At 70.3% G+C, this 114,553-nt stretch carries 101 protein-coding genes, 3 tRNA genes, 1 other RNA gene and 2 pseudogenes (1 of these 107 cut by a window edge); 44 read left to right on the top strand and 63 right to left on the bottom strand.

Annotated elements, in window-relative coordinates; genetic code table 11:
- A protein-coding gene (zapE, locus tag AB0P29_RS12930; RefSeq protein WP_363380316.1) for a cell division protein ZapE crosses the window boundary here: on the bottom strand, nt 1-913 show its 5' portion. 119 nt of this gene lie to the left of the window's left edge; 913 of the gene's 1,032 nt are visible here — the first part of the coding sequence; the start codon lies at nt 911-913; its stop codon lies beyond the left edge, outside the window.
- A 64-nt stretch (nt 914-977) separates the two neighbouring features.
- Here zapE and AB0P29_RS12925 point away from each other — a divergent pair, with 64 nt between their 5' ends.
- Nucleotides 978-1,682, top strand: coding sequence for a dihydrofolate reductase family protein (locus AB0P29_RS12925; RefSeq protein ID WP_363380314.1), 705 nt, complete (start codon nt 978-980; stop codon nt 1,680-1,682).
- On the opposite strand, the gene AB0P29_RS12920 is transcribed toward AB0P29_RS12925, so the two are convergent.
- The gene (locus AB0P29_RS12920; protein WP_363380311.1) at nt 1,654-2,874 is read right to left on the bottom strand and encodes an alpha/beta fold hydrolase; all 1,221 of its coding nucleotides are present in this window, start codon (nt 2,872-2,874) and stop codon (nt 1,654-1,656) included. The genes AB0P29_RS12925 and AB0P29_RS12920 overlap by 29 nt on opposite strands.
- A gap of 25 nt (nt 2,875-2,899) precedes the next feature.
- On the opposite strand from AB0P29_RS12920, the gene AB0P29_RS12915 reads away from it, so the two are divergent.
- From AB0P29_RS12915 to AB0P29_RS12900, 4 genes are all read left to right on the top strand, one after another.
- On the top strand, nt 2,900-3,481 hold the full coding sequence (locus AB0P29_RS12915; RefSeq protein ID WP_217531682.1) for a DUF3000 domain-containing protein: 582 nt from the start codon (nt 2,900-2,902) through the stop codon (nt 3,479-3,481).
- On the top strand, nt 3,474-4,670 hold the full coding sequence (locus tag AB0P29_RS12910) for a ribonuclease D (RefSeq protein WP_363380309.1): 1,197 nt from the start codon (nt 3,474-3,476) through the stop codon (nt 4,668-4,670). The genes AB0P29_RS12915 and AB0P29_RS12910 overlap by 8 nt, the downstream gene beginning before the upstream one ends.
- Nucleotides 4,671-4,742: 72 nt before the next feature.
- The gene (locus AB0P29_RS12905) at nt 4,743-5,948 is read left to right on the top strand and encodes a thiolase family protein (protein WP_363380306.1); all 1,206 of its coding nucleotides are present in this window, start codon (nt 4,743-4,745) and stop codon (nt 5,946-5,948) included.
- Nucleotides 5,949-5,959: 11 nt separating this feature from the next.
- Nucleotides 5,960-8,101 carry a 3-hydroxyacyl-CoA dehydrogenase NAD-binding domain-containing protein gene (locus tag AB0P29_RS12900; protein WP_363380299.1) on the top strand — a complete coding sequence of 714 codons (2,142 nt, stop codon included), beginning with the start codon at nt 5,960-5,962 and terminating at the stop codon, nt 8,099-8,101.
- A gap of 56 nt (nt 8,102-8,157) precedes the next feature.
- Here AB0P29_RS12900 and pepN read toward each other — a convergent pair whose 3' ends face one another.
- From pepN to dut, 7 genes are all read right to left on the bottom strand, one after another.
- Complete coding sequence (gene pepN, locus AB0P29_RS12895; protein ID WP_363380296.1) at nt 8,158-10,680, bottom strand: aminopeptidase N; 2,523 nt, start codon at nt 10,678-10,680, stop codon at nt 8,158-8,160.
- A gap of 28 nt (nt 10,681-10,708) precedes the next feature.
- Nucleotides 10,709-12,676 (bottom strand): 1-deoxy-D-xylulose-5-phosphate synthase, encoded by a 1,968-nt coding sequence (gene dxs, locus AB0P29_RS12890; protein WP_253034606.1) that lies wholly within the window; start codon nt 12,674-12,676, stop codon nt 10,709-10,711.
- Nucleotides 12,677-12,750: 74 nt separating this feature from the next.
- Nucleotides 12,751-15,615, bottom strand: coding sequence for an aconitate hydratase (locus tag AB0P29_RS12885; RefSeq protein ID WP_253034605.1), 2,865 nt, complete (start codon nt 15,613-15,615; stop codon nt 12,751-12,753).
- Nucleotides 15,616-15,765: 150 nt separating this feature from the next.
- On the bottom strand, nt 15,766-16,407 hold the full coding sequence (locus tag AB0P29_RS12880) for an LON peptidase substrate-binding domain-containing protein (RefSeq protein ID WP_253034604.1): 642 nt from the start codon (nt 16,405-16,407) through the stop codon (nt 15,766-15,768).
- 42 nt (nt 16,408-16,449) lie between these two features.
- A complete protein-coding gene (locus tag AB0P29_RS12875; RefSeq protein ID WP_253034603.1) occupies nt 16,450-17,229 on the bottom strand; it encodes a DUF3159 domain-containing protein in 780 nt (259 codons plus the stop codon).
- Complete coding sequence (locus tag AB0P29_RS12870; protein WP_064002126.1) at nt 17,226-17,810, bottom strand: DUF3710 domain-containing protein; 585 nt, start codon at nt 17,808-17,810, stop codon at nt 17,226-17,228. Before AB0P29_RS12870 ends, AB0P29_RS12875 begins: the two co-directional genes overlap by 4 nt.
- Complete coding sequence (gene dut, locus AB0P29_RS12865) at nt 17,807-18,256, bottom strand: dUTP diphosphatase (RefSeq protein WP_311283695.1); 450 nt, start codon at nt 18,254-18,256, stop codon at nt 17,807-17,809. The genes AB0P29_RS12870 and dut overlap by 4 nt, the downstream gene beginning before the upstream one ends.
- A 12-nt stretch (nt 18,257-18,268) precedes the next feature.
- Between dut and AB0P29_RS12860 the strand changes: the two genes are divergently transcribed.
- Complete coding sequence (locus AB0P29_RS12860) at nt 18,269-18,739, top strand: DUF3093 domain-containing protein (protein ID WP_253034601.1); 471 nt, start codon at nt 18,269-18,271, stop codon at nt 18,737-18,739.
- Between the two features lie 21 nt (nt 18,740-18,760).
- Here the strand turns inward: AB0P29_RS12860 and AB0P29_RS12855 are convergent, their stop codons facing one another.
- Nucleotides 18,761-19,054: a DUF4193 domain-containing protein gene (locus AB0P29_RS12855; RefSeq protein ID WP_018186686.1), complete on the bottom strand. Its 294-nt coding sequence runs from the start codon at nt 19,052-19,054 to the stop codon at nt 18,761-18,763.
- Between the two features lie 218 nt (nt 19,055-19,272).
- Between AB0P29_RS12855 and sepH the strand changes: the two genes are divergently transcribed.
- Complete coding sequence (gene sepH / locus AB0P29_RS12850) at nt 19,273-20,295, top strand: septation protein SepH (protein WP_363380291.1); 1,023 nt, start codon at nt 19,273-19,275, stop codon at nt 20,293-20,295.
- A 3-nt stretch (nt 20,296-20,298) separates the two neighbouring features.
- On the opposite strand, the gene AB0P29_RS12845 is transcribed toward sepH, so the two are convergent.
- A complete protein-coding gene (locus tag AB0P29_RS12845; RefSeq protein WP_253034599.1) occupies nt 20,299-21,429 on the bottom strand; it encodes a nucleotide pyrophosphatase/phosphodiesterase family protein in 1,131 nt (376 codons plus the stop codon).
- A 75-nt stretch (nt 21,430-21,504) separates the two neighbouring features.
- Between AB0P29_RS12845 and AB0P29_RS12840 the strand changes: the two genes are divergently transcribed.
- From AB0P29_RS12840 to AB0P29_RS12830, 3 genes are read left to right on the top strand one after another with little or no spacing between them, the layout of a single operon-like run.
- Complete coding sequence (locus AB0P29_RS12840) at nt 21,505-23,958, top strand: DNA topoisomerase IV subunit A (protein WP_363380289.1); 2,454 nt, start codon at nt 21,505-21,507, stop codon at nt 23,956-23,958.
- A gap of 11 nt (nt 23,959-23,969) precedes the next feature.
- A complete protein-coding gene (locus AB0P29_RS12835) occupies nt 23,970-24,578 on the top strand; it encodes an SRPBCC family protein (protein ID WP_253034597.1) in 609 nt (202 codons plus the stop codon).
- Nucleotides 24,575-25,243 (top strand): DUF4166 domain-containing protein, encoded by a 669-nt coding sequence (locus AB0P29_RS12830; RefSeq protein WP_253034596.1) that lies wholly within the window; start codon nt 24,575-24,577, stop codon nt 25,241-25,243. The genes AB0P29_RS12835 and AB0P29_RS12830 overlap by 4 nt, the downstream gene beginning before the upstream one ends.
- Nucleotide 25,244: 1 nt before the next feature.
- Here AB0P29_RS12830 and AB0P29_RS12825 read toward each other — a convergent pair whose 3' ends face one another.
- Together AB0P29_RS12825 and AB0P29_RS12820 are read right to left on the bottom strand one after the other, a co-directional pair.
- The gene (locus tag AB0P29_RS12825) at nt 25,245-25,493 is read right to left on the bottom strand and encodes a DUF4287 domain-containing protein (protein ID WP_253034595.1); all 249 of its coding nucleotides are present in this window, start codon (nt 25,491-25,493) and stop codon (nt 25,245-25,247) included.
- Between the two features lie 31 nt (nt 25,494-25,524).
- Nucleotides 25,525-27,600 carry a DNA topoisomerase IV subunit B gene (locus AB0P29_RS12820; protein ID WP_253034637.1) on the bottom strand — a complete coding sequence of 692 codons (2,076 nt, stop codon included), beginning with the start codon at nt 27,598-27,600 and terminating at the stop codon, nt 25,525-25,527.
- A 191-nt stretch (nt 27,601-27,791) separates the two neighbouring features.
- Between AB0P29_RS12820 and AB0P29_RS12815 the strand changes: the two genes are divergently transcribed.
- On the top strand, nt 27,792-28,013 hold the full coding sequence (locus tag AB0P29_RS12815; RefSeq protein WP_363380286.1) for a hypothetical protein: 222 nt from the start codon (nt 27,792-27,794) through the stop codon (nt 28,011-28,013).
- Nucleotides 28,014-28,074: 61 nt separating this feature from the next.
- Here the strand turns inward: AB0P29_RS12815 and AB0P29_RS12810 are convergent, their stop codons facing one another.
- The 5 genes from AB0P29_RS12810 to AB0P29_RS12790 form a co-directional block, all read right to left on the bottom strand.
- On the bottom strand, nt 28,075-29,088 hold the full coding sequence (locus AB0P29_RS12810; RefSeq protein WP_217531711.1) for a sugar-transfer associated ATP-grasp domain-containing protein: 1,014 nt from the start codon (nt 29,086-29,088) through the stop codon (nt 28,075-28,077).
- Nucleotides 29,089-29,112: 24 nt separating this feature from the next.
- Nucleotides 29,113-30,135 (bottom strand): sugar-transfer associated ATP-grasp domain-containing protein, encoded by a 1,023-nt coding sequence (locus AB0P29_RS12805; protein ID WP_363380283.1) that lies wholly within the window; start codon nt 30,133-30,135, stop codon nt 29,113-29,115.
- Between the two features lie 2 nt (nt 30,136-30,137).
- The gene (locus AB0P29_RS12800) at nt 30,138-30,842 is read right to left on the bottom strand and encodes a coenzyme F420-0:L-glutamate ligase (RefSeq protein WP_253034593.1); all 705 of its coding nucleotides are present in this window, start codon (nt 30,840-30,842) and stop codon (nt 30,138-30,140) included.
- Entirely contained in the window at nt 30,839-32,158 is a 1,320-nt protein-coding gene (locus AB0P29_RS12795; protein ID WP_253034592.1) for an RNA polymerase sigma factor, read from the bottom strand. The genes AB0P29_RS12800 and AB0P29_RS12795 overlap by 4 nt, the downstream gene beginning before the upstream one ends.
- A 222-nt stretch (nt 32,159-32,380) precedes the next feature.
- Nucleotides 32,381-33,310 (bottom strand): PAC2 family protein, encoded by a 930-nt coding sequence (locus AB0P29_RS12790; RefSeq protein ID WP_363380279.1) that lies wholly within the window; start codon nt 33,308-33,310, stop codon nt 32,381-32,383.
- Between the two features lie 86 nt (nt 33,311-33,396).
- On the opposite strand from AB0P29_RS12790, the gene AB0P29_RS12785 reads away from it, so the two are divergent.
- From AB0P29_RS12785 to sucB, 3 genes are all read left to right on the top strand, one after another.
- Complete coding sequence (locus tag AB0P29_RS12785; protein ID WP_253034591.1) at nt 33,397-34,869, top strand: leucyl aminopeptidase; 1,473 nt, start codon at nt 33,397-33,399, stop codon at nt 34,867-34,869.
- Nucleotides 34,866-36,236 (top strand): dihydrolipoyl dehydrogenase, encoded by a 1,371-nt coding sequence (lpdA, locus tag AB0P29_RS12780; RefSeq protein ID WP_253034590.1) that lies wholly within the window; start codon nt 34,866-34,868, stop codon nt 36,234-36,236. The genes AB0P29_RS12785 and lpdA overlap by 4 nt, the downstream gene beginning before the upstream one ends.
- Nucleotides 36,237-36,299: 63 nt before the next feature.
- The gene (gene sucB, locus AB0P29_RS12775; protein WP_363380277.1) at nt 36,300-38,051 is read left to right on the top strand and encodes a 2-oxoglutarate dehydrogenase, E2 component, dihydrolipoamide succinyltransferase; all 1,752 of its coding nucleotides are present in this window, start codon (nt 36,300-36,302) and stop codon (nt 38,049-38,051) included.
- 14 nt (nt 38,052-38,065) lie between these two features.
- On the opposite strand, the gene AB0P29_RS12770 is transcribed toward sucB, so the two are convergent.
- The gene (locus AB0P29_RS12770) at nt 38,066-39,340 is read right to left on the bottom strand and encodes a hypothetical protein (RefSeq protein ID WP_363380275.1); all 1,275 of its coding nucleotides are present in this window, start codon (nt 39,338-39,340) and stop codon (nt 38,066-38,068) included.
- Between the two features lie 117 nt (nt 39,341-39,457).
- Here AB0P29_RS12770 and AB0P29_RS12765 point away from each other — a divergent pair, with 117 nt between their 5' ends.
- Nucleotides 39,458-40,168: a DUF4191 domain-containing protein gene (locus AB0P29_RS12765; protein ID WP_217531720.1), complete on the top strand. Its 711-nt coding sequence runs from the start codon at nt 39,458-39,460 to the stop codon at nt 40,166-40,168.
- Between the two features lie 9 nt (nt 40,169-40,177).
- Here AB0P29_RS12765 and AB0P29_RS12760 read toward each other — a convergent pair whose 3' ends face one another.
- Nucleotides 40,178-40,636, bottom strand: coding sequence for an RDD family protein (locus AB0P29_RS12760; RefSeq protein WP_363380272.1), 459 nt, complete (start codon nt 40,634-40,636; stop codon nt 40,178-40,180).
- 101 nt (nt 40,637-40,737) lie between these two features.
- Between AB0P29_RS12760 and glnA (AB0P29_RS12755) the strand changes: the two genes are divergently transcribed.
- Nucleotides 40,738-42,162 (top strand): type I glutamate--ammonia ligase, encoded by a 1,425-nt coding sequence (glnA, locus tag AB0P29_RS12755; protein WP_363380270.1) that lies wholly within the window; start codon nt 40,738-40,740, stop codon nt 42,160-42,162.
- 63 nt (nt 42,163-42,225) lie between these two features.
- Here the strand turns inward: glnA (AB0P29_RS12755) and AB0P29_RS12750 are convergent, their stop codons facing one another.
- The 5 genes from AB0P29_RS12750 to AB0P29_RS12730 all read right to left on the bottom strand — a co-directional run bounded on the left by AB0P29_RS12750 (nt 42,226) and on the right by AB0P29_RS12730 (nt 48,061).
- Nucleotides 42,226-42,492 carry a hypothetical protein gene (locus tag AB0P29_RS12750; RefSeq protein ID WP_363380268.1) on the bottom strand — a complete coding sequence of 89 codons (267 nt, stop codon included), beginning with the start codon at nt 42,490-42,492 and terminating at the stop codon, nt 42,226-42,228.
- A gap of 48 nt (nt 42,493-42,540) precedes the next feature.
- Nucleotides 42,541-43,449 carry a DUF808 domain-containing protein gene (locus AB0P29_RS12745; RefSeq protein ID WP_363380265.1) on the bottom strand — a complete coding sequence of 303 codons (909 nt, stop codon included), beginning with the start codon at nt 43,447-43,449 and terminating at the stop codon, nt 42,541-42,543.
- A gap of 27 nt (nt 43,450-43,476) precedes the next feature.
- The gene (locus AB0P29_RS12740; protein WP_363380263.1) at nt 43,477-46,458 is read right to left on the bottom strand and encodes a bifunctional [glutamine synthetase] adenylyltransferase/[glutamine synthetase]-adenylyl-L-tyrosine phosphorylase; all 2,982 of its coding nucleotides are present in this window, start codon (nt 46,456-46,458) and stop codon (nt 43,477-43,479) included.
- Nucleotides 46,459-46,462: 4 nt separating this feature from the next.
- A complete protein-coding gene (gene glnA, locus AB0P29_RS12735) occupies nt 46,463-47,800 on the bottom strand; it encodes a type I glutamate--ammonia ligase (protein ID WP_363380261.1) in 1,338 nt (445 codons plus the stop codon).
- 78 nt (nt 47,801-47,878) lie between these two features.
- Entirely contained in the window at nt 47,879-48,061 is a 183-nt protein-coding gene (locus AB0P29_RS12730) for an SPOR domain-containing protein (RefSeq protein WP_253034582.1), read from the bottom strand.
- 92 nt (nt 48,062-48,153) lie between these two features.
- On the opposite strand from AB0P29_RS12730, the gene ppgK reads away from it, so the two are divergent.
- The gene (gene ppgK, locus AB0P29_RS12725) at nt 48,154-48,975 is read left to right on the top strand and encodes a polyphosphate--glucose phosphotransferase (RefSeq protein ID WP_311861999.1); all 822 of its coding nucleotides are present in this window, start codon (nt 48,154-48,156) and stop codon (nt 48,973-48,975) included.
- Nucleotides 48,976-48,991: 16 nt separating this feature from the next.
- Here the strand turns inward: ppgK and rnpB are convergent.
- The 3 genes from rnpB to AB0P29_RS12710 form a co-directional block, all read right to left on the bottom strand.
- An RNA gene (gene rnpB / locus AB0P29_RS12720) (RNase P RNA component class A) lies at nt 48,992-49,356 on the bottom strand.
- A gap of 31 nt (nt 49,357-49,387) precedes the next feature.
- Complete coding sequence (locus AB0P29_RS12715; protein WP_363380376.1) at nt 49,388-51,151, bottom strand: bifunctional 3'-5' exonuclease/DNA polymerase; 1,764 nt, start codon at nt 51,149-51,151, stop codon at nt 49,388-49,390.
- The gene (locus AB0P29_RS12710; protein WP_217531803.1) at nt 51,109-51,840 is read right to left on the bottom strand and encodes a C4-type zinc ribbon domain-containing protein; all 732 of its coding nucleotides are present in this window, start codon (nt 51,838-51,840) and stop codon (nt 51,109-51,111) included. The genes AB0P29_RS12715 and AB0P29_RS12710 overlap by 43 nt, the downstream gene beginning before the upstream one ends.
- 106 nt (nt 51,841-51,946) lie before the next feature.
- On the opposite strand from AB0P29_RS12710, the gene AB0P29_RS12705 reads away from it, so the two are divergent.
- The 8 genes from AB0P29_RS12705 (at nt 51,947) to AB0P29_RS12670 (ending at nt 61,258) form a co-directional block, all read left to right on the top strand.
- Nucleotides 51,947-53,428, top strand: a complete 1,482-nt coding sequence (locus AB0P29_RS12705) for an amino acid permease (protein ID WP_363380257.1) — start codon at nt 51,947-51,949, stop codon at nt 53,426-53,428.
- 45 nt (nt 53,429-53,473) lie between these two features.
- Nucleotides 53,474-53,546: transfer RNA gene (locus AB0P29_RS12700), tRNA-Val, on the top strand.
- A 165-nt stretch (nt 53,547-53,711) separates the two neighbouring features.
- Complete coding sequence (gene aceE, locus AB0P29_RS12695; protein WP_363380255.1) at nt 53,712-56,438, top strand: pyruvate dehydrogenase (acetyl-transferring), homodimeric type; 2,727 nt, start codon at nt 53,712-53,714, stop codon at nt 56,436-56,438.
- Nucleotides 56,439-56,446: 8 nt separating this feature from the next.
- Nucleotides 56,447-57,649: a helix-turn-helix domain-containing protein gene (locus tag AB0P29_RS12690; protein WP_363380252.1), complete on the top strand. Its 1,203-nt coding sequence runs from the start codon at nt 56,447-56,449 to the stop codon at nt 57,647-57,649.
- A gap of 85 nt (nt 57,650-57,734) precedes the next feature.
- Complete coding sequence (locus AB0P29_RS12685; protein WP_363380250.1) at nt 57,735-58,652, top strand: ACP S-malonyltransferase; 918 nt, start codon at nt 57,735-57,737, stop codon at nt 58,650-58,652.
- Nucleotides 58,649-59,650: a beta-ketoacyl-ACP synthase III gene (locus AB0P29_RS12680; protein ID WP_311861993.1), complete on the top strand. Its 1,002-nt coding sequence runs from the start codon at nt 58,649-58,651 to the stop codon at nt 59,648-59,650. The genes AB0P29_RS12685 and AB0P29_RS12680 overlap by 4 nt, the downstream gene beginning before the upstream one ends.
- A 70-nt stretch (nt 59,651-59,720) precedes the next feature.
- The gene (locus AB0P29_RS12675; protein WP_036308817.1) at nt 59,721-59,969 is read left to right on the top strand and encodes an acyl carrier protein; all 249 of its coding nucleotides are present in this window, start codon (nt 59,721-59,723) and stop codon (nt 59,967-59,969) included.
- Nucleotides 59,970-60,019: 50 nt separating this feature from the next.
- A complete protein-coding gene (locus AB0P29_RS12670) occupies nt 60,020-61,258 on the top strand; it encodes a beta-ketoacyl-[acyl-carrier-protein] synthase II (protein ID WP_363380247.1) in 1,239 nt (412 codons plus the stop codon).
- 170 nt (nt 61,259-61,428) lie between these two features.
- Here AB0P29_RS12670 and AB0P29_RS12665 read toward each other — a convergent pair whose 3' ends face one another.
- A complete protein-coding gene (locus AB0P29_RS12665) occupies nt 61,429-61,932 on the bottom strand; it encodes a DUF3145 domain-containing protein (RefSeq protein ID WP_064002159.1) in 504 nt (167 codons plus the stop codon).
- Nucleotides 61,933-62,132: 200 nt separating this feature from the next.
- Between AB0P29_RS12665 and AB0P29_RS12660 the strand changes: the two genes are divergently transcribed.
- Together AB0P29_RS12660 and AB0P29_RS12655 are read left to right on the top strand one after the other, a co-directional pair.
- Nucleotides 62,133-62,321, top strand: a complete 189-nt coding sequence (locus AB0P29_RS12660; protein ID WP_217531807.1) for a hypothetical protein — start codon at nt 62,133-62,135, stop codon at nt 62,319-62,321.
- A gap of 142 nt (nt 62,322-62,463) precedes the next feature.
- Nucleotides 62,464-62,739 (top strand): hypothetical protein, encoded by a 276-nt coding sequence (locus tag AB0P29_RS12655; RefSeq protein ID WP_363380244.1) that lies wholly within the window; start codon nt 62,464-62,466, stop codon nt 62,737-62,739.
- On the opposite strand, the gene AB0P29_RS12650 is transcribed toward AB0P29_RS12655, so the two are convergent.
- Both AB0P29_RS12650 and AB0P29_RS12645 read right to left on the bottom strand, forming a co-directional pair.
- A tRNA-Ile gene (locus AB0P29_RS12650) sits at nt 62,737-62,810 on the bottom strand. The genes AB0P29_RS12655 and AB0P29_RS12650 overlap by 3 nt on opposite strands.
- Nucleotides 62,811-62,824: 14 nt before the next feature.
- Nucleotides 62,825-63,904: a DMT family transporter gene (locus AB0P29_RS12645; RefSeq protein WP_363380242.1), complete on the bottom strand. Its 1,080-nt coding sequence runs from the start codon at nt 63,902-63,904 to the stop codon at nt 62,825-62,827.
- A gap of 41 nt (nt 63,905-63,945) precedes the next feature.
- Here AB0P29_RS12645 and def point away from each other — a divergent pair, with 41 nt between their 5' ends.
- The 3 genes from def (at nt 63,946) to AB0P29_RS12630 (ending at nt 65,283) form a co-directional block, all read left to right on the top strand.
- Complete coding sequence (def, locus tag AB0P29_RS12640; RefSeq protein WP_363380239.1) at nt 63,946-64,512, top strand: peptide deformylase; 567 nt, start codon at nt 63,946-63,948, stop codon at nt 64,510-64,512.
- Between the two features lie 14 nt (nt 64,513-64,526).
- Nucleotides 64,527-64,916 (top strand): ester cyclase, encoded by a 390-nt coding sequence (locus AB0P29_RS12635; protein ID WP_253034743.1) that lies wholly within the window; start codon nt 64,527-64,529, stop codon nt 64,914-64,916.
- A gap of 100 nt (nt 64,917-65,016) precedes the next feature.
- Nucleotides 65,017-65,283 carry a hypothetical protein gene (locus AB0P29_RS12630; RefSeq protein ID WP_311283661.1) on the top strand — a complete coding sequence of 89 codons (267 nt, stop codon included), beginning with the start codon at nt 65,017-65,019 and terminating at the stop codon, nt 65,281-65,283.
- Between the two features lie 2 nt (nt 65,284-65,285).
- Here the strand turns inward: AB0P29_RS12630 and AB0P29_RS12625 are convergent, their stop codons facing one another.
- Nucleotides 65,286-66,485 (bottom strand): Coenzyme F420 hydrogenase/dehydrogenase, beta subunit C-terminal domain, encoded by a 1,200-nt coding sequence (locus AB0P29_RS12625; RefSeq protein WP_363380236.1) that lies wholly within the window; start codon nt 66,483-66,485, stop codon nt 65,286-65,288.
- A gap of 108 nt (nt 66,486-66,593) precedes the next feature.
- Nucleotides 66,594-66,977 carry a DUF4406 domain-containing protein gene (locus AB0P29_RS12620; RefSeq protein WP_363380234.1) on the bottom strand — a complete coding sequence of 128 codons (384 nt, stop codon included), beginning with the start codon at nt 66,975-66,977 and terminating at the stop codon, nt 66,594-66,596.
- 45 nt (nt 66,978-67,022) lie between these two features.
- Here AB0P29_RS12620 and AB0P29_RS12615 point away from each other — a divergent pair, with 45 nt between their 5' ends.
- The gene (locus AB0P29_RS12615) at nt 67,023-67,766 is read left to right on the top strand and encodes a DeoR/GlpR family DNA-binding transcription regulator (protein WP_363380231.1); all 744 of its coding nucleotides are present in this window, start codon (nt 67,023-67,025) and stop codon (nt 67,764-67,766) included.
- On the opposite strand, the gene AB0P29_RS12610 is transcribed toward AB0P29_RS12615, so the two are convergent.
- The 3 genes from AB0P29_RS12610 to AB0P29_RS12600 form a co-directional block, all read right to left on the bottom strand.
- The gene (locus AB0P29_RS12610) at nt 67,750-68,004 is read right to left on the bottom strand and encodes a hypothetical protein (RefSeq protein ID WP_363380229.1); all 255 of its coding nucleotides are present in this window, start codon (nt 68,002-68,004) and stop codon (nt 67,750-67,752) included. The genes AB0P29_RS12615 and AB0P29_RS12610 overlap by 17 nt on opposite strands.
- A 122-nt stretch (nt 68,005-68,126) precedes the next feature.
- Nucleotides 68,127-68,202, bottom strand: a tRNA-Asn gene (locus tag AB0P29_RS12605).
- A 61-nt stretch (nt 68,203-68,263) separates the two neighbouring features.
- On the bottom strand, nt 68,264-69,031 hold the full coding sequence (locus AB0P29_RS12600; RefSeq protein ID WP_311283659.1) for an ATP-binding cassette domain-containing protein: 768 nt from the start codon (nt 69,029-69,031) through the stop codon (nt 68,264-68,266).
- Between the two features lie 284 nt (nt 69,032-69,315).
- Here AB0P29_RS12600 and AB0P29_RS12595 point away from each other — a divergent pair, with 284 nt between their 5' ends.
- The gene (locus AB0P29_RS12595; protein ID WP_363380227.1) at nt 69,316-70,713 is read left to right on the top strand and encodes a DUF222 domain-containing protein; all 1,398 of its coding nucleotides are present in this window, start codon (nt 69,316-69,318) and stop codon (nt 70,711-70,713) included.
- Between the two features lie 163 nt (nt 70,714-70,876).
- Here AB0P29_RS12595 and dnaG read toward each other — a convergent pair whose 3' ends face one another.
- The 3 genes from dnaG to dusB are packed head-to-tail and all read right to left on the bottom strand — an operon-like array spanning nt 70,877 to nt 75,259.
- Nucleotides 70,877-72,730, bottom strand: a complete 1,854-nt coding sequence (dnaG, locus tag AB0P29_RS12590) for a DNA primase (protein WP_363380225.1) — start codon at nt 72,728-72,730, stop codon at nt 70,877-70,879.
- Nucleotides 72,730-74,094: a deoxyguanosinetriphosphate triphosphohydrolase gene (locus AB0P29_RS12585; RefSeq protein WP_363380223.1), complete on the bottom strand. Its 1,365-nt coding sequence runs from the start codon at nt 74,092-74,094 to the stop codon at nt 72,730-72,732. The genes dnaG and AB0P29_RS12585 overlap by 1 nt, the downstream gene beginning before the upstream one ends.
- Nucleotides 74,095-74,098: 4 nt before the next feature.
- Entirely contained in the window at nt 74,099-75,259 is a 1,161-nt protein-coding gene (gene dusB / locus AB0P29_RS12580) for a tRNA dihydrouridine synthase DusB (RefSeq protein ID WP_363380221.1), read from the bottom strand.
- Between the two features lie 63 nt (nt 75,260-75,322).
- Between dusB and AB0P29_RS12575 the strand changes: the two genes are divergently transcribed.
- Nucleotides 75,323-75,817, top strand: coding sequence for a glutathione peroxidase (locus AB0P29_RS12575; RefSeq protein ID WP_363380219.1), 495 nt, complete (start codon nt 75,323-75,325; stop codon nt 75,815-75,817).
- On the opposite strand, the gene AB0P29_RS12570 is transcribed toward AB0P29_RS12575, so the two are convergent.
- Nucleotides 75,818-76,495, bottom strand: coding sequence for a DsbA family oxidoreductase (locus AB0P29_RS12570; RefSeq protein ID WP_363380216.1), 678 nt, complete (start codon nt 76,493-76,495; stop codon nt 75,818-75,820).
- Between the two features lie 59 nt (nt 76,496-76,554).
- Between AB0P29_RS12570 and AB0P29_RS12565 the strand changes: the two genes are divergently transcribed.
- Nucleotides 76,555-77,121 (top strand): AAA family ATPase, encoded by a 567-nt coding sequence (locus AB0P29_RS12565; protein ID WP_363380214.1) that lies wholly within the window; start codon nt 76,555-76,557, stop codon nt 77,119-77,121.
- Between the two features lie 2 nt (nt 77,122-77,123).
- On the opposite strand, the gene AB0P29_RS12560 is transcribed toward AB0P29_RS12565, so the two are convergent.
- The gene (locus AB0P29_RS12560; RefSeq protein WP_363380212.1) at nt 77,124-77,930 is read right to left on the bottom strand and encodes an isoprenyl transferase; all 807 of its coding nucleotides are present in this window, start codon (nt 77,928-77,930) and stop codon (nt 77,124-77,126) included.
- The gene (gene recO, locus AB0P29_RS12555; RefSeq protein WP_311283652.1) at nt 77,927-78,655 is read right to left on the bottom strand and encodes a DNA repair protein RecO; all 729 of its coding nucleotides are present in this window, start codon (nt 78,653-78,655) and stop codon (nt 77,927-77,929) included. The genes AB0P29_RS12560 and recO overlap by 4 nt, the downstream gene beginning before the upstream one ends.
- 35 nt (nt 78,656-78,690) lie before the next feature.
- Between recO and AB0P29_RS12550 the strand changes: the two genes are divergently transcribed.
- Nucleotides 78,691-79,377 carry a TRIC cation channel family protein gene (locus tag AB0P29_RS12550; protein WP_217531459.1) on the top strand — a complete coding sequence of 229 codons (687 nt, stop codon included), beginning with the start codon at nt 78,691-78,693 and terminating at the stop codon, nt 79,375-79,377.
- Nucleotides 79,378-79,404: 27 nt separating this feature from the next.
- Here the strand turns inward: AB0P29_RS12550 and leuA are convergent, their stop codons facing one another.
- Complete coding sequence (gene leuA / locus AB0P29_RS12545; protein ID WP_217531460.1) at nt 79,405-81,165, bottom strand: 2-isopropylmalate synthase; 1,761 nt, start codon at nt 81,163-81,165, stop codon at nt 79,405-79,407.
- A 185-nt stretch (nt 81,166-81,350) separates the two neighbouring features.
- Here leuA and AB0P29_RS12540 point away from each other — a divergent pair, with 185 nt between their 5' ends.
- Nucleotides 81,351-81,977, top strand: a complete 627-nt coding sequence (locus AB0P29_RS12540; RefSeq protein ID WP_217531461.1) for a hypothetical protein — start codon at nt 81,351-81,353, stop codon at nt 81,975-81,977.
- 16 nt (nt 81,978-81,993) lie between these two features.
- Here the strand turns inward: AB0P29_RS12540 and AB0P29_RS12535 are convergent, their stop codons facing one another.
- The 12 genes from AB0P29_RS12535 to lepA form a co-directional block, all read right to left on the bottom strand.
- Complete coding sequence (locus AB0P29_RS12535; protein ID WP_363380207.1) at nt 81,994-82,923, bottom strand: NADP-dependent oxidoreductase; 930 nt, start codon at nt 82,921-82,923, stop codon at nt 81,994-81,996.
- 38 nt (nt 82,924-82,961) lie between these two features.
- Entirely contained in the window at nt 82,962-83,852 is an 891-nt protein-coding gene (gene era, locus AB0P29_RS12530) for a GTPase Era (protein ID WP_363380204.1), read from the bottom strand.
- Between the two features lie 2 nt (nt 83,853-83,854).
- A complete protein-coding gene (locus AB0P29_RS12525) occupies nt 83,855-85,177 on the bottom strand; it encodes a hemolysin family protein (RefSeq protein ID WP_217531464.1) in 1,323 nt (440 codons plus the stop codon).
- A complete protein-coding gene (gene ybeY / locus AB0P29_RS12520; protein WP_064002183.1) occupies nt 85,174-85,641 on the bottom strand; it encodes an rRNA maturation RNase YbeY in 468 nt (155 codons plus the stop codon). Before ybeY ends, AB0P29_RS12525 begins: the two co-directional genes overlap by 4 nt.
- Nucleotides 85,638-86,666 (bottom strand): PhoH family protein, encoded by a 1,029-nt coding sequence (locus tag AB0P29_RS12515; protein ID WP_363380373.1) that lies wholly within the window; start codon nt 86,664-86,666, stop codon nt 85,638-85,640. Before AB0P29_RS12515 ends, ybeY begins: the two co-directional genes overlap by 4 nt.
- A 46-nt stretch (nt 86,667-86,712) precedes the next feature.
- Nucleotides 86,713-87,060: an HIT domain-containing protein gene (locus tag AB0P29_RS12510; RefSeq protein WP_064002185.1), complete on the bottom strand. Its 348-nt coding sequence runs from the start codon at nt 87,058-87,060 to the stop codon at nt 86,713-86,715.
- Nucleotides 87,061-87,104: 44 nt separating this feature from the next.
- Complete coding sequence (locus AB0P29_RS12505; RefSeq protein ID WP_359918864.1) at nt 87,105-87,842, bottom strand: 16S rRNA (uracil(1498)-N(3))-methyltransferase; 738 nt, start codon at nt 87,840-87,842, stop codon at nt 87,105-87,107.
- A 2-nt stretch (nt 87,843-87,844) separates the two neighbouring features.
- A complete protein-coding gene (gene dnaJ / locus AB0P29_RS12500; RefSeq protein ID WP_363380199.1) occupies nt 87,845-88,960 on the bottom strand; it encodes a molecular chaperone DnaJ in 1,116 nt (371 codons plus the stop codon).
- Nucleotides 88,961-88,991: 31 nt separating this feature from the next.
- Nucleotides 88,992-90,026, bottom strand: coding sequence for a heat-inducible transcriptional repressor HrcA (gene hrcA, locus AB0P29_RS12495; RefSeq protein ID WP_253034724.1), 1,035 nt, complete (start codon nt 90,024-90,026; stop codon nt 88,992-88,994).
- Nucleotides 90,027-90,096: 70 nt separating this feature from the next.
- On the bottom strand, nt 90,097-91,314 hold the full coding sequence (gene hemW, locus AB0P29_RS12490) for a radical SAM family heme chaperone HemW (RefSeq protein ID WP_363380197.1): 1,218 nt from the start codon (nt 91,312-91,314) through the stop codon (nt 90,097-90,099).
- Nucleotides 91,314-91,964 (bottom strand): DUF1990 family protein, encoded by a 651-nt coding sequence (locus AB0P29_RS12485; RefSeq protein ID WP_363380194.1) that lies wholly within the window; start codon nt 91,962-91,964, stop codon nt 91,314-91,316. Before AB0P29_RS12485 ends, hemW begins: the two co-directional genes overlap by 1 nt.
- Before the next feature lie 9 nt (nt 91,965-91,973).
- Nucleotides 91,974-93,824: a translation elongation factor 4 gene (gene lepA, locus AB0P29_RS12480; protein ID WP_064002191.1), complete on the bottom strand. Its 1,851-nt coding sequence runs from the start codon at nt 93,822-93,824 to the stop codon at nt 91,974-91,976.
- A 270-nt stretch (nt 93,825-94,094) separates the two neighbouring features.
- Between lepA and AB0P29_RS12475 the strand changes: the two genes are divergently transcribed.
- From AB0P29_RS12475 to rpsT, 3 genes are all read left to right on the top strand, one after another.
- Complete coding sequence (locus tag AB0P29_RS12475) at nt 94,095-98,771, top strand: ExeM/NucH family extracellular endonuclease (protein ID WP_363380370.1); 4,677 nt, start codon at nt 94,095-94,097, stop codon at nt 98,769-98,771.
- An 84-nt stretch (nt 98,772-98,855) separates the two neighbouring features.
- Nucleotides 98,856-99,590 (top strand): alpha/beta hydrolase, encoded by a 735-nt coding sequence (locus AB0P29_RS12470; protein WP_363380191.1) that lies wholly within the window; start codon nt 98,856-98,858, stop codon nt 99,588-99,590.
- A 128-nt stretch (nt 99,591-99,718) separates the two neighbouring features.
- Nucleotides 99,719-99,979: a 30S ribosomal protein S20 gene (gene rpsT / locus AB0P29_RS12465; protein WP_064002194.1), complete on the top strand. Its 261-nt coding sequence runs from the start codon at nt 99,719-99,721 to the stop codon at nt 99,977-99,979.
- A gap of 63 nt (nt 99,980-100,042) precedes the next feature.
- Here the strand turns inward: rpsT and holA are convergent, their stop codons facing one another.
- The 5 genes from holA to AB0P29_RS12440 form a co-directional block, all read right to left on the bottom strand.
- The gene (gene holA / locus AB0P29_RS12460) at nt 100,043-101,077 is read right to left on the bottom strand and encodes a DNA polymerase III subunit delta (protein ID WP_253034719.1); all 1,035 of its coding nucleotides are present in this window, start codon (nt 101,075-101,077) and stop codon (nt 100,043-100,045) included.
- Between the two features lie 41 nt (nt 101,078-101,118).
- On the bottom strand, nt 101,119-103,416 hold the full coding sequence (locus AB0P29_RS12455) for a ComEC/Rec2 family competence protein (protein WP_363380188.1): 2,298 nt from the start codon (nt 103,414-103,416) through the stop codon (nt 101,119-101,121).
- Complete coding sequence (locus tag AB0P29_RS12450; protein WP_363380368.1) at nt 103,413-104,003, bottom strand: helix-hairpin-helix domain-containing protein; 591 nt, start codon at nt 104,001-104,003, stop codon at nt 103,413-103,415. The genes AB0P29_RS12455 and AB0P29_RS12450 overlap by 4 nt, the downstream gene beginning before the upstream one ends.
- Before the next feature lie 288 nt (nt 104,004-104,291).
- The gene (leuS, locus tag AB0P29_RS12445) at nt 104,292-106,871 is read right to left on the bottom strand and encodes a leucine--tRNA ligase (protein WP_363380186.1); all 2,580 of its coding nucleotides are present in this window, start codon (nt 106,869-106,871) and stop codon (nt 104,292-104,294) included.
- Between the two features lie 68 nt (nt 106,872-106,939).
- The gene (locus AB0P29_RS12440; protein ID WP_363380184.1) at nt 106,940-108,223 is read right to left on the bottom strand and encodes an anthranilate synthase component I family protein; all 1,284 of its coding nucleotides are present in this window, start codon (nt 108,221-108,223) and stop codon (nt 106,940-106,942) included.
- A gap of 33 nt (nt 108,224-108,256) precedes the next feature.
- Between AB0P29_RS12440 and AB0P29_RS12435 the strand changes: the two genes are divergently transcribed.
- The 4 genes and pseudogenes from AB0P29_RS12435 to AB0P29_RS12420 all read left to right on the top strand — a co-directional run bounded on the left by AB0P29_RS12435 (nt 108,257) and on the right by AB0P29_RS12420 (nt 111,567).
- Nucleotides 108,257-108,934, top strand: a complete 678-nt coding sequence (locus AB0P29_RS12435) for a DedA family protein (RefSeq protein WP_311283637.1) — start codon at nt 108,257-108,259, stop codon at nt 108,932-108,934.
- Between the two features lie 4 nt (nt 108,935-108,938).
- Nucleotides 108,939-109,985, top strand: a complete 1,047-nt coding sequence (locus AB0P29_RS12430) for a phosphatase domain-containing protein (protein WP_363380182.1) — start codon at nt 108,939-108,941, stop codon at nt 109,983-109,985.
- A gap of 10 nt (nt 109,986-109,995) precedes the next feature.
- Nucleotides 109,996-110,703 carry an SOS response-associated peptidase gene (locus tag AB0P29_RS12425; protein ID WP_363380180.1) on the top strand — a complete coding sequence of 236 codons (708 nt, stop codon included), beginning with the start codon at nt 109,996-109,998 and terminating at the stop codon, nt 110,701-110,703.
- Nucleotides 110,704-110,761: 58 nt separating this feature from the next.
- A pseudogene (locus AB0P29_RS12420) lies at nt 110,762-111,567 on the top strand (3-methyladenine DNA glycosylase).
- 8 nt (nt 111,568-111,575) lie between these two features.
- Here the strand turns inward: AB0P29_RS12420 and nagE are convergent.
- Nucleotides 111,576-113,495 carry an N-acetylglucosamine-specific PTS transporter subunit IIBC gene (nagE, locus tag AB0P29_RS12415; protein WP_363380178.1) on the bottom strand — a complete coding sequence of 640 codons (1,920 nt, stop codon included), beginning with the start codon at nt 113,493-113,495 and terminating at the stop codon, nt 111,576-111,578.
- Between the two features lie 159 nt (nt 113,496-113,654).
- On the opposite strand from nagE, the gene AB0P29_RS12410 reads away from it, so the two are divergent.
- Nucleotides 113,655-113,861, top strand: a complete 207-nt coding sequence (locus AB0P29_RS12410; protein WP_253034709.1) for a hypothetical protein — start codon at nt 113,655-113,657, stop codon at nt 113,859-113,861.
- Here AB0P29_RS12410 and AB0P29_RS12405 read toward each other — a convergent pair.
- Nucleotides 113,844-114,179 (bottom strand): hypothetical protein, encoded by a 336-nt coding sequence (locus AB0P29_RS12405; protein ID WP_363380175.1) that lies wholly within the window; start codon nt 114,177-114,179, stop codon nt 113,844-113,846. The genes AB0P29_RS12410 and AB0P29_RS12405 overlap by 18 nt on opposite strands.
- Before the next feature lie 278 nt (nt 114,180-114,457).
- Nucleotides 114,458-114,553, bottom strand: a pseudogene (locus AB0P29_RS12400) (IS5/IS1182 family transposase); the annotation flags it as partial.

Raw genomic sequence — 114,553 nt, 5'->3', positions numbered from 1 at the left:
GGATCTGCGCGTCGTACGCGCGGTCGACGAACGCCGCGAAGCGCAGGGCGGCGGACTGGTCGTCGAATCCGACCACGTTCCGCAGGCCGATGGTCCCGATCCCCTCGATGAGGCGGATGTACCGCGACGGGTGCACCGAGGCGAGATGGCGGATGAACGCCCCGAAGTCGTCATCGGAGACGAGAGCGGATGCCGCGGCATCCGTCATCGCGCTCTCGTAGGCGACGTCGTCGAGGACGACCGCGTGACCGTCGACGGCGCGCTGCCGGTAGTCGGTGCCGTCGATCCGAATGGTCTGGAAGTGTTCGGCCATCGCATGGATCTCGCGGAGGAAGTCCTGCGCGGCGAACCGCCCCTCCCCCAGTGCGTTCGGCGGGGTGTTGGAGGTTGCGGCGAGCTTCGTGCCGGTGGGGACGAGCTCGGCGATGAGTCGCGTCATCACCATCGTGTCGCCCGGATCGTCGAGCTCGAACTCGTCGATGCACAGCAGGTCCGCGCCGCGGAAGAGTTCGACGGTCTTCTGATAGCCCAGCGCCCCGACCAGCGCGGTGTACTCGATGAACGAGCCGAAGTACTTCCGGCGTGCCGGCATCGCGTGGTAGATCGCGGCGAGCAGGTGGGTCTTGCCGACGCCGAAGCCGCCGTCGAGGTACACGCCCGGCTTCATCGGCGCTTCGCGCTTGGCGCGTCGGAAGAAGCCTCCCCGCGCGGCGGGTGCCCCACGACCCGAGCTGAAGACCTCGAGCAGGTCCTTGGCCCCCTGCTGCGAGGGATAGGCCTCGTCGGCGCGGTAGGTCTCGAAGGTGGCCCCGTCGAACTGCGGCGGCGGCACGAGAGCGGCGACCATCTCGGCACCGCTCACCTTCGGATCGCGTTCGCTCAGGTGCGTGGTTCCGGAGGAGGTGAGGGGCACCCGACCAGCCTAGCCGCCGGGCGCAGTCCCCTTCGCGGCCCGCAGCGCGTGCGAGGATGGCGGCGTGTGGGTGACCGAGGTGCTGCCGTCGACCGGGGAGCGGGTGGATGCCGCGACGCCCAAGGGGCGCGCATGGTTGGCCGACCGGTACGCGCCGGCCGCGGACGCCTGGGTCCGCCTCAACATGATCACCTCCTTGACGGGGTCGGCCGTCGGCCCGGACGGCACGAGCGACACCCTCACGAACCGCGCCGACCGCGCGATCCTGGGGGTCATCCGCGCGGGCGCGGACGCCGTCGTCGTGGGAGCGCAGACCGTGCGAGCCGAGGGGTACGTCCTCCCCCGACGCTCCCGCCTGGTGGTCGTGTCGCGAGCGGGTGACCTGGCCGGGCACCGACTCGAACCCGCCGCCGACGGACCCGACGACCAGGTGCTCCTCCTGCTGCCCCCGGACGCGCCGACCCCGCGCCCCGTGCCCGGTGTCACCCTCGTCCGCGTCACGCTGGACGACGGACGGATGCCGGTGCCCGGCATCCTCTCCGCCCTCGCCGACCGCGGCATCCGACGCATCGTCTGCGAGGGCGGCCCGTCGTTGGCCGGACAGTTCGCCGCGGCCGACGTCGTCGACGAGTACTGCATCACGGCAGCGCCCCGGTTGGTCCCGAGCGCCGGACCGTTCCTGCCGCTGGCGGACGCCGTCGACACGACACCCGCGGGCGTGCTCGTCGACGACGACGGATTCAGTTACCTGCGTCTGCGTCGCCGGTGAGGCCGCGCGCCGACAGCCAGTCGCGGATGTCCGAGGTCCAGCGCTCCTCGTCGTAGTTCCACAGCTTCGTGTGCCGGGCCCCCTCGAACTCATCGAGCGTGACGAGGTCGGGACGTCGATCCCGCAGCGCACGGGAGGCCGCCGGCGGCACGAAGTCGTCCGCCGCGCTGTGCAGGATCAGGATCGGTGCGACGAGCTCGTCCGCCCGGGCGAGGACGTCCAGACGGTCCCACGGGATCGGGTCGCCCGCCCCCGTCAGCGACGACGCCCACGGGCGGGTCAGCGCGTCGAGGGCGAGATGCGTCAGCGGGCGCGGGATGCGGGTGAGGTCGGCGTGATGCGTCAGCACGCGGCGCCAGTCGACGACGGGCGAGTCGAGGATGACGCCGGCGATGAGGTCGCGGTGGGCGGATCCCGCCGCCAGCTGCAGCGCGATCGCGCCGCCCATCGACCACCCCATGAGGATGATGCGCCGCGCCCCGGCGCGGCGGGCGTAGCCGATCGCGCGGTCGACGTCGCGCCACTCGGTCGCGCCCAGTGCCGAACTCCCTCCGCGGCTGCGCGGAGCGTCGGCATCGTTGCGGTAGGAGGTGAGCATCGACGTGATCCCCGCGGCATGGAAGACCGGCACGGCACGCAGGGTCTCCGCACGCGTCGTGCCGCGTCCGTGGATGTGCACCGCCCAGACGTCGCTCCCGCCGTCCGCGGGGAACACCCACGCGGGGCACGACCCGAGCGAAGTGCTGACCGAGACCTCCTCGAACGGGAGATGCAGTTCGGCGGGATCGGAGAAGTACCACCCGCTGAAGGCAGCGGCGGCGTCGAGGCGATCCGACTCGTCGATCTGGGTGAGGAGCTTCCGGGTGACGGTGTCCGTCCCCGCGGCGAGCACGGTGCCGAGCTTGATGTAGCTCTGCGTCCCGGTGGTGAACAAGCCGTAACGCCCCGGCAGGACCGTATCCGCCGAGCGCGAGAGCGTGATGGTCTGCGCGGCGACGTCGACGTCGACGAGGGTCGTGTCCGGCACCCGAGCGGAGAGCGTCACGACGCGCCGCGCGACGCGACCGGCGAGGAGCGCGAGCAGTCCCGTCGTGCTGACGAGCGCCGTGGTGAGCGCGACGACGGTGCTGCGCATCGTGGGAACGGTCCCGGGTCGGGCCGCGTCGGGGACGGCGCGCCTGGAAGCCTTCATGGTGCCCTCACTCTAGTCTGTCGCCGTGACCGAACCCCCGACCGGGACGCCGGAGTTCCTCGCTGTGAGTGACGCGTTGCGCGCCCTGCACTTCCGCGAGGACTTCGTCGTGCGCGAGATCGCCGCACCGGCATCCCTCGCCCCCGAGGCCATCGCCTTCGCGGGCGACGTGCGTCCGGACGACGACGGTGAATCCCCTTACGGGACGGGCCGGATCGTCATCCTCCATGACGCCTCGGAACCGGATGCCTGGGGCGGCCCCTGGCGGATCGTCTGCTTCGCGCAGGCCCCTCTCGAACCCGAGATCGGCACCGATCCCCTGCTGGCCGACGTAGCCTGGTCATGGCTGGTCGATGCACTCGCAGCGCGTGGAGCGACGTTCCACGCGGCATCCGGCACAGCGACCAAGACCCTTTCGAAGGGTTTCGGAACGCTGGCCGCCGAGGGCGACGGTGCGCAGATCGAACTCCGCGCGTCGTGGTCCCCCGACGGGGATCCGACCGGTCACATGGACGCCTGGGGCGAGCTGGTCTGCATGTTGGCAGGTCTCCCCCCGGGTTCGGAGAACATCGCCGTGTTCGGCGGACAGCGGAGTACACGTGGCTGAATACGAGGTCATCGCCGATCTGGATGCGGCGGCGGCCGCAGCGTCGCGCCTGGCGGCCGGTGACGGTCCCGTGGCCGTCGACGTCGAGCGGGCGTCGGGCTTCCGCTACTCGCAACGCGCCTACCTCATCCAGGTCTACCGGCGCGGCAGCGAGGTGTTCCTGTTCGACCCGCCCGCGATCGGTGACCTCTCCGCCCTGCAGGCGGCGATCGGCGACGAGGAGTGGGTGCTGCACGCCGCCAGCCAGGATCTGCCGTCGCTGCGCGAGGCCGGACTCGAGCCGCCCCGGATCTTCGACACCGAACTCGCCGCCCGACTGCTCGGTCACGACCGGGTGGGTCTGGGCGCCGTCGTCGAGGACACGCTCGGCATCACCCTGGCCAAGGCGCACTCAGCGGCGGACTGGTCGACCCGGCCGCTCCCCCAGGGGTGGCTCGAATACGCTGCGCTGGACGTGCTGCACCTGATCGACGTCCGCGACGCCCTGGCGACCGAACTCGATGAACAGGGCAAGACCGCCTTCGCCCAGGAGGAGTTCGAGGCAGTGCGCACCCGCGCCCCCAAGCCGCCGCGCGAAGAGCCGTGGCGCCGGCTGAGCGGGCTCCACACGGTGCGCGGTCGCCGCGCGCTCGCCGTCGCCCGTGCGCTGTGGCAGGCCCGCGAAGACTACGCCCGCGAAGAGGACGTCTCCCCGGGCCGACTCGTGCCCGACCGCGCGCTCGTCGCGGCCGTCATCGCAGACCCCGCGACCAAGCAGGACCTCGCCCGCGTGAAGGAGTTCACGGGACGCGCGAGCCGCAGTCAGCTGGACCGCTGGTGGGCGGCCATCGAGGCGGGGCGCGCAGATCCCGCCCTGCCCGCCGAGCGCGGCCCGGGTGACGGGATGCCGCCGCCCCGGGCATGGGCCGATCGCAACCCCGCGGCGGACGCGCGCTTGAAGGCCGCCCGGCCTCTCGTGGAGGCGCGCGCCGAAGAGCTGGGGATGCCGACGGAGAACCTCCTGACGCCCGACCTGCTCCGCCGCGTGGCCTGGCATCCGCCGGCCGAGGTGACGGCCGAGTCGATCGGCGATGCCCTCGGGGAGCTGGGCGCGCGCCCGTGGCAGATTGCACAGACTGCACAGGTGATCGCCACGGCCTTTGTCGATTCCGTGCAGGTGCCCGACGCGGCATCCGAGACCGCTTCGTAGGTTCGACCCAACCGATTTTCGCGGTATCGCGGCCTCCGTAGGCTGGGTGGGAACCCAATCATTGGAGGCAGTGTGGCCGAGCTTTCGGACGTCTATTTCGTCGACGGAATGCGCACCCCGTTCGGGCGTGCGGGCGAAAAGGGCATGTATTGGAACACGCGCGCCGACGACCTCGCCGTCAAGGCGACGATCGGCCTCATGGAACGGAACCCCGACGTCCCGGCTGAGCGCGTCGACGACGTCGCGATCGCCGCGACGAGCCAGACCGGCGAGCAGGGGCTGACCCTGGGGCGGTCGGTGGCGATCCTCGCGGGGCTTCCGCAAACGGTCCCCGGCTTCGCCATCGACCGGATGTGCGCGGGCGCCATGACGAGCGTCACCACGATGGCCGGGGCGATCGGCGTCGGCATGTACGACGTCGCGCTCGCGGGCGGTGTGGAGCACATGGGGCACTACCCGATCGGCGGCAACGCCGACCCCAACCCGCGGTTCGTCGCCGAGAAGATGGTCGATCCCGGCGCCCTCAACATGGGAGTCACGGCGGAGCGCATCTTCGACCGGTTCCCGCAGCTCACGAAGGAGCGCTCCGACCGGTTCGGCATGCTGAGCCAGCACAAGGCGCAGGCCGCCTACGAATCCGGCAAGTTCCAGCCCGACCTCGTCCCCGTCGCGGTGAAGGATGCCGCCGGCGCGTGGGGACTGGCGACCGAGGACGAGGGCCGTCGTCCGCAGACGACGATGGCCGACCTCGCCGCCCTCAAGACCCCGTTCCGACCGCACGGTCGCGTGACGGCCGGCACATCCTCCCCCCTCACCGACGGCGCGACCATGTCGCTCCTCGCCGGCGGCGGCGCGGTCAAGGAACTGGGGCTCACCCCAAAGATGCGGATGGTCTCGTTCGCCTTCGCGGGCGTCCAGCCCGAGATCATGGGCATCGGCCCGATCCCCTCGACCGAGAAGGCGCTGAAGAAGGCGGGCCTCACGATCGACGACATCGGCCTGTTCGAGCTGAACGAGGCCTTCGCCGTGCAGGTCATCTCGCTGCTCGACCACTTCGGCATCGCCGACGACGATCCGCGCGTGAACCCCTGGGGCGGCGCGATCGCGCTCGGGCACCCGCTGGCGGCATCCGGTGTCCGCCTCATGATCCAGCTGGCGGCGCACTTCGCGGAGCGACCCGACGTCCGTTACGGCCTCACCGCGATGTGCGTCGGCCTCGGACAGGGGGGCTCCATCATCTGGGAGAACCCGCACTACAACGGCAAGAAGAAGAAGTGAGGCAGCCGACCATGACGAACTACGACCGGATCGACTTCTCGCCCCTTCTCGCCCTCTCCGACAGCGAGGTCGTGACCCACTCCCCCGTCCGCGACATCACGCTCGCCAGCGGCAAGGTCCTCGCCCTCATCACGCTCGACAACGGCCGCGACCACACCCGCCCCAACACGCTGGGCCCGGCGACGCTCACCGAGCTCGGCGCGACGCTCGACACCCTGACGACGCGCGCGGCCGCGGGCGAGATCGACGCCGTCGGCATCACCGGCAAGCAGTACATCCTGGCCGCCGGCGCCGACCTCAGCGAGGTCAGCAACGTCGGTTCGGTGGAGAACGCGCGACTCATCGCCCAGCTCGGCCATCACGTGCTCGGCAAGCTGTCCGACCTCGGCGTGCCCTCGTTCGCGTTCGTGAACGGGCTCGCGCTCGGCGGCGGCCTCGAGATCGCGTTGAACTCGACCTACCGGACGGTGGATGCCTCGGCTGCGGCGATCGCCCTCCCGGAGGTCTTCCTCGGGATCATCCCCGGCTGGGGCGGCGCGTACCTGCTGCCGAACCTCATCGGCATCGAGAACGCCCTCGAGGTCGTCATCTCGAACCCGCTGAAGCAGAACCGGGTGCTCAAGCCGCAGCAGGCGTACGACCTCGGCATCATGGACGCGATCTTCCCCGCCTCGAGCTACCTCGAATCGTCGCTGCGCTGGGCCGACGACGTCCTCACCGGCGCCGTCAAGGTCGAGCGTAAGAACGCCCCCGGCAAGATCGAGCGCCTCACCAAGTGGCCCATCGCGATCAAGATGGCCCGCGGCATGCTCGAGTCGAAGATCGGAACGGTGCCCCGGTCGCCGTACGTGGCTCTCGACCTGCTCGACAAGGCCAAGAGCGGCACCAAGGCCGAGGGCTTCGCGCGGGAGGACGAGGCGCTCGCCTCGCTCGTCACGGGCGACCAGTTCGCGGCATCCATGTACGCGTTCGACCTCGTGCAGAAGCGCGCGAAGCGGCCGGTCGGTGCGCCCGACAAGGCTCTCGCGAAGAAGGTCACGAAGGTCGGCGTCATCGGTGCGGGGCTCATGGCGAGCCAGTTCGCGCTGCTGTTCGTGCGCAAGCTGCAGGTGCCCGTGCTCATCACGGACCTCGACCAGGCGCGCGTCGACAAGGGTGTCGCGTACATCCACGACGAGATCGGCAAGCTCGAGGCGAAGGGCCGGCTCGACGGCGACACCGCCAACAAACTGCGCGCCCTCGTGACCGGGACGACGGACAAGTCCGCGTACGCGGACTGCGACTTCGTCATCGAAGCCGTCTTCGAAGAGGTCGGCGTCAAGCAGGCCGTCTTCGCCGAGATCGAGGCCGTGGTGGCCGAGGACGCGATCCTCGCGACGAACACCTCGTCGCTGTCGGTCGAGGAGATCGGCGCGAAGCTCGCGCACCCCGAGCGACTCGTCGGCTTCCACTTCTTCAACCCGGTCGCGGTCATGCCGCTCATCGAGGTCGTGAAGACGCCGAAGACCTCGGATGCCGCCCTGTCGACCGCCTTCGTCGTCGCGAAGGGCCTCGGTAAGAACGCGGTCCTCACCGCTGACGCGCCCGGCTTCGTCGTGAACCGGCTGCTCGCCAAGGTCATGGGCGAGGCGGCCCGCGCCGTCTACGAGGGCACACCCGTCGCCGACGTCGAGAAGGCGTTCGCTCCGCTGGGCCTGCCCATGGGACCGTTCCAGCTCATCGACCTCGTCGGCTGGAAGGTCGCCGCGCACGTGCAGGACACGATGGTGCGCGCCTTCCCCGATCGCTTCTACGCGAACGAGAACTTCCACGAGCTCGCCGCGCTCGACGCGGTCGTCGAGAAGGACAAGGGGGGCCGGGTGACCGGCTTCACGAAGGCCGCCGAGAAGGTCGCGAAGAAGGCGACCGGATCGACACCGGCATCCGCTGAGGAGATCCTCCGCCGGGTGCAGGACCGCCTCGCGCAGGAGATCAAGCTCATGCTCGACGAGGGCGTCGTGCCCGAGGTCGAGGACATCGACCTCTGCCTCATCCTCGGCGCGGGTTGGCCCTTCATCGACGGCGGCGCCACGCCGTACCTCGACCGCGAGGGAGCCAGCGAGCGGGTGTTCGGTGACACGTTCCACCACCCGCCGATCCGCGGCATCGCCTGATCGGACGGCAGGACGGGAGCGGCCCCGGGGTGGATCCCCGGGGCCGCTTCCGTGGGTCAGCGTGCCTCGAGCACCGCCTGGGCCGCACGGACCCGCAGGTCGCGCGCCAGGTGGTCGCGCTCCTCGAGGACGATGCGGCGGAGCGAGCCCGGCGCGTCCGGATGCGCGGCCAGCCACGCGTCGACCGCCACGGTGTCCTCCGTGGCGGGGAACAGCCCGCGCACCAGACGCGCCGCGATCTCGATGCTGCGCGAGCGCCAGACCGGCAGGATCCGGGCAAAGTAGTCGTCGTCGAACGCCGTCACGAGCGGCCGGCTCGCGCCCGCCCGGACGCCCCGGATGACCGCGTCCAGATGATCGTTCGTCAGCGTCGGGTCGTCCCACGCCGCGCGCCACGCATCGGCACGGACGGATGCCTCGGGCCGAGCCGAGAGGGCGGCGAGACGCGCCGTACGGCCCGACGACGTGGCATCCCGCGCCGCCTCCTCCTCGATCCGCCTCGCGTCCGCCCGGCCCGAGGCGGCGAGTCCGAACACCCACCCCCAGCGCAGGTCGGGGTCGAGCGCGAGCCCCTCGGGAGTCGGGGCCCGACCGTCGAGGATCGCCGTCATCAGCTCGGCGCGAGCGTCCGACAGCTCAGCGGCCACCCCGACGGCACGCGCCCAGATGAGTTGCGCGTCCGAACCCGGGGCCGCGGCGTCCATCGCGGCCCCGGCGGTGTCGAGCCACGCGTCCGCCGCCGCGGCACGGGCGGCGTCCGGGACGTAGTGGCGGACCGCGAAGGCCGCGTGCGCGAGGACGTCCGCCAGCAGGGCGGGGTGCGGTTCCTGCGGCGCATGCCGCGCCGCGATGGCGAGGTAGACGGATGCCGCGAGCTCGCCGTCCCGGACGGCGTTCCACAGCGCAGCCCAGACGACGCCCCGCGCGACCGCATCCGGCATGGTCGACAGACCCTCCTGGACCGCGGCGAGCGACCGGTCGTCGAGCCGCACCCTCGCGTACGACCGGTCGTCGACGTTCGCCACGACCACAGCGGCGTCGGGGAGGACGGGGGCGGTCACGACCGTCCGCTCCCCGAATAGGTCGACGGCGACGTCGCCGCGGGCCACGAGTCGCCCGCCCTCGTCGTCCCAGAGCCCGACGCTGACGGCATGGGGCCTCGCGACGTCCTGCGCGACCGCGAGGGGGGCGCGCTCGGTCGTGAGGGTGGGCAGACCCGTCGTCTCGAGCCACGCAGCGCTCCACGACCGCAGGTCGCGGCCCGAGGCCTCTTCGAGAGCCGCCAGGAGGTCCTCCAGCGTCGTGTTGCCGTAGGCGTGCGTCGCGAAGTAGCGGCGCGCTCCGCGGAAGAACGCCTCCTCGCCGACGAAGCCCACGAGCTGCTTCAGGACCGAGGCGCCCTTGGCGTAGGTGATCCCGTCGAAGTTGAGCTTGGCCGCCTCGAGATCGGGGATGTCGGCGACGATCGGATGCGTCGTCGGCAGCTGGTCCTGCGCGTACGCCCAGCCCTTCCGCCGGCTCGCGAAGGTGACCCAGGCATCCGGGTGGAGCCCCGTCGCGACGTTGGCGTGGGTCCCCATGAAGTCGGCGAACGACTCCTTGAGCCACAGGTCGTCCCACCACCGCATCGTCACGAGGTCGCCGAACCACATGTGGGCCATCTCGTGCAGGATCGTGTTCGACCTGGCTTCGCGCTGGGCCGCCGTCGCCGCTCCCCGGAAGACGTAGGCCTCGGTGAAGGTCACCAGTCCGGGGTTCTCCATCGCGCCGAGGTTGTACTCCGGGACGAAGATCTGGTCGTACTTGCCCCACGGGTAGTGCTGGTCGAACGCGCTCGTGAAGAAGTCCAGACCGCGACGGGTGATGTCGAGGATTTCGTCCGCGTCGAGGTGCTCCGCGAGCGAGGCGCGACAGAGCACCCCGAGGTCGACGCTCTGGCGCTCACCGCGCCACACACCGTCCACGCGGTGATACGGGCCCACCGCGACCGCGGTGACGTAGCTCGAGAGCGGCGGCGTCTCGGCGAACGAGACCCGGACGCCGCCGTCGACGTCGGTGCGCCCGGTCTCCGCACCGCCGGAGAGGATGACACCGTCGCCCGCGGCCGTGACGTGGAAGGTCCACCGCGCCTTCAGATCGGGCTGCTCGAAGCAGGGGTAGACCCGGCGGCTGTCGGCGGGCTCGTACTGCGTGTAGAGGTACACCGCGCCGTCGACCGGGTCGGTGAAGCGGTGCAGACCCTCACCCGACCGGCTGTACCGGCCGCGCGCGCGGATCCGCACCGTGTTGCGTTCGGCCAGGCCCGTCAGTCGGATGCGGGCGCCGTCCCAGTCGACCTTTCGGGTCTCGCCGTTGATCTCCACCTCGTCGACCGACGCGCCCAGGAAGTCCACCCAGGTCTCCGAGGTCGCCGCGTCGAAGCGGAGGATGCTCTGCGTCTCGAAGTCCTCGCGCGCCGGGTCGGACGCCGATCGCACGTCGAGGTCGACCTCGATCGTCTCGAGCGTGACGACGGATGCGCGGGCCGCGGCATCCTCTCGACTCAGGTTCTCATCGCCGGGATGCTGCGGTGTCTGCATCCCTCCATGCTGTCACGCAGGGGCGACGTCAGTCCGACGCGGAGTCGGCGGGGCCGCGCAGCTCGACGTCCTGCGAGGACCACACCGCGTCGTCGGTCGATTGCCGGGCGATCGGCACGCGCGTGCCGAGGACCTGAGCGACCACGTCCTGCGCGATCTTCGGTGCCGTGAGCCCCGCATCCGCGAGGATCTGCTCGCGACTTGCGTGGTCGATGAACTCGTCGGGGAGCCCCAGCTCATCGACCGCGGTCGACACTCCGGCCTCGCGCAGCACCTGCCGGACCCGGGTGCCGACGCCGCCGACGCGGATGCCGTCCTCGATCGTGATCACGAGGCGGTGGGATGCCGCCAGGTCGACGATCGCGGGGCGGATCGGCACGGCCCATCGAGGATCCACGACGGTCGACCCGATGCCCTGCGCGCGCAGACGTTCGGCGACGGCGACGGCGAGGTGGGCCATGGGTCCGATCCCGACCAGGAGCACGTCCTCCGCACCGCTGCGGTAGAGGACGTCAGTACCGTCCTCGAGCCGCTCGATCGCCTCGAGGGCGTCGGGTACGGACCCCTTCGGGAAGCGCACGACGGTCGGGGCGTCCTCGACCGTGATGGCCTCGTCGAACAGTTCGCGCAGCCGCTCGCCGTCGCGGGGTGCCGCCAGACGGATGCCGGGGACGAGCTGCAGCATGGCGAGGTCCCAGATGCCGTGGTGGCTGGGGCCGTCGGGGCCGGTGACACCCGAGCGGTCGAGGACGAAGGTGACGCCCGCCTTGTGGAGGGCGACGTCCATCATGACCTGGTCGAACGCGCGGTTCATGAAGGTCGCGTAGATGGCGACGACGGGGTGGAGTCCGCCGAAGGCGAGACCGGCGGCCGAGGCGACCGCGTGCTGCTCGGCGATGCCCACGTCGTACACGCGGTCTGGGAACCGCTGCGCGAACGGTTGCAGACCTGTCGGGCGGAGCATCGCGGCGGTCATCGCGATGATGTCCTCGCGCCGGTCGCCGGCGTCGACGAGGGCGTCCGCGAACACGTCGGTCCACGCCACGGCATCCGAGGCTCCGATGGGCTCACCCGTGACGGGGTCGATCTTGCCGACCGCGTGGAACTGGTCGGCCTCGTCGCGCCGGGCCGGCTCGAAGCCGCGCCCCTTGTCGGTTATCGCGTGCACGATGACGGGGGCGCCGTACTCCTTCGCGAGGCGGAGGGTCTCCTCCATCGCGTCGAGGTCGTGCCCGTCGACGGGACCGAGGTACTTGATGTCGAGATTGGAGTAGAGCGCGATGTTGTTCGTGAACCGGGAGAGGAACCCGTGCGTGCCGCCGCGCACACCGCGGTAGACGGCGCGCCCGATCGGGCCGAACAAGCGCGAGACGTGCGCGGAGCTGCGACGGAGCGTCTGGTAGCTGTCGGCGGTGCGCACGCGGTTGAGGTAGCGGGCCATGCCACCGATGGTCGGCGCGTACGACCGGCCGTTGTCGTTGACGACGATGACGAGGTTGCGGTCGTTGTCGTCGGAGATGTTGTTGAGCGCCTCCCACGTCATCCCGCCCGTCAGCGATCCGTCACCGACGACGGCGACGACGTGACGGTCCTTGCGCCCGGTGCGGGTGAGGGCACGCGAGACGCCGTCGGCCCAGCTCAGCGAGCTCGACGCATGCGAGGACTCGACGACGTCGTGCGGGCTCTCCGACCGCTGCGGGTAGCCGGCGAGGCCGCCGCGGGAGCGGAGCTTCGAGAAGTCCTGTCGCCCGGTCAGCAGCTTGTGGACGTAGGACTGGTGCCCCGTGTCGAAGATGATGGGGTCGTTCGGCGAGTCGAACACACGGTGCAAGGCGATCGTCAGCTCGACCACGCCGAGGTTGGGCCCGAGGTGGCCACCGGTCCGCGAGACGTTCTCGACGAGGAAGGTCCGGATCTCGTCGGCGAGGATGTGGAGCTCCTCGCTCGAGAATCGGTCGAGGTCACGTGGACCGGTAATTCCCTCGAGAAGACTCATGTCCAGAGTCTACGTGGCCCTACGCGAGAGGACCCCGACTCCACGCGGAGCCGGGGTCCTCTTGACAACGGACCTCAGACGAGCGAACGCAGCACGTACTGCAGGATGCCGCCGTTGCGGTAGTAGTCGGCCTCACCGGGGGTGTCGATACGGACGACCGCGTCGAACTCGATCGTCTGCTTACCCTCGGGCGAGAACTCGCTGGGCTCGGCGACGACCTTCACCGTCTTCGGGGTGACGCCCTCGTTGAGCTGCTCGAGACCCGTGATCGAGACGATCTCGGTGCCGTCGAGGCCGAGCGACTTCCAGCTCTCCCCCTCGGGGAACTGGAGCGGCACGACACCCATGCCGATGAGGTTCGAGCGGTGGATGCGCTCGAAGCTCTCGGTGATGACCGCCTTGACGCCCAGCAGGCTCGTGCCCTTGGCCGCCCAGTCGCGCGACGAGCCCGAGCCGTACTCCTTGCCGCCGAAGACGACGAGCGGGGTGCCCTGCGCCTGGTAGTTCTGGCTCGCGTCGTAGATGTACGACTGCGGGCCGCCCGGCTGCGTGAAGTCTCGGGTGAACCCGCCCTCGACGACCTTGCCGTCGTTGACGGCGGCCACGATCTCGTTCTTCAGGCGGATGTTGGCGAAGGTGCCGCGGATCATGACCTCGTGGTTCCCGCGGCGCGAGCCGTAGGAGTTGAAGTCCTTCTGCGCGACCCCGTGCTCGGTCAGGTACTGCGCGGCGGGGGTGCCCGCCTTGATGTTCCCGGCCGGGCTGATGTGGTCGGTCGTGACCGAGTCGCCGAGCGTCGCCATGACGCGCGCGCCGGAGATGTCGGTGACCGGTGCGGGGGTGCGCTCCATGCCGTCGAAGTACGGCGCCTTGCGGACGTACGTCGAGTCCTCGTCCCATTCGAAGACGGGACCGGTGGGCGTGGGCAGGTTCTTCCAGCGCTCGTCGCCGTCGAAGACGGTCGAGTACTGCTTGATGAACTGCTCGCGGGAGATCGACTGGTCGATGACCTCCTGCACCTCGTCGGGCGAGGGCCAGATGTCCTTCAGGAACACGTCGTTGCCGTCCGCGTCCTTTCCGAGGGCATCGGTCTCGAAGTCGAAGTTCATCGACCCGGCGAGGGCGTAGGCGACGACCAGCGGCGGCGACGCGAGGTAGTTCATCTTCACGTCGGGGCTGATGCGACCCTCGAAGTTGCGGTTGCCCGAGAGCACCGCGGTCACGGCCAGGTCGTTCTCGTTGATGGCCGCCGAGACCTCGTCGATGAGCGGGCCCGAGTTACCGATGCAGATCGTGCAGCCGTAGCCGACGGTGTAGAAGTCGAGCGCCTCGAGCGCCTTGTCGAGCCCGGACTTCTCGTAATAGTCCGTGACGACCTTCGAGCCGGGGCCGAGCGTCGTCTTGACCCACGGCTTGCGCTTCAGGCCCTTGTCGGTGGCTTTCTTGGCGAGCAGGCCCGCCGCGATCATGACCGACGGGTTCGACGTGTTCGTGCACGAGGTGATGGCCGCGAGGGTCACCGCGCCGTTGTCGAGGAGGTAGGACTGCCCGTCGGGGGTCGTGACCTTGACCGGCTTGGATGCCGCGTGGCGGGCACCGCTCGAGATCATCGAGGGGACGTGCTCGTGGTCGTGCTGGTGCGAGACGCCCTCGGCCGAAACCGTCTCGTGCTCGACACCCGGGGTGGTACCCGGGTCGGAGGCGGGGAACGTGCCCTCGATCTCGACCGAGTCCTCCTCGGCGGCATCCGCGTAGTTGAGGATGTCCTTCTCGAACTGGCTCTTCGCCTCGGAGAGCAGGATGCGGTCCTGCGGGCGCTTCGGGCCGGCGATGGAGGGGACGACCGTCGAGAGGTCGAGCTCCATGAACTCGCTGAAGCTGAGGTCGCGCGCCGGGTCGTGCCACAGCGACTGCGCCTTCGCGTACGCCTCGACGAGCGCGACGGTCTGCTCGTCGCGACCGGTCAGACGCAGGTAGTCGAGCGTGACGTCGTCGACGGGGAACATGGCGGCGGTCGAGCCGAACTCGGGGCTCATGTTGCCGATGGTGGCGCGGTTGGCGAGCGGCACCTGGGCGACGCCCTCGCCGTAGAACTCGACGAACTTGCCGACGACGCCGTGCTTGCGGAGCATGTCGGTGATCGTGAGGACGACGTCCGTGGCGGTCACGCCGGCGGGGATCTCACCGGTCAGCTTGAAGCCCACGACGCGCGGGATCAGCATGGAGACGGGCTGGCCGAGCATCGCGGCCTCGGCCTCGATGCCGCCGACGCCCCAGCCGAGCACGCCCAGGCCGTTGACCATCGTGGTGTGCGAGTCGGTGCCGACACAGGTGTCGGGGTAGGCGCGCAGCACACCGTCGACGGTGCGGTCGTAGACGACCTTGGCCAGGTGCTCGATGTTGACCTGGTGGACGATGCCGGTGCCGGGCGGGACGACCTTGAAGTCGTCGAAGGCGGTCTGGCCCCAGCGGAGGAACTGGTACCGCTCGCCGTTGCGCTCGTACTCGATCTCGACGTTGCGCTCGAGAGCGTTCTCGCTGCCGAAGAGGTCGGCGATGACCGAGTGGTCGATGACCATCTCGGCGGGCGAGAGCGGGTTGATCTTGTTGGGGTCGCCGCCCAGGGCGGTCACGGCCTCGCGCATCGTGGCGAGGTCGACGATGCACGGGACACCGGTGAAGTCCTGCATCACGACGCGTGCGGGCGTGAACTGGATCTCGGTGTTCGGCTCGGCGTCGGGCTGCCAGTTCCCGAGAGCCTCGATCTGCTCCTTCGTGACGTTCGCACCGTCTTCGGTGCGGAGCAGGTTCTCGAGGAGGATCTTGAGGCTGTACGGAAGCTTCTCGTAGCCGGGAACGGTGTCGATGCGGAAGATCTCGTAGTCGGTGTCGCCGACCGTGAGTGTGCTCTTCGCACCGAAGCTGTCAACAGTGGACACGTGTGCTCTCCTTCGTCGGCGGGCGCGGCGTGAGCCGGCCCTCCCATCTTCGCCCCGCCCGGTCCCGGCGGCTAGTGAGGTCTGCCTTACCGTGACGGGCGAAATCTATCTTGATATCAAGATACCTCACGGACGCCTCCGGCACGTGTGTCAGACGTCCCCGTCGTCCGTATCGGCCGCATCCGCGATCCGGGCGACGAGGACCGGTTCCTCCTCGAGGCACATCCCGCGCAGCCGTTCGAGCAGATCCGCGATGCTCGTGGAACCCAGCAGGCGGAACCGGTCGTACTCCCCCAGCGGGGCCATGGCGGCCAGCTGCCACGTCGAGACGACAGGATCGTCGGCCACCTCGGCATCCGGGTCCCACCGCGCTTCGTCGAGGACCGCAGCCAACGTCGCGACACGACGCACGACGCGCTCCACCTCACGGCGCAGCGGCAGGAGGTCCTCGTCCCAGGCGAGCGGCGCGACGGGTGACACGTCCGCCACGGGATGCGGGTCGTCCTCACCCCACCTGTGGACGGCGATCCGCTCCCCTCCCACCGCGATCACGAACAGGTCCTCGGCGCCCGCCTCGACCCGGACGATGCGCGCCAGGGTTCCGAGCATCGCGCGCTCGTCGCCGCCCCCGGCCTCGAATCCGCGCTCGATCAGGACCACCCCGAACGACGGGTCGTCGGCATCGAGCAGCCGCCCGATCATCGTGAGGTACCGCGGCTCGAAGACGCGCAGCGCGAGCGGCGTGTGCGGGAGCAGCACGCTTCCCAGCGGGAACATCGGCACGGCGTCCATGGGCTCAGTCAATCAGCCCCGCGGCGCCGGTGGGGTGGTTCCTCAGCTCTCGTCGAGGCGCGGGACACGCGGGGGGTACAGCGCCCGGACCGCGAGCCATGTCACGGCGACCATCGGGGCGAACAGCGGCAGACCCATGACGAGTTTCAGCGTGCCGAGTGCTGCGACCTCTCCCGCGAGGTACAACGGGAGCTGCACGGCCAGCCGGGCGTAGAACAACGCCGCCCACGCGATCGTGAGCCAGAAGAAGGCACGACGCTTGCGTCGGTCGGCGCGCCACGCGGTGCCCTCGTTCATGAGGAAGCCGACGGCGAGCCCGATGAGCGACCAGCCGATCAGTGCCGAGATCAGCAGACCGGTGCCGTACGCGGCGTTCGTGATCAGCCCGGGGACGAAGTTGTCCTGGCCGCGACCGGTGAACAGCGCGAGCGCGGCAGCGACACCCGTCGCGACGAGACCGCCGAAGGCAGCGGCCGCCGGCGACCGCTGGAGGAGGCGGATGATCGTGAACGCGGCCGCGAGCCCGACGGACGCCACGAGCGAGAGCACGAGGTCCTGCCCGGTCACGGTGAAGAGGACCACGAAGACGAGACCGGGGAGGACGGATTCGGCGATGCCGCGCCATCCCCCCATCGCCCGCCAGACGACGTGACCGGTCGTCGCATCCTCGGCCGGATCCAGTCCGGCCCGCTTCGCCGCACCGCCGAGGGCCTGCCCGAGCAGCTCGGAGGCCGTCGCACCCTCGGTTGCGGCCGGGGGGACGAGGTCGGGGCGGGGCGCCGAGGGCTCGTCGGATCCGTCGCGGTCCTGCGACGCGGTCATGCGCTGCCGGGAGAGGCGGGCATCTTCAGCGGGATCAGGTCGCGTGGCGGCATGGGAGTCGCTCCCCGCACCACGACGATCGATCGGAAGAGGTCCTCGACCTGCGCCGCGGCGTCGATGTCGCTCGCGGCGGCTCCGCCGATGACGCCGCGCAGGAACCACCGCGGGCCGTCGACACCCACGAACCGGGCGAGACGCTTGCCGGCCGCGCCGTCGGCTCCCGCGACGGGGACCTCGGCGAGCAGCTCGGGTCCGAGCGGACCCTCGCGCTCCTCGACGCGACCGCCCTGCTGGCGCACCTGCTGTCGGATCTGCTCGCGCGTCTCCTCCCACAAGCCGCTCGAGCGCGGCGCGGCGAAGGGCTGGACCTGCAGCGTGGAGCCGGCGTAGTCGAGGCCGACGGCCACGATGCGCTTGGTCTGCTCCTCGACCTCGAGACGCAGGTTCAGGCCCTCGCGGGGCAGCACCTTCACGCCGCCGAGATCGATGTACGGACGGACGGGATTGGCTTCCGCCTCGTCGAAGGGACCGTTGCTGGCACGATCGCTCGGTGCCGACTTGGGGGCGAGCTCGTCGCTCATGCGGGTTGTCCTGTCGTATAGCCGGTGGATCCGAATCCCCCGTCGCCGCGCACACTGTCGGGAAGCGCGTCGACGGGGAGGAAGGTCGCCCGCGAGACGGGCATGACGATGAGTTGGGCGATGCGGTCGCCGGGCGCGACGTCGAACGCCTCTGCGGCATCCGTGTTCAACAGTGTGACCTTGATCTCGCCGCGGTAGCCGGCATCCACCGTCCCCGGGGAGTTGACCACCGTGATGCCGTGCTTCGCCGCGAGACCGCTGCGCGGCACGACGAAGGCGACGTAGCCGTCGGGCAACGCGATGCGCACGCCGGTGCCGATCAGGGCGCGCTGCCCGGGGGCGAGTCGGACCCGCTCCGTGGCGACGAGGTCGGCGCCCGCGTCGCCCGGGTGCGCGTAGACGGGGACCTGAGCCGAGATAATGGGAACGTCCACGGTATCCATCACCCCCCGAGGCTAATGCACAACACCGACCGCTCCGCTCCCCCCTCGTACCGCGAGCGGCTGAGCCCGTCGCTGTGGCTGCTGGTCAGTGCCGCGGTGTGCGCACCGATGGCCGCGGTGGCCTTCGCGCCGATCGACACGACCCTCGCGCTCGTGGTCGGTTTGGCCGTCGGCGTGGGCCTCGTCTCGGCACTCATCGCCGGCGCTCCGGTCGTCTCGGTGAGCGACGGCGAGCTCCGCGTGGGCCGCGCGCACATCGCCGTCAGCGACCTCGGTGAGCCCGAGATCCTCGCCGGCGAGGCCGCCCGGGCCGCCCGCGGCAGCGACCTCCGCCGCGACGACTGGCACCTCCTGCGCGGAGGCATCGACGGTGTCGTCCGCGTTCCCGTCGCAGACGAGGACGACCCCACGGCGCGGTGGGTGTTCTCGTCCCGCACCCCAGAGAGGGTGGCGGCGATGATCACCCGCGCGCAGCGGGGTCGCTGAGACCTGGAAGGTCGGGGCCGGTCAGGCCGCGCACTCGGTGCAGATGGCACCGATCGAGGTCTGGTGGTCGATCTGGGTGCGGTGCTTCACGAGGAAGCACTCGACACAGGTGAACTCGTCCTCCTGCGGAGGCAGGACCACGACGTCGAGGTCGACGTCGGAGAGGTCGGCGCCGGGCAGCTCGAAACCGCTCGGGTTGTCGGAGTCCTCGACGTCGACCGAGCCGGACATCTTGTCCGGGACGCGTTCCTTCAGAGCCTCGATCGACTCGCTGTCGTCTTCGGTCTTGCGGGGGGCGTCGTAATCCGTGGCCATGCGAGAACGTCTCAACTTTCGGGGTGTTGCAGTGGGTGCGGCCCGTTCGGGCGGCCATAGTTTGCATCACGCACCCGTGAATCGCAAATGGGCCGCCGGGTCGCCGCCGCCTTTCGGAGGGGCCTCACCGCAAACTCGCGGCACGCCCCGGATATTCCCGTCGCCGGGCGCCCGCCGTGACACCATGGGCGCACACGCTGGATCTGGAGGACGTCCGCATGGAACAGCTCAAAGTGATCGGCACCGAGGACGGTCGCCTCATGCTCGCGACCGACGCCGGCGACCGCTTCTCGCTCGCCGTCGACGAGGCGCTGCGCACGCAGTTGCGCCGCCTGCAGCGCGACGCCGAACCTCGACTCGCCCGCCCCAACCCCCGCGACATCCAGGCGCACATCCGTGCCGGGATGTCGGCTGAGGACGTCGCCCAGCTGCTCGGAGTCCGCGTCGAGGACGTCCAGCGTTTCGAAGGGCCCGTCCTCGCCGAGCGCGAGCACGTCGTCGACCAGGCCCTCGCCGTGACCGTGCTGATCGGCGGCGAGCTCGACCCCGGGGCGCAGCCCACGTTCGGCAACGCCGTGCGCGCGAAACTCGCCGAGGCGAGCGCGACCGGCGAACGGTGGACGAGCTGGAAGGACCAGAACGGCTGGACCGTGAAGCTCGAGTTCACCGTCGGCGAGGTCGAGCACGACGCGCGGTGGTCGTTCGACCCCCGCCGATCCTCGCTCGCACCCCAGAACTCCGACGCGACGCAGCTCTCCCGGCAAGGCTCCCTCCCGGAGGGCCTCATCCCTCGCCTGCGCGCCCTCGACACCGCTCCGCAGAAGGATGCCTCGCGGTTCGACAGCGGATCGTTCGGTCCCCGCGGGCTCGTCGCCCCCGACGGCGCGGCCGAAGCGACCGACGATCGCCCCTCCTCCTCGGCAGCTGTACAGCAGGCCGCGATCAAGCGTGCCCCGGACGCCCCGGTGACTTCCGCGGAGACAGCCGACCTCCTCGAGGCGCTCCGCCGCCGCCGCGGACAGCGCGAGCCGATGCCGACGGAGCAGACCGAACAGCGGTCGTCGAGCCCGGTCGCCCTGTTCGACGCGCTCGAGACGCCCGAGGAGTCCGTCCCCGACGAGCCGGCACCCACCGAGACCGAGGCGAGCGAGGCTCCGGCCGAGCAGACGCGCCGCCGCGGACGCACGTCGATGCCGTCGTGGGACGAGATCGTCTTCGGCGCCCGCACCGAGGACGGCTGAGCGTCAGGCGAACGACCCCAGTCGCACCATCGGGACGATGCGCTCCTGATCGGTGAGTGATCCGTGCTGCCCGATCATGCTCTGCGGCCGCTTGTCCGACTCCCGGTCGTCGTAGTACGCGACCGCTGAGCGGGCGGCCACCAGGACGTCGCCGATGCGAGGGAGCACCTCCGCGTCCACGACCTCGCCGAACAGGCCCGCCGCGACCGCCTCGTCGCGCGACAGCACCCAGGACCTTCCGGACTCGGCCTCGTGCCACCGACGCAAGACGTCGTCCGCGCGTCCCTCCTCCGCGTAGAGATGGAGCATGCGCGGCTCGCCGCCCACGATGCGGACGTCGTCCACCAGCGGATCGTCGTCCTGCAGGAGCAGGTGACGGTGCCGCGGGACGTCGACCACCCCGTGGTCGGCCGTGACGACGGCACCCGCGTGGGCGCCCATCGCCGTGTCGAGATCGCGCGCCGCCACGTCGACGGTCTCCAGCGCGGCCGACCATTCGTCGCTCTCCCACCCGCGCGCGTGCGCGATCGTGTCGAGCTCGGGGATGTAGGTGTAGACGAGGGCGCCAGGATGCCGCAACGCGAGATCCGCGGAGCGCTCCATGCGCTCCGCGATGGTCGTGGCCCCGATGAAGTCCGCGCCGCGCTGCAGCGCGCGGGTGAACCCGGTCGCGGCGTACCGCGGCGACGAGACGACGAAGCAGGGTCGCCCGGCTGCGGTCTCGCGTTCGAGTATCGGCGCGCAGCGCTGCCACGTGAGCGGATCGAGACCGTCGGTCTCCCAACCCTTGAGCTGATTCGGTGCCAGGTCGGTGCCCGGCACCCGCACGCGGTAGCCGACGAGGCCGTGCCGGCCCGGCGACTCCCCGGTGAGCAGACTCGTCAGCGCCGCTGCGGTCGTCGCGGGGAAGACGGTGCGCGCGGCATCCTTCTTCGTCATGCGTCCGGCGAGGAAACGGGCGTACCCGGCGCGGGCGGTGAGGTTCGATCGACCGAGTCCGTCGACCATGACGACGATCGCCGATCGCGCCGGCGCGAACCACTCGCCGCGCCCCTGCAGCGACGCCAGGATCTGCGGCACGACACCGGTGAGGCTCCGGGCCGTGGGCGGGTCCGCGGGTAGGCTGGCAGTCATCCGGGTCAGTCTTCCACACGGTGCCCCGCCGCCGTCCTGACCCCTGGCAGCATCTCCCGAAGACCGATCGAGGCCATGGCATCGCGCACTCCCCCTCCCCCTCCCGCCGTTGAACGCATCGAGGACGTCGATCTCGCCGACGAGATGCAGGGGTCCTTCCTGGAGTACGCCTACTCGGTCATCTACTCGCGCGCCCTGCCCGACGCGCGGGACGGCCTGAAGCCGGTGCAGCGCCGCATCCTGTTCCAGATGTCGGAGATGGGGCTGCGCCCCGACCGCGGGCACGTCAAGAGCGCGCGCGTCGTCGGCGACGTCATGGGAAAGCTCCACCCGCACGGAGACTCCGCGATCTACGACGCGCTCGTGCGTCTCGCCCAGGACTTCGCCCTGCGCGTCCCGCTCGTCGACGGCCACGGCAACTTCGGCTCGCTCGACGACGGCCCCGCGGCGGCGCGGTACACGGAGGTCCGACTCGCGGCATCCGCCCTCGCACTCACCGAGAACCTCGACGAGGACGTCGTCGACTTCATCCCGAACTACGACGGCCAGTTCCAGCAGCCCGAGGTGCTGTCGGCCGCCTTCCCGAACCTCCTCGTCAACGGCGCGACCGGCATCGCCGTCGGCATGGCGACCAACATGGCGCCGCACAACCTCATCGAGGTCGTCTCGGCGGCCGTCCACCTGCTCGAACACCCCGATGCGACCCTCGACGAGCTCATGGAGTTCGTGCCGGGTCCCGACCTCCCCGGCGGCGGCGTCATCGTGGGACTCGACGGCATCAAGGAGGCGTACGAAACGGGCCGCGGCTCCTTCCGCACGCGCGCGAAGACGTCGATCGAATCGCTCGGCCCGCGTCGCACCGGCATCGTCGTCACCGAGCTCCCCTACATGGTCGGCCCCGAGCGGGTGATGGAGAAGATCCGCGACGCCGTCACCGCGAAGAAGCTCACCGGCATCTCGGACCTGACCGACCTCACCGACCGCAACAACGGTCTGCGGCTCGTGATCGGCATCAAGACGGGCTTCGACCCGAACGCCGTGCTCGAGCAGCTGTACCGCCTGACGCCGCTCGAGGACTCGTTCGGCATCAACAACGTCGCCCTCGTCGCGGGTCAGCCGCAGACGCTCGGGCTGAAGGACCTCCTGCGGGTGTACCTGGACCACCGCATCCAGGTCGTCACGCGGCGCAGCCGCTACCGGCTCGCCCGCAAGCAGGAACGCCTCCACCTCGTCGAGGGCCTCCTCATCGCGATCCTCGACATCGACGAGGTCATTCAGGTGATCCGCACCTCGGACGACAGCGATCAGGCCCGCACGCGACTCATGGACGTGTTCGACCTGTCGCAGCCGCAGGCCGAGTACATCCTCGAACTGCGCCTGCGCCGGCTGACGAAGTTCTCGCGTGTCGAGCTCGAGAGCGAGCGCGACACCCTGAAGGCCGACATCGCCGCACTGGAGGAGCTGCTGGCCAGCGACGTGCTCCTGCGCCGTCAGGTCGCGAAGGAGCTGGATGCCGCGGCCGAGGCCTTTGGCACGCCGCGCCGCACCCTGCTCATGAACGGCGGACCGGTCACCCCGCGCGGCCGCGCCGCTGCCCCCGCCGATCTGCAGATCGCCGACGCTCCATGCCGCGTCTTCCTCTCCGCGACCGGCCGCATGGTGCGCGCAGAGTTGGTACCCGACGCACCGGGAGGCGGCATCGTGCCGCCGGCACGCCGGTCCAAGCACGACGCCATCCGGTCGGCGGTCGACACGACGACCCGCGGTGACCTGGGCGCGGTGACCACGCTCGGACGCCTCGTCCGGTTCACCCCCGTCGACCTCCCCTCGGTCCCGGCGAACTCGGTACAGCTGGCGGCCGGCACGCGCGCCGCGCAGTACCTCGGGCTGGGCGCGAACGAGCATGTGCTCGCCCTCGTCCCATTGACGGGCGACGCGCCGATTGCGCTGGGCACGGCGCAGGGCGTCGTCAAGCGGGTCGCGGCGACCGAGCTCCCGGCCGGTAAGCCGGACGTCGAGATCATCGCGCTCAAGCCCGGCGACACCGTCGTCGGGGCGGCGCTCGCGGCGGACGGGACCGAACTCGTCTTCGTCACGACCGATGCTCAGCTGCTGCGGTTCGATGCCGCGGCCGTGCGTCCCCAGGGCCGCTCGGCGGGCGGCATGGCCGGCATCCGTCTGGCAGGCGACGCCCGTGTGATCGCCTTCACCGCCGTGGCCGCGACCGACGACACCGTCGTCGCGACCGTCGCCGGATCCACCGCGGCCCTGCCGGGGACGGATGCCGGATCCGCGAAGGTCTCCGCGTTCACCGAGTTCCCCGCCAAGGGGCGTGCGACCGGCGGCGTACGCGCGCAGCGATTCCTCCGCGGCGAGGACGCGCTCATCCTCGCCTGGGTGGGCGATGGCCCCCGCGCCGTGGGTGCGGACGGCTCGGTCCGGCAGCTGCCCGAACCGGGTGCGAAACGCGACGCCTCCGGTCAGGCCCTCGACGCCGTCATCGGCGCCATCGGCACCGCGGTCTCCTGAGGCGGCACGGCGTGGCTCGGCGCGGCATCCATGTGGAGATCGACATCGCCGCGCCGATGGAGCACCTCTGGGCGCTCACCCAGGACCCCGAGCTGCACCCGCGCTGGGACGTCCGGTTCTCGCGTATCCAGCCGACGGGCACCGACGCGTCCGGGATGCAGCGGTTCACGTACGAACGCCGGACGCCGCTCCACACGGTGCGGGGCACGGGTGTCAGCCTGGGTGAGCGCCTGCGGCCCGACGGCACCCGGACGTCGGCGCTGCGTTTCTCGACCACCGATCGGCTCTCACCGATCCGCCGGGGACGGGGGTACTGGCGCTACATCCCCCTCCCCGACGGCCGGGTGCGATTCGTGACGGGGTACGACTACGACCCCGGGTGGGGCCCCGCCGACGTCCTCGTGCGTCCGCTTCTCGGTTGGGTCACGGCATGGAGCTTCGACCGGCTGCGCATTTGGGCAGAGACGGGGGTCGCCCCGGAGCGCTGGGGCCTCGTCTCCGCCTTGGCCTGGTGGCGCGCGGACCGACCCCGCGCCGCCCGGTGCGGTCGTCGACCCGCCGGCCGGCACGCGCTCGACGACGCCCCCGCCACCCTCGCCGACCTTCGGGAGCCGACATGATCTCGCTCTTCCGCACCGCCATGGGAGCGGACTTCGATCGCCTGCACCCGCAGCTCCAGCGTCGTTTCGACGTCGGGCTGACGGGCGGCATGGCTTGCGTGGGACGCGGGATCATGACGCAGATCACGCGCGGCCCGTGGTGGACGGTGCCGTTCCTGCAGATCGGGCGCCTTCGCAACATCCTCGTCCCCGACGTGGGCGCCGACGTCCCCTTCACCATCGCCAACTACCCCTACCTCGATCCGTACGGACGGGAGACGGTCACCTTCGTGCGCGAGTACCGGGTCCGCGGCAGGAGGCGCCGGTTCGACGCGACGATGGTGGCAGGGCACGACGGGATCGTCGACTACCTGGGGACCCACCAGCACCTCGCGGTCGACCTCGACGTGTCGGCGGAGCCCGACGGGTCACTCCTCCTGCGCAGCGGCGCACAGCGCTTCTACGAGGGGCCGGTCGCCTTCCGCTTCCCGATGCTGTTCAGCGGCCGCGCGACTCTCCGCGAGCGGTTCGACGAGACCGACGGACGGTTCCACGTCGACCTTCGCGTCGACAACGACCGCTTCGGGTACCTCTTCGGCTACCGAGGGTCCTTCACGTGCGAGTGGATGCCGGCATCCGACGCCCCGGCTCATCTGAAGCCGCGTCGCCACGAGCGGCGCCTCTGAGTCAGGCGGTCAGCTTCGCCTTGACGTAGGCGACGATCGCGTTCGCGTGGCCGTGGCCGAGGCCGTGCTCCTCCTTGAGGAGCCCCACCGTCGCCATGTGCGTCCTCGTGTCGAGCGCGTCGGCCGCGATGTCGAGCCAGTGCTGCACGGGCTGCCCATACGTCTTCTCGATGCTCGGGAAGTACGACGCCGGCCCCTTCGGCTTGTCGCCGGGGGCGATCACAGGAGCGACGACGCGGTGGGAGGTCATGAGCACAGGCTAGCCCCGGGGCGGGGCCGGCTCAGGCGTCGATGCGCTCGCGGTCCAGCCGTTCGCTCGAAGTGACGATGAAGTCGCGGCGGGGCGCCACCTCGGACCCCATGAGCAACTCGAAGACGGTGGAGGCGACTTCGGCGTCCTGCACCCGCACGCGGCGGAGGGTGCGTCCCGCGCGGTCCATCGTCGTCGTCGCGAGCTGGTCCGCGTCCATCTCGCCGAGGCCCTTGTAGCGCTGCACCGGCTCCTGCCACCTCTTGCCCGACTTCGTCAGCTTCGCAAGCAGCGTGTGGAGTTCCTGCTCGCTGTAGGTGTAGATCGTCTCGTTGGGCTTGGAACCGGGGTTCATGACGACGACGCGGTGCAGCGGCGGCACGGCGGCGTACACCCGACCCTCTTCGATGAGGGGCCGCATGTACCGGAAGAAGAGGGTGAGCAACAGCGTGCGGATGTGTGCACCGTCGACGTCGGCGTCGCTCATCAGGATGATCTTGCCGTAGCGCGCGGCCTCGAGATCGAAGGAGCGGCCCGAACCGGCACCGATCACCTGGATGATCGCGGCGCACTCGGCGTTCGAGAGCATGTCGCTGATCGACGCCTTCTGGACGTTGAGGATCTTGCCGCGGATCGGCAGCAGCGCCTGGTACTCGCTGTTACGGGCGTGCTTGGCCGTCCCGAGCGCCGAGTCACCCTCGACGATGAACAGCTCCGACTCGGCGACGTCGTTCGTCCGGCAGTCGGCGAGCTTCGTCGGCAGCGAGGACGACTCGAGCGCGTTCTTCCGGCGCTGGGTCTCCTTGTGCGTGCGCGCCGAGATGCGCGCCTTCATCTCGGAGACGACCTTCTCGAGCAGCAGGGCGGTCTGCGCCTTGTCGTCCCGCTTCGTCGAGGCGAACTTGGCGGCGAGCTCTTTCGAGACCACCGACGTCACGATGTTGCGGACGGCCGGCGTGCCCAGGATCTCCTTCGTCTGGCCCTCGAACTGGGGCTCCGGCAGGCGGACGGTCAGCACCGCCGACAGTCCCGCGAGGATGTCGTCCTTCTCGATCTTGTCGTTCGCACCGACCTTGAGCTTGCGGGCATTCGACTCGATCTGCCCGCGCAGCGTCTTCATGAGGCCCTGCTCGAAGCCCTGCTGGTGCGTACCGCCCTTCGGCGTCGCGATGATGTTCACGAACGAGCGGGTGACCGTCTCGTAGCCCGTCCCCCACCGCAGCGCGATGTCGACCTCGCACTCGCGCTGCACCTCGGTGGGGACCATGGCTCCGGAGGCCTGCAGGACGGGCACCGTCTCGGTGAACGTGCCGGTGCCGGTCAGACGCCACGTGTCCGTGATCGGCGCATCCGGGGCGAGGAAATCGGCGAACTCCGAGATGCCTCCGTCGAAGCGATAGCTCGTCTCGACGGTGTCCGCTGTCCGCTCGTCGACGATGACGATCTCGAGACCGGGGACGAGGAACGCGGTCTGACGCGCGCGCTGCTCCAGCTCGCTGAGATCGAACGCTGCGTCCTTCGTGAAGATCTGCCGGTCCGCCCAGTAACGGATGCGGGTACCCGTGACACCCTTCGCCGCCTTGCCGACGACGCGGAGCTCGCTGGACTTCTCGAACGGCCGGAATCCGGATGACGGCGAGTCGCCCTCGAACACGCCCGGCTCACCCCGGTGGAACGACATGGCGTACGTCTTGCCCGCCCGGTCGACCTCGACGTCGAGCCGCTCCGAGAGGGCGTTGACGACGGACGCGCCGACACCGTGGAGCCCACCGGATGCCGCGTAGGACCCACCGCCGAACTTGCCACCCGCGTGCAGCTTGGTGAAGACGACCTCGACACCCGTCAGGCCGGTGCGCGGTTCGACGTCCACCGGGATGCCGCGCGCCCGGTCACGGACCTCGACGCTGCCGTCGGCGTGCAGGATGATCTCGATGCGGTCACCGTGTCCGCCGAGGGCTTCGTCGACCGAGTTGTCGATGATCTCCCACAGGCAGTGCATGAGTCCGCGGGAGTCGGTCGAGCCGATGTACATACCGGGCCGCTTGCGCACGGCCTCGAGCCCTTCCAGGACCTGGAGATGATGGGCGGAATACTCGGCTGTCACGATCTCCCATCGTATGCGGCACCCCCGACACGACGCCGACCGACACACACGCCGTCACGAGGTCGACACGCACAGGGAGCGCATACCGTACGCGCACAGCGAAATGTCATGCAATGGCGGCATACCCGCAACATCGGCGTGGTTGTATTGCGTGACAGTTCACCCGTCATGAGCAGTACGAGGAGGCACCTGACATGAGCACGTCGACCACCACCGAGCCCGGAGCCGTCCTCGAACACCGCCTGACGGCGATGGATCGCTGCGACTCCTGCGGAGCCCAGGCCTACATCGCCGCCGAGGTCAACGAGAGCGAACTCCTGTTCTGCGCCCACCACGGCCGCAAGTACGAGGAGAAGCTCCGCGCCGTCGCCACCTCGTGGCACGACGAGACCGCCCGCCTGACCGAGTCGGTCTGAGCCGCGGCATCCCGATCACGACGAAAGCCCCCTGCGATGCAGGGGGCTTTCGCGTTGCCGGTCAGAAGCCGACGGCCGCCTGGTACACCGGGAGGAGGCCCGTCCGCACACCCGACGCCGACGGCTTCGGCTGGAAGACGCTGGAGTTGTGGTTGCCCTCGATGACGACGGGACCGTTCGCGGTGATCGCGATGTCCCAGCCCACGTAGGGCGCCTCGGGCGTCCGACGGGCGAGGGCGGCGACCAGATCGAGGACCTCGCTGTAGAGCGGCACCCGGAATCCGACGATCGGCGTTCCCGTCACGGGGTGCTCGCGGTAGACGTTGCTGTTCTTGTCGACACCGGGGTACAGCGCGACGCCCTCGTCGTCGAGCATCGTGAACATCCCGCCCGAGGCGAAGTTGTCGATGACGTCGCCGTTGCCGATGCGCAGCACGGCCGCCAGCAGGTGCACGCGGTCGTCTTTGTCGAGGAACGTGATGAGCCGGACGGTGTTGACCGCGTCCGGATACAGCGCCGACATCTCGGGGTGCTGCACGATGAACTCGTCGAGCACCGTCTGGCCCTGGGCGGTCACCTCGGCCCGGAACCGCGCGGGGTCGACGTCGGGGCCGACCTCGTGGAGCTCGATCCCCCCGCCGCCGTGACCCTCGTTGGGCTTGGCCAGCACACGCGGGTGCCGGGAGAGGAACGCCGCCAGCTGCGCGTCATCGACGTCCCGCAGATCGATCGTCTCGCGACCGAGCAGATCGGCGTACTCGCGGGCGAACCGGCGCTTGTCCTCGAGCTTCGATCGCCCCTCGGGCGTGTTGTACATCTTCGTGATGCGGAAGGACTTCGGATGCGTCATCCACGTCTTCCGCTCACGCGCGTTCAGGAGCCGGATGTCCCACACCGCGTAGTCGCGGAACGCCATGTCGTAGCGCACCGAGCACCACAGCATGTCCGCGATGATCACCGGCAGCGGCGCCTTCGACACCCGCTGGACGGTCCGCGCGAACTCGACGAGGTTGCCCGGGCGGAGCTTGCGTGCGCGACGGATCAGGTACTGCAGGCGGACGCGGATGCGGCGCATGTCGGTCCCTTCGGTTGGGGTCGGTCAGAAGCGCATCGCAGCGCGGTAGCGGGGCAGCAGGCCGCGACGGATGCCGGAGACCGAGGGCTTCGACTGGAAGACGCCGGAGTTGTGGTTGCCCTCGATGACGACGGGGCCGTCCGGCGTGATGGCGATGTCCCACCCGATGTACGGGAAGGCCGGCACGCGACGCGCGAGCCGGTCGACGAGCTCGAGCACCTCGTCGTAGAGCGGCACCTGGAACCCGGTGATGGGTGTTCCCGTCGCGGGGTGCTCGGCGAAGGGGCGCCCCTCCTCGTCGCTGGCGGCGTGGAGGGCACGACCCTGCTCGTCGAGCATCGTGTACATGCCGCCGTTGCTGAAGTTGTCGATGACGCCGCCGTTGCCGATCTTCAGCACACCCGCGAGGACGTGCACCTCGCCGTCGGGATCGAGGTAGGACACCATCCGGAGCGAGTTGACGCTCCCGGGGTACAGCGCCGCCATGTCGGGATGCTGCACGAGCACCTCCTCGACGAGCGTCTGACCGTCGGCGAGCAGCCGATCGCGGAAGGCGTCGACGTCCCCGATGTCGGCGGAGTCGACCAGCGTGATCCCGTTGCCGCCCACGCCGCCGGGGTTCTTGGCGATGATGCGCGGGTGGCGGGCGACGAAGGCGGCGAAGGCCGCGGCATCCGACTCCCCGAGGTCGAGCCACTCACGACCCAACTCGGGCCCGAAACGGGTGGCGAACTGGAGCTTGTCGTCGAAGATCGCCCGCTGGGCGTTGTCGTTGAGGCGTCGCGAGAGGTGGAACGACTTGGGGTCGGTCATGTACGTCTTGCGCTCACGACCCTTGAGGATGCGGAAGTCCCACTCGGAGTAGTTCTCGAACGTCGTCTCGTACCGCACGGAGCACCAGGCCATGTCGGCGACGACCCACCACAGCGGCGCCTTCGACAGCCGCGCGGACTGACGGGCGAACTGCAGCACACGCTCGGTGTCGAAGTTGACCACCCGGCGCACGAAGAAGCGGGCACGGCGGTAGAGCCTGTTGACGGCGCCCACGGTCAGCCCTTCGACGGACGGATGATGCCGAGCGGCGTGGACTGGTGTCCCTGACCGAGCGGGTTGTCCGAGAGGATGCGGACGAGCCGCTGCTCCCCGGCCCTGTCGAGCGTCGACCCGAGGATGTTGCCGCCGATGTCGTTGATGTCGACGACCGCCACCTCGAACGCGCCGCCGAGACGGGACTTCAGGCGCGCGGCCACGGCAGCCGGCTCCTTCGGACCGAGCACGACCGCCTTGTTGTACGGCGGGATCGTGTGCGGAGTCGGGCCGTCGATCGAGCGCGCCTTGTCGCCGGCGATCCGGTAGAAGTCACCGCGTCGTCCGAACAGCTTCGTGATCGCGGCGACGCCGGCGGCGAACAGGATGCGGGGCGTCCCGCATTCGCGCAGCGCCATCTCCATCGTCTCGGGCATGCCCAGGCCGATGCCGTACTTCGTCTTGACGACGTAGCGCGAGAGGAAACGCGCGAGCGGGCGCGGCGCGATGTCCTCGACGAGGTACGACCTGCCCTGCGTGATCGCGACGATCTTCTCCGTCACGAACAGCAGATCACCGGGCTGCAGCTCGGGCGAGGCGTAGGTCGCGACGATCTCGTCGATGTCCTCGCCCGGCATGACGACGTGCGTCCGGATCGGGATCCGGGCGTACGTCGCGCCGTCGACCGCTCGCGTGAGCTCCTTGCCCTCGTTCGCGGCGCCGCTCATTCGAGGTAGTCCCGGAGCGACTGCGACCGCGACGGGTGCCGCAGCTTCGCCATCGTCTTGGACTCGATCTGACGGATCCGCTCCCGCGTGACGCCGAACGTGTCGCCGATCTGGTCGAGCGTCTTGGGCTGACCGTCGCCCAGGCCGAACCGCATCCGGATGACACCCGCCTCGCGCTCGCTGAGCGAGTCGAGCAGGGACTCCAGCTGACGCTGCAGCATCGTGAACCCGACAGCGTCGGCGGGGACCACGGCCTCGGTGTCCTCGATGAGGTCGCCGAACTCGCTGTCGCCGTCCTCACCGAGGGGCGTGTGAAGCGAGATGGGCTCGCGGCCGTACTTCTGGACCTCGATGACCTTCTCGGGCGTCATGTCGAGCTCGCGGCTGAGCTCCTCGGGCGTGGGCTCGCGACCCAGGTCCTGGAGCATCTGCCGCTGCACGCGGGCCAGCTTGTTGATGACCTCGACCATGTGGACCGGGATGCGGATCGTGCGCGCCTGGTCGGCCATCGCGCGGGTGATCGCCTGACGGATCCACCAGGTGGCGTAGGTCGAGAACTTGAAGCCCTTGGTGTAATCGAACTTCTCGACGGCACGGATGAGGCCGAGGTTGCCCTCCTGGATGAGGTCCAGGAACTGCATGCCGCGACCGGTGTAGCGCTTGGCGAGCGAGACGACCAGTCGCAGGTTCGCGCCGAGCAGGTGGCTCTTGGCGCGCTGCCCGTCACGGGCGACCCACTGCAGGTCGAGGCCCAGCTGCGACGACTTCTCGGCCGCCGTCATGTGCGAGAGCTTCTCCTCGGCGAACAGCCCCGCCTCGATCCGCATCGCGAGCTCGACCTCTTCGGCCGCGTTGAGGAGCGGGACCTTTCCGATCTGCTTCAGGTAGTCCTTGACCGGGTCGGCGGTCGCACCGGTGATCTGCGTCGAGTAGACCGGGACCTCGTCGTCGTCCGAGGACGAGATGACGATCGCGCCCGTCGGGAGCGGCTCGGTGAAGGCAGGCTTCACGGGCTCGTCCTCGTCCTCGCCGTCCGCCTTCTCGGCATCCTTCTTCGTGTCGTCGTCCGAGGCATCGTCGGCAGCGTCGACATCGATCTCGACCTCGTCGACTTCTTCGTCCTCGTCCTCGTCGTCGGCTGCCTTCTTGGCGCGTGCCTTGGCCGGGGACGCCTTCGTCGCGGCCGGCTTCTTCGCCGCGGCCTTGCGAGCCGGGGCCTTCTTCGCCGGGGTGGTCGCCGCCTCGGGCTCGACCGCTTCGGCGTCGTCGACCGTGTCGGCCGCGCGTGTACGGGTGGTCCTCGTGCTCGAAGTCACGTTTCGCCTTTCACCGACGGCACTCCGCCGGGTTTCGGACACTAGTAAGACCCTTGTCAAGTCCGCCGGACTCGCACGGAAGCGACTCCACGGGCCCGACAACGGGTCATTTCGTCCATTCTCTCATACGTCTCGGATGCATGAAGTACGTACCCGTGTCAACACCGAATACCTTGTGCGCATTCCCCGGCGGAATGCTGTCACGGCGGCGTGGAGTGCGACTCAGCCGAGCCCGGGGCGCCGGTCGTCGTCGCCGGAGGGACGGTTCGCGAGGAACCGCTCGAGCTCGGCGGCCAGCTCGTCGGCGGACGGCAGATCGCCGGTGTGGATGATCGGCTGGGCCTGCGTCGAGCCCGCCATGTAGGCGTCGTAACGGTTCTCGAGGTTGCCGAGCATGGCGGTCAGTTCCTTACTGGCCGCGACCTGGTCGTCCACCTTCTCGAGGTACTCCCGGTTCTCCTCACGGAGGGTGTCGCTGTCGAAGACGAGACCGGTCGCGACGGAGACGCTGTCGAGTGCGGCGATCGCCGCCGCGGGGAAGTCCGTCTCCGCGAGGTAGTGCGGCACCAGCAGGGCGAACCCGGACACCGAGACACCGGCATCCGAGAGCCGGTACTCGAGGAGGTGCCCGGCGGTCGAGGGGACCTGGGTGCGGGGCTTCCACACGGAGTGCGCCTCGGTGAGGTCGGCGCGGTTGCCGCTGACCGTCGTCCCCAGCGGCCGCGTGTGGGGCACCGGCATCGGGATCGCGTGCACCCACGTGACCGACCGGACCTGCAGCCCCTCGGCGAGTCCGACGACGGTGTCGACGAAGGCCTCCCAGGCGAAGTCGGGCTCGTAGCCGGACAGCAGGACGAAGGGCTGACCCAGCGAGTCGTGGACCAGCGCGAGGTCGAGACGGGGAGGCTGGTAGTCCTCGAGGTGGTCGCCGTTGAAGGTGATGAGGGGCCGGCGGGCGCGGTAATCGAACAGCACGTCCGGGTTGAAGGTGATGACCGGTTGCGGGTCGAGCTCGGTGTGCAGGTGGTCGACGACGCGGGTGACCGCGGAACCGGCATCCGTGAAGCCGGTCAACGCGACGACCAGCGGAAGGCCCGCGGGCACGGGCGGCGCCGTCGTGATGCGCTCGTAGAGGGGACCAGACAGGGGCATGTCTCCACTGTAGGAGCACGCCCGAAGCAGGCGGCGCGCCACCCGTCCCGCTCTGAGCGAACGCCCCCGTCCATAGGATGGAGTCCATGCCGTACCCCGAGCTGACCGTGTCCACTTCACCTGCACGCGACGGCGGTGCCGACGCGATCATCCTCGCCCTCCCGCCGCTCGACGACGCGGCGTCGGTCCTCGCGGACTGGCCGGGTGTCGAGGAGGTCCTCCGCGGCATCGGATTCAGCGGCACCCCCGGGACCACGACCCGGGTCTTCGCCCCCGCCTCCACCGCGCTCCCCCTCTTCGTCGTGGGGACCGGCTCAGCGCCCTCGGCCGATGCGATCCGGGATGCCGTCGGTGCCGCCGTGCGCACGACGACGGGATTCGCCCGGCTCGCCGTCGCCCTCCCGCACGCCGAAGCGCACTGGCGCGCCGCAGCCGAAGGGGCGGTCCTCGGCGGATACCGCTTCGAGGGGTACAAGTCCTCCGAGTCCGGGAAGACCCGCGCCTCCCACGTCGTCCTGCACCTGTCGGCCGACGTCGACCCGGAGGAGCTGCGCGCGGTCGACGTCACCGGGTCCGCCGTCGCCCTCGTCAAGGACCTCGTCAACGTGCCCGCGGAATGGCTCGGACCCGCCGATCTCGCCGAGCGCGCCATCGAGGCCGTCGCGGGGCTCCCCGTCGACGTCGAGGTGCTCGACGAGACCGAGCTCGCGGCGCAGGGCTACGGCGGCATCCTGGGCGTCGGGAAGGGGTCCGACCGTCCGCCGCGTCTCGTCCGCCTGACCTACTCCCCCGCGGGCGCCGACCGCCACATCGCCCTGGTGGGCAAGGGGATCACGTTCGACACCGGCGGGCTGTCGCTGAAGCCACCGGCATCCATGGTCGGGATGAAGTTCGACATGGCGGGCGCGGCGACCGCGCTCGCCGTGGTGCGCGCCGCCGCGCAACGCGAACTGGCGATCGCGGTGACCGCGTGGCTGTGCATCGCCGACAACATGCCCTCCGGGCGCGCGACCCGCCCCGGCGACGTCCTACGGATGCTCGACGGGACGAGTGTCGAGGTCCTCAACACGGATGCCGAGGGCCGCCTCGTCCTCGCCGACGGACTCGTCGCGGCGAGCCGGACGCGACCCGATGTCATCGTCGACGTCGCGACGCTCACGGGTGCCGTCATCGTCGCGCTCGGCAACCGCCACACGGGGGTCATGGGCGACGACGAGACCGTGGCGCGCTACCTCGAGGCGGCCGCATCCGCCGGTGAGGCCGCATGGCAGCTGCCGCTCCCCGACCACATGGAGGACGAACTCGACTCCCCCATCGCGGACCTCCGCAACGCCAAGGTCGGCGACCCGGCGGGCGGCACGATGTTCGCCGGGCTCTTCCTGCGCCGCTTCGTCGGACGCACGGGAGAGGATGCCGAAGCCCCCCGCATCCCGTGGGTGCACCTCGACATCGCGGGCAGCGGCGAGAACAAGGCCTCGCCCTTCGGCCCGACCGACAAGGGACCCACGGCGGCGACGGTCCGTTCGCTGCTCGCCTTCCTCGAAGCGGAGATCCGATGAGCCGCCACGAGTTCGACGTCGTCGTCCTCGGCGGCGGCAGCGGCGGGTACGCCGCCGCGATCCGCGCGAGCGAGCTGGGCAAGAAGGTCGCCCTCATCGAGAAGGACAAGGTCGGGGGAACCTGCCTGCACCGCGGCTGCGTGCCGACCAAAGCGCTCCTCCACACCGCGGAGATCGCTGACCACGTGCGGGAAGCCGCCGCGGTCGGCGTCGACGCCTCGCTGACGGGGTTCGATCCGGCGCGGATGACCGCTTACCGCGAAGGCATCGTCGCCAAGAAGTACCGCGGCCTGCAGAGCCTGCTGTCCACGCGCGGCATCACCGTAGTCGCCGGCGAGGGCCGGCTGAGCGCGGACCGGTCCGTGATCGTCGGCGAGGACGAGTACGCGGGTGCGGATGTCATCCTCGCGACGGGCTCGCAGACGAGGTCGCTCCCGGGGATCGAGGTCGGCGGACGGGTGCTCACGAGCGAGAGCGCGCTGACGCTCGACACCGTCCCCGGCTCGGTGGTCGTCCTGGGCGGCGGGGTCATCGGGGTCGAGTTCGCGAGCGCGTGGCGTTCGCTCGGCGTCGACGTCCTCATCGTCGAGGCCCTCGACCGACTGCTCCCGGCAGAGGATGCCGCGTCGAGCAAGGCCCTCGAACGCGCCTACCGCAAGCGCGGCATCCGGACCGCCCTCTCGACCCGCTGCGAGGGCGTCTCGCAGCGCGAGGACGGCGTGGCCGTCACACTCTCGGACGGAGCCGTCGTCGAGGCGGACTACGTCCTCGTGGCGGTCGGACGGGGTCCCGTCACCGACGGCCTGGGCCTGGACGAGGCGGGTGTCACCCGCGACCGGGGGTTCGTCGTCGTGGGCGACGACCTGCAGACCTCGGTCCCCCACGTGTGGGCCGTGGGCGACATCGTCCCCGGGCTCCAGCTCGCGCACCGCAGCTTCCAGCAGGGCATCTTCGTGGCGGAGCGGATCGCCGGTCTCGCGCCGGTCGCCGTCCCCGAATCGACCATCCCGCGCGTGTCGTACTCCCACCCGGAGGTCGCCTCGGTCGGCCTCACCGAGGAGCAGGCGCGCGCCGCGCACGGGGATCGCGTCGCGGCCTATGAGTTCAACCTCGCCGGCAACGCGAAGAGCGAGATCCTCGGGACCGCGGGCTTCGCCAAGGTCGTCCGCATCGTGGACGGCCCCGTCGTGGGCGTGCACCTCGTCGGCGACCGCGTCGGCGAGCTCATCACCGAGGGGCAGCTCGCGATCGGATGGGAAGCCCACCCCGAGGACATCGCACCGTTCGTCCACGCGCATCCGACCCAGAGCGAAGCCCTCGGCGAGGCGTTCCTCGCTCTCGCGGGCAAGCCCCTCCATACCGTCTGACCCCGTCGCACGGGCGACACTAAGCTAGACAGCACATCGCACTTTCTTGAAGGAGACACAGTCATGAGCACATCCGTGGTCCTCCCCGCGCTCGGTGAGAGCGTCACCGAGGGAACGGTCACCCGCTGGCTCAAGAAGGTCGGTGATTCCGTCCAGGCCGATGAAGGACTCCTGGAGATCTCGACCGACAAGGTCGACACCGAGATCCCCTCGCCCGTCAGCGGCGTCATCGAGGAGATCCTCGTGCAGGAGGACGAGACCGTCGAGATCGGCGCCGTGCTCGCGAAGATCGGTGACGGCTCGTCCGCGCCGGCCGAGTCCGCGCCCACCGAGTCCGCTCCGGCCGAGTCCGCGCCCGAGCAGTCCGCACCCGAGCAGTCCGCACCCGAGCAGTCCGCACCCGCCGAGCCCGCCCCGCAGGAGACTCCCGCCGAGTCCGCACCGGCACCGGCGGCATCCGGCGACGCGAAGGACGTCGTCCTCCCCGAGCTCGGTGAGAGCGTCACCGAGGGCACCGTCACCCGCTGGCTCAAGCAGGTCGGCGACGACGTCGCGGTCGACGAGCCCCTCCTCGAGATCTCGACCGACAAGGTCGACACCGAGATCCCCTCGCCCATCGCCGGTACGCTGACCGAGATCCTGGTCCAGGAGGACGAGACCGTCGAGGTCGGCGCCGTCCTGGCCCGCGTCGGATCCGGCGCCGCCGCGGCACCCGCTGAATCGGCCCCCGCGGCACCCGCCGAGGAGAAGGCCCCCGAGGCCCCGGCGCCTCAGAGCGAGGCGCCCGCCGCCGAGCAGCCCAAGGCCGAGGAGCCGAAGGCTGAGGAGCCGAAGGCTGAGCAGCCCAAGGCCGAGCAGCCCGCTCCGGCCGCACCGGCGTCGGCCGAATCGGCGTCGGACGACGAGGGCGTCACCTACGTGACTCCTCTCGTGCGCAAGCTCGCCCAGCAGCACGGCGTCGACCTGTCGAACGTGCGTGGCAGCGGCGTCGGTGGACGCATCCGCAAGGAGGACGTCCTCAAGGCCGCCGAGGCCCCCAAGGCCGAGTCCGCACCGGCCGCTGCCGCCGCGCCGGCGCCCGCCGCCGTCGAGGTCTCGCCGCTGCGCGGCACCACCCAGGCGATGTCGCGTCTGCGCAAGGTGCTCGCCAGCCGTGCCGTCGAGTCGATGCAGCAGACCGCTCAGCTGACGACGGTCGTCGAGGTCGACGTCACGAAGCTCGCGAACTACCGCGACTCGGTGAAGAACTCGTTCCTCGAGAAGACCGGCGACAAGCTGTCGTTCCTGCCGTTCTTCGCGCTGGCGGCCGCCGAAGCCCTCAAGGCATTCCCGATCATCAACGCGACCGTCGACGGCGACCAGATCGTCTACCCCGCGAGCGAGAACCTCTCGATCGCGGTCGACACCGAGCGGGGTCTGCTGACGCCCGTCCTGCGTGACGCGGGCGACAAGAACATCGCACAGATCGCGCACGAGATCGCCGACCTCGCCGACCGGACGCGCAACAACAAGCTGAAGCCCGACGAGCTGGCCGGCGGCACGTTCACGCTCACCAACACCGGTTCGCGTGGCGCGCTGTTCGACACCCCCGTGGTGTTCCTGCCGCAGTCGGCCATCCTGGGCACGGGCGTCGTCGTGAAGCGTCCCGGAGTCGTCTCGGTCGACGGGAAGGATGCGATCAGCGTCCGCTCCTACGTCTACCTGGCGCTGTCCTACGACCACCGCGTCATCGACGGTGCCGACGCCGCGCGCTTCCTCAGCGCGGTGAAGGCTCGCCTCGAGGCGGCGCAGTTCGAGGGTCAGCTCGGCGTCTGACACCCCCAGCGGGATCATGGCTGGTCCGCGAGGTCGTACACCTCGCGGACCAGCCATCGCTTTTCCACCCGCACCATGACGAGCACCTGGGTCACCTCGGCCGTCACGATCCGGACGGCCGCGGCACCGCCGTACTCGTCGACCACCTCCACCGCGTAGTCCCCACCCGCGGCGTCGATCGGTCGGGCCGATCCGGGCTCCTCCCAGAGCTTTTCGAGACACGCGTCGTCACCACAGGCAGCCAGCGCGTCCACCAGGCCGCGAGCCGCGTCGACGATCTCCGCCGGCCCCTCATCGGACCGGGCGGCGTCCTCCGTCGCAGGATCCTCGTCGCGCACCGGAGAGGCGGATGCCGACGGCGCCGCCGCGCGCGTCGGATCAGCGGACCCGCCGGCCGCCGCTGCCGGGGGCTCCCCCTCCCCTGACGGCCACAGGGCGCCCCCGACGATGACCGCCGTGGCCACGGCTGCCGCGACGAGGAGAACACGGCGCCGTCCCCCCGTGGGCCGGTCTGCCTGCCGATCACCCGCGCGCGGCGTCTCACGGGTGCGATGGACGACCGCGGCCCACGCGCGCGCGACCCGCTCGGCGACCCCCACGTCCACCAAGCGCGCGAGCAGGTCCCGCACGGTGCCGGCGACGCTCCCACTCGCGTGCGGAGGAGCCACGGCGCGTTCGCGTCTCTTGGGCAGGTGCCCGTCCTCGCGCCGTTCCGTCGGAAGCGGTTCGGGATCCGCCGCGGCGAACAACGCGCCTTCGATCGCCTCGCCCTCTCTGCGCAGGAGCCGGGGATCGCCGATCGCCGCTGCGGCGCTGTCGAGTGCTCGCTGCAGCGCCGGGTCTGCGGCATCCACCCGCCGGAGGAGGTCCACGGTGTCCTCGCGCCAGGCGAGCGTGCCGGTCAACGCGAGGACGGGTCTGCCCTCGGTGGTGACCCACCATCGTCCGGCCTCGGCACCGAGTCCGTCCGCCTCGCGTGCGCCTCGGAGGGCGCTGACCGCCAGCGTGACGAGGACACCCGGCGGAGGGGAGCCGTCCGTCAGCACCTCGTCGAGCGTGACGGGACAGTGCGGCAGGACGACCCGGGGACCGTCCGACGTCCCCGCGGCGTCCATCGGGGCGAGGAGGTGCTCGGCCCCGTGCGCCGCCCACGCGGGCGAGGCGCCGAAGGCAGCGGCGTCCACCCACACGGTCGGCGGGTCACCGGCGCGCAGTACCCCGGCGAACGGGGCCTCGGCCGCGGTGAGCTCGCGCAGCGCCGGCGGGATGTCCAGAGCGACGGGTTCCATTCCTCCACCCTCCGCCCGCGCCCACCATCATCGGCTGCGCCCCGACGACCGGTGGACAGCCGCCCGCGCCCGACGACGTGTGAAGAAGTCCGCGGGCCGCGAAGGTAGGCTGAGCACATGGCATCCCGCAGTACCGCACCTGAGAAGCGCCCCGGATTCTTCTCCCAGATCCGCTCGCTGTACACGTTCACCCGGAGCGAGTTCCGGTGGTTGCCGTGGGCCTTGATCGGTGCCCTGCTCCTCGGTGTCGCCCTGGGCGTCGGCCTCGGCTTCCTCGTGCCGCCGGTGGAGATCTGGAGCGTCATCCTCTGGGGTGTCAGCGGCCTGCTCATGGGCTTCCTCTTCGCGATGATCCTGCTGACGCGCCTGTCGACGCGGGTCATGTACAAGAAGCTCGACGGGATGCCGGGTGCCACCGGCCACATCCTCTCGACCGGTCTCGGTCGCAGCTGGGTGACGTCCGACATGCCCGTGGGCGTCAACCCGCGGACGCAGGACGCCGTCTACCGGGCCGTCGGTCGCGGCGGGGTCGTCATCATCGGAGAGGGTGCGCGCGGGCGACTGACGCGCCTCGTGAACGACGAGCGCAAGAAGGTCGCGCGGGTCGCCTCGGGCATCAACATCGAGGTCCTCTACGTCGGCGACGGCGAGGGCGACGTCCACATCTCCAAGCTCGCCAAGACCATCAAGGCGCTGCCCAAGACCGTCGATCGCGCCACCCTCGCGGCCGTCGTCAAGCGCATCGACTCGGTCTCGCAGTCGGTGACGTCGCTGCCGATCCCCAAGGGCATCGACCCGACGCGCGCCCGCGCTCCGCGACCCCGGTAAGCGGCCGCGTCAGCCGCGGACGAGGACGGTTCCGACCACTTTGTCGTGGAGGCCACGCTGGTCGGCGTCCCAGATCACCGCGGGCAGCACGACCACGAGCAGTGCCGTGCGGACGATGGGACGCCAGAGGCCGGGCCACCCGCCGCGCGCCAGCTCCACCCGCATCCCGAGGATCCGGTGACCCGGACTCCCGCCGATCGTGGGGATGAACAGGATCTGCAGGGCGGCGAACACGATCATCGGCGCGAACAACGTCCAGCCGGCCTTCTCAGGCAGGGCGAACTGGTCGTATCCGAAGAACGCCGTCGCCAGGACCGTCGCCGCCGCATAGTCGATGAACAGGGCGCCGATGCGCCGGCCGGGCCGGCCGATGCTGCCGCGGCCGGTGGCGGGACGTCCGAGCCGTTCGCCGGGGTAGTCGGGCAGGGTCGATGACACCGTCTCAGCGTAATCCGGGGCACGTAACATCCCCGAAACATCGGGGACACTGCCGGGCAACTGCGTCCCGATAGGTTCGAGGGGCGCCTGATCCGACAGGCGACGACATCGCACCCGATCTTGGAGACTCCATGTTCAAAGATTCTTCCGAGGTGCTCGCGTTCATCAAGGACGAGGACGTCAAGTTCCTCGACATCCGTTTCACGGACCTCCCTGGTGTGCAGCAGCACTTCAACATCCCGGCCTCGACCGTTGACGAGGAGTTCTTCACGGTCGGCCAGCTCTTCGACGGCTCCTCGATCCGCGGCTTCGCGAGCATCCACGAGTCGGACATGCAGCTGATCCCGGATGTCACCACCGCCTACCTGGACCCGTTCCGCGAGGCGAAGACGCTGATCATGGTCTTCGACATCTACAACCCGCGCACCGGCGAGATCTACGCCAAGGACCCGCGTCAGGTCGCCAAGAAGGCCGAGAAGTTCCTCGCGTCGACCGGCATCGCCGACACCGCGTTCTTCGCCCCCGAGGCCGAGTTCTACATCTTCGACGACGTCCGCTACGACGTGAAGCAGAACCAGAGCTTCTACTTCGTCGACTCCGAGGAAGGCGCCTGGAACACCGGTCGCGTCGAAGAGGGCGGCAACCTCGCCAACAAGACCCCGTACAAGGGCGGCTACTTCCCCGTCTCCCCCGTCGACAAGCAGGCCGACCTGCGCGACGACATCTCGCTCAAGCTCATCGAGGCGGGCCTCAAGCTCGAGCGCGCGCACCACGAGGTGGGCACCGGCGGCCAGGCGGAGATCAACTACCGCTTCGACACGATGGTCCACGCGGCGGACGACATCCTGAAGTTCAAGTACATCGTCAAAAACACCGCCGAGGAGTGGGGCAAGGTCGCGACCTTCATGCCCAAGCCGCTGTTCGGTGACAACGGTTCCGGCATGCACACCCACCAGTCGCTATGGAACGGTGGCGAGCCGCTCTTCTACGACGAGAAGGGCTACGGCGGGCTCTCGGACATCGCCCGCTGGTACATCGGCGGCATCCTGGCCCACGCCCCGGCGGTCCTGGCCTTCACGAACCCGACCCTCAACAGCTACCACCGCCTGGTGAAGGGCTTCGAGGCGCCGGTCAACCTGGTGTACTCGGCAGGCAACCGCTCGGCCGCCATCCGCATCCCGATCACCGGTTCCAACCCCAAGGCCAAGCGCATCGAGTTCCGCGCGCCGGATGCCTCGGGCAACCCGTACCTCGCGTTCGCCGCGCAGCTGATGGCCGGCATCGACGGCATCATCAACCGCATCGAGCCGCACGAGCCCGTCGACAAGGACCTCTACGAGCTCCCGCCGGAGGAGGCCAAGGGCATCCCGCAGGTGCCGAACTCGCTGCTCGACTCGCTCGAGGCGCTGCGCGCGGACCACGAGTTCCTGACCCGGGGCAACGTCTTCACGCCCGAGCTCATCGAGACGTGGATCGAGTACAAGATCGAGAACGAGATCCAGCCGCTGGCCCAGCGCCCGCACCCCTTCGAGTACGAGCTGTACTTCGGGGTCTGATCCCACGATCCAGAAGAGCCCGCCGGCATCACGCCGGCGGGCTCTTCTCGTATCCTGCGGCGGTCAGAAGCCGGGGAGGTTGATGTCCTTGGGGTCGACCTCGACCTCGCCGACGTCGTCGGGTCCGCCGGTTCCCGGGGCGACCTGCACCTGATCCTCGTCGATGTCGCCGGCGACCTCATCGGAGACGTGCTCGTCCTGCTTCTCCTGCGTCTCGGTCTCGCTGCCGGGGCTGTACGCGGTGTCGTGATCGATCTGGTCGTCCTGCGAGTGGGCGGTGTCGGTGGCCTCGGTGGGCTCGACCGGAGCGGAGTTCTGATCGTTGGTCATGACTGGACGGTACGGCCCCGCACGGCAGCCGCCGGACCCCTTGACAGGTCAGTGAACGGAGGCGGACGAACTGCCGCGGTGCTCCTTGTGGCCTCCGCGGAGCCGGCCGACGAGCATGATCACCCCGACGATCGCGAGGCCGAGGAGAAGGCCGGCGATCGCGGAGACCAGCGTCTCGCCGACCCAGACCACGGCCGGACCGGCAGCCTCGAGCAGGTGCTCGACGCCGTGCAGGAGGTCGGTCGTCCAGTGCCACCCGACCTTGCCCACGTTCTCGAGGACGAGGTGTCCACCGACCCACAGCATCGCCACCGTCCCCAGGATGCTGATCCCGCGGAACACCGCGGGCATGGACCGCACGATGCGGGCGCCGTTGTGGCGGACGCGCCTGACCGGGCTCTTCGCCATCCGCAGACCGATGTCGTCGATCTTCACGAGCAGGGCGACGGCCCCGTAGACGAGCAGCGTCATCATGAATCCGATGACAGCCAGGATGGCGAGGGTCTGCCAGATCCCGAGCCCTTCCTCCAGGCTGTCCAGCGAGATGAGCATGATCTCGCTCGAAAGGATGAGGTCGGTGCGGACGGCGCCCAGCACGAGCTTCTTCTCGTCGCGCTCCGCCTCCTCCTCCGCGTGGAGGTGGAACCCGAACCACTCGAGGACCTTCTCCGCACCCTCGAAGCAGAGGAAGGCGCCGCCCAGGATCAGGAGGTAGGGCAGCACCCACGGCGCGAAAGCGGTCAGCACGAGGGCGATCGGGATGATGATCAGGAACTTGTTGATCAACGAGCCGAGGGCGATCTTGCCGACGATCGGCAGTTCGCGGGCCGGGGTCACACCCTGCACGTACTGCGGGGTCACCGCGGCGTCGTCGATGACGACACCCGCGGTCTTGGACGACGCCTTCAGGGCGGCGCTCAGGATGTCGTCGACGACGGCCAGTAGTCCAACGGACATGGGGGAAGCCTTTCGGTGGGTCGGCGCTCAGCCGTAGAAGAGATTCTCGAAGGCGCGGCGGGCTCGCCGCGCGGTCCGCAGCCAATCCTCCTCCACCTGCGTGGCCGAGCGCGGTTCATACTCCAGGAGGCGGCCGATCCCGTCGAGTTTGCCACGGTCGCTCGGCAGCACGTCGCTCGTCTGTCCGGACAGCAGGGTGTTCGCCGATCGAAGCCGGCTCGCAAGCCACCATGCCGCGGCCAGGCGCTCGGCTGCGGCATCCGGGATCAATCCGGCGCCCTGCGCTGCCGCGAGTGCCTGTATCGTGGACGTCGTCCGAAGACCCTCGACCTGCGCGGCGTGCTGCAACTGCAGCAGCTGCACGAGCCACTCAACGTCGCTGAGGCCGCCGGGGCCGAGCTTCAGATGACGCGACCGGTCGGCCCCCTGCGGCAGCCGCTCGTTCTCGACGCGCGCCTTGATTCGTTTGATCTCGCGCAGGCCCTGCGGGTCGGGATCGAGCGGATAACGGACCTCGTCCGCCAACGCCATGAACCGCGCGATCAGCTTGACGCTGCCGGCGACGCCCCTCGCCCGCAGCAGGGCCTGAGCCTCCCACGACAGGGACCAGCGCCGGTAGTACTCGGCGTAGGCGTCGATCGAGCGCGCCATGGGCCCGTTCCTGCCCTCCGGCCGCAGCCCCGCGTCGAGGTCGAACGGCGCGCGATGGTCCTCGGAATGCGTGCGCAGACCCTGCACGATCTTCAGCGCGAGATCGTGGGCGCGCTGAGGCGGCACACCGTTGGGGTCGTAGACGAACATGACGTCGGCATCCGATCCGAAGCCCAGCTCGCCGCCGCCGAAGCGCCCCATCGCGATCACCGCGAAATCGAGCGAATCGTCCTCGGGGGGCACGACCTCCCGCCAGACGGCCCGCAGCGTCGCCTGGATCGTCACCTCGCTGATGGACGTGAGACCGTCGGCGAGCTCGGCCATCGTCAACTCGCCGAGCAGGCCGCCGAGGGCGAGACGCAGCAGTTCCCGGCGTCGCAGCGCACGGACCGACCGCATCGCGTCGCCGATCGACTCGTGACGGGTCTGGATGGCGCGAGCCTCCTGCTGCAGGGCGAAGCCGGACCTCGGGCGCAGCTGTTCGGACGAGTCCAGCCACGCGACCGCCTCGGGGATCCACTCCATGAGGTCGGCGGCATAGCGGGAGCCGGAGAGCACGTGGGTGAGCCGTTCGGCCGCACCCGACGAGTCCCGGAGCATGCGGAGGAACCACGGCGTGTCGCCGAGGCGTTCGCTGATGCGGCGGAACGAGATCATCCCGTAGTCGGGGTCGACGCCGTCGGCGAACCACCGGATCATCACCGGCATGAGGTGCCGTTGGATGGTGGCCTTGCGGCTGAGTCCGCTCGTCAGTGCGCCGATGTGGCGGAGCGTGCCGGCGGGATCGCGGAAGCCGATGGCCGCGAGACGATCGTGCGCCTGCGTGGACGACAGCGCCCCCTGCTCCTCGGCCGGGAGGGCCGCCACAGCCGACAGCAGCGGCCGGTAGAACAGACGGATGTGGATCTCGCGCACCTGCTGCTTGATCCGCTCCCAGACCGCACCGATGCCCGCCGCGTCGGCGGCGAGGCCCGTGGCCCGCGCCAGGACGCGCAGCTCGTCGTCCGTGGTCGGCATGAGGTGCGTGCGCTGCAGGCGGCGCAGCTGCAGTCGGTGCTCCATGACCCGGAGGGTGCGGTAATGCTGGCCGAAGGCCGCGGCATCCGTCCGTCCGATGTACCCCTCCCCGACGAGCGCGACGAGGGCCCCGAGCGTGCTCTGCTGCCGGATCCCCTCGTCGGCGAGACCGTGGACCAGTTGCAGCAGCTGCACTGTGAACTCGATGTCGCGGATGCCGCCCGGCCCGAGCTTCAACTGCCGCGCGACCTCGTCGGCGGGGATGTGATCCGTCACGCGTTCGCGCATCCGCTGGACGCTGTCGACGAAGTTCTCGCGCGCGCTGCTCGTCCACACCTGCGGCTGCACGGCTGCGCAGTATTCCTCCCCCAGCGTCAGGTCGCCCGCGAGCGGGCGCGCCTTGAGCAGGGCCTGGAACTCCCAGCTCTTCGCCCACCGGGCGTAATAGGACAGGTGCGAGTCGAGGGTCCGCACGAGCGCACCCTGCTTGCCCTCCGGGCGCAGGTTGGGGTCGACCTCCCACAGCGGCGGTTCGATCTCGACGTCCGAGATGCCGCGCATCGTGAGGGTGGCGAGACGGGTCGCGATGTCGATCGCGCGCCCCTCCGCCAGGTCGGCGCCGTCGGCGACCCCGGCGACGAAGATCACGTCGACGTCGCTCACGTAGTTCAGCTCGCGGGCCCCGGTCTTGCCCATCCCGATGACGGCCAGCCGCGTCGCCGCGACCTGCTCGCGCGGGAACATCGCGAGCGCCGCACGCGTCCGCGCCGCGCACAGCGAGGCGTCGAGGGCGGCACCGGCGGCGTCGGCGAGAGCGGCCGCCACCTCGGGCAGGACGTCGGTCGCGTCGGTCGCGGCGAGATCGTACGCCGCGATGAGGGCGACGAGCCGCCGGTAGCGGACGCGCAGGGCGACCCACGCGGATTCATCGGATGCCGCCGCGAAACCGTCGGCATCCGCTCCGATCGCCTCGAGCAGCCCCTCGCGCATCGCCTGCGGCGAGGGGAGCATGCGACCGGCCCCGACGAGGTGGGTGAGCTCCTCAGGGTGGCGGAGGAAGAAGTCCGCGAACCCCGACGAGGCACCGAGCAGCGACCACAGCACCGCGCCCGCGTCGTCCATGGCGGTGCGCAGGGCGGCGGCATCGCGCCGACCGATCCGTACGCAGGACTGCACCGCCCCGTCGGGGTCGGCCGCGCGCCGGGCACCCTCGACGAGTTCGTCACGATCCACACCCGTGAGGGAGCTCAGCTCGTCGAGGGCGTCGGAGGATGTCTCGAGGTCGGAAAAGCCCGCACGGGCCAGGTCGGTGAGTGCTGCGCGTCGCTCGGAGGAGGCCATCGCCTCAGAGCATCTCGAGGTTCTTCTGCAGCTCGAACGGGGTGACCTGCGACCGGTACTCCTGCCACTCGCGGCGCTTGTTCAGCAGCACGTAGTTGAACACCTGCTCGCCGAGGGTCTCGGCGACGAGCTCGGACTCCTCCATGTACTCCAGGGCGTGGTCGAGGCTCGAGGGAAGCGGACCGTAGCCGAGGGCCCGGCGCTCGGCATCCGTCAACGACCACACGTTGTCCTCGGCCTCGGGCGGGAGCTCGTACTCCTCCTCGATGCCCTTGAGGCCGGCGGCGAGCATGAGCGCGTACGCGAGGTACGGGTTGGCGGCGGAGTCCAGCGCTCGGTACTCGACGCGCGTCGACTGGCCCTTGTTGGGCTTGTACATCGGCACGCGCACGAGCGCGGAGCGGTTGTTGTGGCCCCAGCAGACGAAGCTCGGCGCCTCGTCCCCGCCCCACAGACGCTTGTAGGAGTTCACGAACTGGTTCGTGACGGCCGAGATCTCGTTCGCGTGGCGCAGGAGGCCCGCGATGAACTGGCGGCCGGTCTTGGAGAGCTGGTACTGCGCGCCCTCCTCGTAGAACGCGTTCATGTCGCCCTCGAACAGGGACATGTGCGTGTGCATGCCGCTGCCCGGCTTGCCGCTGAGGGGCTTCGGCATGAACGTCGCGTAGACGCCCTGCTCGATCGCCACCTCCTTCACGACGGTGCGGAACGTCATGATGTTGTCGGCCGTCGCCAGCGCGTCGGCGTACCGGAGGTCGATCTCGTTCTGACCCGGCCCACCCTCGTGGTGGCTGAACTCGACGGAGATGCCGAGATCCTCGAGCATCCGCACCGAGCGGCGGCGGAAGTCGTGCGCCGTGCCGCCGGGGACGTTGTCGAAGTAGCCCGCCGAGTCGACGGGCTCGGGTCCCTCGGGACCGAAGGACGACGACTTGAGCAGGTAGAACTCGATCTCGGGGTGCGTGTAGAAGGTGAAGCCGGCGTCCGCCGCCTTGGCGAGGGCGCGCTTGAGCACGTTGCGCGGATCGGCGACCGCGGGCTGCCCGTCGGGGGTCGTGATGTCGCAGAACATGCGCGCCGTCGGGTCGATCTCGCCGCGCCAGGGCAGGGTCTGGAACGTGGACGGGTCCGGGTGGGCCAGCAGGTCGGACTCGTAGGAACGGGTCAGACCTTCGATCGCGGACCCGTCGAAGCCGAGTCCCTCCGCGAAGGCGCCCTCCACCTCGGCGGGGGCGATCGCGACCGACTTGAGGGTTCCGGTCACATCGGTGAACCACAACCGGATGAACTTGACCCCCCGTTCCTCGATCGTCCTCAGAACGAAGTCACGCTGCTTGTCCATCGCATCCTTCCCGGTGCCGAGCCGACTGCAAGACTATCGGTCCGCCACGGCGCCGCACTCACGCGACGCGGGCGCGCCTCAGTCGTCTTCGGCCGCGTCCTCCGCCGCCCACGCGCGGGAGCGTTCGCGCATGATCTCGGGAGCGCGCGCCGCCTCTTCGGCGGTGTCGAACGGGCCGGCCCGATCGACCGACGGCACCTCGTACCCCTGCTGCACCTCGCCCGTCTTCAGGTTGTACCAGTACTTGTCGGCGTCGCTCATGGGGTCCTCCTCGGCCTCGTGTGCTTCATCCTACGAAGGCGGCGCCCGGCATCCTACGATTCGCATCGCGCGGTCGCAGTAGGCTCGGAGGCATGACTGGGACCGCCACCACCGCCGTCGGCATCGACATCGGAGGGACGGGCATCAAGGGTGCCCTCGTCGACCTCTCGCAAGGAACGCTCCTCACCGACCGGATAAAGGTCCCGACGCCCAAGGGCGCCGAACCCGACGACGTGCTCACGGCCGTGCGCGAGGTGCTCGAGAAGCTCGAGGTCACCGACGCCGACGTCCCCCTGGGCGTCGCGTTCCCGGCGATCGTGAAGAACGGGCGCACCCTGTCCGCCGCGAACGTCGCCGACACGTGGATCGACTTCGAAGCCGAGGCGTTCTTCGAGAAGGGACTCGGCCGCCAGATCCACTTCGCCAATGACGCGGACGTCGCCGGCGTCGCCGAGATGCGCTACGGCGCCGCCAAGGACCGCGACGGCCTCGTCCTGCTGACGACCCTCGGCACCGGCATCGGCACCGCGATGATCTACAAGGGCGTCCTCGTTCCGAACACCGAGCTCGGGCACCTGCACCGTCCGGGTCACAAGAAGGACTTCGAGCACTTCGCCGCCTACTCGGCGATGGAGCGCGAGGAACTCGAATGGGATGCCTGGGCCGGCCGTCTGCAGCAGTACTACAGCCACCTCGAGTTCCTGTTCACGCCCGACCTGTTCGTCGTCGGCGGCGGCGTCTCGAAGCACGCCGACAAGTTCCTGCCGCTGCTCGATCTGAAGACCGAGATCGTCCCCGCCGTGCACCGCAACAACGCGGGCATCATCGGCGCGGCGGCGCTCGCTCTCGCGGGCGAGCGTGAGGACGTGCCGGCCGAGCAGGGCGGCGACCTGGCGGACACCACCGCGCGCTGACGCGTCGTCCGAGGGGCGAATGGGTCGGCCTGTACGCCGGGTTCTGTCCGGGGGTCCTCGCGGACCCCGTGGACGGTCATCTCTCTCGGCGACACGTTGCCGTGCCGCTCCAGCGGTCTACCCGGGGACTCAGCGGGCCGCGTCGGCATCCCCTGTCTGACCTTGCTCCGGGCGAGGTTTACCGTGCGGGTCGTGTCACCACGACCCCGGTGGTCTCTTACACCACCCTTTCACCCTTACCCCGGTCGGAACCGGGGCGGTCTGCTCTCTGTGGCACTGTCTCGCGGATCACTCCGGGTGGGTGTTACCCACCGCCCTGCCCTGTGGAGCCCGGACGTTCCTCGGTGCGCTCTCGCGCCACGCGACCGTCCAGCCGACCCATTCGCGGGGTCGAGTCTATCCGGCCGGCCGGTCACTCCTTCGCGGCGTCGACCCGCACCTGCAGGTCGAGGCGGAAGTCCAACGGGATGTCGCCGAAGAGCAGGCGCGTGGCCGCGTCGGCCGCGAGCGACACCGCCTCGGCCGCGAGCGCCGCGTGCGCGGCGGGCGTGTGGACGATGACCTCGTCGTGCAGGAAGAAGGCCAGGTGCGCCTGCCGTGCGTGGAGCGGACCCGACCGCGGCGCGGAATCCGCTTCGTCGACGAGCGGCAGTGCCGCGAGGCGAGCACGCAGGTCGCCCAGCCACGCGAGGGCCCATTCCGCCGCCGTCCCCTGCACGACGAAGTTGCGCGTGAAGCGCCCACGGTCGCGCGCGGCGCGGCGGGCGCGCGTCCTGTCCGCCTCGGTCGCCTCGGGGTCCCCCGCGCTCCCCTGCAGCGCTCGCCAGCCCGGCGACGGCGGCGGGCTGCTGCGCCCGAGCCACGTCGAGACGACACCGCCTTCTTCGCCGACTCGCGCGGCGTCGTCGACGAGCCCCATGGCGCGCGGGTAGGCGCGGCGGAGGGCCGGCACGAGTCGTCCGCTGTCCCCCGTCGTCGCGCCGTACATCGCGCCGAGCAGCGCGAACTTCGCCTCGGACCGGGTGCTCACGACGCCGCGCGAGACGATGCCCTCGTAGAGGTCCGTGTCCCTCGCGCTGTCGGCCAGGGCGGCATCCCGCGACATCGCGGCGAGCACCCGCGGTTCGAGCTGCGCCACGTCGGCGACCACGAGCGACCACCCGGGGTCGGCCCGCACCGCGGGGCGCAGCTGACGCGGCATCTGGAGTGCACCTCCCCCGGACGACGCCCACCGTCCCGTGACCACGCCGCCCGGCACGTACACCGGGCGGAACCGGCCGTCGGGTGCCCACTCGTCGCGCCAGGCCCACCCGTTCGCGGTGAACAGCCGCATGAGGCGCTTGTACTCGAGCAGCGGCGCGATCACCGGATGGTCGTACTCGCGCAGCTCCCACTTGCTGGTCGACGCCGCCGCGACCCCCACGCGGTGCAGCGCGCGCAGGAGCTTCGGCTGCGAGTCGAGGCTGACACCGGGGTCGCCGAGGAGCGCACGGACCTCGGCGCCGAGCGCCTCGATGCGCGCGGGCAGGCGTCCGGCGGCTTCCCGGGGCCCCAGCATCCCGGTCAGGATCCCGTCGTGCACCTCCGCGTCCCAGGGCACGCCCGCCGCGTGCATCTCGGTCGCGACGAGGGCACCGACCGACTCTGCGGCCACCAGCAGGCGCAACCCCGCCGCGCTTGCGGCGATCACCTCGCGCTGATGTTCGAACTCCGCCAGGGCCGAGTCCAGGTCGCGGGGCACCTCGCGCGTGCCCGGATCGATCTCGAAGAGCGCGCTCGGGCCGTCATCGGCGACGGATGCCGCGGCATCCCACTCCGTCGCAGAGCGCAGGCGGTCCGCTGCCACCGCACGGGCGCTGTCGCGCAGGATCACGTGCGCGAGGCGCAGGTCGTGACACCGCGCGACGCGGATGCCTCCCGCGAGGAGGGCCGGGTACCAGGCGGTCGTGTCGCTCCACACCCAGCGGGTGGTGCCCTCCGTTCGCTGCACCCGGTCGGCGAAGTCACGCCTGTCGAGACGCGTCATGACGCCGCGCGATCCGTCGGCGGCGACGGGGACCAGGGCGACACCGTCGCCGATGGCCCCCACCACGATCCAGGGGACGGCGTCCCCTGCGGAGGCGCCCGGGACGGTCAGAGCCCGGAGTCCTCGCCGCGGACGAGGATGCAACCGCACTCGGGACACGTGACGACGTCGTCCTCGGCCGCCGCGCGGACGGTGTTCAGGTCGGTCCCCGACAGCACCATGCGGCACCCGCCGCAGGTGCGGTGCTGCAGGAGACCGGCGCCGACGCCCCGCGCCGCGAGGCGGTCGTACATCGCGACCAGGTCGGCCGGCAGGCTCGCCGCGATCGCGGCGCGGTCACGCGTGGCGGCCTCGTGGCGGGCGGTCGCGTCGGCCACGACCTCCTTGGCCTCGGCGCTCAGGCGGGCACCCTCCTCATTGACCGAGGCGATGAGCGCCTCCTGGGCGGCGACCGCGGCCTCCGCCTCCTCGAGGCGCTCCATGACCTCGAGCTCGGCGTCCTCGAGGTCGGACTTGCGCTTGGCGAGCGAGGCGATCTCGTGCTCGAGCCCCTGCGCGTCCTTCGCGCTCGACGTCGACGCGAGCCGCTCGTTGTCGCGGGCGGTCCGGGCGTCGACGACGGCGACGTCGGACTGGATGCGGGCGAGCTCCGCCTTCGCGTCGTCACGGGCACCCAGTCGACGGGTGAGCTCGGCCGAGTGCGTCGCGCGCTCGGCGAGCAGCTCCTTCACGCGGGCGGCCTGCGCGGGGTTGCGGCGAGCGTGATCCGCCTGCTGCGCGGCGAGGTCCGCGTCGGCGAGATCGAGGAGGCGGCGCTGGTCGGCGAAGCTGGCTTTCACGCCCTCCAACCTACCCTCGGCCGACGGACCGCCGGGGCGTCGGCTACGAGCGGGATGCCGCAACGCACTAGCATGACGTGCCGGAATCGCGCGGGAGGAGGTCAGCATGAGCATGCTGCGCACCAAGACGGTCGAACAGTCGATCGCCGACACCGAGGAGCCGGAGTTCCGGCTCAAGAAGTCGCTGTCCGCGCTCGACCTCACCGTCTTCGGCGTCGGTGTCGTCATCGGCGCCGGCATCTTCACCCTGACCGGGCGCGCCGCGCACGAGGTCGCCGGGCCCGCGATCGTCATCAGCTTCGTCGTCGCGGCCATCGCGTGCGGCCTGGCCGCCATGTGCTACGCCGAGTTCGCCTCGACCGTCCCGGTGTCGGGATCGGCGTACACCTTCTCCTACGCCTCCCTCGGCGAGCTCTTCGCCTGGATCATCGGGTGGGACCTCATCCTCGAGATGTTCCTCGGAGCGAGCGTCGTGGCGCAGGGGTGGAGCGCCTACCTCGGGTCGCTGATGGAACAGCTCGGCGCACCGATCCCCGCGGCCATCGGCTACGGCGGGACCGTCGACGTGATGGCCGTGCTGCTCGTCGTCGTGCTGGGCGTGCTCATCACCCTCGGCATCCGGGAATCCCTGCGCGTCAACCTCGTCCTCGTCGCGGTCAAGCTCTTCATCGTCCTCTTCGTGATCATCGCCGGTCTCCTGTTCGTGAACCCCGCGAACTACTCCCCCTTCATCCCGGATGCCGCGCCACGCGAGACGGCGTCGGGACTCACGCAGCCCCTCCTGCAGTTCTTCTCCGGCATCGAGCCGACCGCCTTCGGCGTGGGCGGGATCTTCGCCGGCGCCGCGCTCGTCTTCTTCGCCTACATCGGGTTCGACGTCGTCGCCACGACGGCCGAGGAGACCAAGCGCCCGCAGCGCGACCTCCCGATCGGCATCATCGCCTCGCTCGTCATCTGCACGATCCTCTACGGGGCCGTCGCCCTCGTCGTCACCGGCATGGTGCCGTACCAGGACCTCGACCCGGCCGCCGCGCTCGCGAACGCCTTCGCCTTCCACGGCCAGACCTGGATGGCCACCGTCATCTCCGCCGGCGCCGTCGCCGGGCTCACGACGGTCGTCCTGACGCTCATGATCGGCGCAACCCGCATCATCTTCGCGATGTCGCGCGACGCGCTCCTGCCCCGCGGACTCGCGAAGGTGCACCCCCGCTTCCGGACCCCGTGGGTGATCTCGATCATCGTGACGGTCATCGTGGCCGTGGTCGCCGGGCTCACCCCCGTCGGCGTGCTGGAGGAGATGGTCAACATCGGCACGCTGTCGGCGTTCGTCCTCGTCTCCGTCGGGGTCATCGTGCTGCGCCGGCGTCGCCCCGACCTGCCGCGCGGGTTCCGCGTGCCGCTGAACCCGTGGCTTCCCGCCCTGTCGGCCGTCGTCTGCATCTACCTGATGCTGAACCTCACGGTCGAGACCTGGCTGCGCTTCCTCATCTGGCTCGCGCTCGGCTTCGTCATCTACTTCGCGTACTCGCGCCGGCACTCGCGGCTGGCGAAGGGCGGCGACCTGTACACCGCGCCCACCGCGCGGTGACGGCGCACCGGGTCTGCGGCTCCCGCCCGTAGACTCGGTCCGTCAGGGCCTTTAGCTCAGCTGGTAGAGCGCCACGTTTACACCGTGGATGTCGTCGGTTCGATCCCGGCAGGGCCCACTCCCGGCATCCGCCCTCCGCTGTCTCATCTCGCCGTCTCGAACGGCGAACGCCGCCGGGCGCAATGGGTAGGCTGAGGACAAGCGAGTTGTGCGCGGCGAACAAGCGCGCCCTCGCTCGAACCCCCCTTCCTGGCACGATCTGCCAGGCGACGAAAGGCCTCTTGTGACTGTCAACGATCAGGATCCGTACTCGCAGGGCCCGCAGGACAGCGACCCGGAAGAGACGTCGGAGTGGCAGGAATCCCTGCGCCAGCTCGTCGACGCCCGGGGCGCCGGCCGCGGCCGCGAGATCATGCTGAGCCTGCTGCAGAGCTCGCGCGAACTGCACCTGAATGTCCCGCAGGTCCCCACCACGGACTACATCAACACGATCCCGGCAGACAGCGAGCCCGAGTTCCCCGGTGACGAAGAGATCGAGCGTCGCTACCGCCGCTGGATCCGCTGGAACGCCGCGTTGACGGTGCACCGCGCTCAGCGTCCCGGCATCGGCGTCGGCGGTCACATCTCGACCTACGCCTCGTCGGCGGCTCTCTACGAAGTCGGTTTCAACCACTTCTTCCGCGGCCCCGACCACTCCAGCGGCGGCGACCAGGTCTTCTTCCAGGGCCACGCCTCCCCCGGCATGTACGCCCGCTCCTTCCTCGAGGGCGGGCTCACGAGCCAGCAGCTCGACGGCTTCCGCCAGGAGGCATCCGCTGCCCCCCACGGTCTGCCGTCGTACCCCCACCCGCGTCTCATGCCGGACTACTGGCAGTTCCCGACCGTGTCGATGGGTCTCGGTCCGATCAACGCCATCTACCAGGCGATGACGAACAAGTACCTCACCAACCGCGGGATCAAGGACCTCTCCGACTCGCACGTCTGGGCCTTCCTCGGCGACGGCGAGATGGACGAGGTCGAGAGCCGCGGTCAGCTGCAGGTCGCGGCGAACGAGGGCCTCGACAACCTCACCTTCGTCGTCAACTGCAACCTGCAGCGACTCGACGGCCCGGTGCGCGGCAACGGCAAGATCGTGCAGGAGCTCGAGAGCTTCTTCCGCGGCGCCGGCTGGAACGTCATCAAGGTCGTCTGGGGCCGCGAGTGGGACGACCTGCTCTCCCGCGACACCGACGGCGCCCTGCTGAACCTCATGAACAGCACTCCGGACGGCGACTTCCAGACGTACAAGGCCGAGAACGGCGCGTACGTCCGCGAGCACTTCTTCGGCCGCGACGAGCGCGCCGCCGCCCTCGTCAAGGACTACTCCGACGAGCAGATCTGGAACCTCAAGCGCGGCGGGCACGACTACCGCAAGGTCTTCGCGGCGTACAAGGCCGCCGTCGAGCACAAGGGCCAGCCCACCGTCATCCTCGCCAAGACGGTCAAGGGATACGGCCTCGGTCCGCACTTCGAGGGGCGCAACGCGACGCACCAGATGAAGAAGATGACCCTGGACGACCTCAAGCTCTTCCGCGACCAGATGCACATCCCGCTGACGGACGCGCAGCTGGAGGAGAACCCATACGAGCCGCCGTACTACCACCCGGGTGAGGGCGACGAGACCATCGAGTACATGGTCGAGCGCCGTCGCGCGCTGGGCGGCACGCTCCCGCAGCGTCGCAGCACGCACACCGCGATCAGCCTTCCCGACGACAGCGTCTACGCGCTGCCGAAGAAGGGCTCGGGCACGCAGGAGGTCGCCACCACGATGGCGTTCGTCCGCCTGCTCAAGGACCTGCTGCGCACGAAGGACTTCGGCCACCGCATCGTGCCGATCATCCCCGACGAGGCGCGCACGTTCGGCATGGACGCCTACTTCCCGACCGCGAAGATCTACAACCCGAACGGACAGAACTACACGTCCGTCGACCGCGAGCTGCTCCTGGCCTACAAGGAGAGCCCGCAGGGCCAGATCATGCACGTCGGCATCAACGAGGCCGGCGCCGTCGCCGCCTTCACGGGTGTCGGCACCTCCTACGCGACGCACGGCGAACCGCTCATCCCGGTCTATGTCTTCTACTCGATGTTCGGCTTCCAGCGCACGGGCGACGCCCAGTGGGCGGCGGGCGACCAGATGGCGCGCGGCTTCATCATCGGCGCCACCGCCGGACGGACCACGCTGACCGGTGAAGGCCTCCAGCACGCCGACGGCCACTCGCACCTGCTCGCCTCGACCAACCCGGCGACGGTCTCCTACGACCCGGCCTACGGCTACGAGATCGCGCACATCGTGCAGTCGGGTCTCGAGCGCATGTACGGCGGGGAGCACGAGGACCCGAACGTCATGTACTACATCACGGTCTACAACGAGCCGATCGTCCAGCCGAAGGAGCCGGAGGATGTCGACGTCGACGGCATCATCCGCGGCATCCACCGCGTCGCGACCGGGTCGGGAGAGGGCCACCGCGCCCAGATCCTCGCCTCCGGCGTGGGTCTGCCGTGGGCGCTCGAGGCGCAGGAGCTGCTGCAGAAGGACTGGGGTGTGAGCGCCGACGTCTGGTCGGTCACCAGCTGGACCGAACTGCGTCGTGACGGTCTGGCGGCGGACGAGCACAACTTCCTGCACCCGACCGAAGAGCCCAAGACGGCCTACGTCACCAAGAAGCTGAGCGACTCCGAGGGACCGATCGTCGCCGTCAGCGACTTCATGCACGCCGTGCAGGACCAGATCCGCCAGTGGATCCCCCGCCGGTACGCGACGCTCGGTGCCGACGGCTTCGGCTTCTCGGACACGCGCGCCGCGGCCCGTCGCCAGTTCAAGATCGACGGCCCGTCGATCGTCGTGCGCACGCTGCAGGCCCTGGCCGAGGACGGCGTCGTCGACCGCGGCCTGTCGGCTCAGGCGATCGAGAAGTACCGTCTGCACGACGTCAACGCCGGCACCTCCGGCAACGCGGGCGGCGAAGCCTGACCCGCGCGATGACCGAACGGCCGACCGCCCAGGAGAAGGCGGAGACACTGGCGTGGCTCCGTCGCATCTCGGGTGATCTCGCGAGCACCACACTGCGCAGGCTCGAAGAGTCCCTGCCGTGGTACGCCGAGATGCCCCCCGGGCGGCGGTCGGCCGTCGGTCTCGTCGCGCAGTCCGGCATCTCGTCCTTCATCGACTGGTACGACGACCCGAACTCGACGCCGTGGATCGCGGCCGACATCTTCGCCTCCGCTCCCCGCGAGCTGCTGCGGAGCATCAGCCTGACCCAGACGCTCCAGCTGATCCGCGTGACGGTGGAGACGACCGAGGAACGTGTCGCGGGGCGCGGCAACGGGCTGCGCGAGAGCATCCTGCTGTACTCGCGCGAGGTCGCCTTCGCCGCCGCGGACGTGTACGCCCGCGCGGCCGAGGCGCGCGGACTGTGGGATGCCCGCCTCGAGGCGCTCGTCGTCGACTCGATCCTGACGGGCGAGGCCGACGAGGAGCTGCCGAGCCGCATCGCGGCGCTCGGCTGGCACGGCCACGGCGAGGTCGCCGTCCTGGTGGGGACGACACCGCCTCAGCTGGACGTCGACCAGGTGCGCCGGACGGCCCGCAAGCTCGGCGTCGACGTCCTCATCGGCGTGCAGGGTTCGCGCCTGGTGCTCGTCATCGGGCGGGCCGACCAGACGGGCCGGGAGGATGCCGAGGAGCTCCCGTTCACCGAGATCGCGACACGTCTCGAACCGGGGTTCGGGAGCGGTCATCTCGTGCTGGGCCCGACGGCGCCCGCCCTGCTGGACGCCGGCATCAGCGCGCGTGCCGCCCTCGCGGGCTTCGCGGTGGCGAAGTCCTGGCGTCACGCGCCGCGGCCGGTCGACGCCGACGACCTGCTGCCCGAACGCGCCCTCGCCGGTGACCCCCTCGCGAAGGCTGCCCTCATCGAGAAGATCTACCGACCGCTGCAGGCGCACTCGACGGACCTCGTGACGACCCTCTGGAGCTACCTCGACAACGGTCGCTCCCTCGAAGCGACGGCCCGCGAGCTCTTCGTCCATCCCAACACGGTGCGCTACCGCCTGAAGCGGGTGTCGGACGTGATCGGGTGGGATGCCACCGGTCCCCGTGAGGCGCTCATCCTCCAGACGGCGCTGATCCTCGGCTCGATCGGCGCCGAGGTGACCCGCCGACGCCCGGCGCGCCGCGGCTGATCCTGTACGACACAGACAAACGATCCGCACTTTGTTGTGCGCCGACCGACAGCACGTCCGACCCGAACTTGCAAGGATGGAAACCGTGATCATCGCCGTCTTCCCGGGCCAGGGTTCGCAGACCCCCGGGTTCCTCACCCCGTGGCTCGACACCGAAGGCACCCGCGAGCTGCTCGAGCAGTACTCCGCGGTCGCCGAGGTCGACCTCGTCGCCGCCGGAACCGAGTGGGATGCCGACCGCATCCGCGACACCAAGGTCGCCCAGCCCCTCATCGTCGCCGCGAGCCTGCTCTCCTGGCGCGCGCTCGTCGCCGCCGGTCACCGGCCGGACGGCGTCGCCGGCCACTCCGTGGGCGAAATCGCGGCGCTCGTCGCCGGCGGCGTCCTCACCGAGGAGGACGGTATGCGCCTGGTGGGCATCCGCGGCCGCGCGATGGCCGAGGCCGCCGCGCTCGAGGAGACCGGCATGAGCGCCGTCGTCGGAGGAGACGAGGCCACGGTGCTCGGCCGCCTCGAGGAGCTCGACCTCACCCCCGCCAACTACAACGGCGGCGGTCAGATCGTCGCCGCCGGCGCGCTGCCCGCCCTCGCGGAGCTCGCCGCCGATGCCCCGCGCGGCAGCCGCGTCATCCCGCTGCAGGTCGCCGGAGCGTTCCACACGCGGTACATGGCGCCGGCCGTCGAGACGCTGCGGTCGGCTGCGGCCGTCGTCTCGGCATCCGACCCCTCCCTCACGCTCTGGAGCAACCGCGACGGCGGCACCGTCACCGACGGCCGCGCCGCGCTGGATCTGCTCGTCGCGCAGGTCGCGAACCCCGTCCGCTGGGATCTGTGCATGACTTCGTTCGCCGACAACGGCGTCACCGGGATCATCGAGCTCGCACCGGCGGGCACGCTCGTCGGACTCGCCAAACGCGGGCTGCGCGGCGTACCGTCTGTTGCGGTGAAGACGCCCGAGGACCTCGCCGCCGCGAACGCCCTCCTGACCGGAGAGAACGCATGACCCCCCAGCTGATCCAGCCGACCGGCGCCGCCCACACCCGCATCTACTCCTACGGTGCGGCGCGCGGTCAGAACGCCGTCCCCAACGAGGACCTGATCGAACCGATCGACTCCAGCGACGAGTGGATCCGTCAGCGCACCGGCATCATCACCCGCGTGAGGGCGGATGCCGACACCTCGGCGATCGATCTCGCCGCCGACGCCGCCGCCGAGGCGATCGAACGCTCCGGCATCCCGGCCGACAAGATCGACGCCGTCATCGTCGCGACGATCTCGAACCCGAAGCAGACGCCGTCGGTCTCGGCGATCGTCGCCGACCGCGTGGGCGCGAACCCGGCGGCCGCCTACGATCTCAACGCCGCCTGCGCCGGCTTCGCCTACGGGGTCGCCCAGGCCGATGCCCTCATCCGCGCCGGCGCCGCCCACTACGCGGTCGTCATCGGTACCGAGAAGCTCAGCGACGTCGTGGACCCCACCGACCGCTCCATCTCGTTCCTCCTGGGCGACGGTGCGGGCGCGGTCGTCGTCGGACCGAGTGAGACTCCGGGCATCGGTCCGACCATCTGGGGCTCGGACGGCTCGAAGGCGGATGCCGTGGGCATGAACCACACGCTGACCGAGTTCCGCGACGGCCTCGCCCCCTGGCCCACCCTCCGTCAGGAGGGCCCGACGGTGTTCCGCTGGGCCGTCTGGGAGATGGTCAAGGTCGCACGGCAGGCCATCGAAGCCGCCGGGATCACCCCCGACGACCTGGCCGCCTTCGTGCCGCACCAGGCCAACATGCGCATCATCGACGAGTTCGCCAAGCAGCTGAAGCTGCCCGAGTCCGTCGTGATCGGTCGAGACATCGAGACGACGGGCAACACCTCCGCGGCATCCATCCCGCTGGCGACGCACCGTCTGCTCGAAGAGCACCCCGAACTCAGCGGCGGCCTCGCCCTGCAGATCGGATTCGGAGCCGGACTCGTGTTCGGCGCCCAGGTCGTCGTCCTCCCGTGACGACGGCGCTCCCCCACCTAAACTGACTACCGGCCCGGCTGGGCCCGATTCCCACAGAAGGAGAAATCCCATGGCATTCACCAACGACGAGGTCCTCGCCGGCCTGGCCGAGCTCATCACCGACGAGACCGGAATCTCGTCCGACGAGGTCGCCCTCGAGAAGTCGTTCACCGACGACCTCGACATCGACTCGATCTCGATGATGACGATCGTCGTCAACGCCGAGGAGAAGTTCGGCGTCACCATCCCCGACGACGAGGTCAAGAACCTCAAGACCGTCGGCGACGCCGTCACCTACATCTCGTCCAACCAGGCCTGATCCGCGCGTCCGGTGGGGGTTCGCCCCCACCGGAGCAGCACGAGGGAACCATGAGCAACAAGCGAATCTTCGTCACCGGCATCGGTGCGACCTCCCCCATCGGCGGAACCGCCGGCGAGAGCTGGGACGCCCTCCTCGCCGGAGAGTCCGGCGCGCGCACCCTCGAGCACGAGTGGGTTGAGCAATACCAGCTGCCCGTCACGTTCGCCGCCGAGGCGAAGGTGCGCCCCGAGACGGTGCTGGAACGCCCCGTCGCCAAGCGACTCGACCCGTCGTCGCAGCTCGCGATGGTCGCCGCCAAGGAGGCCTGGGCGGACGCGGGTTCGCCCGAGGTCGACCCGGAGCGCCTCGGCGTCGAGTTCGCCACGGGCATCGGCGGCGTGTGGACGCTTCTCGATGCCTGGGACACCCTGCGCGAGAAGGGGCCGCGTCGCGTCATGCCGATGACGGTGCCTATGCTCATGCCCAACGCAGCAGCGGGCAACCTGTCGCTGCACTTCGGTGCCCGCGCCTACGCCCGCACCTTCGCGAGCGCCTGCGCGTCGAGCACCGAGTCGATCGTCAACGCCCTCGAGCACATGCGCGCGGGCCTCGCCGACGTCGTGATCGCCGGCGGTACCGAATCGGCGATCCACCCCATCACGATCTCGTCGTTCGCCTCGATGCAGGCGCTCTCGCGGCGCAACGACTCCCCGGAGACGGCATCCCGTCCCGGCAGCATCGACCGCGACGGCTTCGTCATGGGCGAGGGGGCGGCCGTACTGATCCTCGAGACCGAGGAGCACGCGAAGGCGCGCGGCGCCAAGATCTACGCCGAGCTCGTCGGCGGCGGCGTGACGGCGGATTCATACCACATCACCGCCAACGACCCCGAGGGCACCGGCGCCGCGCGCGCCGTCCGTCTCGCCCTGGAGATGGCGGATGCCGCGCCGGACGACGTGACCCACGTCAACGCGCACGCGACCTCCACCCCGGTCGGCGACCCGAACGAATACGTCGCACTGAAGTCCGTCTTCGGCGACCGTGTCGAGGAGATGCCGGTCTCGGCTACGAAGGCCTCCACGGGCCACCTGCTGGGCGGTACGGGCGCCCTCGAGGCGATGTTCACGGTGCTCGCCCTGCGCGACCGTGTCGCTCCGCCGACCATCAACATCACCGAACCCGACCCGGCTGTACCGTTCCGCCTGTCCGGCGACGCGGTGCCGCTCGGCGACGGTGACCAGCTGGCGATCAGCAACTCGTTCGGCTTCGGCGGTCACAACGCCGTCGTCGCGTTCCGCTCGGTCTGATCCGACACACGACAGACGCCCCCGGGAAGCCACCGGGGGCGTCTGTCGTTCTATCCAGGCGGGGCCGAGGCCGCCCCGGTCTCCGGGAAGCCGTCCGAAGCCGGTCGAAGCTCTCCTGCCCCGCCTGAAGACCTGTCCGATCGTGGAGTGTCCGCTCGGGACGGGTCGTCTCAGCCGACCTTGTGCAGCCAGACGACCGGCGCGTCGTCGCTGGCGTGACGGAACGGCTCGAGTTCGTCGTCCCAGGCGACGCCGAGCGCGACGTCGAGCTCTCGCTGGAGTTCGGTGATGTCGCCGGCCGCGATCTCCATGGCGTACCGCAGGCGGTCCTCGCCGATGACGACGTTGCCGGCCGAGTCCGTCTGGGCGTAGTGGATGCCGAGGCTCGGCGTGTGCAGCCACCGGCCGCCGTCGCTGCGCGGCGTCGGGTCCTCGCTCACCTCGTAACGCAGGTGCTCCCACCCGCGCATGGCGGTCGCGAGGGCGGCGCCGGTGCCGGCGGGTCCCTCCCAGTAGAACTCCGCGCGTCGGCTGCCGTCGAGGACGGGCTGGTCCGCCCACTCGAAGTTGACGGCGTGCCCGAGGGCACGCCCGGCCGCCCACTCGAGGTGGGGGCACAGCGCGCGTGGCGCGGAGTGGATGAAGATCACTCCGCGCGCCTGAGGTGTGGCCATCGATCTCTCCGTTTCGTTCAGGTACGTCTTCCCCTACGACCTGATGGAGAGTGCTGGCCGGATATCCGGTTGTGCCGCCATTATCGCCTACGTCGACGTCGAATCACAACCGTGTAACACTCACGGCTCCGGTCATCCGTCAACCCCGTAGGACGCTGCCCTGTGCAGAGGCACAGTGGCCGCTCGACGGAAGGAAGATCATGAGCGAGAACACCCCTCACCACCGTGACACCGACGACGCCCACGCCGACGACGCGCCGCCGACCGACGCCGCGAGCGACGAGGTCAAGGCCGACGCGGCCCGAGCCGGCGACGAGGTGTCGGACGGCGAGGTGTCGGACGGCGAGGACGACCCTTTCCCCCAGGGACCGTCGATCACGCACCCCTGATGGGGCGAGGATCCGCGGTCGTCGGCCGCGCATTCGCCCTCGTGTTCCTCGGCGTGCAGCGGGTGCGGCATCCACGCCCGATCCATCCCCGCGGATTGTGTACGGCACGCTCGTCCCGTACGAAAGCAATCAGGGCCGTGTGATGGTGCGTGCCCGCTCTCTCGGGCCGCGTCTGCCCGCACGGCTGGGCGAGCTGCACCGCACGCTGCGTCGGACGGCGTGGTGGGTGGAGCTCTCGCATGCGACACCCGCGGGGCCGTGGCATCCGTTCGCCCTGGTCGACCTGCGGACAGCCGACAGTCCGGACGCGATGAGGGCGGATGCCGGTCGTCGCCTCATCCCCGGCGCGCGGATGCCCGCGTGGTTAGAGGCGCTGCGTCAGCCGTCCTACGACGCCGTGCAACGCGGTGATCGGTAGGGCGGGTGGGACTTGAACCCACGATCGTCGGGTTATGAGCCCGCTGCCTTGACCAGCTTGGCCACCGCCCCCTGTGAGGACGAGCCTATCGTTTCGGTCGTTCCTCGTCCTTGACGGGCGGATCCGGCCACACCTTCGCGACGGTCTCGGTGATCCGGATCGATCCCGTCGTGGGCTTCTTGCCGTCGGTGAACTCGGTGCTGCCGCGGAAGATCGGGATCTCCTGGCTGTCGCTGATCACCTGCGGGTGGTGCCGGGCGAGCTGGAAGACGCCGACGATCGCGAGCGCGCCCGCCACGGTGAACCCGATGTACGCCCAGAACGGGGCACCGCTCGCCTCGTCGAGGACGGCGAGGCCGATGACGATCGCGACGATCGGGTCGATCACCGTGAGTCCGGCGATGACGAGGTCCGGCGGGCCCGACGAGTACGCCGTCTGGACGAAGTAGGCGCCCATCGCCGTTCCGGCGAGCAGCGCGACGATGCACAGGACCGTCAGCCACTCGAAGTCGCCGTTGGCGATGCGGTTGATGACGACCTTCGCGAGGGTCGCGACGAAGCCATAGACGATGCCGGCCGCGACGATGTAGAAAAGGGCCCGCATCCGCTTGCGGAGGGTCACCCACAGGACGCCCAGCACGACGACGACGCCAAGGAGGATCCAGAGGACCGTCAGCAGCTGCGGGTCGCTGATCGGGCGCTCGGTCGCGTACAGCGCGGCGACCGTCACGAAGATGAAGATGCCGCCGACGCACAGGGCGATCGAGGTGATCGAGCGTCGCGTCGGCTTGTGTCCGCTGACCCGCGCGTTGAGCAGCGTGGTGATGACGAGCGAGATCGCGCCGATCGGCTGTACGAGGATCAGCGGCGCGAAGGACAGCGCCGCGAGCTGGCAGAGGATCGCGAGGCCCAGCATGACGGTCCCGAGGACCCACGACGGACGGCGCAGCAACCGCAGAAGCTGACCGCCGGTCAGGCCGGAGACACCCGCCTGCGCGGTGAGCTGCTCGACCTTCTGCACGCCGCGGTGCTGATACTGCGCACCGAACGACATGAACACCGCGCCGATGATCGCGAGCGGGATGCCGATGAGGATCGCCGGGTTGCCGAAGACGCCGACGAGCTCGTCGGTGAGGTCGTCGATCGGCGTCCCGGGGAGAATCACGCCTCGACGATACCGGGCGCGAGCCTCGTTAGGCTTCTGACGTGGCCGTACTTCCGATTCGCATCATGGGCGATCCTGTCCTCCATTCCGTCGCCGCTCCCGTCGACGAGGTGACCGACGACATCCGCGCGCTCGTCGCCGACATGTTCGAGACGATGGACACGGCACCGGGTGTCGGCCTCGCCGCCCCGCAGGTCGGCGTCGGGCTCCGTATCTACACGTACTCGTATCAGGACGACGACGGGCAGCCGTGGCGGGGTGTCCTCATCAACCCGGAACTCTGGATGACGCCACCCGAGCCCGGCTCCCCCGACCCCGACGACGAGTCCGAAGGGTGCCTGTCCTTCCCGGGCGAGCGGTTCGCTCTGCGCCGGGCCGACGCGGTCCTGGTGACGGGCACGGACCTCGACGGGGCTCCGGTCGAGATCCGCGTCGAGGGCTGGCGCGCCCGCATCATGCAGCACGAGTTCGACCACCTCAACGGCATCCTCTACATCGACCGCCTGTCGGACTCCGACTGGAAGACCACCCAGAAGATCGCCCGCAAGCGCGGCTGGGGCAAGCCCGGACAGAGCTGGATGCCGGGCATCGACGACCTCGACGCTTGAACGACCGTCCCGCCATGGAACCGTGGGAGCTGCACGGGTGGTTCGACGACTTCGTCGACACCTGCAACCGGCACGATCTGGCGGCGATCCGGGATCTTCTCGATCCGGGTGTCCGGCGCGCCCACCTGCCCGCAGGAGCGGACGCCTGGATCGATGACCTGGCCGATCTGTTCCACGGCTTCCCGGACTGGCGGTGGAAGACGATCCAGGTGGTCGCCGAGGACGATCGGATCGCCGCGCACCTGCGCGCCGGCGGAACGCACACCGGGGTGTGGCGCGGCATCCCGCCGACGCGTCGGCACGTGAACGTCGCCGAGTTCCTGTTCCTGCGCATCACGGCGGGACGCGTGGTGGCCGTGACCGGATCGGGCGACGAGGCCGTACAGGCCCACCTCACCGGCTGACACCGATGTCCGCCGCTCTGCGTACGATCGCGGAGTCGGCCGGAGAGAGGGATGCCGGTTGGGTGCGAACAGGCGGTACGCGGCGAGCGTCGATGCGCGGATGGACGACCGCATCCTGCAGCGGGTGGCGTCGCGCGGCATCCTGCAGTCCCTCACGAACGAGGAGCTGGAGCTCGACCGCAGGCCCGTGACGACCGATCCGCGCCCCGCCCGTGTGCAGGCGTGGGTGCGCTTCGGCGCCGAGCCGGTGCTCGTCGATGCGGATCTGTGCATGTGGACCGACCGGGCCGCGGCGATCCGATTCCGGGTCGGCGATCAGGAGCGCCGGTGCTGGGTGTGGTCGGGCGCTGTGCTCCGCGACGGGTGAGGTCAGGCTCGGCGTGAGCGCCGGGCCCGACTCCACGTTCCGCGCGCAGCGCGTATGTTCCGCTGCGGGTTTTTCAGCGCCAGGACGAGCGCTCCGTATCCGCGGAATCGCGGGACACGGAAGCCCGCGAGCAGGCGCCCGAGCGATCGTCCGAGCTGCACCGCGCGGCGCTCGGACTGCAGCGGCTGCACGCGTGCGACGTCGTCGAGGTCGATCGGCGCGAGCGCCAGGACTTTCGCCGCGACGGCGCGCTCGATCAACGCAGCACCTCGACGGGTGCGCGCGATCACCACCGACGACCCCTCACCCTCGTCGAAGGTCGGGAACCCCCGCTCGTCCGTCGCCCAGAAGTCACCCACCGCGATGTCGGCGTGCTCACCCGTGCCGTCGGGACAGATCTTGCAGCGGGACTGCAGCTGCCGACCGAGGTGGTGACCCCAAGACTCGTTGTAATCCTGGGACCCGCTGGCGGCACCGGTGAAGACGAACCGACCCGGCCACCCGTCCCCCCGGTATCGCAGCGAAGTGAGTTGCTCGGGGTCACCGCCGAGCTTCTGGACGAGACCGTCGGTCGCGTGCTGACTCGGAGTGCCGGCGCAGAAGAACGAGAGCAGGATCGGGTCCTCCCCGGAGGTGGCGTCGAGGTACTGGCGAAGACCGGCGAGCTCGCAGGGCTTACCGACCATCCCGCCGCCGTTCCACGCGGAGGGCACGCTGACGGGCGCGTATCGCGAGCCCGCAGCCGCCAGCGCTTCCTCCCGGGAGGTGATCGTGACGGGCACCGTCCGCTTCGGACGCGAGGCGTCCTGCGCGGCACCGGTGACGATCGCAGCCTCTCCGACGTCGAGGAGAAAGGCGGTCAACGCCGTCAGCACGCCCCCGCTGCTTCCCGCTCGTCTGACAGAGTCGTCCACCGCGTGCCCTTCCCACGCAGCGACCACGCGACCGAACAGCCAGTGCGTCGATCCTTCCGAGTCGGGTGCGCGCAGTCGGACGCCGGGGCAGGATGCCTGGAAGGTGCGCGCCTGCGCCGCGTCATCGTCGCCGCCGCGCGGTGCCACGGTGGGTCGCATGAATCCGTCGGCGGACAGTCCCATCGTGACCCGGTCGGACACCAGCGCACAGACACCGCAGCCCGTGCAGTTGTCGTTGCGGACGACCGCGTCGACGGCACCGGCCAGAAGATCCCTGTTCGCGCGCACGCGATCCCCGTTCGCTCCCGTCAGCCCTGCTCCTCAGAGCCCCCAGAGGACTGACGTCCTGATCTGTCTACCAGAAACATCGTGAGTACGCCGCTCGGAAGGCTGTCGTCAGGTCGCGACGGCGACGCCCGGCACCTCGGTGAGGGAGGTGTACACCGGGAGGCCGCGCTCCCGCGCGACCGCCACGACCTGGTCTGCGCCTCGGGACTCGCCCGGAAGGCGCAGCCCGGCGTCGCAGTGCTGCAGCAGTCGCTCGGCCGTCGGGTACACGACCTGCGCGGCCAGGGGGTCGTGCGGACCCTCGGCGCCGGCGCTGCGCAGAACGGGCAACGCCACCCACTCCCCGATCATCGGGATGTGGCCGGCTCGGAATATCGGCCAGGCGGCCTGCTCGAGATTGCCCCGCATGAGGTCGGGGTCCCCGTTCGTACCCGAGGCGTACGGGCCGGCGATGAGGATCAGGAGGGGGCGAGGTGCGTCGGAGGGGGTCATGTCGATGGAACACGCACAAACATGCACAACCGTGAAGGATCGCGAATGCTCGCCGCCACCCGCAAACAGTTGCTGCTCGACCGACTCCGCTCGGACGGCCGCATCGTCGCGAAGGAGCTCGCCGCGGAACTGGGGCTCTCCGAGGACAGCATCCGCCGCGATCTTCGCGAACTGGATGCCGCCGGGCTGGCCGTCCGGGTGTACGGCGGCGCCCTTCCCGCATCCCCCGCCGTCGCGAACTACGGGGTGCGCGAAACCGTCGCGACCGACAGCAAGACACGCGTCGCGCGGCGCGCGGCCCAGCTGATCGAACCGGGCAGCACCGTCATCCTCGACGGCGGGACGACCGTGCGCGCGCTCGACCCCGGTCGCGAGTGCACGATCATCACCCACAGCCCCACCGTGGCGGCCGCGCTGCTGCACCACACCGCCGAGGTCATCATCCTCGGGGGCCGCCTGTTCAAGCACTCGGCCGTCGCCTCGGGCGCCGCCGCAGTGGAGGCGGCGATGACCGTTTCCGCGGACCGGTTCCTGCTCGGTGTCACGGGTGTCCACGAGGACGCGGGCCTCACCACCGACGACGCCGACGAGGCCGCGATGAAGCGCACGCTCGCGAGCCGCGCGGCGGAGACCTTCGTCCTCGGGACTGCGGAGAAGATCGGGGCCGCGTCGCGATATCGCGTTCTGACGTGGGATGCGGTCGACGGGGTGATCGTCGACGCGGAGGACGCCGCCGGCGCCACGACGCTGTCCGCTCTCGAACGGCGCGACGTCAGCGTCCTGCGCTGAGGGTCAGCGCCGGCGCGGGCGCGACTGCCGGCGGAACCGGGCTTCGCGCGACGCGACCTGGACGCCGAGCCCGGTGATGCCCGCGACGAGCGCACCGAAGGGCGAAGAAGGCGACGTCCTGGCCGCCGCCGTACTGGAACGCGGCCCAGACCAGAAGGAGGACGGAGGCGGCGAGGACGATCACGCCCGCGCGCTCGCCCCAGCTCCACACCTTCCAGCCTCCGACGACGGCGTTCACGGCTCCAGGATGAGGCCGCTGTGGGCCCCGCGTAAGGAAATTTCTCGGAAGTGCGGACGCCGCGCCCCGGCATCCGTGCCGCGAAAGCGAAAACCCCCGGCGGGACCGGGGGTTTCGTTCAATGGCTCCCCGGCTTGGACTCGAACCAAGAACCTATCGGTTAACAGCCGATTGCTCTGCCAATTGAGCTACCGAGGATCAGTCACCCGCCACCGGGCAACCACACAATCGTAGCAAAGCCCGAGGGGTGCTCGTGACATCAGCCGCCGATGCGTGTCGCTTCGTCGGGGGTCCAGAGCACGTCGTCCAGGGTGGGGCCGACACCGATCGGGTGGCCGGCGCGCAGGACGAGGACCTGGGCCTCGAGGTCGGCCACGAGCTCGCGCTCGTTCGTGACGACGAGCAGAGCCATCCCGTCGTCGACACGTCGCCGGAGAGCGTCGAGGACGGCGGGCCGGACGTCGACGTCGAGGTTCGCATAGGGCTCGTCCGCGATGAGGACCGTGGGATCGAGCACGAGGCTGCGCGCGATTGCGACGCGTTGACGCATGCCGGAGCTCAGCTCGTAGGGGTACTTCTCCGACGCCCCGATGGGGAGCTGCAACTCGTCGAGCAGCGCGGCGACCCGCAGCGCGAGGGCGCGCTCGTTGACCTTGCGATCACGGGCTGTGATCGGTTCCGCGACGATCTCCGAGATGGTGAGCCGCGCCGGAAGATCCGAGTTCGCGCCTTGACGCAGGTGCCCGGTGCGATAGGTCAGGACCCGCCGGGCGCGACCCCGTGCACGAAGGGAGATGCCGGCGACCTCCCCGACCCCGCCGACGATGCGCAGGTCGCGGTGGTCCGCCCCCGCGAGACACGAGGCGAGACTCGACTTGCCGGAACCCGTCGCGCCCATCACCGCGACGACCTCGCCCGGCGCGACCCGCAGAGACACGCCGTCGACGACACGCGTGTCTGCGGAGACACGAGCGATCGACAGGTCGGAGCAGTAGATGGCGGCATCCGGTTCGGTCACTCGAGGCATGCGTTCCATCCTCATCCGTCGGGGACGCGGGCGCCAGTCCGGGCCGGTGCGGAAATTGCGGCGGGTCCGGTGCGTTGTTCGGGGCGCGCGGTGTCGTGGCACGTCGCGGGCGCCGTCGTCGTGATCCGCGCACGCATTCGAGCGTGGGCTCGTGAGGTGTCGCGACGTCCGCTCGCGGCCGGCTGACGAGGATGAGAAGACTCTCATTCTCGAGGTGTGCATAACGTGTGTTCTGGGCCGGTTTTGCCGGGGTGGATGTCGGTGGCCAGTGGCAGAGTGAAGGTATGACGGATGCGGCGGAAACCCCCGGTGGCGAGGACTATCTCGCTGCTCTGGCGGGGGTCGTCGCTGGCGTCGATTCCGCGGCTCGACGGATCGCCGCAGCGCAGATCGACGAGCTGCGTATGCTCGCTGCGGCGGGCCGGTTGGCGGAGGCGCAGATCGCGCAGCGCAACGCGCGCGTCCAGATCCACGACATGGCCCTGCGATCGATCGCCGCGGAGGTCGGGGGCGTGATGCGCGTCACCGATCGGACCGTGCAACGGCGGATCGGTGAAGCGCGGACGTTGATCGAGGGCTTCCCCGCGACGATCGAGGCGTGGGAGCAGGGTCGGATCGTCCGCGGGCACGCGATCGCGATCCTCGAGACCGGGACGAGTCTGCCCGCGGAGGTGTGGGCGGAGTTCGAGCAGGTCGCGATCAGCCGATGCGAGAAGGACACCCCGAACCGGGTGCGGGGCGAGTTGGAGATCCTCGCACACCGGATGCATCCTCGCTCGTTCGCGGAACGGCACGAGGAAGCCGCCGCTGGGCGCTGCGTGCGGATCGTGCCGGGACGAGACGGGATGAGCGACGTGGTCGCAACCGTCCCCACGGTGATCGCCGAGGGCATCCACGACCGGCTCACGCAGCAGGCACGGGCGATCATCGACACCCGCGACGAACGCATCGCTGCGCGCGGAGGTGTCGGTGTCGCTTTCGGGGAAGCAGCCACGACGCACAGCGACAGCGATAGCGAAGACGCCGCCGCCATCGTTGCCACTGACAACCGCTCCACCGATCAAGTCCGGGCCGACGTGTTCGCGGACCTGCTCCTCGCCGGGACACCCGCCCTCGACGACACCCGCGACACCACCGCAGGCCCGCTCGGTGCGATCCGGGCACGCGTGCAGGTGCTGGTCCCCGCCGCCGCCCTCACGGGCGAGGACGATGGGCCGTGCGACCTCGCCGGGCGCTCCCCCATCGACCCCGCGACCGCCCGCACCCTCGCCGGCGGTGCGCAGATCTGGGAACGTCTGTTCCACGACCCCACCACTGGTGTCACGGTGTCGACAGATTCGTACCGGGTTCCGTCGGGGATGCGCCGGTTTCTGCAAGCCCGCGATCAGCACTGCCGTTTCCCCGGGTGCCGGGTCGCTGCCATCCGCTGCGAAGTGGACCACACGCACGATCACGCCCTCGGCGGACGAACAGAACTGTCGAACCTCGCTCATCTGTGCCAACGACACCACTCGATGAAGCAATTCACCGCGTGGAGGGTCCGACAACTCCAGGGTGGCGTCCTGGAATGGACCTCACCCCTCGGCAGGATCTACCGCGAAGACGCACCGACACCGGCCGTCGCCTTCACCCCTGCCGCACCACCACCACCGACCGCACCAGCGGAACCTGCACCCTTCTGAGTATCACTCGGCAATCAGAGCGCGTCGCTCGCGTAGACCGGCAAACACGCCTGAGCGTGACGCGGCGGGGAGAGAGCGTCGCCCGCGCAGTCCACCGTCGCGCGGCGGTGCGAGAACGCCCCGCATCCCACCATCCCGCGTTTCTGCGCGGCGACACAAAGCGTCAGACGAGATCAGCCAGCGTCCGGCGCCGCTGGTCGAGGTCCCGCAGGGCGACCCGGACCGCGCGACCCTCCTCGGAGTCCGCCGGCACGCGCTGAACGGCGCCGAGCAGCTCCGCCTTCTCCCGATCCATCGCCCGCAGCCGAAGTCGACGGCACAGCGCACGCGCCGACGTCATCGCCTCCACCTCCGTCAGCGCCGGGAACGACGCCGTCAACAGCTCCGCGGCGAGCCCGCGATACGGCTCCCGCGTCGCATCCACGGCAGCCGTCGACCACCCGACACGCGAACGGTCCGGCTGCGCCGCCACCGCCTGGCGCACCGCGTCGAGCGCCGGATGCTCCATCGGGATCTGCAACGCGGCATCCACCTCTTCCCGGTCGATGACGTGCCCGTACTGCAGCACACCCATCAGCGCATCCCGCTCGAGGGTCACGCTCGCCGTCCGCGGAAGGCTCGCCACCGTCACCCGCAACGACGGAGCCGCACCATCCGAGGACCTCTCGACCGGAGCCGCCTCCGGCTCCCGCGGGCCGCGCGGCCCGCGCGCCGCGCGCTCCACCGCCGGAGTGACCTCACCGAGGTCCATCCCGAGCTTGCGCGCCAGCACCCGCGTGTACCCCGGCCGCAGCGACGAGTCGCGGATCTCCGCGACGATCGGCGCGGCCGCGCGCAACGCGCCGACCCGGCCCTCGACGCTCCCGAGATCGAACCCGGCCAGCTTCTGGTCGATCACGAACTCGAACATCGGCGCCTTCGCGTCCATCAACGCCCGCACGGCGCCGTCGCCGCGATTGAGCCGCAGATCGCACGGGTCGAGACCGTCCGGCGCGACCGCCACGTACGTCTGCGCCGCGAACCGCCTCTCCTCCGAGAACGCCCGCAACGCCGCCTTCTGCCCCGCGGCATCCGGATCGAACGTGAAGATCACCTCGCCCGAGGCACTGTCGTCACCCATCACCCGGCGCAGCACCGTGATGTGGTCCGACCCGAACGCGGTGCCGCACGTCGCGATCGCCGTGGTCACCCCGGCGAGGTGGCACGCCATCACGTCGGTGTACCCCTCCACGACGACGACACGGTGCGAGCGGGAGACGTCCTTCTTCGCGAGGTCGAGACCGTAGAGGACCTGCGCTTTCTTGTAGATCGGCGTCTCGGGCGTGTTCAGGTACTTGGGCCCCTGGTCGTCCTCGTACAGCTTCCGCGCCCCGAAGCCGATCGTCTGGCCCGTGAGGTCGCGGATCGGCCACACCACCCGTCCGCGGAACCGGTCGTACACGCCGCGCTGCCCCTGCGACACGAGCCCCGCCGTCGCCAACTCCTCGTCGGTGAAGCCCTGCGCGCGCAGGGCGTCGCGCATGTTGTTCCACCCCTTCGGGGCGTATCCGACACCGAAGTGCGCGGCGGCACCGGCATCGAACCCGCGTTCGCCGAGGAACCGGCGACCCGCGTCGGCCTCCGCTGTCGCGAGCTGCGCGCGGAAGTACTCGGCCGCGGCCGTGTTCGCCTGGTAGAGCCGCGTGCGGCCGCCGGTCTCGGGCGCAGCACCGCCGTCCTCGTAGTGCAGCTGATACCCGATGCGAGCCGCGAGACGCTCGACCGCCTCCGTGAACGACAGGTGGTCCATCGCACGCAGGAACGAGTAGACGTCGCCCGACTCCCCGCAGCCGAAGCAGTGGTAGTACCCCGCCTGCGGCCGCACGTTGAAGCTCGGACTGCGCTCATCGTGGAACGGGCAGAGCCCCTTGAGGGACCCCACCCCCGCTGACTTCAGGGCGACCCGCTCCCCCACGATGTCCGCGATGTTCGTCCGGGCCTTCACCTCGTCGACGTCGGACTGCCGGATGCGGGCCATCAGAGACCTTCGATCGGCTCGGGAAGGGCGAAGCTCGCGTTCGCGACGACCCGCGACCCCGCCGGCCACAAGCCGAGTTCGCGCAGGTCCACGGGCCCGACCAGAGCCGAGTGCCACTCGATCGCGAAACGGTCGGTGAGCGTCGCCACCTGATCGACCACGACGCGCTTGCGTTCGGCATCGCTCGATGCCGCCGCGAAGTCCACCGCGTGCACCCGATCGAGGTGCTCCGGACGCTCCAGCAGAGCCGACGCGAGGCGCTTCAGCACCCGACGCTGCTCCTTGTAGAGCCCCTTACGACCGTCGATCGACACGACGAACGCCCCGATCGTGCCCTTCAGCACCGCCATCTCGGCCTCGATGACCCGCGGCACGATCATCCGTCCGCGGTAGCGGGTCAGCGCGGGCGTGTCGTAGTGCTCGCGCGTCGCCGCCGTCGCGGCACGAGCGAAGCGCCCGATGAAGTCGGACGTGAGGTTCTTCAGCCGGGCCACCGACGCCCGCGTGCCGTCGAAGTCGGTCATCCACTCGGGCAGTCGCACGAGTCGGTACAGCGCATCCGCGAGTTCATCGCGGCTGAACCCGAGCCCGACCCACGACTGGATCGCCGTCAGCAGCGCCTCGCGCTCCCGGGCATCCGCGAGTCGGCGGGGATCGAGGTAGCCGTTCAGGACGGCGTCCTCGAAGTCGTGCACCGAATAGGCGATGTCGTCGGAGAGGTCCATGACCTCGGCCTCGATGCACCGCACCCGACCGGGCGCGCCCTGCCGCATCCACCGGAAGATCGCCTCGTCCTCGGCGTACACACCGAACTTCTGGCGTCCTCCAGGATCCGGGATCGCGTGATCCGCCGTCCACGGGTACTTGCAGGTCGCGTCGAGGCTCGCGCGGGTGAGGTTCAGCCCGAAGCTCTCGCCGTCGTCGTCGACGACCTTCGGCTCGAGACGGGCGAGGATCCGGAGCGACTGCGCATTGCCCTCGAACCCGCCGATGTCCTCGGCCCACTCGTTGAGCGCCCGCTCGCCGTTGTGCCCGAAGGGCGGATGCCCGAGGTCATGGCTCAGGCACGCCGTGTCGACCACGTCGGGCGAGAGCTCGAGCGCGATTGCGAGCTCGCGTCCCACCTGCGCCACCTCGAGCGAGTGGGTCAGCCGGTTGCGGGCGAAGTCGTCGGGGCTCGCCGGGCTTAGCACCTGCGTCTTGGCCGCGAGCCGCCGGAACGCCGCGGAGTGCAGCACCCGGGCGCGGTCACGGGCGAACCCGTCGCGCAGGGAACGATGCTTCTCCGGGTGGAAACGCTCGGCGTCGTGGTCGTCGTAGCCCGTGGGACGTCCGGCGGCGATGCCCACGCTCGCGCCGATCATCGACTCAGCCGCCACTGGTGTCGAGCTCCGCATCCGCAAGGGCGGTGGATGCCGCGTGTCCGATCTCGCGCGAGTCGAGCCACCCGTCGGGCAGGGCCGGCCGCTTCGGCGTGCCCGCACGCCCGCGCTGACCCTCCGCGGCGGCGCCGGGGTACGGCGCGTCGAGGTCGAGCGTCGCGAGCAGCTCGTCGATCTCCGCGAGGCTCGACGCGGTCGCGAGGCGAGCCCGCAGGTCACCCCCGACGGGGTAGCCCTTGAAGTACCAGGCGACGTGCTTGCGGATGTCACGGCAGCCGCGGTCCTCGTCCTCGAAGAACTCGACCAGCAGCTCCGCGTGGCGACGGAACGCGGCCGCGACGAACCCGAGGGTCGCATCGACGGGCGGAGCGGCGTGGCCGGTGCCGAGTTCGCGCGCGAGGTCACCGAAGAGCCAGGGGCGGCCGAGGCATCCGCGTCCGACGACGACACCGTCGCAACCGGTCTCGGCCATCATCCGGCGGGCGTCCTCCGCCGACCAGATGTCGCCGTTGCCGAGCACGGGGACGCTCGTGACCGTCTCCTTCAGCCTCGCGATCGCGGACCAGTCCGCGTGGCCCGAGTAGAACTCCGATGCCGTCCGCGCGTGGAGCGCGACGGCGGCGACGCCGGCGCCTTCAGCGATCCGGCCCGCCTCGAGGTAGGTCAGGTGGTCGGAGTCGATGCCCTTGCGCATCTTGACGGTCAACGGGATGTCGCCAGCGGCCTTCGCGGCGCGTTCGACGATCTCGCGGAACAGCTCGGTCTTCCACGGCAGCGCCGCGCCGCCGCCCTTGCGGGTCACCTTGGGCACGGGGCATCCGAAGTTCAGATCGACGTGATCGGCGTGATCCTCCTCGACGATGATCCGGACCGCGGCCTCGACGGTCGCCGGGTCGACGCCGTACAGCTGGATCGACCGGGGGGTCTCGGACTCGTGATGGCGGATGAGCCGCATCGTCGTGGCGTTGCGCTCGACCAGAGCGCGCGTCGTGATCATCTCGCTCACGTAGAGGCCCGCACCGTACTCGCGGCACAGGCGGCGGAAGGCCGTGTTGGTGATGCCGGCCATGGGTGCCAGGACGACGGGAGCGTCGAGGGTGATCGGCCCGATACGCAGGGGCGCGGGGGGTGCGAGGGTCGAGGACATATCCTTCCCATTCTCCCAGACGGCGAGCGCTTACGGCATCGGCGCGCGTCTTATCGTGGAGACATGACCGAAACCCCCTCCCTCCGCGACATCCCGTTCACCACGGCCGACGGGAGGGAGGCGACACTGGGCGACTTCGGCGACAAGGCGTTCCTCATCGTCAACGTCGCGTCGAAGTGCGGTCTGGCCCCGCAGTACGAGCAGCTCGAGGAGCTGCAGACGACGTATGGCGAGCGCGGCCTGCAGGTCATCGGGTTCCCGTGCAACCAGTTCATGGGGCAGGAGCCCGGGTCGATGGAGGAGATCCTCGACTACTGCGCCGTCAACTGGGGCATCACGTTCCCCATCATGGACAAGATCCGGGTGAACGGCTCGCACGCCGCTCCCCTCTACAAGGCGCTGAAGAAGACTCCGAACGCGGAGCGCGCGAAGGGCCCCGTCATGTGGAACTTCGAGAAGTTCCTCGTGACCCGGGACGGCGAGCTGCACCGCTTCCGTCCGCAGACCAAGCCGAACGAGCCCGAGGTGATCGCGGCGATCGAGGACGCGCTGGCCTGATCAGCTCGCGGCCGACGCCTCCGCGCGCTCGGACCACACCTGACGTGCGATCTGCGCGAACGCCTCGGCGGGCTGCGCCCCGCTGACGCCGTACTTGCCGTCGATGACGAAGAACGGCACACCCTGGATGCCGTAGGCCTGCGCCTGCGCCTGGTCGGCCCGCACCGCCTCGAGGTAGCGGCCGGACTCCAGCGCGTCGCGCGCGGCCTCCCGATCGAGTCCTGCTTCGGCGGCGAGATCGACGAGGTCGTCGATGCGACCGACGTGACGGCCTTCGGTGAAGTAGGCCGACATGAGCCGCTCGGTCATCTCCTTCTGGAGACCCTGCTCCTTGGCGAAGTGGAGCAGCTCGTGCGCCTTCACCGTGTTCGTGTGCTTCAGCAGGTCGAACCGGTACTCGAGGCCTGCCTCGGCGGCGACACCCGTCACCCGGTCGAGCATCGGCTTGACCTGCTCGGGTGTCATGCCCTTGTGCTGCGACAGGAAGTCGACCTCGTTCCCGTCGAAGTCGATGGGGGTGTCCGGGGACAGCTCGTACGAGTGGAACGTCACCTCCACGCGGGGGGCGTCGGCGTCGTCCGCCGTCGCCGCGAGCCCCGTCTCGAGGTTGCGCTTGCCGATGTAGCACCAGGGGCAGGCGATGTCGCTCCACACGTCGATCTTGATGGCATCCGTCACATCGCCTGCAACGCGCCGGGCACTCGCATCTATTCCCGCCGCCGTCCTAGGCTGGCGGGATGCTCTCCGCCGACGACCCGCTGCCGGCTCTGCCGCGTCGCGTCGTGATCGCGGGCACGACGGGGGTGGGCAAATCCACCCTCGCACGACGGCTCGCCGACCTGTGGCACCTCGAGTACACCGAGCTTGACTCGCTCTTCCACGGACCGGGCTGGACGCCCCGGCCCGAGTTCCTCGACGACGTGCGCCGCGTCGCCGCCGGTGAGCGGTGGGTGTCGGAGTGGAACTACTTCAGCGCGGGCGGTGGGCAGTTGCTCGGCGAGCGCGCCGACCTCGCGGTGTGGCTCGACCTCCCCCGTCGCATCGCGCGCGCCCGGCTCGTGCGACGCACCCTGCGGCGCAGCATCCTGCGGCAGCCCCTGTGGAACGGGAACGTCGAGCCTCCCCTGTGGACGGTCCTCCGCGACCCCGACCACATCCTGCGCTGGGAGATGCGCACGCACGGCACCTGGCGGGAACGGATGCCGCGGGTCGCCGCCGAGTACGACGTGCCCGTCGTGCGCCTCCGGCATCCGCGGGAGGTCGAGCGCTGGCTCGCGGGCCCCGCCGCGCGAGCCGCGGACTGACCTCAGGAGGACGTCGGGGCGTCCTTGGCCCCGCCGAAGCGGCGGTCGCGCGACAGATAGAGCTCGATCGCGCCCCACAGGTCGGTCCGCGAGAAGTCGGGCCACAGCGTGTCGAGGAACACCATCTCGGCGTACGCCGCCTCCCACAGCAGGAAGTTGGACGTCCGCTGCTCACCGCTCGACCGCACGAAGAGGTCGACGTCGGGCATGTCGGGGACGTACAGGTGGCGCCGGAGCGTCTTCTCGGTGATGGCCGAGGGCTTCAGCTTTCCGCGGGCGATCTCCTCACCCATCGCCCGCATCGCGTCGATGATCTCCAGCCGCCCGCCGTAGTTGATGCACATCGTCAAGGTCAGGCCGGTGTTGCCGGACGTCAGCTGCTCGGCGTACTGCAGTTCCTTGATGACCGAGCCCCACAGGCGCGGCTTGCGCCCGGCCCAGCGGATGCGCACGTTCCACTCGTTCAGCTGATCCCGGCGACGGTGCAGCACGTCGCGGTTGTATCCCATGAGGAAGCGCACCTCCTCGGGCGAACGCGCCCAATTCTCCGTCGAGAACGCGTAGACGCTGAGGTGCCTGACGCCCGCCTGGATCGCCCCGGCGACGACGTCGAGCAGCACCTCCTCGCCGGCGCGATGCCCTTCGATCCGGGTCAGCCCGCGGCGGTTCGCCCACCGGCCGTTGCCGTCCATCACGATCGCGACGTGGCCCGGCACCGCCCCCTTCGGGAACTCCGGCGGGTACAGCCCGGTCCAGTCGAGCGGTCGATAGGGCACCGCGTCGCGATGCGTGTACGGCTTGGGACTCACCGAGGCGCCTCCAGGTGGGACAGGGAACGGATGCCGCGCTCGGTGTGCCACTGCGCGTAGGCGGCGATGAGGCCGGAGGATGCCGCGGTGGCGCCGGACGAGGCGGCATCCACCACATCCCACTCCCCCGCCAGCAGCGCCCGCAGCAGATCGCCGGTCTCGACACTCACCCGCGGAGCACCGGTGGGCGCGCACGCGGCGCAGACGATGCCACCCAGCTGCGCGACGAACCACTCGTGCGGGCCGGGAGCACCGCACCGCGCACACTCCCGCAGGGACGGCGCCCACCCCGAGAGCGACATGACCCTCAGCAGGTACGAGTCGAGCACCGACCGCGGGGCGTGGTCGCCGCGGGCGAGGGCGCGGAGCCCGCCGACGAGGAGGAGGTACTGCTGCGGCGTCGTCTCGGCCTCGTTGAGCCGGTCGGCGGTCTCGGACATGGCGGATGCCGCGGTGTACCGGTCGTAATCGGTAGCGATGTCCGCACCGTAGGCGCCCAGGGACTCGGCCTGCTGCACGATGTCGAGCGAGCGGCCCTTGTACATCTGGACGTCGGCGACCATGAACGGCTCGAGCCGGGCGCCGAACTTCGACGACGTCCGCCGGACACCCTTCGCGACGGCGCGCACCTTGCCGTGACGACGGCTGAGCATCGTCACGATGCGGTCCGCCTCGCCCAGCTTGTGGGTGCGAAGGACCACGACCTCGTCGCGGTAAGTGGGCACCCCTCGATTATCCCGCGACCGGGCACAATGAAGGCGTGACCGAGCCGCAGTTCCTCATCCCCCTCTGGGCCGACCTGACCGCCGTCGGGCTCGGCGGCGTACAGGGCGCCCTGTTCGCCTCGGGGTTCCAGGGTCAGCGCCGACTCGATCTGCTCGGGGTCGCGATCATCGGCGTCGTCATGGGCCTCGGCGGCGGCATGATCCGCGATCTGCTCTTGAACACGACACCGGTCGCCCTCCAGAGCGACGGATACCTCATCACCGTCACCGCCGCGGCCCTCGTCGGGATGCTGCTGGCGAACCTCTTCCAGCGGCTCAACGCCGTCATCGTGGCGCTCGATGCCGTCGCGATCGGCATGTTCGGCGCACTGGGGACGACCAAGGCGTTGGCGCTCGGCCTCCCCCTCATCCCGTCCGTCTTCGTCGGCGCGTGCGCGGCGGTCGGCGGGGGCCTCCTGCGCGACGTGTTCATGGGTCTCCCCGTCGCGATGATGCACGTCGGCTCGCTCTACGCCGTCGCTGCAGCGGTGGGATGCGCCGTCCTGGCCGTCCTCGACCTCGTCGGCGTCGCGGCGGTGCCGGCGGCGATCACCTGCATCGCGGTGACCGCCGTCATCCGGGTCCTCGCCGTCGCGTTCGACATCTCGCTGCCGGAGCAGCGCGCCCTCTACCGGCGCAAGGTCGCCGTTGAGACCTCGACCATCCCGATCATCAGACCGTGATCCGGTCCCGACGGCGACCGCGCGGACTCAGACGCCGGCGAGCTCACTCTCGGACACGCGGCTGCGGATCGCCCGGTTGACCGCCGAGACGACCGCCTTCAGGCTCGCCGTCGAGATGTCACCGTCGATGCCGACGCCCCAGAGGCGCTGGTCCCCGACCTGCAGCTCGACGTACGCGGCCGCGTGCGCGTCGCCGCCGGCACCCAGGGTGTGCTCGACGTAGTCGTAGAGGGAGATCTCGAAACCGCGCTCGCCCAGCACCTTCAGGAAAGCCGCGATGGGACCGTTGCCGGCGCCCGTCGCCGAGACGCGCTCCTCGCCGTCGCGGAGCGTCACCTCGAGCGCGACCTCCCCGGACATGTCGCTCTGCGTACGGGTCGACAGCAGTTCGAAGCGACCCCACTTCTCGTCGGCGGCGGCAGCGGGCAGATACTCGTCGGAGAAGATCGACCAGATCTGACCGCTCGAGACCTCGCCGCCCTCGGCATCCGTCTTCGCCTGGACGACCCCCGAGAACTCGATCTGCAGCTTGCGCGGCAGGTCGAGCGCGTGGTCGGTCTTCAGCAGGTAGGCGACACCGCCCTTGCCGGACTGCGAGTTGACCCGGATGACGGCCTCGTACGAGCGTCCCAGGTCCTTCGGGTCGATGGGCAGGTACGGCACGGCCCACTCGATCTCGTCGACCGAGACGCCCGCCGCCTGGGCACGCGCCTCCATCGCCTCGAAGCCCTTCTTGATGGCGTCCTGGTGCGACCCGCTGAACGCGGTGAAGACCAGGTCGCCCGCCCAGGGGCTCCGCTCGGGCACGGGCAGCTGGTTGCAGTACTCGGCGGTGCGCTTGACGTGGTCGATGTCGCTGAAGTCGATCTGCGGGTCGATGCCCTGCGTCAGCAGGTTGATCCCCAGGGCGACCAGGTCGACGTTGCCCGTGCGCTCGCCGTTGCCGAAGAGGCATCCCTCGATGCGATCGGCCCCGGCCATGTAGCCGAGCTCCGCCGCGGCGATCGCGGTGCCGCGGTCATTGTGGGGGTGCAGCGACAGGATGACGTTCTCGCGGTGCGCCAGGTGCCGGCTCATCCACTCGATCGAGTCGGCGTACACGTTGGGCGTCGCCATCTCGACGGTCGCCGGCAGGTTGATGATGACCTTGCGCTCAGGGGTCGGCTCGAAGACCTCGATGACCTGGTTGCAGACGTCGACGGCGAACTCGAGCTCGGTGCCGGTGTAGCTCTCGGGCGAGTACTCGTAGTAGACGGTCGTCTCGGGGATCGTCTTCTCGTACTCGCGGCACAGGCGGGCGCCCTCGAGGGCGATGTCGATGATGCCCTGCTGATCGGTGCGGAAGACGACCTCGCGCTGCAGCACGCTCGTGGAGTTGTACAGGTGGACGATCGCCTGCTTGGCACCGGCGATCGACTCGTACGTGCGCTTGATGAGGTGGTCGCGGGCCTGCGTCAGCACCTGGATCGTGACGTCCTCGGGGATGAGGTCCTCTTCGATCAGCTGGCGCACGAAGTCGAAGTCGGTCTGGCTCGCGCTCGGGAAGCCGACCTCGATCTCCTTGTAGCCCATCTTCACGAGCAGCTCGAACATGATCCGCTTGCGCTCGGGGCTCATCGGGTCGATGAGCGCCTGGTTGCCGTCGCGCAGGTCGACGGCGCACCAGCGGGGCGCGACCTCAATGCGCTTGCCCGGCCACGTGCGATCGGGCAGCTCGACGCGGATCTGCTCGTGGAACGGGCGGTACTTGTGGATCGGGGCGCCGGAGGGCTTCTGGGTGTTTCGCATGATGGGTGCTTCTTCTCTCGTCACTGGTGCGGACCCACGACAACCTCCGCGACGAGTTGGTCCTAGATCGAGGACTCGTCGCGGCGACGAAGAAGGAGGCCGCAGAAGCGCATACTGACACGTTACACCCCGATCCGAAGCGCCGACATCCGAGACGGATGCCGCGGCCCCGACACTCTCCCGGTATGACGCTCCGCCGATCCGCCGCCGTCCTGCTCGCCGGCGCCACCCTGCTGCTCACCTCCTGCGCCGCCGCGGCTGATGCGGGCGGCTCCGCTGCGCCTCCCGGGGCTGCCCTCGCCGCGCTGACACCGGAGAACCCGACCGGCGAGGTGCTCGCACAGGGAACCGTCCTCGACGACGGGACGACGGCGAAGCTGTGCCTGGGGGCCGTCGCCGAGTCCGCGCCGCCGCAGTGCAGCGGCATCCCCCTCGTCGGATGGTCCTGGGAGGGCCTCACGGACGCGGCTTCTGCCGGCGGCACGACCTGGGGGACGTACGCGGTGCGCGGTGTCTACGACGGCGAGAGCTTCACCGTCCGCGACACACCCGTCCCCCTCGCACTGTTCGACCCGATCGCACTGCCCGACCCCACCGGCGGGAAGGCGGGCGCCGCATCCGCTCAGGACGCCGCGACGATCCAGTCGATCGTGCCCGATGCCCTCGGCTCGGGCTACCTCGGTTCGTACGAACAGGACGGCTGGGTGTACGTCGACGTGATCTGGGACGACGGCACCTGGCAGCGCGCGGCGAACGAGGACTTCGGTCCCGGCAAGGTGATCGTCCGGTCCGCGCTGCGCTCCGTCGACTGAGCGGCGTCGCTCTCCGTCAGGGCAGCAACGCGAGCTTGCCGCCCGGGTGCCCCTCCATGAGGAAACGCGCCGCCTCGACCGCGTCGGCGAACGGGAAGGTGCGGGCGACCGGCACCTCGAGCAGTCCGCGCTGCGCGAGGTCGACGAGCTCGCCGCGGACGGCGTCACGGAAGGCCGCGCTCGCGCGCAGCATGCCGCCGATCGCGACGATGCCCTCGGACTCGAGGTCGCGACGGACGATCGTGATGATGCGGGTCCGGTCCTCGACGAGCGCGAGCGAGGCCTCGATCGCCTCGTCGGTCCCCACCCCGTCGAGCGACGCGACGAAGGAGGCGCCCGCCGCGGCATCCTTCGCCCGGTCGACGAGACCCGGGCCGTACGCGATCGGGATGCCGCCGTAGCGCCGCACGACGTCGGCGTTCCGCTCGCTCGCCGTCCCGACCACGCGGACACCGCGGATCGCCGCCTGCTGCAGGAAGCTCACGCCGACCGCGCCGGAGGCGGCGTGGAACAGCACCGTGTCGCCGCTTCGCGCACCGCTGAGCTCGAGCAGTTCGGCGGCCGTCGCCCCGGCCAGGAGCAGGTTCGCGGCTTCGGGATGCGTGAGGCTCGACGGCTTCGCGAAGACCTTCTCGGCGGGGACCGTCACCTCGGTCGCGTACCCGCCGCTGACGCGGAACGCGAGCACCTCGTCGCCGACCGTCGCCGTGCCCGAGCCGATCCGCGTGTCGGCACCGAGCGCGGTGATCTCGCCGGCCACCTCGTACCCGATCGGGAAGGGGAACGACGCGCCAGGACGAGTGGGGTACTTCACATCCGCGGGGTTCATCCCGGCGGCGTGCACCCGGATGGTCACCTCGCCGGGGCCCGGTGCCGGCACCTCGACCTCGCGGAGCTCCCACTGCGACAGACCCTCCGGCCCCGTCGCGAACCATGCCTGTGCCATGCCGTCGTCCTTCCGTGAGATGCCGGCGCCGTCGCCGGTCAGAATCCGAGGCGCCCCAGTTGCTTGGGGTCGCGCTGCCACTCCTTGGCCACCCGGACGCGCAGCGACAGGAACACGCGGCCGCCGACGAGCGGCTCGATGCCCGCTCGCGACCGCGCCCCGACCTCCTTCAGACGGGACCCGCCGCGGCCGATGATGATGGCCTTCTGGCTGTCGCGCTCGACGACGATGTTCGCGTACACGTCGGTCAGATCACTGTCCTCGCGCGCCGAGATGTCCTCCACCGTCACGGCGATGGAGTGGGGCAGCTCGTCGCGGACGCCGTCGAGCGCCGCCTCGCGGATGATCTCGGCGATCCGATCCTCGACGCTCTCGTCGGTGACGACCCCTTCGGGGTAGAGCGCGGGGCCCTCGGGCATGAGCTTCAGCAGTTCGTCGGCGAGCACGTCGAGCTGGTCGTCGGTGACGGCCGAGAGCGGGATGACGGCGGCCCAGTCCTCGCGCAGCGCGTCGACCTCCATGAGGCGCTCGGTGATCTCCTCGCGGGTCGCGATGTCGACCTTCGTGACGATGGCCACCTTCTTCGCGCGACCGTACCCGTCGAGGGATGCCGCGATCCGCCGGTCGCCGGGCCCGACCTTCTCGGTGGCCGGCACGAGGAATCCGATGGCGTCGACGTCGCCGAGCACCTGCTCGACGAGGTCGTTGAGGCGCTGACCCAGCAGCGTCCGCGGCTTGTGGATGCCGGGGGTGTCGACGATGACGAGCTGTCCGCTCGGGCGGTTCAGGATGCCGCGGATCGCCTTTCGGGTCGTCTGCGGCTTGTCGCTCGTGATCGCGACCTTCTCGCCGACGAGGGCGTTGGTCAGCGTCGACTTGCCCACATTGGGGCGTCCGACGAACGTCACGAAACCGGAACGGTCGGTCACGGTCACTCCGATCCCCGCGAGACGCGGATCTCTCCGGTGGTGGGTGCGAAGGCGCTCTCGGCGGCCTCCAGGCTCTCGGCGCGCTCGACGAACACGGTGGCGAGACCGCGGCCGCGACCGAGGGAGGTGCCGCCGGTCAGGATCAGGCCGCTGTGCTCGACGCGGGCGCCGGGCACCGGGACGCTGCCGAGCGCCTTGCCGAACAGGCCGCCGATCGAGTCGACGTCGTCGTCCTCGAGCTCGATGCCGAAGAGGTCGCCGACCTCGTCGAGCCCGAGGCGCGTGCTCACGCGGAAGCGGCCGTCGCCGAGGTCCGTGACCTCGCTCGTGCGCAGGTCGTACTCGTCGGCGATCTCCCCGACGAGCTCCTCGATGAGGTCTTCGAGGGTGACGAGCCCCGACACCCCGCCGTACTCGTCGACGACGAGGCAGACGTGCACGGCTTCGCGTTTCATCTGCTGCAGCAGCGTCTCGGCGCGCATCGACTCGGGCACGAAGACCGCCGGTCGGGCGATCTGCGCGACCGGCACGCCGCGCCACGCGGTCTCGTCGCGGTAGGCGAACTGGACGAGGTCCTTCAGGTACACGACACCGGTGATGTCGTCGGCCTCGCCGTCGGCGATCGGGATCCGCGAGACGCCCTTGTCGAGGAAGAGCGTCATCGCCTGCTGCGTCGTGGCCGCGGCATCCATCGTCACCATGTCGGTGCGCGGCACCATGACGGCGCGCACGAACCGGTCGGTGAAGTCGAACACGGAGTGGATGAGGTCGCGGTCGTCCGCCTCGATGAGGTCCTGCGAGGCGGCCTCGTCGACCATGCTGAGGAGCTGCTCCTCGGAGGCGAACGAAGCACCCCGGTGGATGCCGGGGGTCAGCCGGTCCCCTACGAGGACGAGGAGGTGCGCGAGGGGCCCGAGCACGATGCGTGCGCCGCGGATGAGCGGGGCACAGGCCCGCAGGAAGCCCTTCGCGTGCTGACGCCCGACGGCGCGCGGCGAGGCGCCGACGAGGACGAAGGAGGCGATCGTCATGAGGACGACGGCGGCGAGCATCGCCCACCAGATGTTGTCGAAGATCAGCGTGAACGCGACCGTCACGAGCACCGCGGCCGCCGTCTCGACGAGGATGCGGATGAACACGACCGCCGTGCGGTGGGCGTCGGGGTCGGCGGCGATCCGCCGCAGGGCCGTTCCCGAGCGCGCCTCGTCGGCGAGGTCGGCGAGGTCGGCGCGACCCGTCACGTCGAGCGCGGCCTCGAGCGAGGCCATCAGCCCGCCGAGCGCGACGAGCAGGCCCGCCGCGACGAGGAGGAGGATCTCGGTCATGCGCGCCGGCGGCGCTCGCTGGAGTGGAACGCGCCGATGAGCTCCTTCTGGAGTCCGAACATCTCGCGCTCCTCCTCGGGCTCGGCGTGGTCGAAGCCGAGCAGGTGGAGCAGTCCGTGCGTCGTCAGGAGGATGAGCTCGTCCATCGTGGAGTGCTTCGCCGCCTGCGCCTGGGTCTCGGCGACCTGCGGGCACAGCACGATGTCGCCGAGGAGCCCGGGAGGAGTGGGCGCCTCCTCGGTCCCGGGTCGCAGCTCGTCCATGGGGAAGCTCAGCACGTCGGTCGGACCGGGCTCGTCCATCCATTGCACGTGCAGCGCCTCCATCGCGCCCTCGTCGACGAGGAGGATCGCGACGTCCGCGTCGGGGCTGACGTGCAGTTCGGCGAAGTTGTGCTCGGTGAGGCGCAGCAGGACGGTCTCGTCGACTTCCACACCGGACTCGTTGGTGATCTCGATGGTCATGATCGTCCTCGCTTGGGCTGTCGATCTCGGGGGCCGGCGGGGCGCAGCCCCGTCCGGCGCTCGGCGCGGTTGGCGAACTCGCTCGCCTCGTCGCGCTCACGGCGTGCGGCGAGCTTCTCCTCGTCGTACGCGCTGTAGGCGTCGACGATGCGGCCCACCAGGGTGTGGCGCACGACGTCGTCGCTCGTCAGGCGCGCGAAGTGGATGTCGTCGATGTCCTTGAGCACCCGCGTGACGAGCCGGAGGCCCGACGCGCCCTGCGGCAGGTCGACCTGCGTGATGTCGCCCGTGACGACCATTCGCGTGCCGAACCCGAGACGGGTGAGGAACATCTTCATCTGCTCGGGCGTCGTGTTCTGCGCCTCGTCGAGGACGACGAAGGAGTCGTTCAGGGTGCGCCCGCGCATGTAGGCGAGGGGGGCGACCTCGATCGTTCCCGACGCCATGAGCTTCGGGACGAGCTCGGGGTCCATCATCTCGTTCAGCGCGTCGTAGAGCGGCCGCAGGTACGGGTCGATCTTGTCGGTCAGCGTGCCCGGCAGGAATCCGAGACGCTCCCCCGCTTCGACGGCGGGACGGGTCAGGATGATGCGGCTGACCTCCTTGCGCTGCAGCGCCTGGACGGCCTTGGCCATCGCGAGGTAGGTCTTACCGGTGCCGGCGGGGCCGATGCCGAAGACGATCGTGTTCTCCTCGATCGCGTCGACGTACTCCTTCTGGCCGAGCGTCTTGGGACGGATGACCTTGCCGCGCGAGGAGAGGATGGCTTCGCCGAGGACCTCGGAGGGACGCATCCCGCCGTTGTCCCGCAGGATGCGGCTCGACTGGGTGACGTCGCTCGGGTCGAGGCCCTGCCCCGCCCGCGCCATGCCGATGAGTTCGTCGACGAGTTCGCGGGCACGCGCCACGGCGTCGCCCTCGCCGGTGAGCGTGATCTCGTTGCCGCGGACGTGCACCTGCACGTCGGGGTGTTCGCGTTCGACGGTGCGCAGCAGGCGGTCCTGAGGACCCAGCAGCTGCACCATCGCGACGCCGTCCGCGTAGATACGGTCGACGGTGGGTTCGGTGCTGTCAGCCACCGAGGCTCCCTTCGCTGAGCCCGCCGCCCAGCACGTGGGCGTGGACGTGGAAGACGGTCTGACCGGCGCCGGGGCCGGTGTTGAAGATCAATCGGAAGTCGCCGTCGGCGTGCTCGGCGGCCAGGCTGTTCGCGAGCCCCACCAGCTCGGCGAGCAGGGCAGGGTCGCCCGCGGCGAGCTCGACGACGTCGCGGTACTGCTCGCTCTTGGGGATCACGAGCAGGTGCACGGGAGCCTGCGGGGCGATGTCGCGGATCGCGAACGCGTTCTCGGTCTCCGCGATGATCTCGGAGGGGATCTCACCCCGGAGGATGCGGGTGAACACCGACGACTCGCTCATCCTCCCAGTCTAGTCAGCGGCTCCCGGCGTCGGCCGGTGCCGACTCACCAGCGGCCGAGCGCCCGGTTGACCAGCGCGAGCGCCGCGGGACCGGCGGTCGAGGTGCGCAGAACCGTGTCGCCGAGCCGCACGAGGGTCGCGCCGGCGGCCTGCAACGCGTCGAGCTCGTCGGGCGAGATCCCGCCCTCGGGCCCGACGACGAGCAGCACGTCACGGGTGTCTGCGGCGTCGAGGTCGACCGCGGAGAGCGCAGCGGATGCCGTGGGTTCGAGCACCAGCATCCGTGCCGACTCGGCCTGCGAGACGAGTTGCCGCGTCGTCACCGGGTCGCCCACCTCGGGCAGCCAGGCACGGTGGGCCTGCTTGGCCGCCTCGCGGGCGATCGACTCCCAGCGTGCGACGCCCTTGGCGACCTTCGCGCCGTCCCACCGCGAGACGGACCGGGCTGCCTGCCACGGGAGGATCGCGTCGACGCCGAGTTCGGTCGCGGCCTGCACCGCGAGCTCGTCGCGATCACCCTTCGCGAGCGCCTGCACGAGCACCGTGCGCGGCGACGGCGCCGGGTGCTCCCGCCGCTCGACGACCTCGACGACGACCTCCTTCGGTGCGACCGAGGCGACGGTTCCCGTGAGCCAGAGGCCGCGGCCGTCGCCCACGGTCACCCCCTCCCCGACCCGGATGCGGCGCACGGCGGCCGCGTGGTGCGCCTCGGCGCCCGTCAGCCGGACGACGTCGCCCGGGCGGGCGGCACCGGCATCCTCGATCAGGAAGTGCAGGGCCACGGTCAGCGCTTGAACTTGCCGCGGAGCTTGGAGAACAGGCCCGGGTGGAACTCGGCGAGGTGCGGCGGCGCGGGGCGCGTGCGCTTGGCGAGCTCCTGGACGAGGGCCCGCGACTTGGGGTCGAGGTGCGACGGGGTGACCACCTGCACGGCGACGCGGAGGTCGCCGCGCTGCTCGCCGCGGAGCGGGGTGATGCCGCGCCCGCGGATGGTCACCTCGTCGCCCGCCTGGACACCCTGGCGGATCTCGAGGTCGACGGGGCCGTCGAGCGAATCGATCGTCACACTCGTGCCGAGGATCGCGTCGATCATCGACACCTCGAGGGTCGCGAGCAGATCGTCGCCGTCACGGCTGAAAACGTCGTGCGGAGCGACCGTCACCTCGAGGTACAGGTCGCCGTTCGGACCGCCGGCGGGGCCGACCTCGCCCGATCCGGGCAGCTGCAGGCGCAGTCCCGTCTCGACGCCGGCGGGGATGTCGATCGACACGGTGCGGCGCGCGCGCACACGGCCCTGGCCCTGACACGTGGAACACGGGTAGGGGATGGTCGTGCCGTAGCCCTGGCAGGTCGTGCAGGGCTGCGACGTGACGACGTTGCCGAGCAGGCTCCGCACGGTCCGCTGGATCTGCCCCGAGCCGTGGCAGATGTCGCAGGTCACCGGCTGGGTGCCGGGCTGGCAGCACGAGCCCTGGCAGGTCTCGCACAGCACCGCCGTGTCGACCTCGATGTCGCGGTGCACGCCGAAGACGACGTCGCCGAGGGTGAGGTCGACGCGCACGAGGGCGTCTTGGCCCCGCTCGCGACGCGAGCGCGGGCGTCCGGCACGCGTGCCCCCGCCGCCTCCGCCGAAGAACGTCTCGAAGATGTCGCTGAAGCCGCCGAACCCGGCCCCGGCGCCGCCGAACGCCCCGGAGTCGCCACCGAGGTCGTACCGCTGGCGCTGGTCGGGGTCGCTCAGCACGTCGTACGCGTGCGTCACGAGCTTGAACTGCTCGGACGCATCCTCTCCCGGGTTCACATCGGGGTGGAGCTGTCGCGCCAGTCGGCGGTACGCCTTCTTGATCTCCTCGGGGCTCGCGTCGCGCGCGACACCCAGGACCTCGTAGTGGTCAGCCACAATCACCTCTCCGGCCCGGAGGCCGATTCGTTCAGCGCGACTTCTCGTCTTCTTCGAGCAGACGCGTCAGATAGTGCGCGACGGCACGGACCGCCGCGAGATTGGTGGGGTAGTCCATGCGGGTCGGACCCAGCACGCCCACGCGCGCCTGCGAGCCGCCGGCGTCGTAGTCCCCCGCGACGACGGATGCCTCGGCGAGCCCGAACGGCTCGTTCTCGCGGCCGATGCTGGTCGCCAGTCCCCGGTCGTCCGCGACCATCTCGCCCATGAGGCGCAGGAGCGTCACCTGCTCCTCGATCGCCTCGAGCAGCGGGTAGATGCTGCCGCGGAAGTCCGCTTCGCGACGGGCGAGGGTCGCGGACCCGGCCATGACCATGCGGTCCGAGCGGAACTCGTCGAGCTCCTCGCCGATCGCGCGCAGGACGATCCGCCGGTTCTCCTCGCGGGGGGCCGGAGCCTCCTCCTCGAGGATGCGGGCGATCGCCGCGGCACCGTCGCGGACGCTCTTGCCGGTCAGCAGCGCGGCCATCGCGAGCTTGAGCTGCTCGGCCTCCTCGGCGGACGGCTCGGTCGCGAGGAACGCGACCCGCTGCGAGACCCGGCCGGTGTCGGTCACGACGATGATGACGATGCGGGTGCCGCCGAGGTGGACGACCTCGACGTGCGAGACGTTCGCCCGGGCGAACGACGGGTACTGCACGATCGCGACCTGTCCGGTGAGGCGGGTGAGCGTGCGGACCGTGCGGACGAGCAGGTCGTCGAGGTCGCCGGTGTCCTCCAGGAACGCGCCGATCGCGGAGCGCTGCGCGGAGGTCAGCGGACGGACCTCGGCGAGATGGTCGACGAAGACCCGGTACCCCTTGTCGGTGGGCACACGGCCCGACGACGTGTGCGGCGCGATGATGAGTTCCTCGTCCTCGAGGAGAGCCATGTCGTTGCGGATCGTGGCGGCGGACACACCGAACTGGTGGCGGTCGACGATCGCCTTGCTGCCGACGGGTTCCCGCGTGTCCACGTAGTCCTGGACGATCGCGCGCAACACCTGAAGACCGCGTTCCGAAACCATCATCCCTCCTCCGCTGGCACTCTCGATCTTGGAGTGCCAATTCTACCGCGCGCGGAGCGTTCTGCTCGGATCACTCGGTGAGCGCCCGCACGACGGCGTCGGCGAGAAGCCGCCCGCGGCGGGTCAGCACGATCGTGCCGTGGACCGCCGCCGCGCCGTCGACGAGCCCGTCGGCGATGAGGGATGCCACGTTCCGCCGCCCGGCGGCCGTCGCCTCGTCCACGGCCACCCCGTCGACGATGCGCGAGCGCAGCAGGATGTCCTCGAGGCGGCGGGCCTCGGCATCCGGTCGCTCCCGTCCGGCCGCCGGCGACTGTCCCGCCGCGAGGCGCTGCGCGTACGCCGCGGGGTGCTTCACGTTCCACCACCGGAGTCCGCCGATGTGACTGTGGGCGCCCGGGCCGTACCCCCACCAGTCCTGGCCGCGCCAGTACGACAGGTTGTGGCGGGACCGCTGCGCGCGGTTCGTCGCCCAGTTCGAGACCTCGTACCACCCGTATCCCGCCGCGGCGAGCAGTTCGTCGGCCAGCTCGTACATGTCGGCCTGCAGATCGTCATCGGGAGCGGGCACCTCGCCGCGGCGGATCTGCCGCTCGAGTTTCGTGCCGTCCTCGACGATGAGCGCGTAGGCCGAGACGTGATCGGGTGCGAGGGCCGTCGCCGTCTCGAGCGAGGTCCGCCAGTCCTCCAGCGACTCCCCCGGAGCGCCGTAGATGAGGTCGAGGCTGACCGCCAGCCCCGCGTTCCGTGCCGCGGCGACCGCGGTGGCGATGTTCGCGGGGTCGTGGGTGCGGTCGAGGGCGGCGAGGACGTGCGGGACAGCCGACTGCATGCCGATCGACAGGCGTGTCACACCGGCGGCCGCGAGGGTCTCGGCCACGGCGTCCGTCATCGTGTCGGGGTTCGCCTCGACCGTCACCTCGGCACCGTCCGCCAGACCGAAGGCCTCCCGGACGCCGTCGAGCATGCGCGCCAGGTCGCCGGGCGGCAGGAGCGTCGGGGTGCCGCCGCCGAAGAACACCGTCTGCGCGGGGCGGAGCGGTCCGCGTTCGGCCAGCACGCGCCGGGAGATCGCGATCTCGCGCAGGACCTCGTCGGCGTACGCGTCCTGTCGGGCGCCGCGCAGTTCGGTCGCCGTGTAGGTGTTGAAGTCGCAGTAGCCGCAGCGGACGCGGCAGAACGGGACGTGCAGGTAGACGCCGAAGTCGACGTCGTCCGACACGCGCACGTCGGCGGGCAGTGCGCCGTCGAGAGGAGCGGGATCGCCGAGGGGAAGGGCCGAGCCCATCAGGAGCCGGTGGCGTACATCGGCGACATCGCCTGCAGGTACCCCTGGAACAGGGCGCGACGCCGACGCTTCACCAGCGGACGCCAGAGGCGGTAGAGCACGCCGGTCGGCTTGTCGAAGGCGCGGACCGTGAACCAGACCTCGTCGTCGTCGCGCCATTCGAGCAGGAAGGACTCCTCGCCGCTGACGACGGATCCACCGACGGTGCCGAGCGAGAACCCGACCCGACGCGGCTCGTCGACGACCGAGATGACCCGGAGTTCGGCATCCGCCCGCATCCCGCCGACGCGCCCTCGAAGGTGCACGGTCGTCCCGGCGCTCGCGAACGGCACGCCGTCGGCGTCGAAACGCTGGTCGTCGTCGAGACGGCTGGGCTGGATGGCGTTGCCGTCGGCGTCGAAGCCGACACCGGAGTACATCGGACCGGATGCCGGGCGCACATCGGTCACCTGGAGACCCGCCCCCCGCTGCGCTCCCCACCCGAGGAGCGATTCGGTCGAGGTGACGAAACGGCTCTCACCGCTGCCGAGACGCCACGACGCCTCCGCCGGGGTCGTGCCCTTCGGCGGATAGCCCATGAGATCGGGGGCCTGCGTGGCCCCGACGGCGGCGTAGTCGACGGTCCCTGCCTGGAAACTCCCGCGGCGCATCGTGCCAGCCTACTTCTTGTCCTTGCCCTCGACGTCTCCCGAGAGCGCGGCGATGAACGCCTCCTGGGGGACCTCGACGCGGCCGACCATCTTCATGCGCTTCTTGCCCTCCTTCTGCTTCTCCAGCAGCTTGCGCTTACGGGTGATGTCACCGCCGTAGCACTTCGCGAGGACGTCCTTGCGGATCGCGCGGATGTTCTCGCGGGCGATGATGCGGGCGCCGATCGCGGCCTGGATGGGGACCTCGAACTGCTGACGCGGGATGAGCTTGCGCAGCCGCTCGGTCATCATCGTCCCGTAGGCGTAGGCCTTCTCACGGTGGACGATCGAGCTGAACGCGTCGACCTTCTCGCCCTGCAGCAGGATGTCGACCTTGACGAGGTCGGCGGTCTGAGAACCGGCCGGCTCGTAGTCGAGGCTCGCGTAGCCCTGCGTCTTGGACTTCAGGTGGTCGAAGAAGTCGAAGACGATCTCGCCGAGGGGCATGTTGTAGCGCAGCTCGACGCGGTCCTCGCTGAGGTAGTCCATGCCGAGCAGGGTGCCGCGGCGGGACTGGCAGAGCTCCATGACGGTGCCGACGTAGTCCTTCGGCAGGAGGATGCCGACCTTCACGACCGGCTCGGAGACCTCGGCGACGCGGCCGTCGGGGTACTCGGACGGGTTCGTCACCGTCACGGTCTCGCCGGTGTCGGTCATCACCTCGTACGTCACGGACGGCGCGGTCGTGATGAGGTCGAGTCCGAACTCGCGCGCGAGGCGCTCGGTGATGATCTCGAGGTGCAGCAGACCGAGGAAGCCGCAGCGGAATCCGAACCCGAGGGCGACCGAGGTCTCCGGCTCGTACTGCAGCGAGGCATCCGACAGCTTCAGCTTGTCGAGCGCCTCACGGAGCTCGGCGTAGTCGCTGCCGTCGATCGGGTAGATGCCCGAGAAGACCATGGGCTTCGGGTCGGTGTACCCCGCGAGCGCCTCGGATGCGGGCTTGCGGTGGTTGGTGATCGTGTCGCCGACCTTGGACTGGCGGACGTCCTTCACACCGGTGATGAGGTAGCCCACCTCGCCGACGCCGAGACCCTTGGTGGGCACGGGCTCGGGGCTCGACACCCCGATCTCGAGGAGGTCGTGGGCCGCCTTCGACGACATCATCTGGATCCGCTCGCGCGGCTCGAGCTTGCCGTCGACCATCCGCACGTACGTCACGACGCCACGGTAGGCGTCGTAGACCGAGTCGAAGATCATGGCCCGGGCGGGGGCGTCGGCATCCCCGACGGGTGCGGGGATGCGCTCGACGATGCGGTCGAGGAGGGCCTCGACCCCCATGCCGGTCTTGCCGCTCACCTTGAGCACGTCGGCCGGGTCGCCGCCGATGAGGTTCGCGAGCTCGGCGGCGTACTTCTCCGGGTCCGCCGCGGGCAGGTCGATCTTGTTGAGGACCGGGATGATCTCCAGGTCGTTCTCGAGGGCGAGGTAGAGGTTGGCGAGGGTCTGCGCCTCGATGCCCTGCGCCGCGTCGACGAGGAGGATCGCTCCCTCGCAGGCGGCGAGCGACCGGCTGACCTCGTAGGTGAAGTCCACGTGGCCGGGCGTGTCGATCATGTTGAGGGCGAACGTGCCGTCGGCGGTGGCCCACGGCATCCGGACCGCCTGGCTCTTGATGGTGATGCCGCGCTCGCGCTCGATGTCCATGCGGTCGAGGTACTGGGCACGCATGTCGCGGTCGGCGACCACGCCGGTGATCTGCAGCATGCGGTCGGCCAGGGTGGACTTGCCGTGGTCGATGTGGGCGATGATGCAGAAGTTGCGGAGCTGCGCGGGCGGCGTGGCCGCGGGCTGCAGGGGCTGGAGGGCGCGGGGTGACATGACCAGCCGAGTCTACCGGCGCACGGCCGCGCGGCCGGCCCGAGATCCGGCACGATAGCCGCCGCGTCGACGACACGCCAGTGGCCCGCCGCATGAGAAAGAGTTAACCGATCTGACACTTGCGGGGCCGCGAGACCGACCGAATGCTCAATGTGGCGGTCGGTTCCTGCGCGATAAGCCCCGCGCCCGTGCCGCTTCGGGAGATCCCACGTGTCGAACCCACCCGTTCCTGCGCACGCGTCACCGTCCGCTTTCCGTCGCACCAGCGCCCTGCTCACGGTCACCGCCGTGACGACCGCGGGTCTCGCCCTCGTGCCGAGCGCGGCGAACGCCGCCGTGTCGGCCGACGCGCCCGTCGTCATCTCGGAGGTGTACGGCGGCGGCGGCAACAGCGGCGCCGCCGTCAACCGGGACTTCGTGGAGCTCGCCAACACCGGCGACGCGGCGATCGACCTGAGCGGCTTCAGCGTGCAGTACGCCTCCGCGACGGGAGCCACGTGGCAGGTCACGAAGCTCGGCGACATCGACCTCCCTGCGGGCGAGAACCTGCTCATCGGTCAGGCCTTCGGGAGCAACACGTCGCTCCCCGCGTTCGAGGCCGACGTCGACGGCTCGATCGCGATGAGCGGCAGCGGCGCGAAGGTCGCCCTGGTCTCCACCGAGGCGGCACTGACCGGCAGCACCGGGATCGCCGATCTGGACCAGGTCGTCGACCTGGTCGGCTGGGGCAGCACCGCCTCGGCCTTCGCCGGCTCCGCGCCGGCGCCCGGGACCTCGAACGCGACGAGCATCTCCCGCGACGAGGACGCCTCGAACACGGCTGACAACGCGGCGGACTTCACCGCCGGCACACCCACGCCCACCGGGCTCGGCGCGGACGTCGACCCCGAGCCGGAACCGGAACCCGAACCCGAGCCGCAGGTCGCGACGATCGCCGAGATTCAGGGCGAGACGGATGCCTCCCCGCTCGCGGGCCGCACCGTCACCACGACCGGCGTGGTCACGGCGCACTACCCCACCGGCGGCTACAACGGCTACGTCATCCAGACGCCCGGCACGGGCGGCGCACTCGATCTCGACGCGCACACCGCCTCCGACGCCGTCTTCGTCTACGCGCCCGGCGCCGTCCGCGAGGTCGCGCTCGGCGACACCGTGTCGGTCACCGGCGTCGTGTCGGAGTTCGACGGGCTGACCGAGATCACCGTGGAGCCGGGCGGCGCCGACGTCATCGACGACGCCGCGGCGCCCACGCCCGCGACGATCGGCTGGCCGACGACGGCGGCGCAGCGCGAGTCGCTCGAGTCGATGCTCGTCGCCCCGGAAGGCGCGTTCACCGTCAGTGACACCTACAGCACGAACCGCTTCGGCGAGGTGGGTCTGGCCGCGGGCGACACCCCCCTGCGACAGCCCACCGACGCCGCCCGCCCGGGCACTGACGCCGCGGCCGCGGTGGCCGCCGACAACGCCGCGCGCGGTGTGCGCCTCGACGACGGCGCCGGGATCGACTACACGTCGGGGGCCAACCGCGCGCTGACCCCGGCGTACGTCTCGCTCACCGAGCCCGTCACCGTGGGTGCCGGGGTGTCCTTCACCGCGCCGTTGATCGTCGATTACCGCAACGGCACGTGGAAGCTGAACCCGACCGAGCCGCTCGTCGGCGACGGCACGGGAGCCGACGAGGTCGTCTTCGAGAACGTCCGCACCGACGCGCCGGAGGACGTCGGCGGGGACCTGTCGATCGCGTCGTTCAACGTCCTCAACTACTTCACGACCCTCGGCACGGACTCGGCGAGCTGCGAGGCCTACCCCGACCGGTTCGGCGATGGAGTCACCGTCCGCGACGGCTGCGCCCAGCGCGGCGCGTGGGACGCCGCCGACCTGGAGCGTCAGCAGGCCAAGCTCGTCGAGGCCATCACCTCGGTGGACGCCGCCGTGATCGGTCTCATGGAGATCGAGAACTCCGCCGCCCTCGGCGAGGAGAAGGACGAGGCGACCGCCACGCTCGTCGACGCGCTGAACGCGGAGGCGGGTGCCGACACCTGGGCCTTCGTCCCTTCGTCAGCAGATCTCCCCCCGGCATCCGAGCAGGACGTCATCACCAACGCGATCATCTACCAGCCCGCCCTCGTCTCCCCCGTGGGCGCCGCGCGCGCCCTGGGCGACCAGAGCGCCGACGGCGAGGCGTTCGGCAACGCGCGGGAGCCCCTCGCGCAGGTGTTCGAGCCGGCCGCCGGCGGCGACCCGTTCCTGTTCGTCGTGAACCACTTCAAGTCGAAGGGATCGGTCGGCCCCTGGCCGGGCGACGCCGACACCGGCGACGGCCAGGGAACGTCGAACGAGTCGCGCGTGCGCCAGGCGACGGCGCTGCGCGACTGGGTCGCGGAGATCCAGGGCGACGTGGATGCGGTGGCCCTCGCCGGCGACTTCAACTCGTACAGCCAGGAGGACCCGCTGCAGGTGCTCTACGAGGCCGGGTACGTGGATGCCGAGCAGGCGTTCGACCTCGACTCGTCGTCGTACAGCTTCTCGGGGCTCGCGGGCTCGCTCGACCACGTCCTGCTGAACGAGGCGGCGCTCGCCCGCTCCACCGAAGCGGACATCTGGAACATCAACTCCGGAGAGTCGATCGCCCTCGAGTACAGCCGCTTCCGCACCCACGGCACCGAGTTCTACTCGGCCGACCCGTTCCGTTCGAGCGATCACGATCCGGTCATCGTCGGAATGGATGCGGATGCCGCACCCGTGCAGCTGACCCTTCTCGGGATCAACGACTTCCACGGACGCATCGACGGCAACACCGTCGCGTTCGCGGGGACCGTCGAAGAGCTGCGGAAGGCCGCATCCGGCCCCACGCTGTTCCTGTCGGCCGGCGACAACATCGGCGCCTCGCTGTTCGCGTCGTCCGTGGCGCAGGACGAGCCCACGATCGACGTCCTGAACGCCCTGGGTCTGCACGCGAGCGCGGTCGGCAACCACGAGTTCGACCGCGGCTTCGCCGACCTGTCGGGTCGGGTGTCGGACGCGTTCGACGCGCCGCAACTGGGTGCGAACGTCTACGAGAAGGGCACGACGACCCCGGCGCTCGACGAGTACGCGCTGCTGGAGGCCGACGGACTGACGGTCGGCGTCATCGGCGCCGTCACGGAGGAGACCCCGACGCTCGTCACGCCGACCGGCATCGAGTCGGTGGACTTCGGCGACCCGGTCGAGGCGGTCAACCGCGTCGCCGCGCAGCTGACCGACGGCGACGCCTCCAACGGCGAGGCGGACGTCATCGTCGCGCTCTACCACGAGGGCGCCGGAGCCGGCACGCCGGACGGCGCGACCCTCGAGGAGGAGGTCGCCGCGGGCGGCGCCTTCGGAGCGATCATCGAGGACACCTCCCCCGAGGTCGACGCCATCTTCACCGGTCACACGCACAAGGAGTACGCGTGGTCGGCACCGATTCCCGGCACGGACCGGACGCGTCCCGTCGTGCAGACCGGCTCGTACGGCGCCAAGATCGGTGAGATCACCTTGACGGTGGATGCCGCCACAGGTGAGGTCTCGGCGCACACCGAGCGCAACGTCGCCCGGACGACAACCCCCGCCGCCGACCTCGTCGCCGCCTACCCGCGGGTCGCGGAGGTCGACCGCATCACGAAGGCCGCGCTGGCGAACGCCGCCGCGGTCGGCAACACCGAAGTCGGTCAGGTCTCGGGCGACATCACGACCGCCTACAGCGGCGGATCGTACGTCGACGGTGTCTACACCGGCGGATCGCGCGACAACCGGGCGGCGGAGTCGACGCTCGGCAACACCGTCGCCAACATGCTCCGCGACAGCCTCGCGGACCTGCCGAACGGCGCCGTCATCGGCGTCACCAACCCGGGTGGTCTGCGCGCCGATCTGTTCGACACGCAGGCCGAGTTCGGCGCCGGTGCGGTCGCGGGTCTCGCGGACGGATCGATCTCGTTCAGCCAGGCGAACGCGGTGCTCCCGTTCAACAACACGCTCGCGCTGGTCACCCTCACGGGTGAGGAGTTCACGACGATGCTCGAGCAGCAGTGGCAGCGGGATGCCGCGGGCAACGTCCCCCAGCGCCCCTACCTGCAGCTGGGACTCTCGGACAACGTCTCGTACACCTACGACCCGGCACTGCCGGAGGGTGAGCGCATCACGTCCGTGACGGTCGACGGGGCTCCGATCGATCCCGAAGGGACCTACCGCATCGGCACGTTCTCGTTCCTCGCGGCCGGCGGCGACAACTTCCGCGCCTTCACGGAGGGCGAGGACTACGTCGACACAGGTCTGCTCGACTACGAGGCGTGGGTCGACTACCTCGCCGAGGGGTCGCCCGTCGCCCCGTCGTTCGCGAAGCACGGTGTGCAGGTCTCGGGCGTGCCCGAGACGGTCGCCGCGGGCGAGACGGTGTCGTTCCAGGTGGCCGGGCTCGACCTGACCAGCAAGGGCGCCCCCGCCAACGCCGAGGTCTCGGTGAGCCTGGGCGAGCAGGTGCTCGGCACGGCGCCGGTGTCGGAGGGCGCGGCATCCGTCAGCGTCACCCTGCCCGCCGGAACGCCCGCCGGCGCCGCGCAGCTGACCGTGACCGCCGCCCCCAGCGGCACGGTCGTGCAGGTGCCCGTCACCGTCGAGGAGGCGGCGGAGCCCGCCGCGGTGACGAGGACGCGGCTGGTGGCCGTGACGCCGGTCCACATCAACCGGTTCCTGCCGACGACGCTCGTCGCGATCGTCACGCAGGAGGGCGGCCGCGCCGAGGGCGTCGTCGAGTTCCGCGAGGGCGACACCGTGATCGCGACGGCGGAGGTCCGCCGCGGCACCGCGTCGACGACGCTCGGCCGGCTGTCCCGCGGGACGCACACCTACACGGCGACCTTCGTCCCCGACGACCCGACCGTCGCCGAGGGATCGGAGAGCAAGGCTGTGAAGGTGCGCGTCCTCTTCTGATCGGACGCATCCGGAACGGGGGCGGATCCATGGATCCGCCCCCGTTTCCGCGTCGAAGGGGCGCCGGATTCGTAGGCTGAGGGGATGACGCCTCAGGTGGTGTTCGTGCACGGCATCCGGACCTCCGCGACGATGTGGCGCGCGCAGGTGGAGCATCTCACCGCGGCGGGCGTCGGCGCGATCGCCGTCGACCTGCCAGGGCACGGTCGCCGGATGAGCGAGACGTTCACGCTGGCCGGCGCGTTCGAGACGATCGACACCGCGGTGAGGGATGCCGCGGCCCGCGGCCCCGTGCTGTTGGTCGCGCACTCGATGGGTGGGCTGGTGGCGATCGAGTACATGGGCCGTGAGGAGCCCCCGCCCGTGGATGCGTTCATCGCCGCCGGCTGCACGTCGATCCCCCGCGGCGCCGGCCTCGCGATCTATCGGGCACTGGCGCGGGGGTTCGATCGCCTGCCCCGACGCGGTCAGCCGCTCGCCGACCTCGTGCTCGACCGGACGCTCCCACCCGAGACACGGGCGGACTTCGGCGCCGGCGGCTACGCGTACGACACGCAGGACGTCGCTCTGCGCAGCCTGTCGGTCCTCGACCTCGTCGTCGCGCTGCAGCGGATCTCCGTTCCCCTGTGGTTCGTGAACGGGCAGTGGGACCAGCTGCGGCTCAACGAGCGCCTGTTCACGAAGCTCAAGCCCGAGGCGGAGCTCATCGTCGTGCCCCGGACATCCCATCTCGTCACCGCGATGCGGCCCCGTGTGTTCAACGCGATCGTGGACCTGGCGCTGGCGACGATGGCGCGGGACCGGCCGACTTCGGGATGAGGCGCGCACCTGATAGAATCGGTTTTTGGCTTGCGTGTGGGTTCCTCCCTCACACGACCGCTGCGTGACAGCCCTCTTCTGTCGCCGGCACTTCCAACCGATAACTCCGAACGAAAGATACGTCGAACGTGGCGAACATCAAGTCGCAGATCAAGCGCAACAAGACCAACGAGAAGGCCCGCGAGCGCAACAAGGCCGTGAAGAGCGAGCTGCGGACCGTCGTCCGTCAGACCCGTGAGGCCATCTCGGCCGGCGACAAGGCCGCTGCCGAGAAGGCGCTGCTCAAGGCCACCAAGAAGCTCGACAAGGCCGTCAGCAAGGGCGTCATCCACGAGAACCAGGCGGCCAACCGCAAGTCCTCGATCGCCAAGCAGGTCGCCGCTCTCTGAGCCGCAACTCTCCCGAAGGCCCGTCCTCCTGGGGGCGGGCCTTCGTCGTTCCCGGATGTGGTCTCAGGCGCCGTAGGGCGCGCGCGTCGCGACGACGGTGACGAGCCGCTCGACCGCGAAGACGGCGTCGCGGGACGCGCCCTTCACCTCGGCATCCGCTCGCGCGGCCGCCTGGATGGCGATGCCGAGCGACGATTCCGTCCAGCCGGCGAGGTCGCGGCGGGCCCGGTCGACCTGCCAGTCCTTCATGCCGATGCGCGCGGCGAGGGCGCCGGACGGTTCGCGGGATCCGGCCACGCGGGCCATGGTGCGCAGCTTCGACGCGATGGCGGCGACCATCGGGACCGGGTCGGCGCCCGAGGCGAGGGCGTGCCGGAGGGTGATGAGGGCGTCGCCGTAGCGACCCGCGATGGCCGTGTCGGCGACAGCGAACGCGGTGGTCTCGACGCGACCGCCGTAGTAGCGGGTGACGACCTGCTCGGTGATGTCACCCTCGACGTCCGAGATGAGCTGCTGGCAGGCGGCCGCGAGCTCGGTGAGATCGTCGGAGAACGCCGACACGAGGGCGCGGAGGGCGGGTGGCGCGATGCGACGCTTCGCGGCCTGGAACTCCCCCGCCGCGAAGTCGAACCTGTCGGAGTCGCGCTTGACGGCGGGGCAGGCGATCTCGATGCCGCCGCCGACACCCGAGCGGATCGTGTCGAGCAGCTTCTTGCCGCGGACGCTCGCACCGGTGTGGCGGAGCACGATCGTCGCACCGTCCTGCGGCGCCTCGAGGTAGCGGAGCGCCTCGGCGAGGAACGCGTCGGAACACTTCTCGACGCCCGACACCCGGACGAGCCGCGGTTCACCGAACAGCGACGGCGACGAGACGGCCAGCAGCGTGCCGGGCGCGTAGTCGTCGGCACGGACGTCGGTGACCTCGAGACTCGGATCCTCGGCGCGGAGGTAGTCGCGGATGCCGGCGGTCGCCCGCTCAGCGCAGACCTCTTCAGGACCGGAGACGAGCACGACCGGTGCCGGCTGCGGCGCCCGCCAGGAGATCTGCGGGATCGCCGACTTCGTCGTCTTCGCGGCGGGACGACGGGGGCTCGGCATGATGTCCAGCCTAGCGAGGGCGGCGGACGGTGACGGGTGCGTCAGCGCTCGCGCGAGCGCCAGAGGCGCAGGCCGCCGTCGTCGCGCCAGACAGCGAGGTCGCCGGAGGTGTCGGTGCGCGCGACGGTCGCCTGTTCCTCGTGCAGGAGATCGAGGATCTCGTCCCGTGGATGGCCATATGTGTTCTCTCCCACGGTGACGAGGGCGACGCGAGCGTCGAGATCGCGGTACAGGCCGACGTCCTGGTCGGCGCTGCCGTGGTGGGCGACCTTGACGACGGAATAGCGGCGATCGACGGCGCCCGTCGCCGCGAGGGAGCGCTGCGGCTGAGCCGACAGGTCACCGAGGAAGATCGCGTCGGGGACGCGGCATCCGGTCACGTCGATGATGACGCTCGCGTCGTTCCCGGCGGGATAGACCGGATCGCGCGGCTTCGGCCACAGCGTGCGCCAGTTGCACTGCCCCAACGCGCCGCTCTGGCCGGCGGACACCTGCTGCGTCCGGGCGCCGCGCGCGGTAAACCGCGCGAGCAGGTCCGCGGCCTCCGCATCGGGGACCGGACCGTGCACGACGAGATCGGCGCGCCCGAGCACAGCGCCGGCGCCGCCGCGGTGGTCCATGTCGAAGTGGGTCAACACGAGGATGTCGACACGATCGATCGCGAACCGGTCGAGGCATCCGGCCAACGCCGCAGGCTCGGGGCCCGTGTCGATGAGCATGACGGAAGCGGCGTCGCGCACCAGGACCGCGTCGCCCTGCCCGACCTCGCACGCCGCGATCGCCCACGCGTCCGGCACGCGGGTGCGGTCCAGCAGCGTCCGCACCGGGCCGGCGGCGGCGATCACGAGGACGACGCAGGCGAGACTCCACGCCGCCACGCGCCGCAGACCGGGATGCCGCGCCGCGATCACCGCCCCGATCGCCGCCCCTGTCGCGGCGAGTGCGAGGAGTCCCGGCATCCCCTCCAGCCAGGGCAGGGATGCCCCGGGCAGGCGCGCGGCGAGGTCCGCCGTCCCCGCGATCCAGGCCGCGGGCAGCCAGGCGATCGCCGCGAGCCCCTGTGCGAGCACCGGAACCGGCAACGCGAGGCAGGCGAGCAAGCCGAGCACCGTGGCCGCGGGCGCGGCGGGACCCGCCAGGAGGTTCGCGAGCACCCCGACGAGGGGAACCGTCGGCTCGATGAGCACGAGCAGCGGCCCGCAGGCCAGCTGCGCGGCGAGCGGCACCGACAGCGCGAGTGCGGCGGGCGACGGCATCCACCTCGACAGTCCGTCGGCGAGCGGGCCAGCCAACAGCAGCAAGGATCCGGTCGCAACGGCCGAGAGTGCGAACCCGAGGGATGCCGCGAGCCACGGATCGAGCACGAGAAGCAGACACACCGAGGCCGACAGCACCGAGACGCCCGCGCCGATCCGTCCGAGCAGCAGGCCGAGCATCGCGATCGCGGCCATCGCGCCCGCTCGGACGACACTCGGCTCCGGCGAGACGAGGACGACGAACGCGACGAGCGTCACGAGCCCGGCTGCGACGCGGATGCCGCGCCGCGCCCCGCAGAGCGCTGCGATACCGAACGCGATCCCGACCACGAGCGCGCAATTCGCTCCGGAGACCGCCGTCAGGTGGGACAGCGACGACGCCTTCATCTGCTGGTCGAGCTCGTCGCTCACGGCCGAGGTATCGCCGACGGCGAGTCCGGGGACGAGGCCAGCGCCGGGCTCCGGCAGCCCGGCCACGGCCGCCACGAGACCGGTGCGGAGCGTCGCAGCCACGCCCAGCGGGCCCGAGGGAGGCCGGTCGACGACGAGGGCGGATGCCTCGATGACGAGCACCGCACGGTCGCCGGGGTCCGCCCGGAACGCCGTGCCCGTGACCGTCGCGCGAGCACCCAGGTCGAGACCCGGTGCTCGCTCGGGCGTGCGGACGACGACGGGTGCCGACACAGGCCGGGCGTCATCGCCGACGGTCGCGGACCGCGTGATCGCGTCGAAGCGGTACCCCGTGGCGGAGCGCTCCACCTTGCCGACGACGTCGACCTCGAACGTGACGCTGCGGCCCCCGTCGACCTCGAGACCGGCCACCGCGTCCCGCGCCGGCTGCGCGAGCGCGACGTGGGATGCCGCAGCCGCCGCCACGGCGAAGGAGACCGCGACGAGCGCGAGCACGGTGGGTCTCGCGCGCCGCAGCGCGACACCGAGAAACGCGACGGCAGCGGCCCACAGGACGACCGCCCACACGCCCGCGTGCTCCGGGAACGTGATCGCCGCCCCCGCACCCGCCCACGCCGTGCCCGCCACCGGGAGCAGACGCAGGTCACGGCGCCGCGCCGTCCGGACACTCACACCGTGACCAGGTCGCGGAGCGAAGCGAGCATCTTCTCGCCGATGCCGGGGACCGCGAGCAGATCGTCCACGCTCGTGAAGCGGCCGTTGTCCTCGCGCCAGTCGAGGATCCGCTGCGCGATCGCGGGACCCACCCGCGGCAGCGTGTCGAGGGCCGCGAGGTCCGCGGTGTTGAGGTTCACGCGACCGTCGCCCTCGGGCGCCGTCGCACCCGCGGCATCCGATCCCTCCTCCCCCGCGGCGGGAACCACGAGCTGTTCGCCGTCGCTGACGGGTCGCGCCAAGTTGACGCCTTCGCGGGATGCCGCATCGGTGAATCCCCCGGCGGCGGCGACCGCATCCACGACACGCGCGCCCTCGTCGAGCCGGTACAACCCGGGCTCGGCGACCTCGCCCGACACGTGCACGTAAACGGTCGCGGGGGCCACGGTCTCGGACACGGCATCCGGCACCGTCTCGACCGCAGCCTCCGCCCCGGTCCGGACGATGCCGATCGCGATCGTGACCGCCGCGACCACGACCACGAGGGCGACGGCGGCACCGATCCCCAGCCGGCGACGCGACACCGGCACCGTCTGCGCACCCATGCGTCGAGGATCGCCCGCGGCCACGCGCGCGATCATCCGCCGCCCGTCAGCCGTGGACGGCTACCACGGATCGCGTGTCGTGGAGGAACCGTCGCAGTCGGATGAGGTCCCGCTCAGAGAACCGCAGTCGGGCCAGGGCACCGCGAGCGCGACCTCTCGATCCGCCGACCGGTCCCGACCGTGGATTCGGAGAATGTCACCGGATTCGGATGCCTCGGGCCGGCCCACTCCGAATCCGCGAACGATATCCGAATCTGCGCATCGCGCCGCGATCAGCCGCGGCCGGACTCACGCGACGGTGAAGCTGACGACCTTCGGCGCCCGCACCACGGCGCGCGTGATCTCCTTGTCGCCGATCGCACGGCGGACCTTCTCGTCGGCGCGCGCGAGCTGCTCGAGCTCCTCGCCCGAGATCTTGGCGGGGACGGTGAGCGTGCCGCGCACCTTGCCGTTGACCTGGACGACCGCCGTGACGGACTCCTCGACGAGGAGCGTCGGGTCGGCCTGACGCCACGGCACCACACCGACGAACGGCTCGTAGCCGAGGATCTCCCACATCTCCTCCGCGGTGTGCGGGGCGAACAGGTCCAGGACCATCGCCACGGCCTCGGCGGCCTCGCGCACCGCCGGGTCGGCCGCACCGGCGCCCGAGTCGATCGTCTTGCGGGTCGCGTTGACGAGCTCCATGAGGCGCGCGACGACGACGTTGAACTTCGACTGCTCGACGAGGCCGACGACATCGGCCCACAGGCGATGCGTGACGCGGCGCAGAGCGGCATCGCCCTCGGCCCAGACGACATCCGTGGGGCTCGCGACGTCCGCGGCGATCCGCAGGGCGCGCGCGAGGAACTTCTGGGCACCCGTCGTCGAGACGTCCTCCCAGTTGATGTCGTCCTCCACGGGCCCGGCGAACGCGATCGCGACACGCACGGCATCCGCACCCGGGTCGTCCATGCTCGACGCGAACTCGACGAGGTTGCCCTTCGACTTCGACATCTTCGAGCCGTCGAGCAGCACCATGCCCTGGTTGATGAGGCTCGTGAAGGGCTCGGTGAAGTCGACGAGGCCCATGTCGAAGAGGACCTTCGTGATGAACCGGGCGTAGAGCAGGTGCAGGATCGCATGCTCGACGCCGCCGATGTACGAGTCGACCGGGGCCCACTTGGATGCCTCGGCCGTCGGGAACGGCTCCGTCGCCCCGTTCGGGGCCAGGAAGCGGAGGAAGTACCACGAGCTGTCGACGAACGTGTCCATCGTGTCCGGGTCGCGGAGGGCCGGCTCCCCCGTCTCGGGGTCGACCGTCGTCATCCACTCGGTCGCGCCGCCCAGCGGCGACGTGCCCTTCGGCTTCAGGTCGAGACCCTTCGCGTCGGGCAGCACGACCGGCAGCTGCTCGTCGGGGACGGGCACGATGCGGCCGTCCTCGGTGTGGATCATCGGAATGGGCGTGCCCCAGAAGCGCTGGCGCGAGATCAGCCAGTCGCGCAGGCGGTAGGTCTTCGCGGCCCGACCGGTGCCCGCCGCGGTGAGCTCCTCGATCGCGCGCGCGATCGCGTTGCGCTTGGAGAGACCGTTGAGCGAACCCGAGTTGATGAGGCGCCCGTCGCCCGTCAGCGCGGTGCCGGTACGGGCGGGGTCGATCGACTCGAGGTCCTCACCGATCGGCACACCGTCCTCGTCGACCTCGATGACCGGGATGGCGCCCGTGACCGGCGCCGTCGTGTCGACGACGACCTTCACCGGCAGGTCGAACGCGCGGGCGAAGTCCAGGTCGCGCTGGTCGTGAGCGGGCACCGCCATGACGGCGCCGTGACCGTAGTCGGCGAGGACGTAGTCCGCCGCCCAGATCGGCAGGCGCTCGCCATTGATCGGGTTGATGGCGAAGCGGTCGAGGAACACGCCCGTCTTGGGGCGGTCCGCGGTCTGCCGTTCGATCTCGCTCGTCTTCTGCACGGTCTCCAGGTAGTCCTGGAACCGCATCCGCACCTCCGGCGACGATCCCGCGGCCAGTTCGGCAGCCAGGTCGGAGTCCGGCGCGACGACCATGAAGGTCGCGCCGTGCAGCGTGTCGGGACGAGTGGAGAAGACGGTGATCTTCTCGTCGCGCCCCTCGATCTCGAAGTCGATGTCCGCACCGACCGAACGGCCGATCCAGTTGCGCTGCATCTGCAGCACCTTGTGCGGCCAGAAGCCCTCGAGCTGGTTGAGGTCATCCAGCAGGCGATCGGCGTACTCGGTGATCTTGAAGTACCACTGCGTCAGCTTCTTCTTGACGACCTCGTAGCCGCACCGCTCGCAGTGACCGTCGACGACCTGCTCGTTGGCGAGCACCGTCTGGTCGTTGGGGCACCAGTTGACGGCACTCTGCTTGCGGTACGCGAGACCGCGCTCGAAGAGGCGCTGGAAGAGCCACTGATTCCAGCGGTAGTACTCGGGGTCGCTCGTGTGAAGCACGCGGCTCCAGTCGTAGGACGACCCGAACGCGCGGAAGCTGACCTTGTGCTGGGCGATGTTGTTGTACGTCCACTCGCGGGGATCCGAGCCCGCACCGCCCTTGATGGCCGCGTTCTCGGCGGGCAGGCCGAAGGAGTCCCAGCCGATCGGGTTCAGGACGTTGTAGCCGCGATGGCGCCAGAACCGCGCGACCGCGTCGACGTAGGCGTAGTTCTCAGCGTGCCCCATGTGCAGGTCGCCCGAGGGGTAGGGGAACATGCCGAGCACGTACTTGCGCGGTCGGGTGTCCTCGTCGCCGCCCGCCTTGAAGGGGTCGGCCTCCGCCCATCGGGTCTGCCACTTGGTCTGGATGGCGCGGGAGTCGAAGCTCGTCTGCTCGGGAGTCGATGCGTCGTGGGAGGTGCTGGAGGACACGGTGAACCAATCGTGCAAAGTCGGGAGGGCGCGCGAAAGCGCCGTTTCAGCCTAGCGGACCGGGACTTTCACCAGCCCGGGGGCAGGTCCGCCCCCAGGGCGCGGAGCGGTGCCCGGGCCTTGATCCCCACCTCCGCGACCTCGTCCGCGGCGACGGACCCCCAGGTGATCCCCCCTCCGGCGCCGACGTACGCGCCGTCCGGATGGACGACGATCGAGCGGATGATCATGGCGAGGTCCACCCCGCCGTCGTCGCCGATCCACCCGAAGCATCCCGAGAACACCCCGCGCGGCGCGGCCTCGAGCCGGTGCAGGATCTGCATGGCCGACAGCTTCGGCGCTCCCGTCATGCTCCCCGCCGGGAAGGCGGCATCCCACAGCTGGCCGACGGTCGTCCCGGGGCGCAGCCGACCCGCCACCGTGCTCACCAGTTGATGCACCGCCGGGTACGACTCCACCTCGAGCAGCCGTTCCGCCGCCACCGACCCGGGGACGCAGACCCGCTGCAGGTCGTTGCGCATCAGGTCGACGATCATCACGTTCTCGGCCTGCTCCTTGACGCTGGCGCGCAGGTCCGCCGCGAGAGCCGCGTCGCGCTCCGCCTCCGCGGATCGCGGGCGCGTGCCCTTGATGGGGCGAGTGCGGACGATCCCGTCGTCCACGGCGAGGAACTGCTCCGGCGACGCGCTCGCGAGCGCCCACCCGCCGCTGCGGATGAACCCGCCGTGGTGGGCGGGCGTCGCGGCGCGCAGCCGCAGGTAGGTCTGCACGGGATCGACGGATGCCGCCGTCTCGAACCGCGTCGTCAGGCACAGTTGATACGCGCGCCCCTCGCGGATCTCGTCCCGGCACTGTTCGATGAGTTCCGCGTACTCCCCCGGCTCGTGGCGCGCGGTGGCCTCGACCTGTGGAGCAGGAACGACCGACGGCAGCGGCGACGCGGCGACCGATTCGACTTCGGAGACGAACCCGGCCAACCGATCGGCCGGGGCGAAGGCGAGGACACGACGCGAGGAGTGGTCGAACCCCAGCATCCGCTCGACGCGCAGCCAGAGTTCTTCCGGGCCCGGGTCGATCGCGGCCGGCGCACCCGCTCGGGCCGCCGCGGCGTCGTACGCGGCCCATCCGACCCAGCCGCCGCGGAACGGCCCCGCGGTACGGTCACCGCTGCCCGCGGCGGTCACGTCGCGTGGAGAGGACGACGGGATGCCGCTGCCCACCCAGCTCCATCCGTCGGACGCCTCCGGGCCGGCGTCGAGCCAGAAGGCGTCGCCCGCGGCGAACAGCCCCGTGAACGCGACCGCAGGATCGACCCACCCCGCGAGGACGCGGTGCGGCAGGTCACTCGACATCCCTTCAGGGTAGACGGCGGATAATCTGAGGTCGTGAACGAGATCCTCGACTGGTTGCTCGGCACCGTTCAGGCTGTCGACCCGGTCGTGCGGACGATCGTCGCCGGAGTCGCCATGATGCTCGAGACGAGCGTGCTGGTCGGCCTGATCGTCCCCGGCGACTCGATCGTGATCGTCGCTGGCACGGCGGTCGACACCTTCCCCGAGGGCGCGTGGCTCGTCGCGGCGGTTCTCATCGGAGCGTTGGCGGGCGAGAGCATCGGCTTCGCCCTGGGCCGTTGGCTGGGCCCCCGCATCCGCTTCTCCCGCGTCGGCCGGCTCATCGGTGAGCGCAACTGGGCGCGCGCCGAGCTGTACCTGCGGCGGCGGGGCGGGCCGGCGATCTTCCTGTCGCGGTTCCTGCCGGTCCTGCACTCCCTGGTGCCGCTGACGGTCGGGATGAGCGGCTTCGCCTACCGGCGGTTCCTCGCCTGGACCGTGCCCGCGTGCGCCGTGTGGTCCGTCGCCTACGTGTCGGTGGCGGCGGCCGCCGCCGAGGGATACCGCGAGCTCTCCGACAACCTGCACTACGCGGGATACCTGTTCGTCGGCGTGATCGCGGCGTTCCTCCTGCTGGTCTACGTCGCGAAGCGTGTCATCAGTGCGCGCGAAGCCCGTCACCTCGCCGAGGAGGAGCCCGCCGGGCTCGACGCCGACGACGTGAAAGACTGAAGCGATGGCTTCCCCCGCTTCGCCCCCGATGAAGGTGCTCTGGCTCGCGCGCTTGGAGTACAGGTTCCACGCGTGGCGCGAGAAGCGCGCCCGCGCACGCGGGCGGACGGCGACCGTCGCCGCGTTCCCGGGGTACGGGAGCACCCAGTGGGTCCGGGTGCTCGGCAGGGTCCTCATCCCCCCGAAGGACAAGAGGCGCGAACGCGGCGATTACGCGGGCGTGCGCGGATGGCGCAGCTTCGCATCGGTCCCGGTCGCACACGCGACGGTCACCGTCACCGTGAACGGTGTGCCGCACGAGGTCACCGCCGACCGCGGCGGCGTGATCGACGCCGTCCTGCCCGCCACGCTGCCGCCCGGATGGCAGACGGTCACGATGCGGGTCGAGGAGGCCGAGCCCGTCGAGGCGCGCGTGTTCGTGGTCGGGGACGACATCCGATTCGGCATCATCTCGGACGTGGACGACACCGTCATGGTGACGGCTCTCCCCCGCCCCTTCGTGGCGGCGTGGAACTCCTTCGTCCTCAACGAGCACGCCCGGCAGCCGGTGCCCGGCATGGCCGTGCTGCTCGAGCGGCTCGCCCGCGAGAACCCCGGATCGCCGGTCCTGTACCTGTCGACGGGAGCCTGGAACGTCGCGCCGACGCTCGTCCGGTTCCAGCGGCGGCACTTGTTCCCGATGGGCGCGATGCTCCTCACCGACTGGGGGCCGACGCACGACCGCTGGTTCCGCAGCGGCAAGCTGCACAAGCAGGAGAGCCTTCGCCGATTGGCCGACGAGTTCCCCGACATCGACTGGCTCCTCATCGGCGACGACGGGCAGCACGACGATGAGATCTATACGCAGTTCACGATCGAGCATCCCGAACAGGTCGCGGCGGTCGCGATCCGGCGGCTGACACCGGCGGAAGCGGTTCTCGCGGGCGGCCGCACGGCGGTCGACGACCACAGCGCCGCCGGGGTGCCGTGGGTGACCGGCGATGACGGGGCGGAACTGCTGGAACGGTTGACGGACGTCGACATCGTCCGCGATGTCCCCCCCTCCTCCTAGGCTGTCCGACATGTGTGGTCGCTTCGTCGTCGCGAATGTCGCTTCCGAGCTCGTCGGCGTGCTGCGCGTCGACGTCGAGAGCGACCACCTCCCGGCGCCGTCCTACAACATCGCTCCCACGTCGCAGGTCGCGATCGTCCTCGACTCGGCCAAGACCGATCCGCCTACGCGGCGCCTCGAGCCGGCGCGGTGGGGTCTCGTGCCGTCGTGGGCGAAGGACGTCAAGGTGGGTGCACGGGCGTTCAACGCGCGGTCCGAGGAACTCGAGGACAAGCCGATGTTCCGACAGGCCCTCATCAAGCGCCGCGCGATAGTGCCCGCGACGGGCTACTACGAGTGGCAGACCACCGACGAGGGCAAGACGCCCTACTTCATCCACCCCGCCGACGGCTCGCCCCTGCTGTTCGCCGGGCTCTACGAGTGGTGGAAGGATCCCGCGAAGACCGAGGACGATCCGAGCCGCTGGCTGCTCTCGTTCACCATCCTCACGCGCGCCGCCATCGATCCGCTCGGCTCCATCCACGATCGGATGCCGCTGTTCCTCGACGCCGACTTCGCCGACGCCTGGCTCGACACCGAGGTCGACAACGTCGGCGACCTGCTGGACGCCGCGGTCGACGCCGCGCCGCAGGTGGTCGCGGGACTGACCGACCACGTCGTCTCGAACGCCGTCGGGAACGTCCGCAACGACTCGCCCGACCTCATCGAGCCCGTCTGACCCGCTCGTGACGACCGCCACCGCGACCGTGCTCGACCGGTCCGATTGGACCGAGCGGATGCGGGCGCACGCCGCCCGCGCGGATGCGCTCACCGCCCGGCGCCGTCAGCGGGCGGCGCGCGGCGAGACGCATCCCGTCGACGACTTCCTGTACACGTACTACTCGTACAAACCCGCCCTGCTGCGGCGGTGGCATCCCGGGCGGGACGTCGCGCTCGACGACGCGGCCGACGCACCCCACGCGGCCTGGCGGTGGTACCGCGCCGAGGGCGGCGTCGTCGGCGCGGACACCGAGGCGTTCCTCACCGAGAAACGCCCGCTCGTCCGAGCGATCCGCGGCATCCTCGCGGGCGCCCTGGGACGCACGGCATCGTATGGCTGCTTCGGCATGCACGAGTGGGCGATGGTGTACCGCGACCGGGACACGCGGCATCCGGTCCCCCTCCGACTCGGCGCGGAAGGGACGGATGCCGTCGTCGAGGCGCACGATGTGCGGTGCACGCACATCGACGCGTTCCGGTTCTTCACGCCCGACGCCGTGCCCGCAACCGCTTCGCCCCGACGCGGGAGACGCAGCCGCAGATGGAACAGCCGGGATGTCTGCACGCAGGCATGGATCTCTACAAGTGGGCCGTGAAACTGGGGCCGCTCGTGCCCGGCGAGTTGATGCTCGATGCGTTCGAGCTCGCGCGCGACATCCGGGAACTCGACATGCGTGCGTCGCCCTACGATCTGACCGGGTGGGGGTACAGCGCGGTCCCCGTCGAGACACCCGAAGGGAAGGCGGCCTACGTCGCCGCCCAGCGCGAGTTCACGGCGAGGGCGCAGCCGATCCGTGCGGCGCTCCTCGCACGGATCGGCTGACCCCGGTCTCACCCGAGCTCTACGCGCGCCGCCGGGTTGTTGAGGACGACGATCGGCGTGATCGGCGAGTGCCCCGCGGCCACGATCCCCGCCCGGTCGAAGCGCACCAGCGGCTCACCCGCCGTCACGCGCTGACCGGCGGTCACGAGTGTCTCGAATCCGTCGCCCTTCATCGCGACGGTGTCGATCCCGACGTGGATCAGCAGCTCCGTCCTGTCGTCGAGGCGCAGACCGATCGCGTGCCCGGTCGGGAATACGCTCTCGACGCGGCCATCAGCGGGCGCCGAGATCACGTCGCCCGTCGGGTCGATCGCGACTCCCGGCCCTATCGTGCCGTCGGCGAACATCTCATCGGGGACCTCCGACAGCGCCAGCACGCGCCCGGCCACCGGCGGGCGCAGCCGGACGAGATCCGGAGCCTGCGTCGCCTGTGCGACAGCGGTGCCGGTCGAGGGTGCGGGCGCCGCCGACACGGCGCGACCCGCCAAAACGTCCTCCATCGCGTCCTTCACGAACTGCACATTCAATCCGTAGACGACCTGGACGGAGTGCCCACCCGGCTTGATCGTCCCCGCCGCACCGGCACGCTTGAGGGCGGCGTCGTCGACCCGCGCGACGTCGGCGATCTCCATGCGCAGACGCGTCGCGCAATTGTCGAGCTCGACGATGTTCTCGCGACCGCCCAGGGCCGAGACGAACCGCTCCGCCGTCGCATGGAATTCGCCGCGCGGCGCGGCATCCGTCCCCTCGTCCTCCAGCGCGTCGTCGTCCTCGCGACCGGGCGTCTTGAGATCGAACCGCCGGATGATCCAGCGGAAGACCACGAAGTAGATCGCGAACCAGATCGGTCCCATGATCAGGATGATCCAGGGGTTCTCGGCGAGCGGGTTCGCCCACCCCAGGACGAGGTCGATGAATCCGCCCGAGAAGCCGAAGCCCATGCGCACCGGGAGGATCGCCGAGACGAACAGCGAGATGCCCATGAACACCGCGTGGATGAGGTACAGCCAAGGCGCGAGGAACATGAACGAGAACTCGAGCGGCTCGGTGACGCCGACGAAGAACGACGAGATGGCTCCCGAGAGCAGGATGCCAGCGGCCACCTTGCGCCGGGTCGTCTTGGCGGTCACGTACATCGCGAGCGCCGCGCCGGGCAGGCCGAACATCATGATGGGGAAGAAGCCCGTCATGTACTGCCCGGTGACGCCATAGACACCGTCCCCGCCGGAGCCCTGCAGGAAGTTGTTGAGGTCGTTGATGCCCGCGACGTCGAACCAGAACACGGAGTTGAGCGCGTGGTGCAACCCGAGCGGGATGAGCAGCCGGTTGAAGAATCCGTAGATGCCCGCGCCCACCGGTCCGAGGGTGACGATCCACTCGCCGAAGCCGACCAGGCCCCCGTAGACGAACGGCCACACGAACACGAGCACGATCGCGAGGACCAGCGAGAGCCCCGCGGTGACGATGGCGACCGAGCGCTTGCCCGAGAAGAACGACAGCGCGTCCGGCAGCTTCGTGTCCTTGAATCGGTTGTAGCACCACGCCCCGATCAGGCCGCAGATGATGCCGACGAACACGTTCTGGATCTTCGTGAACGCGGGGTCGACGTCCTCGACCGCGGCTCCGGTGAGGGCCGCCATCGTGGCCGGGCTCAGCATGGTCGTCACGGTGAGCCACGAGACGAGGCCGGCGAGGGCGGAGGTGCCGTCGGACTTCTTCGCCATCCCGATCGAGACACCGACGGCGAACAGCAGCGCCAGGTTGTCCAGGAGCGCGCCGCCGGCCGCGCTCAGGAACGCGGAGCCGATGTTGTCGGCGCCGCCGTTGGCGTTCTTGATCCAATAGCCGATGCCGGACAGGATCGCGGCGACGGGAAGGACGGCCACCGGCAGCATGAGCGACCGGCCGAGCCTCTGGAAGAACTTCATCGTTTCTCCGCTCTCAGGTCCGCGAGGCCGGAGCCGGGCACGAGGTTACTCACCGCGAGCGTCGAACGTCAGAGGGCACGCGGTCGGCATCGACGCCGACGTCAAGCCCTCGACCCTCGTCGCCTGCGCCGCGAGACTGGCGGAGTCGAAAGGATCATCGTGAGCGCTGACAGCACCTCGCACTCCCCCGAGCTCGACCGCTTCATCGGCGGTGAACAGGAGGGCCTCCCGCCCGCCCCCGAGGGCGCATCCGACAACAGGGCGGCCGTCGACCCCGACGAGCGGTTCCACGTCCCCGAGGACGGTGACCTCAGCGTCGACGCGCAGCTCGCGCAGGACGACCCGGACTCAGACGACGGGCTCTGATACCTCCCGGCTCGACGCGACGGGCGTACGCCAGAGCAGCACGGCGACGACCCCTGCCAGGATGACGGCGGTCAACGCGATCGGGACGGGGATGATGCTGAAGAACACGGCTGAGTAGCTGATCACGCCGTCGAGGACGCGATCCTCCGCGAGCGTGAGGTGGAGCTGATCCGCCGAGATGCTCACCGCGACGACGAACACGAGATCGAAAAGCAACTCGAGAGAGGATGCCGCCCGCCCCGGCTCGTGCGGATCGCGCGGATGGTCTCGCGGATGCCCAGAATTCGGCTTCACTCCGGTGGTGGTGATAGCCAGCATACGCGACCGGGCTTCGACGGATCCGGGCGGTCTTGGAGAGATCTCGAGGTATCTGAACAGTTGCGTACCTGTCTACATCTCAAGTCCGGCCCGCCGGCGCCACGGGCAGCATCTTCTGCTGCACGGGTCGGAACGAAGCTACTGGTCTCAGTCCGGCCGCGGGAGGAGAGCCGCCGGGCCGGGCGTGCCGAATGTGAGGAAGACCAGCGTGACGTCGTCACTCTGATCCCATGGGACTTACCTCGTTGTGGGTGCAGCACTGACGAGGCGGATCGCAGTTAGGGCATGTCTGACAATTGCCGGGTCCAGGCGATGACGGCGTTGAGGATGACAGCGGCCCGGTAGGTGATCGCGAGTTTGTCGTAGCGGGTGGC

Origin of the sequence: Microbacterium sp. NPDC080220 (genome assembly GCF_040686395.1) — a bacterium.
Lineage (GTDB): Bacteria > Actinomycetota > Actinomycetes > Actinomycetales > Microbacteriaceae > Microbacterium > Microbacterium gawkjiense.
Note: the sequence above shows the minus strand (reverse complement) of the source record. Positions and strands in the feature narration are given on the sequence as shown.

Bases quoted from the DNA above. Each gene is read 5' to 3' on its own strand.
- AB0P29_RS12920 (WP_363380311.1), bottom strand. From the start codon at position 2,874: ATGAAGGCTTCCAGGCGCGCCGTCCCCGACGCGGCCCGACCCGGGACC.
- AB0P29_RS12900 (WP_363380299.1), top strand. From the start codon at position 5,960: ATGACGAACTACGACCGGATCGACTTCTCGCCCCTTCTCGCCCTCTCC.
- pepN (WP_363380296.1), bottom strand. From the start codon at position 10,680: ATGCAGACACCGCAGCATCCCGGCGATGAGAACCTGAGTCGAGAGGAT.
- dxs (WP_253034606.1), bottom strand. From the start codon at position 12,676: ATGAGTCTTCTCGAGGGAATTACCGGTCCACGTGACCTCGACCGATTC.
- AB0P29_RS12880 (WP_253034604.1), bottom strand. From the start codon at position 16,407: ATGGACGCCGTGCCGATGTTCCCGCTGGGAAGCGTGCTGCTCCCGCAC.
- AB0P29_RS12875 (WP_253034603.1), bottom strand. From the start codon at position 17,229: ATGACCGCGTCGCAGGACCGCGACGGATCCGACGAGCCCTCGGCGCCC.
- AB0P29_RS12870 (WP_064002126.1), bottom strand. From the start codon at position 17,810: ATGAGCGACGAGCTCGCCCCCAAGTCGGCACCGAGCGATCGTGCCAGC.
- AB0P29_RS12860 (WP_253034601.1), top strand. From the start codon at position 18,269: ATGCACAACACCGACCGCTCCGCTCCCCCCTCGTACCGCGAGCGGCTG.
- AB0P29_RS12855 (WP_018186686.1), bottom strand. From the start codon at position 19,054: ATGGCCACGGATTACGACGCCCCCCGCAAGACCGAAGACGACAGCGAG.
- sepH (WP_363380291.1), top strand. From the start codon at position 19,273: ATGGAACAGCTCAAAGTGATCGGCACCGAGGACGGTCGCCTCATGCTC.
- AB0P29_RS12845 (WP_253034599.1), bottom strand. From the start codon at position 21,429: ATGACTGCCAGCCTACCCGCGGACCCGCCCACGGCCCGGAGCCTCACC.
- AB0P29_RS12840 (WP_363380289.1), top strand. From the start codon at position 21,505: ATGGCATCGCGCACTCCCCCTCCCCCTCCCGCCGTTGAACGCATCGAG.
- AB0P29_RS12830 (WP_253034596.1), top strand. From the start codon at position 24,575: ATGATCTCGCTCTTCCGCACCGCCATGGGAGCGGACTTCGATCGCCTG.
- AB0P29_RS12825 (WP_253034595.1), bottom strand. From the start codon at position 25,493: ATGACCTCCCACCGCGTCGTCGCTCCTGTGATCGCCCCCGGCGACAAG.
- AB0P29_RS12815 (WP_363380286.1), top strand. From the start codon at position 27,792: ATGAGCACGTCGACCACCACCGAGCCCGGAGCCGTCCTCGAACACCGC.
- AB0P29_RS12810 (WP_217531711.1), bottom strand. From the start codon at position 29,088: ATGCGCCGCATCCGCGTCCGCCTGCAGTACCTGATCCGTCGCGCACGC.
- AB0P29_RS12800 (WP_253034593.1), bottom strand. From the start codon at position 30,842: ATGAGCGGCGCCGCGAACGAGGGCAAGGAGCTCACGCGAGCGGTCGAC.
- AB0P29_RS12790 (WP_363380279.1), bottom strand. From the start codon at position 33,310: ATGCCCCTGTCTGGTCCCCTCTACGAGCGCATCACGACGGCGCCGCCC.
- AB0P29_RS12785 (WP_253034591.1), top strand. From the start codon at position 33,397: ATGCCGTACCCCGAGCTGACCGTGTCCACTTCACCTGCACGCGACGGC.
- lpdA (WP_253034590.1), top strand. From the start codon at position 34,866: ATGAGCCGCCACGAGTTCGACGTCGTCGTCCTCGGCGGCGGCAGCGGC.
- sucB (WP_363380277.1), top strand. From the start codon at position 36,300: ATGAGCACATCCGTGGTCCTCCCCGCGCTCGGTGAGAGCGTCACCGAG.
- AB0P29_RS12770 (WP_363380275.1), bottom strand. From the start codon at position 39,340: ATGGAACCCGTCGCTCTGGACATCCCGCCGGCGCTGCGCGAGCTCACC.
- AB0P29_RS12765 (WP_217531720.1), top strand. From the start codon at position 39,458: ATGGCATCCCGCAGTACCGCACCTGAGAAGCGCCCCGGATTCTTCTCC.
- AB0P29_RS12760 (WP_363380272.1), bottom strand. From the start codon at position 40,636: ATGTTACGTGCCCCGGATTACGCTGAGACGGTGTCATCGACCCTGCCC.
- glnA (WP_363380270.1), top strand. From the start codon at position 40,738: ATGTTCAAAGATTCTTCCGAGGTGCTCGCGTTCATCAAGGACGAGGAC.
- AB0P29_RS12750 (WP_363380268.1), bottom strand. From the start codon at position 42,492: ATGACCAACGATCAGAACTCCGCTCCGGTCGAGCCCACCGAGGCCACC.
- AB0P29_RS12745 (WP_363380265.1), bottom strand. From the start codon at position 43,449: ATGTCCGTTGGACTACTGGCCGTCGTCGACGACATCCTGAGCGCCGCC.
- AB0P29_RS12740 (WP_363380263.1), bottom strand. From the start codon at position 46,458: ATGGCCTCCTCCGAGCGACGCGCAGCACTCACCGACCTGGCCCGTGCG.
- glnA (WP_363380261.1), bottom strand. From the start codon at position 47,800: ATGGACAAGCAGCGTGACTTCGTTCTGAGGACGATCGAGGAACGGGGG.
- AB0P29_RS12730 (WP_253034582.1), bottom strand. From the start codon at position 48,061: ATGAGCGACGCCGACAAGTACTGGTACAACCTGAAGACGGGCGAGGTG.
- ppgK (WP_311861999.1), top strand. From the start codon at position 48,154: ATGACTGGGACCGCCACCACCGCCGTCGGCATCGACATCGGAGGGACG.
- AB0P29_RS12705 (WP_363380257.1), top strand. From the start codon at position 51,947: ATGAGCATGCTGCGCACCAAGACGGTCGAACAGTCGATCGCCGACACC.
- AB0P29_RS12690 (WP_363380252.1), top strand. From the start codon at position 56,447: ATGACCGAACGGCCGACCGCCCAGGAGAAGGCGGAGACACTGGCGTGG.
- AB0P29_RS12680 (WP_311861993.1), top strand. From the start codon at position 58,649: ATGACCCCCCAGCTGATCCAGCCGACCGGCGCCGCCCACACCCGCATC.
- AB0P29_RS12675 (WP_036308817.1), top strand. From the start codon at position 59,721: ATGGCATTCACCAACGACGAGGTCCTCGCCGGCCTGGCCGAGCTCATC.
- AB0P29_RS12670 (WP_363380247.1), top strand. From the start codon at position 60,020: ATGAGCAACAAGCGAATCTTCGTCACCGGCATCGGTGCGACCTCCCCC.
- AB0P29_RS12665 (WP_064002159.1), bottom strand. From the start codon at position 61,932: ATGGCCACACCTCAGGCGCGCGGAGTGATCTTCATCCACTCCGCGCCA.
- AB0P29_RS12660 (WP_217531807.1), top strand. From the start codon at position 62,133: ATGAGCGAGAACACCCCTCACCACCGTGACACCGACGACGCCCACGCC.
- AB0P29_RS12655 (WP_363380244.1), top strand. From the start codon at position 62,464: ATGGTGCGTGCCCGCTCTCTCGGGCCGCGTCTGCCCGCACGGCTGGGC.
- AB0P29_RS12635 (WP_253034743.1), top strand. From the start codon at position 64,527: ATGGAACCGTGGGAGCTGCACGGGTGGTTCGACGACTTCGTCGACACC.
- AB0P29_RS12630 (WP_311283661.1), top strand. From the start codon at position 65,017: ATGGACGACCGCATCCTGCAGCGGGTGGCGTCGCGCGGCATCCTGCAG.
- AB0P29_RS12620 (WP_363380234.1), bottom strand. From the start codon at position 66,977: ATGACCCCCTCCGACGCACCTCGCCCCCTCCTGATCCTCATCGCCGGC.
- AB0P29_RS12615 (WP_363380231.1), top strand. From the start codon at position 67,023: ATGCTCGCCGCCACCCGCAAACAGTTGCTGCTCGACCGACTCCGCTCG.
- AB0P29_RS12600 (WP_311283659.1), bottom strand. From the start codon at position 69,031: ATGCCTCGAGTGACCGAACCGGATGCCGCCATCTACTGCTCCGACCTG.
- AB0P29_RS12595 (WP_363380227.1), top strand. From the start codon at position 69,316: ATGACGGATGCGGCGGAAACCCCCGGTGGCGAGGACTATCTCGCTGCT.
- dnaG (WP_363380225.1), bottom strand. From the start codon at position 72,730: ATGGCCCGCATCCGGCAGTCCGACGTCGACGAGGTGAAGGCCCGGACG.
- AB0P29_RS12585 (WP_363380223.1), bottom strand. From the start codon at position 74,094: ATGATCGGCGCGAGCGTGGGCATCGCCGCCGGACGTCCCACGGGCTAC.
- dusB (WP_363380221.1), bottom strand. From the start codon at position 75,259: ATGTCCTCGACCCTCGCACCCCCCGCGCCCCTGCGTATCGGGCCGATC.
- AB0P29_RS12575 (WP_363380219.1), top strand. From the start codon at position 75,323: ATGACCGAAACCCCCTCCCTCCGCGACATCCCGTTCACCACGGCCGAC.
- AB0P29_RS12565 (WP_363380214.1), top strand. From the start codon at position 76,555: ATGCTCTCCGCCGACGACCCGCTGCCGGCTCTGCCGCGTCGCGTCGTG.
- leuA (WP_217531460.1), bottom strand. From the start codon at position 81,165: ATGCGAAACACCCAGAAGCCCTCCGGCGCCCCGATCCACAAGTACCGC.
- AB0P29_RS12540 (WP_217531461.1), top strand. From the start codon at position 81,351: ATGACGCTCCGCCGATCCGCCGCCGTCCTGCTCGCCGGCGCCACCCTG.
- AB0P29_RS12535 (WP_363380207.1), bottom strand. From the start codon at position 82,923: ATGGCACAGGCATGGTTCGCGACGGGGCCGGAGGGTCTGTCGCAGTGG.
- AB0P29_RS12525 (WP_217531464.1), bottom strand. From the start codon at position 85,177: ATGACCGAGATCCTCCTCCTCGTCGCGGCGGGCCTGCTCGTCGCGCTC.
- ybeY (WP_064002183.1), bottom strand. From the start codon at position 85,641: ATGACCATCGAGATCACCAACGAGTCCGGTGTGGAAGTCGACGAGACC.
- AB0P29_RS12515 (WP_363380373.1), bottom strand. From the start codon at position 86,666: ATGGTGCAGCTGCTGGGTCCTCAGGACCGCCTGCTGCGCACCGTCGAA.
- AB0P29_RS12510 (WP_064002185.1), bottom strand. From the start codon at position 87,060: ATGAGCGAGTCGTCGGTGTTCACCCGCATCCTCCGGGGTGAGATCCCC.
- hrcA (WP_253034724.1), bottom strand. From the start codon at position 90,026: ATGGTTTCGGAACGCGGTCTTCAGGTGTTGCGCGCGATCGTCCAGGAC.
- hemW (WP_363380197.1), bottom strand. From the start codon at position 91,314: ATGGGCTCGGCCCTTCCCCTCGGCGATCCCGCTCCTCTCGACGGCGCA.
- AB0P29_RS12485 (WP_363380194.1), bottom strand. From the start codon at position 91,964: ATGCGCCGCGGGAGTTTCCAGGCAGGGACCGTCGACTACGCCGCCGTC.
- lepA (WP_064002191.1), bottom strand. From the start codon at position 93,824: ATGTCACCCCGCGCCCTCCAGCCCCTGCAGCCCGCGGCCACGCCGCCC.
- AB0P29_RS12470 (WP_363380191.1), top strand. From the start codon at position 98,856: ATGACGCCTCAGGTGGTGTTCGTGCACGGCATCCGGACCTCCGCGACG.
- holA (WP_253034719.1), bottom strand. From the start codon at position 101,077: ATGCCGAGCCCCCGTCGTCCCGCCGCGAAGACGACGAAGTCGGCGATC.
- AB0P29_RS12450 (WP_363380368.1), bottom strand. From the start codon at position 104,003: ATGGGTGCGCAGACGGTGCCGGTGTCGCGTCGCCGGCTGGGGATCGGT.
- AB0P29_RS12440 (WP_363380184.1), bottom strand. From the start codon at position 108,223: ATGTCGAGTGACCTGCCGCACCGCGTCCTCGCGGGGTGGGTCGATCCT.
- AB0P29_RS12430 (WP_363380182.1), top strand. From the start codon at position 108,939: ATGGCTTCCCCCGCTTCGCCCCCGATGAAGGTGCTCTGGCTCGCGCGC.
- AB0P29_RS12425 (WP_363380180.1), top strand. From the start codon at position 109,996: ATGTGTGGTCGCTTCGTCGTCGCGAATGTCGCTTCCGAGCTCGTCGGC.
- nagE (WP_363380178.1), bottom strand. From the start codon at position 113,495: ATGAAGTTCTTCCAGAGGCTCGGCCGGTCGCTCATGCTGCCGGTGGCC.
- AB0P29_RS12405 (WP_363380175.1), bottom strand. From the start codon at position 114,179: ATGCTGGCTATCACCACCACCGGAGTGAAGCCGAATTCTGGGCATCCG.